The organism is Streptosporangium heterodermiicola (assembly GCF_051390675.1).
GTDB lineage: Bacteria > Actinomycetota > Actinomycetes > Streptosporangiales > Streptosporangiaceae > Streptosporangium.
On the sequence record NZ_JBPJSR010000009.1, the window covers coordinates 57,304 to 172,646 of the forward strand.

The 115,343-nt window shown below is 71.9% G+C and carries 93 protein-coding genes (2 of these 93 only partly in view); 56 read left to right on the forward strand and 37 right to left on the reverse strand.

Annotated elements, in window-relative coordinates; all coding sequences use genetic code 11:
• From ACSC1Q_RS20550 to ACSC1Q_RS20560, 3 genes are all read right to left on the reverse strand, one after another.
• Nucleotides 1-144, reverse strand: partial view of an STAS domain-containing protein gene (locus ACSC1Q_RS20550; protein WP_436760317.1) — the 5' portion only. Its footprint begins 252 nt before the window's first position; only the first 144 of its 396 coding nucleotides appear in the window; its start codon is at nucleotides 142-144; its stop codon lies off the left edge, out of view.
• Nucleotides 145-486: 342 nt separating this feature from the next.
• Nucleotides 487-855 carry an STAS domain-containing protein gene (locus ACSC1Q_RS20555; RefSeq protein ID WP_436760318.1) on the reverse strand — a complete coding sequence of 123 codons (369 nt, stop codon included), beginning with the start codon at nucleotides 853-855 and terminating at the stop codon, nucleotides 487-489.
• 57 nt (nucleotides 856-912) lie between these two features.
• A complete protein-coding gene (locus ACSC1Q_RS20560; protein ID WP_436760319.1) occupies nucleotides 913-2,391 on the reverse strand; it encodes an LCP family protein in 1,479 nt (492 codons plus the stop codon).
• 93 nt (nucleotides 2,392-2,484) lie between these two features.
• On the opposite strand from ACSC1Q_RS20560, the gene ACSC1Q_RS20565 reads away from it, so the two are divergent.
• Nucleotides 2,485-3,516 (forward strand): glycosyltransferase family 2 protein, encoded by a 1,032-nt coding sequence (locus tag ACSC1Q_RS20565; protein ID WP_436760556.1) that lies wholly within the window; start codon nucleotides 2,485-2,487, stop codon nucleotides 3,514-3,516.
• A gap of 23 nt (nucleotides 3,517-3,539) precedes the next feature.
• Here the strand turns inward: ACSC1Q_RS20565 and ACSC1Q_RS20570 are convergent, their stop codons facing one another.
• Nucleotides 3,540-4,892: an SDR family oxidoreductase gene (locus tag ACSC1Q_RS20570; protein WP_436760320.1), complete on the reverse strand. Its 1,353-nt coding sequence runs from the start codon at nucleotides 4,890-4,892 to the stop codon at nucleotides 3,540-3,542.
• 155 nt (nucleotides 4,893-5,047) lie between these two features.
• Here ACSC1Q_RS20570 and ACSC1Q_RS20575 point away from each other — a divergent pair, with 155 nt between their 5' ends.
• The 7 genes from ACSC1Q_RS20575 to ACSC1Q_RS20605 all read left to right on the forward strand — a co-directional run bounded on the left by ACSC1Q_RS20575 (nucleotide 5,048) and on the right by ACSC1Q_RS20605 (nucleotide 12,424).
• A complete protein-coding gene (locus ACSC1Q_RS20575; protein WP_436760321.1) occupies nucleotides 5,048-6,943 on the forward strand; it encodes a CDP-alcohol phosphatidyltransferase family protein in 1,896 nt (631 codons plus the stop codon).
• Nucleotides 6,944-7,202: 259 nt separating this feature from the next.
• Nucleotides 7,203-7,826, forward strand: coding sequence for a DUF5941 domain-containing protein (locus ACSC1Q_RS20580; protein WP_436760322.1), 624 nt, complete (start codon nucleotides 7,203-7,205; stop codon nucleotides 7,824-7,826).
• 106 nt (nucleotides 7,827-7,932) lie between these two features.
• Nucleotides 7,933-8,667, forward strand: coding sequence for a phosphocholine cytidylyltransferase family protein (locus ACSC1Q_RS20585; RefSeq protein ID WP_436760323.1), 735 nt, complete (start codon nucleotides 7,933-7,935; stop codon nucleotides 8,665-8,667).
• A 5-nt stretch (nucleotides 8,668-8,672) separates the two neighbouring features.
• On the forward strand, nucleotides 8,673-9,713 hold the full coding sequence (locus ACSC1Q_RS20590; protein ID WP_344743295.1) for an iron-containing alcohol dehydrogenase family protein: 1,041 nt from the start codon (nucleotides 8,673-8,675) through the stop codon (nucleotides 9,711-9,713).
• Complete coding sequence (locus ACSC1Q_RS20595) at nucleotides 9,691-10,458, forward strand: CDP-alcohol phosphatidyltransferase family protein (RefSeq protein ID WP_436760324.1); 768 nt, start codon at nucleotides 9,691-9,693, stop codon at nucleotides 10,456-10,458. Before ACSC1Q_RS20590 ends, ACSC1Q_RS20595 begins: the two co-directional genes overlap by 23 nt.
• 195 nt (nucleotides 10,459-10,653) lie before the next feature.
• Nucleotides 10,654-11,535: a glycosyltransferase family 2 protein gene (locus ACSC1Q_RS20600; RefSeq protein ID WP_436760557.1), complete on the forward strand. Its 882-nt coding sequence runs from the start codon at nucleotides 10,654-10,656 to the stop codon at nucleotides 11,533-11,535.
• Nucleotides 11,536-11,548: 13 nt separating this feature from the next.
• Nucleotides 11,549-12,424, forward strand: coding sequence for a sugar kinase (locus tag ACSC1Q_RS20605; protein ID WP_436760325.1), 876 nt, complete (start codon nucleotides 11,549-11,551; stop codon nucleotides 12,422-12,424).
• 204 nt (nucleotides 12,425-12,628) lie between these two features.
• Here the strand turns inward: ACSC1Q_RS20605 and ACSC1Q_RS20610 are convergent, their stop codons facing one another.
• From ACSC1Q_RS20610 to ACSC1Q_RS20620, 3 genes are read right to left on the reverse strand one after another with little or no spacing between them, the layout of a single operon-like run.
• The gene (locus tag ACSC1Q_RS20610; RefSeq protein WP_436760326.1) at nucleotides 12,629-13,153 is read right to left on the reverse strand and encodes a hypothetical protein; all 525 of its coding nucleotides are present in this window, start codon (nucleotides 13,151-13,153) and stop codon (nucleotides 12,629-12,631) included.
• Nucleotides 13,150-13,467 (reverse strand): hypothetical protein, encoded by a 318-nt coding sequence (locus tag ACSC1Q_RS20615; protein ID WP_436760327.1) that lies wholly within the window; start codon nucleotides 13,465-13,467, stop codon nucleotides 13,150-13,152. Before ACSC1Q_RS20615 ends, ACSC1Q_RS20610 begins: the two co-directional genes overlap by 4 nt.
• An 11-nt stretch (nucleotides 13,468-13,478) precedes the next feature.
• Nucleotides 13,479-13,940 carry a hypothetical protein gene (locus tag ACSC1Q_RS20620; RefSeq protein WP_436760328.1) on the reverse strand — a complete coding sequence of 154 codons (462 nt, stop codon included), beginning with the start codon at nucleotides 13,938-13,940 and terminating at the stop codon, nucleotides 13,479-13,481.
• A 365-nt stretch (nucleotides 13,941-14,305) separates the two neighbouring features.
• Between ACSC1Q_RS20620 and ACSC1Q_RS43360 the strand changes: the two genes are divergently transcribed.
• Both ACSC1Q_RS43360 and ACSC1Q_RS20630 read left to right on the forward strand, forming a co-directional pair.
• The gene (locus ACSC1Q_RS43360; protein WP_495573946.1) at nucleotides 14,306-15,541 is read left to right on the forward strand and encodes an NsdA family TPR-like regulatory protein; all 1,236 of its coding nucleotides are present in this window, start codon (nucleotides 14,306-14,308) and stop codon (nucleotides 15,539-15,541) included.
• Complete coding sequence (locus ACSC1Q_RS20630; protein ID WP_436760330.1) at nucleotides 15,538-16,074, forward strand: NUDIX domain-containing protein; 537 nt, start codon at nucleotides 15,538-15,540, stop codon at nucleotides 16,072-16,074. Before ACSC1Q_RS43360 ends, ACSC1Q_RS20630 begins: the two co-directional genes overlap by 4 nt.
• Nucleotides 16,075-16,539: 465 nt before the next feature.
• On the opposite strand, the gene ACSC1Q_RS20635 is transcribed toward ACSC1Q_RS20630, so the two are convergent.
• From ACSC1Q_RS20635 to ACSC1Q_RS20655, 5 genes are all read right to left on the reverse strand, one after another.
• Nucleotides 16,540-17,277, reverse strand: a complete 738-nt coding sequence (locus ACSC1Q_RS20635; RefSeq protein WP_436760331.1) for an acetoacetate decarboxylase family protein — start codon at nucleotides 17,275-17,277, stop codon at nucleotides 16,540-16,542.
• Nucleotides 17,262-18,347, reverse strand: coding sequence for a glycosyltransferase (locus ACSC1Q_RS20640; RefSeq protein WP_436760332.1), 1,086 nt, complete (start codon nucleotides 18,345-18,347; stop codon nucleotides 17,262-17,264). The genes ACSC1Q_RS20635 and ACSC1Q_RS20640 overlap by 16 nt, the downstream gene beginning before the upstream one ends.
• 100 nt (nucleotides 18,348-18,447) lie before the next feature.
• On the reverse strand, nucleotides 18,448-20,502 hold the full coding sequence (locus tag ACSC1Q_RS20645; protein WP_436760333.1) for an acyltransferase family protein: 2,055 nt from the start codon (nucleotides 20,500-20,502) through the stop codon (nucleotides 18,448-18,450).
• 474 nt (nucleotides 20,503-20,976) lie between these two features.
• Nucleotides 20,977-22,596: an LCP family protein gene (locus tag ACSC1Q_RS20650; RefSeq protein ID WP_436760334.1), complete on the reverse strand. Its 1,620-nt coding sequence runs from the start codon at nucleotides 22,594-22,596 to the stop codon at nucleotides 20,977-20,979.
• A gap of 154 nt (nucleotides 22,597-22,750) precedes the next feature.
• Nucleotides 22,751-24,277 (reverse strand): glycosyltransferase family protein, encoded by a 1,527-nt coding sequence (locus ACSC1Q_RS20655; RefSeq protein WP_436760335.1) that lies wholly within the window; start codon nucleotides 24,275-24,277, stop codon nucleotides 22,751-22,753.
• 186 nt (nucleotides 24,278-24,463) lie between these two features.
• Here ACSC1Q_RS20655 and ACSC1Q_RS20660 point away from each other — a divergent pair, with 186 nt between their 5' ends.
• The 3 genes from ACSC1Q_RS20660 (at nucleotide 24,464) to ACSC1Q_RS20670 (ending at nucleotide 28,690) form a co-directional block, all read left to right on the forward strand.
• Nucleotides 24,464-26,578 carry a hypothetical protein gene (locus tag ACSC1Q_RS20660; protein WP_436760336.1) on the forward strand — a complete coding sequence of 705 codons (2,115 nt, stop codon included), beginning with the start codon at nucleotides 24,464-24,466 and terminating at the stop codon, nucleotides 26,576-26,578.
• 127 nt (nucleotides 26,579-26,705) lie between these two features.
• Nucleotides 26,706-27,599 carry a glycosyltransferase family 2 protein gene (locus tag ACSC1Q_RS20665; RefSeq protein ID WP_350973122.1) on the forward strand — a complete coding sequence of 298 codons (894 nt, stop codon included), beginning with the start codon at nucleotides 26,706-26,708 and terminating at the stop codon, nucleotides 27,597-27,599.
• Nucleotides 27,599-28,690: a glycosyltransferase family 4 protein gene (locus ACSC1Q_RS20670; RefSeq protein ID WP_436760337.1), complete on the forward strand. Its 1,092-nt coding sequence runs from the start codon at nucleotides 27,599-27,601 to the stop codon at nucleotides 28,688-28,690. Before ACSC1Q_RS20665 ends, ACSC1Q_RS20670 begins: the two co-directional genes overlap by 1 nt.
• On the opposite strand, the gene ACSC1Q_RS20675 is transcribed toward ACSC1Q_RS20670, so the two are convergent.
• The gene (locus tag ACSC1Q_RS20675) at nucleotides 28,642-29,601 is read right to left on the reverse strand and encodes a lysylphosphatidylglycerol synthase domain-containing protein (RefSeq protein ID WP_436760338.1); all 960 of its coding nucleotides are present in this window, start codon (nucleotides 29,599-29,601) and stop codon (nucleotides 28,642-28,644) included. The genes ACSC1Q_RS20670 and ACSC1Q_RS20675 overlap by 49 nt on opposite strands.
• A 127-nt stretch (nucleotides 29,602-29,728) precedes the next feature.
• Here ACSC1Q_RS20675 and ACSC1Q_RS20680 point away from each other — a divergent pair, with 127 nt between their 5' ends.
• The 8 genes from ACSC1Q_RS20680 to ACSC1Q_RS20715 all read left to right on the forward strand — a co-directional run bounded on the left by ACSC1Q_RS20680 (nucleotide 29,729) and on the right by ACSC1Q_RS20715 (nucleotide 40,778).
• Nucleotides 29,729-30,568: a class I SAM-dependent methyltransferase gene (locus tag ACSC1Q_RS20680; protein ID WP_436760339.1), complete on the forward strand. Its 840-nt coding sequence runs from the start codon at nucleotides 29,729-29,731 to the stop codon at nucleotides 30,566-30,568.
• A 217-nt stretch (nucleotides 30,569-30,785) separates the two neighbouring features.
• Nucleotides 30,786-31,703, forward strand: coding sequence for a lysylphosphatidylglycerol synthase domain-containing protein (locus ACSC1Q_RS20685; RefSeq protein WP_436760340.1), 918 nt, complete (start codon nucleotides 30,786-30,788; stop codon nucleotides 31,701-31,703).
• Nucleotides 31,704-31,794: 91 nt separating this feature from the next.
• On the forward strand, nucleotides 31,795-32,916 hold the full coding sequence (locus ACSC1Q_RS20690; protein WP_436760341.1) for a glycosyltransferase family 4 protein: 1,122 nt from the start codon (nucleotides 31,795-31,797) through the stop codon (nucleotides 32,914-32,916).
• A gap of 32 nt (nucleotides 32,917-32,948) precedes the next feature.
• Complete coding sequence (gene manB, locus ACSC1Q_RS20695; protein WP_436760342.1) at nucleotides 32,949-34,028, forward strand: mannose-1-phosphate guanylyltransferase; 1,080 nt, start codon at nucleotides 32,949-32,951, stop codon at nucleotides 34,026-34,028.
• A 23-nt stretch (nucleotides 34,029-34,051) separates the two neighbouring features.
• Nucleotides 34,052-34,948, forward strand: coding sequence for a DNA-3-methyladenine glycosylase family protein (locus tag ACSC1Q_RS20700; RefSeq protein ID WP_436760343.1), 897 nt, complete (start codon nucleotides 34,052-34,054; stop codon nucleotides 34,946-34,948).
• A 388-nt stretch (nucleotides 34,949-35,336) separates the two neighbouring features.
• Nucleotides 35,337-37,958, forward strand: a complete 2,622-nt coding sequence (locus ACSC1Q_RS20705; RefSeq protein WP_436760344.1) for a bifunctional FO biosynthesis protein CofGH — start codon at nucleotides 35,337-35,339, stop codon at nucleotides 37,956-37,958.
• Nucleotides 37,959-38,069: 111 nt separating this feature from the next.
• Nucleotides 38,070-39,800, forward strand: coding sequence for a substrate-binding and VWA domain-containing protein (locus tag ACSC1Q_RS20710; protein ID WP_436760345.1), 1,731 nt, complete (start codon nucleotides 38,070-38,072; stop codon nucleotides 39,798-39,800).
• Nucleotides 39,801-39,905: 105 nt separating this feature from the next.
• Nucleotides 39,906-40,778: a tetratricopeptide repeat protein gene (locus ACSC1Q_RS20715; RefSeq protein ID WP_436760346.1), complete on the forward strand. Its 873-nt coding sequence runs from the start codon at nucleotides 39,906-39,908 to the stop codon at nucleotides 40,776-40,778.
• A 177-nt stretch (nucleotides 40,779-40,955) separates the two neighbouring features.
• On the opposite strand, the gene ACSC1Q_RS20720 is transcribed toward ACSC1Q_RS20715, so the two are convergent.
• On the reverse strand, nucleotides 40,956-42,275 hold the full coding sequence (locus ACSC1Q_RS20720; RefSeq protein WP_436760347.1) for a coenzyme F420-0:L-glutamate ligase: 1,320 nt from the start codon (nucleotides 42,273-42,275) through the stop codon (nucleotides 40,956-40,958).
• Nucleotides 42,272-43,273, reverse strand: a complete 1,002-nt coding sequence (gene cofD / locus ACSC1Q_RS20725; RefSeq protein ID WP_436760348.1) for a 2-phospho-L-lactate transferase — start codon at nucleotides 43,271-43,273, stop codon at nucleotides 42,272-42,274. Before cofD ends, ACSC1Q_RS20720 begins: the two co-directional genes overlap by 4 nt.
• Before the next feature lie 251 nt (nucleotides 43,274-43,524).
• Between cofD and ACSC1Q_RS20730 the strand changes: the two genes are divergently transcribed.
• From ACSC1Q_RS20730 to ACSC1Q_RS20745, 4 genes are all read left to right on the forward strand, one after another.
• Nucleotides 43,525-46,110: a hypothetical protein gene (locus ACSC1Q_RS20730; protein ID WP_436760349.1), complete on the forward strand. Its 2,586-nt coding sequence runs from the start codon at nucleotides 43,525-43,527 to the stop codon at nucleotides 46,108-46,110.
• A 228-nt stretch (nucleotides 46,111-46,338) separates the two neighbouring features.
• The gene (locus tag ACSC1Q_RS20735; RefSeq protein WP_037969494.1) at nucleotides 46,339-46,599 is read left to right on the forward strand and encodes a WhiB family transcriptional regulator; all 261 of its coding nucleotides are present in this window, start codon (nucleotides 46,339-46,341) and stop codon (nucleotides 46,597-46,599) included.
• Between the two features lie 364 nt (nucleotides 46,600-46,963).
• A complete protein-coding gene (locus ACSC1Q_RS20740) occupies nucleotides 46,964-49,846 on the forward strand; it encodes a glycosyltransferase family 2 protein (protein ID WP_436760350.1) in 2,883 nt (960 codons plus the stop codon).
• Entirely contained in the window at nucleotides 49,843-51,258 is a 1,416-nt protein-coding gene (locus ACSC1Q_RS20745; RefSeq protein ID WP_436760351.1) for a DUF5719 family protein, read from the forward strand. Before ACSC1Q_RS20740 ends, ACSC1Q_RS20745 begins: the two co-directional genes overlap by 4 nt.
• A 38-nt stretch (nucleotides 51,259-51,296) precedes the next feature.
• Here ACSC1Q_RS20745 and ACSC1Q_RS20750 read toward each other — a convergent pair whose 3' ends face one another.
• Nucleotides 51,297-51,752, reverse strand: coding sequence for a metallopeptidase family protein (locus ACSC1Q_RS20750; protein WP_350973096.1), 456 nt, complete (start codon nucleotides 51,750-51,752; stop codon nucleotides 51,297-51,299).
• Between the two features lie 356 nt (nucleotides 51,753-52,108).
• On the opposite strand from ACSC1Q_RS20750, the gene ACSC1Q_RS20755 reads away from it, so the two are divergent.
• The 5 genes from ACSC1Q_RS20755 (at nucleotide 52,109) to ACSC1Q_RS20775 (ending at nucleotide 56,157) form a co-directional block, all read left to right on the forward strand.
• Entirely contained in the window at nucleotides 52,109-52,477 is a 369-nt protein-coding gene (locus tag ACSC1Q_RS20755; protein ID WP_329090499.1) for a DUF3499 domain-containing protein, read from the forward strand.
• A 48-nt stretch (nucleotides 52,478-52,525) separates the two neighbouring features.
• Nucleotides 52,526-53,881 carry a phosphomannomutase/phosphoglucomutase gene (locus ACSC1Q_RS20760; protein WP_436760352.1) on the forward strand — a complete coding sequence of 452 codons (1,356 nt, stop codon included), beginning with the start codon at nucleotides 52,526-52,528 and terminating at the stop codon, nucleotides 53,879-53,881.
• Nucleotides 53,882-53,885: 4 nt separating this feature from the next.
• Nucleotides 53,886-54,059, forward strand: a complete 174-nt coding sequence (locus tag ACSC1Q_RS20765) for a Trm112 family protein (protein WP_012888128.1) — start codon at nucleotides 53,886-53,888, stop codon at nucleotides 54,057-54,059.
• On the forward strand, nucleotides 54,056-55,162 hold the full coding sequence (locus ACSC1Q_RS20770) for an SIS domain-containing protein (RefSeq protein WP_436760353.1): 1,107 nt from the start codon (nucleotides 54,056-54,058) through the stop codon (nucleotides 55,160-55,162). Before ACSC1Q_RS20765 ends, ACSC1Q_RS20770 begins: the two co-directional genes overlap by 4 nt.
• 65 nt (nucleotides 55,163-55,227) lie before the next feature.
• The gene (locus ACSC1Q_RS20775) at nucleotides 55,228-56,157 is read left to right on the forward strand and encodes a cation diffusion facilitator family transporter (protein ID WP_436760354.1); all 930 of its coding nucleotides are present in this window, start codon (nucleotides 55,228-55,230) and stop codon (nucleotides 56,155-56,157) included.
• Between the two features lie 177 nt (nucleotides 56,158-56,334).
• On the opposite strand, the gene ACSC1Q_RS20780 is transcribed toward ACSC1Q_RS20775, so the two are convergent.
• Nucleotides 56,335-57,318, reverse strand: a complete 984-nt coding sequence (locus tag ACSC1Q_RS20780) for a sensor histidine kinase (protein WP_436760355.1) — start codon at nucleotides 57,316-57,318, stop codon at nucleotides 56,335-56,337.
• A gap of 35 nt (nucleotides 57,319-57,353) precedes the next feature.
• Nucleotides 57,354-57,695: a MerR family transcriptional regulator gene (locus ACSC1Q_RS20785; protein WP_436760356.1), complete on the reverse strand. Its 342-nt coding sequence runs from the start codon at nucleotides 57,693-57,695 to the stop codon at nucleotides 57,354-57,356.
• A gap of 221 nt (nucleotides 57,696-57,916) precedes the next feature.
• Between ACSC1Q_RS20785 and ahcY the strand changes: the two genes are divergently transcribed.
• A complete protein-coding gene (gene ahcY / locus ACSC1Q_RS20790) occupies nucleotides 57,917-59,344 on the forward strand; it encodes an adenosylhomocysteinase (protein WP_436760357.1) in 1,428 nt (475 codons plus the stop codon).
• 242 nt (nucleotides 59,345-59,586) lie between these two features.
• Entirely contained in the window at nucleotides 59,587-60,855 is a 1,269-nt protein-coding gene (locus ACSC1Q_RS20795) for an adenosylhomocysteinase (protein ID WP_436760358.1), read from the forward strand.
• Between the two features lie 74 nt (nucleotides 60,856-60,929).
• On the opposite strand, the gene ACSC1Q_RS20800 is transcribed toward ACSC1Q_RS20795, so the two are convergent.
• Nucleotides 60,930-61,562, reverse strand: a complete 633-nt coding sequence (locus ACSC1Q_RS20800) for a DUF305 domain-containing protein (RefSeq protein ID WP_436760359.1) — start codon at nucleotides 61,560-61,562, stop codon at nucleotides 60,930-60,932.
• Between the two features lie 181 nt (nucleotides 61,563-61,743).
• On the opposite strand from ACSC1Q_RS20800, the gene ACSC1Q_RS20805 reads away from it, so the two are divergent.
• A complete protein-coding gene (locus ACSC1Q_RS20805; RefSeq protein ID WP_436760360.1) occupies nucleotides 61,744-63,162 on the forward strand; it encodes an LVIVD repeat-containing protein in 1,419 nt (472 codons plus the stop codon).
• Nucleotides 63,163-63,456: 294 nt separating this feature from the next.
• Entirely contained in the window at nucleotides 63,457-64,839 is a 1,383-nt protein-coding gene (locus ACSC1Q_RS20810) for an LVIVD repeat-containing protein (protein WP_436760361.1), read from the forward strand.
• 186 nt (nucleotides 64,840-65,025) lie between these two features.
• On the opposite strand, the gene ACSC1Q_RS20815 is transcribed toward ACSC1Q_RS20810, so the two are convergent.
• Nucleotides 65,026-66,417 carry an RDD family protein gene (locus tag ACSC1Q_RS20815; protein WP_436760362.1) on the reverse strand — a complete coding sequence of 464 codons (1,392 nt, stop codon included), beginning with the start codon at nucleotides 66,415-66,417 and terminating at the stop codon, nucleotides 65,026-65,028.
• Nucleotides 66,418-66,454: 37 nt separating this feature from the next.
• Between ACSC1Q_RS20815 and ACSC1Q_RS20820 the strand changes: the two genes are divergently transcribed.
• Nucleotides 66,455-67,450, forward strand: coding sequence for a stage II sporulation protein M (locus ACSC1Q_RS20820; RefSeq protein WP_436760363.1), 996 nt, complete (start codon nucleotides 66,455-66,457; stop codon nucleotides 67,448-67,450).
• Nucleotides 67,451-67,550: 100 nt separating this feature from the next.
• Here ACSC1Q_RS20820 and ACSC1Q_RS20825 read toward each other — a convergent pair whose 3' ends face one another.
• From ACSC1Q_RS20825 to ACSC1Q_RS20845, 5 genes are all read right to left on the reverse strand, one after another.
• Entirely contained in the window at nucleotides 67,551-68,915 is a 1,365-nt protein-coding gene (locus tag ACSC1Q_RS20825) for a DUF58 domain-containing protein (RefSeq protein WP_436760364.1), read from the reverse strand.
• 2 nt (nucleotides 68,916-68,917) lie between these two features.
• Nucleotides 68,918-69,841 carry an AAA family ATPase gene (locus ACSC1Q_RS20830; RefSeq protein ID WP_436760558.1) on the reverse strand — a complete coding sequence of 308 codons (924 nt, stop codon included), beginning with the start codon at nucleotides 69,839-69,841 and terminating at the stop codon, nucleotides 68,918-68,920.
• A gap of 119 nt (nucleotides 69,842-69,960) precedes the next feature.
• Nucleotides 69,961-71,190: a DUF4350 domain-containing protein gene (locus ACSC1Q_RS20835; protein ID WP_436760365.1), complete on the reverse strand. Its 1,230-nt coding sequence runs from the start codon at nucleotides 71,188-71,190 to the stop codon at nucleotides 69,961-69,963.
• A complete protein-coding gene (locus ACSC1Q_RS20840) occupies nucleotides 71,187-71,828 on the reverse strand; it encodes a DUF4129 domain-containing protein (RefSeq protein ID WP_436760366.1) in 642 nt (213 codons plus the stop codon). Before ACSC1Q_RS20840 ends, ACSC1Q_RS20835 begins: the two co-directional genes overlap by 4 nt.
• Nucleotides 71,813-73,114 carry a DUF7847 domain-containing protein gene (locus ACSC1Q_RS20845; RefSeq protein WP_436760367.1) on the reverse strand — a complete coding sequence of 434 codons (1,302 nt, stop codon included), beginning with the start codon at nucleotides 73,112-73,114 and terminating at the stop codon, nucleotides 71,813-71,815. The genes ACSC1Q_RS20840 and ACSC1Q_RS20845 overlap by 16 nt, the downstream gene beginning before the upstream one ends.
• A 343-nt stretch (nucleotides 73,115-73,457) precedes the next feature.
• Here ACSC1Q_RS20845 and mtrA point away from each other — a divergent pair, with 343 nt between their 5' ends.
• From mtrA to ACSC1Q_RS20875, 6 genes are all read left to right on the forward strand, one after another.
• Entirely contained in the window at nucleotides 73,458-74,135 is a 678-nt protein-coding gene (gene mtrA / locus ACSC1Q_RS20850) for an MtrAB system response regulator MtrA (RefSeq protein ID WP_030907316.1), read from the forward strand.
• Nucleotides 74,136-74,160: 25 nt separating this feature from the next.
• Nucleotides 74,161-75,882 (forward strand): MtrAB system histidine kinase MtrB, encoded by a 1,722-nt coding sequence (gene mtrB, locus ACSC1Q_RS20855; RefSeq protein ID WP_436760368.1) that lies wholly within the window; start codon nucleotides 74,161-74,163, stop codon nucleotides 75,880-75,882.
• A 73-nt stretch (nucleotides 75,883-75,955) separates the two neighbouring features.
• Nucleotides 75,956-77,737 carry an LpqB family beta-propeller domain-containing protein gene (locus ACSC1Q_RS20860; RefSeq protein ID WP_436760369.1) on the forward strand — a complete coding sequence of 594 codons (1,782 nt, stop codon included), beginning with the start codon at nucleotides 75,956-75,958 and terminating at the stop codon, nucleotides 77,735-77,737.
• A gap of 447 nt (nucleotides 77,738-78,184) precedes the next feature.
• Nucleotides 78,185-78,889, forward strand: a complete 705-nt coding sequence (locus ACSC1Q_RS20865) for a ComF family protein (protein ID WP_436760370.1) — start codon at nucleotides 78,185-78,187, stop codon at nucleotides 78,887-78,889.
• A gap of 519 nt (nucleotides 78,890-79,408) precedes the next feature.
• The gene (hpf, locus tag ACSC1Q_RS20870) at nucleotides 79,409-80,074 is read left to right on the forward strand and encodes a ribosome hibernation-promoting factor, HPF/YfiA family (protein WP_436760371.1); all 666 of its coding nucleotides are present in this window, start codon (nucleotides 79,409-79,411) and stop codon (nucleotides 80,072-80,074) included.
• A 94-nt stretch (nucleotides 80,075-80,168) separates the two neighbouring features.
• A complete protein-coding gene (locus tag ACSC1Q_RS20875; protein WP_329090540.1) occupies nucleotides 80,169-80,873 on the forward strand; it encodes a response regulator transcription factor in 705 nt (234 codons plus the stop codon).
• Nucleotides 80,874-81,184: 311 nt separating this feature from the next.
• On the opposite strand, the gene ACSC1Q_RS20880 is transcribed toward ACSC1Q_RS20875, so the two are convergent.
• Both ACSC1Q_RS20880 and ACSC1Q_RS20885 read right to left on the reverse strand, forming a co-directional pair.
• Nucleotides 81,185-82,384 (reverse strand): winged helix-turn-helix domain-containing protein, encoded by a 1,200-nt coding sequence (locus ACSC1Q_RS20880; RefSeq protein WP_436760372.1) that lies wholly within the window; start codon nucleotides 82,382-82,384, stop codon nucleotides 81,185-81,187.
• 323 nt (nucleotides 82,385-82,707) lie between these two features.
• On the reverse strand, nucleotides 82,708-83,025 hold the full coding sequence (locus ACSC1Q_RS20885; RefSeq protein ID WP_436760373.1) for an HGxxPAAW family protein: 318 nt from the start codon (nucleotides 83,023-83,025) through the stop codon (nucleotides 82,708-82,710).
• Between the two features lie 255 nt (nucleotides 83,026-83,280).
• Between ACSC1Q_RS20885 and secA the strand changes: the two genes are divergently transcribed.
• A complete protein-coding gene (gene secA / locus ACSC1Q_RS20890) occupies nucleotides 83,281-86,094 on the forward strand; it encodes a preprotein translocase subunit SecA (protein WP_436760374.1) in 2,814 nt (937 codons plus the stop codon).
• Between the two features lie 107 nt (nucleotides 86,095-86,201).
• Here the strand turns inward: secA and ACSC1Q_RS20895 are convergent, their stop codons facing one another.
• From ACSC1Q_RS20895 to ACSC1Q_RS20905, 3 genes are all read right to left on the reverse strand, one after another.
• Nucleotides 86,202-86,801 carry an Rv3235 family protein gene (locus ACSC1Q_RS20895; RefSeq protein ID WP_436760375.1) on the reverse strand — a complete coding sequence of 200 codons (600 nt, stop codon included), beginning with the start codon at nucleotides 86,799-86,801 and terminating at the stop codon, nucleotides 86,202-86,204.
• A 350-nt stretch (nucleotides 86,802-87,151) separates the two neighbouring features.
• Nucleotides 87,152-88,606 (reverse strand): PTS transporter subunit EIIC, encoded by a 1,455-nt coding sequence (locus tag ACSC1Q_RS20900; protein WP_436760376.1) that lies wholly within the window; start codon nucleotides 88,604-88,606, stop codon nucleotides 87,152-87,154.
• Between the two features lie 253 nt (nucleotides 88,607-88,859).
• A complete protein-coding gene (locus ACSC1Q_RS20905) occupies nucleotides 88,860-89,600 on the reverse strand; it encodes a GntR family transcriptional regulator (protein ID WP_362837563.1) in 741 nt (246 codons plus the stop codon).
• Nucleotides 89,601-89,759: 159 nt separating this feature from the next.
• Here ACSC1Q_RS20905 and ACSC1Q_RS20910 point away from each other — a divergent pair, with 159 nt between their 5' ends.
• The 7 genes from ACSC1Q_RS20910 (at nucleotide 89,760) to ACSC1Q_RS20940 (ending at nucleotide 95,960) form a co-directional block, all read left to right on the forward strand.
• On the forward strand, nucleotides 89,760-90,794 hold the full coding sequence (locus ACSC1Q_RS20910) for an SIS domain-containing protein (RefSeq protein WP_436760377.1): 1,035 nt from the start codon (nucleotides 89,760-89,762) through the stop codon (nucleotides 90,792-90,794).
• A 64-nt stretch (nucleotides 90,795-90,858) separates the two neighbouring features.
• A complete protein-coding gene (locus tag ACSC1Q_RS20915) occupies nucleotides 90,859-91,095 on the forward strand; it encodes a PTS sugar transporter subunit IIB (RefSeq protein ID WP_350973052.1) in 237 nt (78 codons plus the stop codon).
• Nucleotides 91,096-91,249: 154 nt separating this feature from the next.
• Nucleotides 91,250-91,741 (forward strand): PTS sugar transporter subunit IIA, encoded by a 492-nt coding sequence (locus ACSC1Q_RS20920; RefSeq protein WP_436760378.1) that lies wholly within the window; start codon nucleotides 91,250-91,252, stop codon nucleotides 91,739-91,741.
• Between the two features lie 111 nt (nucleotides 91,742-91,852).
• Nucleotides 91,853-92,515 carry an HAD family hydrolase gene (locus ACSC1Q_RS20925; RefSeq protein WP_436760379.1) on the forward strand — a complete coding sequence of 221 codons (663 nt, stop codon included), beginning with the start codon at nucleotides 91,853-91,855 and terminating at the stop codon, nucleotides 92,513-92,515.
• A gap of 28 nt (nucleotides 92,516-92,543) precedes the next feature.
• Nucleotides 92,544-92,801, forward strand: a complete 258-nt coding sequence (locus ACSC1Q_RS20930) for an HPr family phosphocarrier protein (protein ID WP_436760380.1) — start codon at nucleotides 92,544-92,546, stop codon at nucleotides 92,799-92,801.
• Nucleotides 92,798-94,480, forward strand: coding sequence for a phosphoenolpyruvate--protein phosphotransferase (ptsP, locus tag ACSC1Q_RS20935; protein ID WP_436760381.1), 1,683 nt, complete (start codon nucleotides 92,798-92,800; stop codon nucleotides 94,478-94,480). The genes ACSC1Q_RS20930 and ptsP overlap by 4 nt, the downstream gene beginning before the upstream one ends.
• 133 nt (nucleotides 94,481-94,613) lie before the next feature.
• On the forward strand, nucleotides 94,614-95,960 hold the full coding sequence (locus ACSC1Q_RS20940) for a glycoside hydrolase family 3 protein (protein ID WP_436760382.1): 1,347 nt from the start codon (nucleotides 94,614-94,616) through the stop codon (nucleotides 95,958-95,960).
• A 134-nt stretch (nucleotides 95,961-96,094) separates the two neighbouring features.
• Here the strand turns inward: ACSC1Q_RS20940 and ACSC1Q_RS20945 are convergent, their stop codons facing one another.
• Nucleotides 96,095-96,220, reverse strand: a complete 126-nt coding sequence (locus ACSC1Q_RS20945; RefSeq protein WP_350973042.1) for a hypothetical protein — start codon at nucleotides 96,218-96,220, stop codon at nucleotides 96,095-96,097.
• A 211-nt stretch (nucleotides 96,221-96,431) separates the two neighbouring features.
• The gene (locus ACSC1Q_RS20950; RefSeq protein WP_436760383.1) at nucleotides 96,432-101,156 is read right to left on the reverse strand and encodes a cation-translocating P-type ATPase; all 4,725 of its coding nucleotides are present in this window, start codon (nucleotides 101,154-101,156) and stop codon (nucleotides 96,432-96,434) included.
• A 141-nt stretch (nucleotides 101,157-101,297) separates the two neighbouring features.
• On the opposite strand from ACSC1Q_RS20950, the gene ACSC1Q_RS20955 reads away from it, so the two are divergent.
• Nucleotides 101,298-102,818: a hypothetical protein gene (locus ACSC1Q_RS20955; protein ID WP_436760384.1), complete on the forward strand. Its 1,521-nt coding sequence runs from the start codon at nucleotides 101,298-101,300 to the stop codon at nucleotides 102,816-102,818.
• Nucleotides 102,819-103,271: 453 nt separating this feature from the next.
• Here ACSC1Q_RS20955 and ACSC1Q_RS20960 read toward each other — a convergent pair whose 3' ends face one another.
• Nucleotides 103,272-104,474 (reverse strand): acyl-CoA dehydrogenase family protein, encoded by a 1,203-nt coding sequence (locus ACSC1Q_RS20960; RefSeq protein WP_436760385.1) that lies wholly within the window; start codon nucleotides 104,472-104,474, stop codon nucleotides 103,272-103,274.
• Between the two features lie 82 nt (nucleotides 104,475-104,556).
• On the opposite strand from ACSC1Q_RS20960, the gene ACSC1Q_RS20965 reads away from it, so the two are divergent.
• The 4 genes from ACSC1Q_RS20965 to ACSC1Q_RS20980 all read left to right on the forward strand — a co-directional run bounded on the left by ACSC1Q_RS20965 (nucleotide 104,557) and on the right by ACSC1Q_RS20980 (nucleotide 107,980).
• Nucleotides 104,557-105,201, forward strand: a complete 645-nt coding sequence (locus tag ACSC1Q_RS20965) for an HAD family hydrolase (protein WP_436760386.1) — start codon at nucleotides 104,557-104,559, stop codon at nucleotides 105,199-105,201.
• Between the two features lie 281 nt (nucleotides 105,202-105,482).
• The gene (locus ACSC1Q_RS20970; protein WP_436760559.1) at nucleotides 105,483-105,989 is read left to right on the forward strand and encodes a DUF6912 family protein; all 507 of its coding nucleotides are present in this window, start codon (nucleotides 105,483-105,485) and stop codon (nucleotides 105,987-105,989) included.
• 319 nt (nucleotides 105,990-106,308) lie between these two features.
• Nucleotides 106,309-106,941, forward strand: a complete 633-nt coding sequence (locus ACSC1Q_RS20975) for an HAD family hydrolase (RefSeq protein ID WP_436760387.1) — start codon at nucleotides 106,309-106,311, stop codon at nucleotides 106,939-106,941.
• A 301-nt stretch (nucleotides 106,942-107,242) separates the two neighbouring features.
• Complete coding sequence (locus ACSC1Q_RS20980) at nucleotides 107,243-107,980, forward strand: HAD family hydrolase (RefSeq protein WP_436760560.1); 738 nt, start codon at nucleotides 107,243-107,245, stop codon at nucleotides 107,978-107,980.
• A gap of 157 nt (nucleotides 107,981-108,137) precedes the next feature.
• Here the strand turns inward: ACSC1Q_RS20980 and ACSC1Q_RS20985 are convergent, their stop codons facing one another.
• Entirely contained in the window at nucleotides 108,138-108,596 is a 459-nt protein-coding gene (locus ACSC1Q_RS20985; protein ID WP_436760388.1) for an ASCH domain-containing protein, read from the reverse strand.
• Nucleotides 108,597-108,877: 281 nt separating this feature from the next.
• On the opposite strand from ACSC1Q_RS20985, the gene ACSC1Q_RS20990 reads away from it, so the two are divergent.
• On the forward strand, nucleotides 108,878-109,081 hold the full coding sequence (locus ACSC1Q_RS20990; RefSeq protein WP_436760389.1) for a DUF397 domain-containing protein: 204 nt from the start codon (nucleotides 108,878-108,880) through the stop codon (nucleotides 109,079-109,081).
• Between the two features lie 328 nt (nucleotides 109,082-109,409).
• Nucleotides 109,410-111,404, forward strand: a complete 1,995-nt coding sequence (locus tag ACSC1Q_RS20995; protein WP_436760390.1) for an acetoacetate--CoA ligase — start codon at nucleotides 109,410-109,412, stop codon at nucleotides 111,402-111,404.
• Nucleotides 111,405-111,648: 244 nt separating this feature from the next.
• Here ACSC1Q_RS20995 and ACSC1Q_RS21000 read toward each other — a convergent pair whose 3' ends face one another.
• The 3 genes from ACSC1Q_RS21000 to ACSC1Q_RS21010 all read right to left on the reverse strand — a co-directional run.
• Complete coding sequence (locus tag ACSC1Q_RS21000) at nucleotides 111,649-113,190, reverse strand: FAD-binding oxidoreductase (RefSeq protein ID WP_436760391.1); 1,542 nt, start codon at nucleotides 113,188-113,190, stop codon at nucleotides 111,649-111,651.
• Nucleotides 113,191-113,305: 115 nt separating this feature from the next.
• Complete coding sequence (locus ACSC1Q_RS21005) at nucleotides 113,306-114,763, reverse strand: NADH-ubiquinone oxidoreductase-F iron-sulfur binding region domain-containing protein (RefSeq protein WP_436760392.1); 1,458 nt, start codon at nucleotides 114,761-114,763, stop codon at nucleotides 113,306-113,308.
• Nucleotides 114,760-115,343, reverse strand: partial view of a ferric reductase-like transmembrane domain-containing protein gene (locus ACSC1Q_RS21010; RefSeq protein ID WP_436760393.1) — the 3' portion only. It continues 256 nt past the right edge of the window; 584 of the gene's 840 nt are visible here — the last part of the coding sequence; the start codon falls outside the window, past its right edge — the gene reads right to left on this strand; the stop codon is at nucleotides 114,760-114,762. The genes ACSC1Q_RS21005 and ACSC1Q_RS21010 overlap by 4 nt, the downstream gene beginning before the upstream one ends.

Consider the following 115,343-nt stretch of genomic DNA (forward strand, 5'->3'; position numbering starts at 1 on the left):
GATGATGACCGTGCCGGGGCGGACGTCGACGACGTCCTGGGTGAAGGCCGACAGGTCCGGCCTGGTGGCGAGGTCGAGCTCGCCGGCCACCGTGATGACCACGAAGCCGTTCGCGTGCTCGCTCGTGAGTTGAAGTGCGTTCATCGCCCACTTCCCTGCAGGCTCACGTGAATGTACGTATCCGGCCAGGGGGTGTCGCTCGGACGCCTGGCCTCAGATCGTCGCCTCCCCGGTCGCGTCGTGCGGGCGCGGAGGGGGTGGACCATCTGAAGCCACGATACTCCCTAACGGTGCGAATCATCGCTTTCCGTGATCGTATAGCTTCGAAGCGAAGTGTAGATGCCAACCCGCATATGTTCCAGCTATTCGAGGAAACAGCTTTGTAGCCTCGTCCGCGCGGGGGTTTCGACGTGCGGGAAAGCCGGTTCCCGAGTGACGGGAGAGGGGCGTGAGCCGACCGGGAAAACCGGTTTGACCTGGGAGGGGTCAGCCCGGGGAGTGGCTCGGTGCCATGGCGTCGAGCGCCTCGCGCAGGTTGTCGCGTGTCTCGAAGTGCCGGTCGAGATTGGTGATCGTCAGCAGGTGGGTGATCATGCCGGGGCTCACCACCAGCATGAGGCGGCCGTGGGCCTCCTTGAGGCGGGTGAGCGTGCCCACGAGCACCCCCAGTCCCACCGAGTCGCAGAACGGCACCCCTGTCAGGTCCATCACCAGGTTCGGGTTTCCCGCGTCCTGCAGGGCGTGGTCGATCTCCGCGCGCAACCGGGGAGCCACCGCCATGTCGAGCTCGCCTGTCGCCTGCACGACCACACAGGTGCCGCTGCGCCATGTCTGAACATCGAATGTCGAGATCACGATCATCACCTCCGTGCCTTTTAGGCTGCCCTGACGGAAAGCTGTTATGCGCATAGCTCACTTTTTGCAGATATTGTCCGTTGCTGTCCTTGCTGTTGGAGTCGCGACAGGTGTGGCGCTCGGAGTGGGCGAGGCGGCCGCCTCCTTCACGGTGACCTTCTTCGCCGGGGCGTGCTTCAGGCCGACGACCACCTCGATCCTGTCGCCGAGGCTCTCCAGCGGGCGCAGCTCCGCCCCGGGCAGCGCGGCGGCCACGGTGCGCACCGAGTCCTCGCGGCCGGGGCCGTAGCGGATGACGGTCTTCTCGAAGTCCTTCCGCGGGGTGTTGCCCGGGGTCTCGGGCACCAGGAAGCCGACTCTCTGCAGGTCGGCCCTGGTCTGCGCGCCCAGGCCGGTGATCGTGGTGCCGTTGAGCACCCTGAGGGCGATCCGCGACGGCGCGACGGTGAGGGCGGGAGCCGAGGGGGAGGCCGCCGGGGTGGGCGTCGCCTTGCCGGGCTTGGCGGACTTGGCGGGCTTGACCAGCGTCTCGTCGGCGGCGATCCTGCGGAACAGCTCCTTGGCCGCCTCCTTGTCCCAGAGTACGGCCGACTCACCGGTCGGCGTCTTGTAGTCGACGTCCGCGAGCGGGACCGTGGCGAAGGCCACGTCGTCGGTGGAGACGTCCTTGAGCTGGTCGGCCAGGCCGAGCAGGTCCCCGCGGAGCGCGTCGTCCACCCGGATCGTGTCGAGTGTGGTGTCGACGAACGAGGCGAGCCGGATCGGGTTGGTCAGCGTCTCACCGCTGAGCGCCTGGTTCAGCAGCGCGGAGATCACCTGCTGCTGGCGGTCGATGCGGTCGAGGTCGGAACGGGCGGTGGCGCGGGTGCGGGCGTAGGCGAGGGCCTTGACGCCGTCGAAGGAGTAGGTGCCCGGCTGCAGGTCGAGCGCGGTCTTCGGGTCGTTGATCGGGACCGGGGTGCAGACCGAGATGCCGCCGAGGGCGTCGACCACCTCGATGAAGCCCAGCACGTTGACCTCGACGTAGTGGTGGAGGGTGAGCCCCGTGGCGGTTTGCACCGTGCGCGTCGCGAGCTTCGGGCCGCCGAGCTGGTAGGCGGCGTTGATCTTGTGCAGTCCCTTGCCGGGGACCGTCGTCCAGGTGTCGCGGGGGAGGCTGACCACGGTGACCTTGCTGTGGTCCTCCGACACGTGGATCACCATCATGGTGTCGGTGCGCTCGCCGGTCTCGCGGCCCAGCTTGAGCTGGTTCTGCTGCTTGCGGGTGAGGTTGTCGCGCTTGTCGACGCCGACCACCAGGATGTTCATGGCACCGGTGCTCGACCGCGACCCGGGGACGCCCGCGTCGACCGCCTCGATCTTCGTCGTGGCGTAGTTGGTCAGCGCCCACGTCACCCCGGAGCTGCCCAGGACCAGGCACGAGAGCGCGCCGGCGATCACGAGGCCGCGCCGCCTGGTGCGGGCACCCCTCGCCGACCTGCGGTCACGCCTCGGGTTCACCCGGACGCTTCCGTAGGCGTCGCCGCCTACGTGCACACCCGAATCCTCCTCCGGGTCGCGCATGCATGGCCCCCTAGGCTCCAGCTGGGTCGATGAGGTACCCGTTCGTACAGTAGCGTGAGCGACGCCATGAAGCAGTTCCCCGACTCGCCCGCGCCGGCGTCGTCTTCAGAGACACGTGTCTGGCCCCCCATCTCCATCGTCATCCCGGTGCTGAACGAGGAGCGCCATCTGCGGGAGGCGGTGCGTCAGGTGCTGTCGCAGCGGTACGCGGGACCGATCGAGGTCGTGCTCGCGATCGGCCCCTCCCGCGACCGTACGCAGGAGGTCGCCGACGAGATCGCCGCCGACGACCCCCGCGTGGTCGTCGTCCCCAACCCGACCGGCCGCACCCCCAACGCGCTCAACGCCGCCATCGCGGCGTCCGGCAACGCGATCATCGCCAGGGTGGACGGCCACGCGATGCTCCCCGACGACTACCTCCAGGTCGCGGTGGAGACCCTTGAGGAGACCGGCGCCGACAACGTGGGCGGCGTCATGGCGGCCGAGGGCGTCACGCCGTTCGAGCAGGCGGTGGCCCGCGCGATGACGTCCAAGATCGGCGTCGGCGGCGCCCGGTTCCACACCGGGGGCACCGCGGGCCCGGCCGACACGGTCTACCTCGGCGTGTTCCGCCGCGCCGCGCTGGAGCGGGTCGGCGGCTACGACGAGCACTTCCAGCGGGCCCAGGACTGGGAGATGAACCACCGCATCCGCGAGACGGGCGGCCTGGTCTGGTTCCAGCCCCGGATGCGCGTCTCCTACCGGCCGAGGCCCGACCTCAGGGCGCTCGCCAAGCAGTACTTCCACTACGGCCGCTGGCGCAGGGTGGTCGCCCGCACCCACGAGGGCACGATCAACCTGCGCTACCTGGCGCCGCCCCTGGCCTTGCTGGCCATCCTCGCGGGCCTGGCGGTCTCCCCGTTCCTCTGGCCGGGGCTGCTGATCCCCGGCGGCTACCTGGCGGCGATCCTGGCCGGTTCCGCGGTCACCGGCAGCGGCCTGCCCGCCCCGGCGCTCGTCCGGCTGCCGCTGGTCTACGTCACCATGCACATGTCGTGGGGCTGGGGCTTCCTGACGAGCCCGAGGAAGCTCGGCAGGCCCGACCGCGCGAGCGGCTGACCCGCCACGCCGGAGCGCGCCGGTCAGGTGCGGGCGTCGACCACCTGGCCGGTGACGCCGGAGACGAGCACGTCCAGCGAGGTACGGGCGACGGCGTACGGGGCGTGCGGGCCCGGCGTCGTGGCTCCCGCCCGTCCGGGATCCACGCAGTTGACGCGCACCCCGTACCCGGCCCACTCCTCCGCGAGCACGCGGGTCAGGCCGGTCACGGCGGCTCCCGCGTAGGAGCGCAGGCCGTCTCCCGTCCCGTCCTGGGCGCGGGAGGGGGCGAGGAACAGCAGCTGGCCCCGCGTCTCGCGGAGATGGGGGAGGGCCGCCCTGGCGACGGTGACGGGGCCCAGGTGGTTCGCGCTCACGGTCTCGGCGATCGTGGCGTCGTCCACCGCGTCGATCCTGCCCGGGGGCGCGCCCGCCGCGCTGACCACGTGGTCGATGCCGCCCGTCTCCTTGACGACCCGGGCGAGCGCGTCGGCCACCGCCCGGAGGTCGCCGACGGGGAAGCCGACGGGGAACACGCGGGCGCCGTGGTGCCCGGCCAGTTTCGCCACCTCGGCGCCGGCGGCGTCGTCCGCGCCGAGGACCACCACGGTCCTGCCCTCCAGCGCGTCGCGCAGGGCGGTGCCGGAGCGGGCGGGAACGTCGCTCGCGGCGAGCCGGAGGAGCTTGTCGGCGACGAAGAGGTCCACCGGATGGGTGACCTTCATGTTCCGCTCGCTGCCCGGCACCACGTGGATCGGCACGTCGGGCAGGTAGCGCAACACCACCCCGCAGTCGTCGGTGGGCGGCCGGTCGCCGAAGCCGGGGTCGGCGAAGGCGCGCTCGTACGCCTCGCGGATCACCGAGAGCCGGAAGCACTGCGGGGTCTGGACGCGGCGCAGGCGGGCCCGGTCGGGGACGTCGCTGACGACCTCCCCGTGCGGCCCTCGCGAGGTCACCACGATCGTGTCGGAACTCGGGATCGCCACCTCGACCGCCGAGAAGGTCCTCAGCGCCTCGACGCAGTCGGCGATGATCCGGGGTTCCGCCAGCGGGCGTACGGCGTCGTGCAGCAGCACGAGGCACTCACGCGTGCCCAGCGCCCGCAGTGCCCGCCAGGTGGTCTCCGGGCGGCTCGCGCCGCCCTCCAGGATCCTGCCGACCTTCGTGAAGCCGTTGCGCTCGACGATCCGCTCCACCTCGCCGGTGAAGCCGGGCGCCATCAGGACCATGATCTCGTCGATCTCCGGCGCCCCCTCGAACAGGGCGAGGGTGTGTTCGAGGATCGTCCTGCCCGCTATCTCCAGCAGCTGCTTGGGGGTGTCGTGGCCGACGCGCCGGCCGACACCGCCTGCCAGGACCACACCGACGGTTCGGGGACGCGGTTCACGTTCGGCCACGATCAGATTCCTTTGACAGTTCGGATATGGCGAGCGTAATGGGTGCGTACCCGATCGACCGGCGTGCTCCCGTGCTATCCCGTCAAGATCTAGCTACGCTGAGTGCGCACTCCCCGATTCGTACGGTGATCCCGTCGGATACGAAGGAGCCCGGATTGCCTGACTCTCACGCCATCGTCTCGTCCGACGCCTCACGGGCGGTCGCGGTCGTGCTCGCCACCACCGAGACGTCGGGCCTTCGATGTTCCGGCGGGACCCTCCTCGACAGGCTGACCGGCCAGCTCGCCACGCTTCCCGTACGGGACGTGCACGTGGTGGCCCGTTCCGGCGACATCATCCACGCGCCCGGCGGCACCCACATGATCGGGGTCGAGGGGTCGAGGGGGCTCGCCGACGACCTGCGCAGGATCGCGAAGGTGGCCCGCTCGTCCATCGGCCCGGTGCTGGTGGTCGCCGGTGACCTGGTGGCGCACACCGAGGCGCTGGCCACGCTCGTGGAGCACCCGGCCCGCGACACCGCCGCGCTGGTGGGCGACACGGGCGAGGTGGGCGGGGCCCCCGGGCCGGCGCGCCCGCCGGTCAGGACCGACGGCAGGTCCGTGGTGGCCGCGGGCACCTCCTTCCACGAGGCCGGCGAGACCAACGGCACCTTCAGGGGCGCGCTCCAGATCGGCGTGTCCGACCTCGCGGGCTTCGCCGAGACCACCGAGACGCTCGCCGAGCTCGCCGAGACGGGTGCCTTCGGCCCGATGGACGGCGGCGAGGTCCCCGGCCTGCTCCTGGTCGGCCTGGTCCGCTCCGGCGTCCAGGTGCGCGCGGCCAGGCTCGGCCGCCTGCACGCCGACCGGATGGCCGGTCAGGCGGACGCCGACGTGGCCGTACCCCGGCTGGCCGAGGTCGACGAGAACGAGGCCCGGCTGGACGCCGCGGTCAAGACCAACGACGGCTTCTTCGCCACGTACGGGGTGAGCTCCTGGTCCAGGTACGTCGTGAAGGCGGTCGCCGCGCTCGGCCTGACACCGAACGCGGTCACCGGCATCTCCGTCGGTTTCGCCATGCTCGCCGCGATCTGGTTCTCCGTGGGCACCCGGCCCGGCCTGATCGCGGGGGCGGTCCTGCTCTACCTGTCGTTCGTGCTCGACTGCGTCGACGGCCAGCTCGCCCGCTACACCCGGACCTTCTCACCGCTCGGGGCATGGCTGGACGCCACCTTCGACCGGGTCAAGGAGTACGCCGTCTACCTGGGCCTCGCCATCGGTTACGCGGCCGGGCTGGACGTCGCGGGCGGCGGCCCGGACGGCATCTGGGCGCTGGCGGTGTCCGCGATGATCCTGCAGATGCTCCGCCACATGATCGACTTCTCGTACGCGGGGGCGCGTGCCGACGCGAGCCGGGTGGGCGCGGCCTGGGCGAGGGGGGCGGGTTCGCTGGCCCACCCGGCCGGTGAGGCGAGGCGGTCGGTGTCGCCCCGGTGGCCGGAGCGGCGGGCCGCGTTCGCGGGTGCCGACGCGGGGTGGACACCGGGCGCGGGTGTGGGTGCGGGCGAGAGCGGGGGCAGCGAGGCCGTCGGGGCCGTCGGGACTGGCGGGGCCGGCGCATCGGCCGTCGGTGCCGGAGGCGACCGGGCGGGGCTCGCGGACGAGCGGACCACGGGCGCCGGAAGCGGGCAGGCAGGCTCCCCGGAGCGGACGGACTCCCCGGGCGGTGCCGACTTCCCAGGCGGTGCTGACTTCCCGGGCAGGGCGGACTCCTCGCGTGGTGCGGATTTCCCGGGCAGGGCGGGCTCCCTTGGCAGGGCGGCCGCCGGTGACGGTGCCGGGCCTGGGGCGGGCAACGCGGTCGTGCGGCTCTCGCGGGCGATGGAGAAGGCGTCGCTCACCCGCTGGTTCAAGAAGATCGTCGTGTTGCCCATCGGGGAGCGGATGGCCCTGATCGCGGTGACCGCCGCCCTCTTCAACGCCCGGGTGACCTTCGTCGCGCTGCTGCTCTGGGGCGGGATCGCCGCCCTGTACATCCTCTTCGGCCGGGCGGGCAGGTCGCTCAGCCGATGACCGGGGCGGCGGGGTCCGTGACGGGCGGGATGGACGACCTGAAGCGGGGGGCCGTGGCCGGCGAGACGAACGGCCTTGGAGTGGCAGGGGCCGTGACCGACGGGACGAACGGCCTTGGAGTGGTAGGGGCCGTGACTGTCGAGACGAACGACCCGGGGCGGCGGAGTTCGTGACCGGCGAGACGAAACACCCGGAGCGGCGGGGTCCGTGACCGGTGGGAGGGATCTCCCGCCGGGCGAGTGGGAAAACAGGTGCGATCATGATTTCTGTGCATATGGCGCCGGTGCCGCGGAGTGCCGTGGTCGCCTACCGGGACGACGGGGTGCTGTCGAGGGGGATGGGCGCCCTGGTGGCCGGGCAACTCCCGCCGCTGCCGCCCGCGATCGTCGGGATGTTCGTGACCGGGGTGCTGCTGCTGGTCGGCGTGGCCGGCACCGACGGGCCGGCGGTGTTCGCCCCCGCGGTCGCGCTGCTGCTGGCCGGTCTCGGAAGCTCCCACCCGCACGACGGGCGGCTCGACTGGCTGGTGCCGCCGGTCCTGCGCCTCACCGAGTACGGCTTCGTGGCCTCGGTGGGCTTCGCGCACGACGTGCCGCCGTGGCTGATCTTCATGCTGCTCGGCGCGATGGCCTTCCACCACTACGACGTCGTCTACCGGCTGAGGCAGCGGGTCTACCCGCCGTCCTGGCTGGCCACATCCGGCCTCGGCTGGGACGGCCGGATGCTGCTGATCGCGCTCGGCGGTCTCGCCGGGCAGGTCACGCTGGTGTTCGCCCTGCTCGCGCTCTACCTGTGGTGCCTTTTCTCCTGGGAAAGCGTCACCTGCTGGCTGGCCGCCCCGCGGGTCGGGGTGGACGCGGCCGACCTCGGAGCACACGATTGAGAACGTCCGGCGAACCCTCGATTACACGATCAGGGCCTGAAGGCAACTAATCTTTGGGGCCTAGGAGTGCCCGCCGGGAGGCTCTCACCCGAAAGAGGAGTGCACGTTGCTGGGAATGGTGCTGGCCGCCGGGGCCGGACGACGCCTGCGGCCGTACACGGACACGCTGCCCAAGGCGCTCGTGCCGGTCGACGGCGACACCACGATCATGGACATCTCGCTGCGCAACCTCGCGGCGGCCGATCTCCGTGACGTCGTGGTCATCGTCGGCTACCAGGCGCAGGCGGTACACGAGCGCAAGGCCGACCTGGAGCGGCGGCACGGCGTGAAGCTCACCCTCGTGCACAACGACAAGGCCGAGGAGTGGAACAACGCCTACTCCCTGTGGTGCGCGCGCGACTACTTCGACCAGGGCGTGCTCCTGGTCAACGGCGACACGGTGCACCCCGTCTCGGTCGAGGAGACGCTGCTCTCCGCGCCGGCGACCACCGACATCCTGCTCGCGGTCGACGACGTCAAGAAGCTCGCCGACGAGGAGATGAAGGTCACCCTCGACGGCGGCCGCCACCTGCGGCAGATCACCAAGCTGATGGACCCGGCCACCGCCGCCGGTGAGTACATCGGCGCCACGCTCATCCGTCCGGGCATCGGCGGCCGCCTCGCCGACGCCCTCCAGGCCACCTTCGAGCGCGACCCGCAGCTCTACTACGAGGACGGCTACCAGGAGCTCGTCGCCCGCGGCGAGAAGATCGCCGTCGCCCCGATCGGCGACGTCCCGTGGGTCGAGGTAGACAACCACGACGACCTCGCCAAGGCGCGGGAGATCGCGTGCCGATACTAGCCAGGATGCTCCCGGCCCCCCTGTCGATGGAGGTGCGCCGGGGCGCCGTCGCCCAGCTGGGCTCCCTGCTGGCCGACAGCAGGGTGGCGACCTCGGGGCGGGTGGCGGTGGCCGTGGGCGCGGGCCAGGGAGACAGGATCGCCTCGGTGATCACTCCCTCGCTCGGCGAGGCCCAGGTCTTCCGGGTGCCCGACGGCTCGGTCGACGCGGCGATCTCGCTCGGCGCCGACCTGCGCAAGGGCGCGTACGAGGCCGTCGTGGGCATCGGCGGCGGCAAGACCATCGACGTGACCAAGTACGCCGCGTCGCTGGCCGGGATCCCGATGGTGGCGGTGGCCACCAACCTGTCGCACGACGGGATCTGCTCGCCGGTGGCCTCGCTGACGCACGACGGCGGCAAGGGCTCCTTCGGCGTGCCCATGCCGCTGGCCATCATGGTGGATCTCGATTTCGTCCACGACGCGCCCGCCTCGCTGGTCCGGTCCGGGGTCGGCGACGTGGTCAGCAACCTCTCCGCGATCGAGGACTGGCAGCTCGGCGCGAGCGAGCGCGGGGAGCCGATCGACGGCCTGGCCTGCGCGATGTCCCGGACCTCGGCGGAGGCGGTGATCGGCAGATCCGACTCGATCGAGTCCGACGCGTTCCTCACCGTGCTGGCCGAGGCGCTCATCCTGTCGGGCATGTCGATGGTGGTCGCGGGCTCGTCCCGTCCCTCAAGTGGCGGAGACCATGAGATCCTGCATGCCGTGGATCAGCTCTTTCCCGGCACCTCCAATCACGGCGAGCTCGCCGGGATAGGTGCCGCATTCTGTTTCTTCCTCCGCGAGGACTCGCGGAGACTCAACCAGGTCGTCGACTGCCTGCGCGGGCACGAGCTGCCGGTCACCCCCGTCGACGTGGGGTTGTCCCCGGCCCAGTTCACCGAGGCGGTCATGCTGGCCCCGGCCACGCGCCCCGGCCGTTACACGATCCTTGAGCACCTGCGCCTGTCGGAGCCGGAGATTCACGATCGGGTGGAGGATTATGTCCGGGCCGTCGGTCGCTGAGCTCCGTGCGGTGGCCCAGCCGCACTCGACCATGGACCGCAACAGCGGCGAGCACTGGGCCGGCGCTCTCTACATGCGCAAGCTGTCGATCTACGTCACCTGGTTCCTCGCCAAGACGCCGATCACCCCCAACCAGACCACCTGGCTGATGATCCTCACCGGCCTGCTGGCCGGAGCCGTGCTCGCGCTGCCCGGACTCTGGGCGGCCGTCCTCGCGGCCCTGCTGGTCCAGCTCTACCTGCTGCTCGACTGCTCCGACGGCGAGCTGGCCCGCTGGACCGGCCGCACCTCCATCACCGGCGTCTACCTCGACCGGGTCGGCCACTACTTCGCCGAGGCGGCCATCCTCATCGGGCTGGGTTTCCGGGCGTCGGAGATCCTGCCCGACTGGTACACCGTGATCGGGTTCGCCGCCGCGCTCGGCGCCATCCTGATCAAGGCGGAGACCGACCTGGTCGACGTGGCCCGAGCCCGCTCCGGGCTGGTCGCGGCGACCGAGTCCTCGGCCGAGCACTTCCGGTCGCGAGGGCTGGGCATGGCGCGCAAGGCGGCCGCGGCGCTGAAGTTCCACCGGATCGTGCAGGCGGTCGAGCTGTCCCTCCTCATCGTGGTCGCCGCGATCTGGGACGCGATCAACGGCGGCCTGGCGGCGACGAGGATCCTCGTGGTGGCCTGCGTGGTCGTCGCCGTGCTGCAGATGATCCTGCATCTGATCAGCATTCTGGCGTCCAGGCGGCTCTCATGAGGAACCGGATGGCGTCCGGGCGCGTCGTAAGTGCGAACACCCCGCTGTTTGGCAGGTGTTCGCCAGCGGTTCCGATACGCTTGTCCCCCGGTATGTCGAGAAACTCCAGCCCCGCCAGAATTCCCGACCCAGCAGACTCGGTGATCATGAAAGTATGCTCCGTACGTGCTCCCGACGCGTCAGGACGATGACCCGTTGAAGATCTCGTGCGTCATCCTCACCATGGGCAACCGGGTCCCCGAGCTGGACCGGGCGGTCGAGTCCGCGCTGAACCAGGTCGACGGTGACGTCGAGGTCGTCATCGTCGGCAACGGCACGGACGTTCCCGAGCTGTCGGCCACCGTGCCCCCGGGGTCCTCGGCCTCGATCAGGAGCGTGCGGCTGAACCACAACGCGGGCATCCCCGCGGGCCGCAACCGCGGCGTCGAGGAGTGCTCGGGCGACGTCGTCCTCTTCCTCGACGACGACGGCTGGTACGCCGACACGGGGCTCGTCTCCCACCTGCGGGAGCGCTTCTCCACCGAGCACGACCTCGCGGTCGTCTCCTTCAGGGTGAAGGACCCCGAAGGCGGCATCGGCCAGCGCCGCCACGTCCCCCGCCTGCGCGCGGGCGACCCCGAGCGGTCCTCCCCGGTCACCACCTTCCTGGGCGGCGCGTGCGCCATCCGCCGTTCGGCCTTCCTCCAGGTCGGCGGTCTCCCCGAGCGTTTCTTCTACGCCCACGAGGAGACCGACCTGGCGTGGAGGCTCCTCGGCGAGGGCTACCGCATCGAGTACGACGCCCAGACGGTCATGTACCACCCGCAGGTCCCCCCGACCCGGCACACCGACTTCTACCGCCTCAACGCCCGCAACCGGGTCTGGCTGGCCCGCCGCAACCTTCCCTGGGTGCTGGCCGGGCTCTACCTCCTCAACTGGATCGTGCTGACCCTGCTCCGCGAGCGCTCCAGGCCGGCCCTGCGCGCCTGGTTCAAGGGTTTCACCGAGGGGCTCCGCGAGCCCGCGGGCGAGCGTCGTCCCATGGGCTGGAACACCGCCTGGCGGATGCTCCGCCTCGGCCGCCCGCCGATCGTCTGACCCCCGATCCGCAGTGGACGTCTACACACTCGGCGAGGCATTCGGCGTCGTCACCAGCGGCCGGATCCGCCACGAGCACGAGGCCAGGCTGGATGTCGCCGGGGCCGAGTTCACCGTCGCGGTCGGGCTGTCCAGGCTCGGCCACCGGGTGGGCTGGCTGGGCAAGGTCGGCGGCGACGAGCTTGGGGCCAGGATCCTCACCGCGCTGCGCGGCGAGGGCGTGGACGTCTCCGACGCCCGGGTGGACGAGGGGTCCCCGACCGGGATCCTCCTGAAGGAGTCGAGGCTCGGCCAGGCCTCCAGGGTCACGTACTACCGCACCGGCGTCAGGCTCGCCCAGGGGAACGTCCCGGTGGACCGGATCGCGGCCTCCCGCGTCCTGCACGTCAGCGGGATCACCGCCGCGCTGAGCGCGCGCGACGCCATGCACGCCGCCGTACGCGCCGCGCGGACCGCCGGGGTCGCGGTCTCGGTGGCGATCGACTACCACGACCAGCTCTGGCCCGACCTGCGCGAGGCCGAGGAGATCCTCAGCGTGCTCGCCTGCTCGGCCGACGTGCTGTTCGTCCGGCAGACCGAGCTCGACCTGGTCAAGCCCGCGCTCACCGGGGACCGCGAGGTCATCGTGACGCGCGGCGCCCGGGGGGCGAGCGTGCGGGTCGACGGTGTCCGTCACGACGCCGCCAGCCTCTCCGCGCCGGTGGTCGACCCCGGCGGTTCCGGGGACGCCTTCGTCGCGGGCTATCTCAGCGCGCTGCTGGAGGGTCTCCACCCGGCCGACCGGCTGCGCCGGGGCGGCCTGCTCGCGGCCTTCGCCTCGTCGGGGCCCAGCGACTGGCAGGGCCTGCCGACGAGGGCCGAGCTGCCCCTCCTGGAACTCGACAGCTGACCTCGGCCACCCGGCCGGTACGCCGCGCCTGAGGTCCACCCGCGTGCCCGGTACGGTCCGCGGGTGCCGCTAGTAGTACTTCATTGGGTTGATTTGGTCTTGGGCGTTGAGTTCGGCCTGCTGTTCTCGTGCACGAAACCGTGTTCGGCGGCGCGCAGGATGTCGTCAAGGCCGCTCATGGTCGCCCTTTTCCAGGGGGTGGGGTTATGCGGCGGGGCAGGGGCACGCGTCGGCTTTGGGCTCGGCGTGGTCGGTGGCGTCGGGCTGTGCCAGCATGGCGGGTGCGTGATCGTCTGCGCCCATCTCGGCCCACACGACCTTGCCACCGCGTGGGGCGGGGTAGGTGCCCCAGCGGCGCGCGAGGGCGTCCACGGCACTCATGTGGGGGTCAGATGGCGTGGTGTCGGGCGGGGTGGGGTCGGTGTCCCACACATCGATGATCAGGGCATCGGCACGGCGGTGGACCCGGATGGTCACGGCGGCGAGGGTGGCGGGGTCGATGTCGGAATATCGGGGGTTGGGGTCGGGGTGGCCTGTGATCTCGACCGCGCGGGCGATCAGGTGTTCGGCGGTCTGTTCGGCGACGGGTTCGAGGTGGGGCAGGCCCCACACCCGGGCGGCGATCCGCGCGACCTGCGCGCCGATGGTGATCGCGGTGTGCAGCGCCAACAGCGTGACCTCGGAGGCGCGCACAGTGGGCGGCACGGGCGCGAACCGGTCGTTGCTCATGACTGCCCTCGATCCTCGGGAAACAGGAACGGCTCCGCGTCGCGGAGGTAGTGCGCGAGCGTGGGTTGGACGGTGCGGGCCGAGCGTGCCCACCAGGGCCACCACCACCGCGCACGCAGGCGCGCGGGGCGGCATGGTCGGCACCGGCCGCGCGCGTCGACGCGGTGGCGTTGGTTGACTCTCAGCAGCGCACCGGCCAGGCGTGGTAGCCACTTTTCGACGGTGGCCTGGTCAACGATCATCGCGGGAACCTCCGCCGCGATCACCTGACCAAGTAGTTCTTTCAGGCGTCGGTCGTGGACCTCATGCAACATAGGCGACGTGGTCATGGTGTGGCCTCGGTGGTCTGGGACATCACGAGGACATCGGCGCCGGTCTCCATCGCGATCAGGGCGCGCATGGCTTGATAGATGCCGTCGAACTCCGACAGGGCCTCAGGCGTGGGGATCACCACGGCGGTGATGCCGGGATCGCAAAGGGCTTGAAGGAGTTCACCGAACGCCGACCGGCGGTAGGCGTGGTGGTCGGTGTAGATGTTGACCAGTTCCAGCCCGGACCGCGCCGCGAACGCGCGTAAGCGCGCTGTGACCTGGTCACGGTCGGCGGTGTCGGTGGCGGGGAGTAGCCGCACGTACCCCACCGCCTGGCGTCGCGCCGTGGGTGGGAGGGCCGATCCGGGCAGCGGTCCCGGATGCGTGACCGGACCGGCCCCGACAATGGGGCGGCTTGGGGCCGCCAGGTAGCCCCCGCCGATCACCGGCTCCGGTGCTGCGTGTTGCGTGGTCACTGTGTGCCTCCGTGCGCTGTTCGGCGGGGGTGCTTCCACAGTGACCAGCGGCCCGCATGTGCGACCATGACCAGTGGCGCATATGGATATGCGCCCCGGCGAATACCTGGATTCGCAGCGTGGTTGCGTGGTTACATTTGTCCCTCGGGGATTCAGCGGTCTACCGGCGGTGAACCCACATGACCGACACACAGGCGCGGCGCTGCCGCTGCGGGGCATGGCTTGCGCGGGACAACAGCAGCGGTAGGTGTGCGTCATGCACCACCAGCGCCCGCGCCGCCACCGGCGCGCCCGCTGGGCCGCCGCGTGTTCCGGCGGAGTTCTGGAAACATCCCGGCATGCGGGCCGCGCTCGATGCGTGGCACATGGGGCGCGTGATCGCGGCCTACCGCACCCACCCCCACCACGGCCGCCCCCTCCGGCAGGAGACCGTGGCCGCGTGGGTGGGCATAACTCAACCCCAGCTCAGCAGGATTGAGAACGGCCCGCCGATAACCGATTTGGGCAGGCTCACGCAGTGGGCGCGGTTGCTGTGCATCCCACCGGAGCGGCTGTGGTTTCAGGTGCAGCGGCAACGCGCGGCGCCCCCACCAGCGCATGCCCCGCTCCCCGCTCCGGTTCCGGTGGCTGCGCGGGCTGCCCCGGCTGTACCGGGTGGCGGTGGCGACGCGGGGGCGGTGGCGGCGTGGCGCACGGTGGACGCACAGATAGGCGGCGCGCACTTGTACGCGACCGTCACCGCCTATCTACGCGACCAGGTGGCTCCGCGGCTGTTCGGCGGTAAGGGGGATGAGGGGGCGGGGGTGTTCACCGCAGCCGCGGCACTCACCGAAATGGCTGGGTGGATGGCCCACGACGCCGGACACGACAACCGAGCGGAGCGGCATTTCACACGGGCGCGAGATCTGTCCGGTGTTGGCGACGATTCCCATTTGAGGGTTCACGTGCTCGCGAGCCTGGCGCACCTGGCCCACCACCGCGCCCGCCCTGATGACGCCATCGACTACGCCGCCCAAGGACAGCAAGAGCTCACGGCGGGGCCGTCACACCCTGAGCTGGCGGCGCGGCTGTGGGCGTTGCAGGCGCGCGGGCACGCCGCCGCAGGGCGATCACGGGAAACCCGCGCGCTGCCGGGCCGCGCCGAGACAGCCCTACAGGGCGGCAACGGCGCGGCGCCGTCGCCGTGGGTGTCGCCGTTCGACGCCGGCTCCCTCGCGGGAGAGGCGGCCCGGTGCATGCGGCAGCTCGGAGATCTTCCCGCCGCCCAACACCACGCCCAACGGGTCTTGGAGCTGTGGCCGGCCGGCCGCACCCGCTCCCGCGCGTTCGGGCATCTCACCCTGGCGGGTGTGCTCATCGAACGCGGCGAGCTGGAGCAGGCGTGTACGGTCGCGACCGATGTTCTCCGCACCACCGGGTCGCTAGGCTCGTACCTGGTGATTCGGCAACTGCGCGACCTCCGCGACCAGCTCCACCCGCACCGCGCCACCACCTGTGCGCGGGACTTCCTCGACCACCTGGCCGAGGCGCTGCGGCAACGGGAATGGCTCTACCGGCTCACCACCGACATAACCCAACCCAGGACCAGCCCAACCCCATGAACAACCCCGACCCCCGGCCGCTCTACGAGCGCGACCCCGCCGCCTACCGTGCGCGACTGGCCGAAGGTAACGCCCGCCAGGCCCGCAAGCGCGTCGCCGCCGATGCGTTGATCCGCGACGAACACGGCCGCGTTCTGCTCGTCGACCCCACCTACAAACCGGCCTGGGACTTGCCCGGCGGCATGGCCGAGGCCAACGAACCACCGCTCGACGCCCTACGCCGGGAACTCGTCGAAGAACTCGGCCTCGACCTCCCCGCCGCCCGTATGGCGTTGGTGTGTGTGGACTGGGTCGCCCCACACGGACCCTGGGACGACTCGCTCATGATGATCTTCAACGGCGGAACCCTCACCACCGACCAGACCGCCGCGCTACAACTCGCCGACAGTGAGCTCGCGGCATTCGAGTTCTGCACCCACGACCAGGTGAAGGCCCGGTTGCGGCCGTACGTGTGGGCGCGCCTGTCCGCCGCCGTCACCGCCGCCGACATCGGCACCGTCGCGTACCTGCACAACGGCCACCCCGCGACCTGATCAACCCGCACAGCATGAGGACTGTACGGTTTTCGGGGTAACTCCTGATCAAGGAGATACGCCTGATGAGTACTGTGATTCAGGCATCCGCAGGCACGGACCTGGAAGAAGCCGCGGTGACGCGGAAAGACAAGGCGTCGGGTCGAGAGCTGGTCGGCAGGCTGGTCGACCAGGCCCGTGCCGAGGGCTTGGAGCTGGTGGGCGAGGCGTCGCGTTCCTGCAATCTTGTCGTCGATCTTCACGTGGAGTGCGATCACGAGGGTGTCCAGGTCGGTCGTCACAAACTGATCTTCGACACCCTCGTCTTGTCAGGTGGCCGGTTTTGCGATGTCCGGGGGACGTGGCCGGTCGGGCCGGGGTGGGCTTCAGGCGCACCGGCGAAGCATCCGCTCCACGGGCGGGCCGCAAGCGGCCAACCCGGCGCAGCGGACCATCAGCCACGCCGGCTACTTCGGAACTTCTCGTCTAGGGTTCCTTGGCCTCGCCGAGGGTCATGGACAGGTGGGAGATCGTGCTCGTCACCAGGGCGCGCTTGGGCAGGCCGAGCTCGCTCAGCTCCTTGGCGATCGGGTGGTTGCCCAGGCGGATGAGGGCTCCGCCGGGACGCGTGCGGATCCCCCGGGGGGACAGCGACCACGGGATGCGGCGGGTGACGCCGTCCAGGTGGCTGTAGGCGTCGAGGGCGGTCATCATGCCGGTGCCCGGCACCGGGACACCGGGTTTGATCAGCAGGTCCAGCACCAGGCGGCCGTCCTTGCGGACGATGCACCGCTTGTAGGGGGAGGACATGCGCAGGTCGATCTCGGCGAGCTCCTTGGGGAAGCCCCAGATGGCGCGCCCCGCCTCCAGGGTGAAGCCCCGGTCGACCGGGAGCCAGTGGACGAACGCCCCGGCGCCGGTGCGGCGCAGCTCGGACAGGTTCGCGCGCAGCCCCCCGCCGGGAACGTGGCCCGAGCCAGGAGGTCTGGCCAGGAAGGCGACGCCGAACTCGTGGTAGCGGTCGAGGTCGCTGTCGAGATAGTCGGCGAACACCAGCGTGCACAGGGCCTTGCGGGGCAGCACCTCGGCGACGTCCAGGTGCGAGTAGGCGATCACCGCCCGCGCGGCGTCCGCCCGGACCAGGTAGGACGCGCTGCAGACCATGACGTCGCGGACGCGGACCGGCATGGTGACCTCGCGCCCCTGGATCAGATGGCGTGCCATGCCTCCAGTACACCAATCTCCAGGCCCGACGTCACTGGTTTGCCCGCCCATTCCTCCAGCCGCCCGACGAACGCGCCCGCGTGGTCCGGCCAGTTGTGGTGGGCCAGGGCCTCGGCGTGGCCGCGCGCGCCCATCGCGGCGGCCCCTTCCGGATCGTCACGCAACGCCAGCACCGCGCGTACCGTCGCCCCCGCGTCCCCGAAGGGGACGACGACGCCGCACCCGATCCCCTCGACCAGGGACGCCGCGGCGGGCAGGGGGGTGGTGACCACCGGGACGCCCCGGGACATGTAGTCGATGATCTTGGCAGGTACGGGCCGGGGGCCGGGCGCCTCGTGCGGGAGCGACAGGCCGGTGATCGCCCCCTCGGCCATCCGCAGCGCGTGCCGGTTGGGCACGTAGCCGTACCAGTCGAGCAGGCCCTCCCGCTGCGCGTCCCGCAGCAGCGGCCTGATCCCGACGTCGGCGGAGCCGATCAGGTCGAGCCTGATCCCGTACGGGAGCAGCAGCCGGGCCGTCTCCACCAGCTCGGCCACGCCACCGGCCTCGGAGAGGTGGCCGACGTGGACCACCCGGTTCCGGCCGGGCCGCGCGGGCGGCACCGAGGGCACGTAGGCGGCGTCGGGCACCACCGGGTGGGGGCCGGAGAACCGCTCCCGGTAGGAGTCCCCGGCCAGGATCAGGTGCAGGCGGTGCTCCGCGCGGGCCTCGACCCGGCGTACCAGCGCGGGCAGGGCCCGGCGCAGGTGGCCGGGGAGCCCGGGGAGGCCGGTGGCCGCGCCCCAGGCGGCCCCGACGTCCCCGCGCACGTCCCAGACGGTGACGGGGCGGCGCCTGGGCAGGCGGAACAGCAGCTCCATGTCGTGTACGACGAGCAGGTCGGCGCCCTCCACCCCGCGCTTGAGCGCCCCCCGGGCGGCCTTCAGCGCCCGCCTGCGCCGCCCGGCCGTGGCCCGGGGCGCGTCGACCGCCCGGATCCCGGGATCCGGGGTGACGTTGCAGTCGGTGAAAGGGGCGACATAGGTGATCTCATGCCCGGCGTCGAGGAGCGCCCGGATCTGCCGATGCATGATCCGGGCGTCCTCTGGGTGATGAGCGATCGTCGCGACGCATACCCGCATATCCCGATGCTGAGCGTTCGTTCCGTCATCACCGGATGTGTGGGGTTAATTACCGGGTAACTGACGCTGAACTCTCCCTGGCGGCGGGCGTGGCGCCGGCCGGTGCGGTGGTAGCGGTGTTGTCGGCGGGAGGGGGGGACGGGCGGCGGTAGAGCCATACCAGACGGGGTTCGAGCATCCACTTGAAGAGTTTGCGGGTCTCCGGCAGGCACAGCACGATGGCGAGGGCGAGCGAGCTGCACGCGATCGCCGCGACGCCCAGCGGGCCGTACAGCCAGGGGAAGCTCAGCCAGCCCTGGTCCTTGGCGATGACCACCACGACGCCGTGGAGCAGGTAGGCGTACAGGGTGCGGGTGCCGAGGTCGGAGAACCAGGTCTCGCCCCGGGGCACCAGCGCGAGCACCGCGACCGTCATGACCAGCGCCGCGACCAGCACGGCGCCGCGCACGCCGAAGCCCAGCCACCAGGACATGTCCATGGCCTTGAAGCTGTAGCGGAAGTAGATCGGGTCGAGCGGGACGCGGGGCGCGATGACGACCGCCACCCCGGCGGCGCCGACGAGGACGACCGCTGAGGTGATCTTGACCCAGAGGGGCTTGAGCAGGTCGAAGTGCTCCGGCTTGAGCAGCAGGCCGAGCACGTAGAACGGCAGCAGGCCGAAGAAGCGGTCGATGCTGAAGTCGCCGGAGATCTCCGAGAAGCCCGCGGCCATGTAGATGACCACCGCGACCAGCAACGGCTGCCGCATCCGCGTCCAGATGGGCGTGGAGATCCGCCAGAGGACCAGGGCCAGCAAATACCAGTTCAGCCAGGCCGGATCAATTATCGTCAGCGTCCACTTCTGGCCAAGCCCGTAGCGGAGCAGCGCGTAGCCGATCTCCACGACCACGTACGGGATCAGCAGGGTGTCGACCAGCTTGTTGATCTTCGCGTTGGAGTTCCAGAAGTTGCGGCCCAGGTAGCCGCTGATCAGCACGAACGCCGGCATGTGGAACATGTAGATGAACAGGTACGCGGACTCCGCCGAGTGCGCCTTCAGGGTGGGGACCAGCGAGTGGCCCGTCACCACCAGGGCGATCAGGACGAACTTCACGTTGTCGAGGTAGGGTTCGCGCTTCTTCCTGGCGGGAGGGGCCGGGGTCTCCTCCTCGGCGACCGGCTCGCGCTCGCGCTCCGCCCGCAGCTCCTGCTCGGCCCGCGGGCCCTGGCTCCAGAACGAGGGCTCGCTCTCCCGGTTGGTGTTCTCCCAGTAGGAGAAGGGACGCTCACCGGCCGGCCGAGGCTCCTGCCGGGGCCGCGGGGCGGACGGCGGTCGTGCCGGGTCGGGGAACCGTACGGGGGCCTGGGGCTCGCCGGGCAGCCGTGGCCGTCCGGGAAGCTGGGAGTCTCCGGGGACGCCGGGCTGTGCCGGGGCGGGGACCCGGCCGGGTGCGTGACCGGGTGCCTGAGGGTGTGCGGCTCCTCCCGGCGGGGGGACGCGCGGCGGCGTGGGCGGCGGAGCCCAGTCGGGCCGGGGGATCGGCACCTGGGGGGCGCCCTGCGGGGGAGTGGGGCCGTCCTGCGCCCACGAGGGCGGCGGCGAGGGGGAGTCCTCCCGCGCGCGCGGCGACGTCGAAGGGGAGGAGCCCTCCCGTGCGCGCGGCGGCACCGGGGGGTCGTCCTGGGCCCACGACGCCTGCGCCCACGACGACTCCTGCGCCCACGCCGGCCCGTCCTGGGACCACGTGGGCTCCTCGCGGATCCACGAGGGCTCCTGGGGGACCGGCTCGGCCGCCAGGGGCTTGGACAGGTCGAGCGGGTCGTGGGAGCCGTGCGGGCCACCGGTGTGGGGCTCGCGGTACGCCGGGTAGCCTCCCCATTCTGTGACCTCGCCGGGGCTCTCCTCCCAGCCGTTCCCGGCGTCGCGCCGGGACGTCCCGCCGGAGGTGGCCGGACCCGGAGGCTCGGGCCACGAGGGCTGGGACCCGCCTGGCGCCTGCGCGTGACCGGGCGCGGGCCACGGGGCGGATCTCCGGCCCTGCCCGCCGGTGGACCCACCGGAGCCGGGGTCGGAGCCGCCGTCGTCCTGGGGGGCCGGCACCTGGAAGGATCGGATGTCGCTCACGAGGGGAAGGCTCAGCTATCTGTCGGAGACCGGGGAGTAGTCGGGCAGACCGGCGGGGCGCCCGGGAAACGGGCCGGGAGTGCGGGCAGGCGTTCGCCTCGCCGCCTTGAACAACCCTAAACCGACTGTGCGCCCTCTGTCGCACACGCGCACTCTGATTCCGGCGGTTCTCGGGTAATCGTGACTGTCCACATCCCCGCAAACGGCCGGTTCCCGTCACCTCCCCGGGCGGGATGTCCGGCTCGCCGGGTTCCGCCGTCGTCGCCGTCACCTCCGCCGCCTCTTCGGGACGTGGAACCGGGCTCGGACCGGTCACACAGCCGTATCCGGCCGTAGCGGCGGGTCGCACGGAGGCCCGGTGGTCGGGCTTCATCCGGCCGTGCGGAGGCCTGGTGGTCCGGCTTCATCCGGTCACACGGCCACGGCGACCGGTCCGGTGGCCGGGCCGGCCGGGCCGTCGTACGGAAGGGGGCGTCAGGTGCAGGGGTCGGTCTTGCTGTCGACGACCTTGTCCGTGAGGGCGTCGGGGATCTTCGGGAGGGCGCGGACGCCCGGCCAGTCGGCGCCGATGATCAGCTGGATGACCGGACCGGTCGGGGCCTTGCCGCTCGGGATGGGCGGGGGCGCCACGGACGGGACGTACTTCTCGGTGGTGACCGGCTTCACCTTGCCCGCGACCGGGGCGCGCTTGTCGCTGGAGAGCCTGGCGGCCAGCGCGTCGCCGTACGAGGCGCCGTCGGCGGCGTCCTTCTTGGCGTAGCGGATCGTGGTGGTGGGCACGTTGCCGGTCGCCGGGCGGGCGTTGCCGACATGGGTGACCACGAAGCCCTGGTCGGCCAGCTCGGCGGCGACCTCCCTGGCCCTGTTCGGGGTGTCGGTGCCGTTGAACACCTGGACCCTGACCTGCTCGCGCTTGACGGTGGGCTTCGCCTTGGGGTCCGGGGGCGGGGTGACCTCGGTGTCGCTCTTGATCGCGGCGAACAGCTGGTTCGCGTACGGCTGCACCCAGGCGACCCGGTTGGGGTCGTCGGGGTGGGGCCCCCACGGGACGGTGATCAGCTTGACGCCGCCCGCGGTCAGCTTCTGGGCGCTCTGCCCGATCTGCAGCAAGGTGCCGGTGTCCTTGGCGAGTTCCTCGTCCATCCGGACGGACTTGGCGGCGGTGTTGATGAAGTTCAGCATCTTGCCGGGATCGGTGAGCAGCTCGCTGCTGGTGGCCTTCTTCACCACCTGGCTGAGGAAGACCTGCTGGCGCTTGATGCGGCCGATGTCGCTGCCGTCGCCGTAGCCGCGCAGCCGGACGTAGCCCAGGGCCTTCTCGCCCGCCAGGAGGTGCCAGCCCGCCGAGAGGGTGAGTTTGGCCTTCTTGTCGTCGACCGGCTTGGTCAGGCAGACCCTGACGCCGCCGAGGGCGTCCACGATGTTCTTGAAGCCGGTGAAGTCGACCTCGACGAAGTGGTCGATACGGATGTCGGTGAGCGCCTCGATCGTGGTGATCGTGCAGGTGATGCCGCCCTCGTTGTAGGCGGCGTTGATCATCTCGGTGCGGGCCGCCACCGGCGCGCCCGTCTCGGACTTGCAGGCGGGCATGTCGACCATCGAGTCGCGGGGGAAGCTGACGAACGTCGCCTTGTCGCGGTCGGGGGCGATGTGCATGAGGATGATCGTGTCGGTGCGCTTGCCCGCGTCGGCCATCTTCTGGCCGTACTTGAGGTTGTCGCCCTCGCGGGTGTCGGAGCCCACGATCAGCACGTTGAGGGCGCCCTTGACGGCCGCGGGCCGGTCGTTGCCGAGCTTGTCGTCGATCTTGAGGCCGCTGATGTTGCTGAACGTGTTGCGGTAGACCCCGTAGCCGCCCAGGGTGCCGAGCACCAGCAGGCCGGTCGCCGCGATGCCGGCCCAGGCGCCGGCGGTGAGCCGCCCCTGCTTGCGGCCCTTGCCTCTCGGCACCGCGTCCTTCGGCTGCGTCGGGAGGTCTCTCGGTGAGCTCTCCGGGGGAGGGCCGTCCCCTCCGGCGCGCCGCGCGCCCCGGCGGCCGTGGGAGGCGGGTTCGCCCCGGCGGTCTCTGACGGCCGCCTGCCGGTGGTCGCTCATGCGATCCTCCCGCTAGGCGGCGTCGTCCGGTGCCCGTGCTCGGTCATCGAGCCCAAAGGGTAGATCACGAGGTGTGCGCCAGGAGTCGTGATGATGCGAACTTGGCCAAGACCGCCCCCTGACACCGCCATGATGGATCCGGCGGCCAGCATACTCAAATACGGACATTAGTAGGAATGTTACTGAAATTAGGTTTACGTACAGCAAGTGCCGCCGCGAGGCAGGCGGCGGGCACGGCCGGCAGAACGTACCGGTAGTCGAACTCCGCCACCGCCGCCGGCATCACCAGCAGCACCACCGCCACCGACCAGGGCAGCGCCCACGCCGTGGAGTCCGGGCGAAAGCGCCGGACGCACGCCGCCGCGGGCGGTAGCAGCAGGATCACCAGGACCGCCGCGCCAGGCAGGCCGGCGATTCCCTGATAGGTACGGATCCAGCCCGCGTACGGTTCGACGATCCGGGTGGAGATCGGGCCCCGCTCGTAGCGCTTCGCGGCCTCGGCGCCCACGGTCGCCGGATAGCGCCCCGGTGGCGCGGGCGGTGTCGCGGGGAACTGGTAGTAGTCGTAGATCTCCTGGTCCGGATAGACCGGGCGGCCCACGGTGAACGAGCGGGCCAGCTCCGAGGCGACCGAGCCGAGATAGTCCAGCGGCTGGCTCAGGATCGCCAGCGACGCGAACCGGCCGGCCAGCGTGTCGTTCGTCCTGGTGAAGGTGATGCCGGGCAGTTCGACCAGCGGCGAGTCCTGCGCCCAGACGTACTCCTGCGCGGGAGGCCGTTGTGCCGCGGGGCGGGGGTCGCAGAGCACGGCCAGGTCGGGCGGCGGGCGCATCACGCCGCAGTCGGCGAAGGTCATCGTCTTGCCGTACAGGAAGACGCCGTTCGCGCCCACGATGCCGATCCGGTGGTACGTCGCGTAGAACCAGGCCCCGTACCCCAGGACGGGCACCGTCGCGGCGGCGAGCATCACCCCCGCCGCGAGCACCCGGCCCCGCTCCCTGAAAATGAGCCAGGCCGCGAAGAGGGCCACCAGCGGCAGCCCGACGGTCCTGGTCAGCGTCGCCGCCGCGAGCAGCAGCCCGATCCCGCACGCCGTACGCCATCCGACGGACCCGCGCACGGCCAGGCAGGCCGCCGACATGATCAGGACCGCGAACAGGGTGTCGGAGACCAGCAGGTGCTCCAGCTGGATCTGGTAGGCGTCCAGGAGGGAGGGGGCGGACGCGAGCGTGGCGGCCCAGCCGGGCGCCCGCAGCCGCCGCGCGGTGAGATAGACCAGCACGCCGACCAGCAGCCCGAGCAGGTGCTGGGCCAGCGCGACGACGGCGAACTCGTGGAACGGTTCGAGCAGCCGCATGAACATCGGGTATCCGGCCGGACGGACCAGGTCGGGCCGTGGTTTCAGGGCGGTGACGACGTACGTGTAGGAGTCGGGGAACCAGAGCGCGGGCCGGTAGCCCAGCATGGTGATCACCCGCAGCGCGATCCCCGCGGCCAGCACGGCCAGGAACCAGCGGTGCTCCAGGAGCCGGTGACGACCCGGGAACCGGCGCTCCGGGAGCCCGTGATCGCCCCCGGGCCCGCGGTGGTCGGGAAGCCCGTGGCCGCCCTCGGGCCCGCGGTGGTCGGGAAATTCGCGGTCACCCCGAAACCCGCGATACCGCCGCACCCACCCGATCACTCGTCCCCCTCCTCGCACGCTGCGCGTACGCTACCGGCTTCCACCCGCCCCCGTGCCCGCGCCGGCCTCGTGCCGGCCCCGTGTCGGCCTCCCCGCCACGCCTTCGGTCCCGTCCCAGGGCCCGGGCCCGCCCAGGCACGGCGTGCCGGGTCCGGGCCGGAAGTGGCACTACGCTCGGTTCGCATCATGACCACCGGCTGGCTGGACCGTACGCGCAGGCCCTCGGCGGGCCGGGTGCTCGCCGTGGTCTCCGTCGTGCCCGCGCTCGTCCTGGCGGGCTGGCTGCTGGCCGGGCTGCCGCTGCTGCTGCTCGGCTGGTTCCGGCCGCTCGCCGCGGTCCCGCTGGGGCTGGCGGCCGTCGCGCTGCTGTGCCGGTACGGCCTGCGCCGCCTGCCGGAGACCGTCGAGGCGACCGCCTGGCAGGTCGCCGGGGTGGTCGCCGCCGCCCTGGGCTCCGGGATCTTCAACGGCCTGCTCCACGGCGAGCAGCTGATCGTCCGCCGCGACCCCGCCACCTACGCCCAGTACGGCGTCTGGCTGGCCAGGCACGGCTCGCTGCCGATCCCCTTCCAGGAACAGGCGTTCGGCGGCGCCGACCCGGCGCTCCACTTCGACAGCGTGGGCTTCTACGCCTCCGGCGGCGCGGTCGTGCCGCAGTTCATGCCGGGGGCGCCGATGCTCCACGCGGTGGGCGCCTGGCTGGGCGACGTCGCGGGACTGCTGCTGGTGCCGCCGGTGCTGGGGATGGCGGCCGTGCTGGTCCTCGCCGGGGTCGTCGCCCGGCTCGCCGGGGCTCGCTGGGCGCCTCTCGCCGCGCTGGCCTTCGCCGTCTGCCTCCCGATCCTCTACACCTCGCGGACGACCTTCAGCGAGATCCCGTCCCTGGTCCTGCTCTTCGGCGGTCTCGCCCTGCTGCACGACGCCGAGGCCAGGCTCCGTTCCGGCCCCGGTGAGGGTTCTGACGGGGGCTTCGGCGCGGGGACGGCGCGGGCGGGAGCGGCCCTGGCGGGGCTGGTGCTCGGGCTCGCCGTCCTGGTCAGGATCGACGGGCTGCGCGACGTGCTCCCCGTGCTCGTCTACGCCGGGCTGCTCATCGCCCTGAGCCGGGTGGGGAATCGCGACGGGGGGCGGCTGGGCGTGCCGCTGCTCGGCGGGCTGGTGGCGGGAGCCGGGCTGGGGCTGGCCGCCGCCTACCTGCTGTCCAGGCCGTACCTGGACTACCTGTCGGACTCGGTCGTCCCGCTGCTGGCCATCTGCGGCGCGGTCGTGGTCCTCACCGTGGTGGCGACGGCGCTCGCCCCGCGGCTCGCGGGCCCGCTGCGGCGGGTGGCCGGTGTCCCGAGGCTGCCCGAGATCGCCGCCGGCCTGGTCGCGCTGGTCGCGGCGGCCTTCGCCGCCCGCCCGTGGCTGGAGACCGTGACCCGGCGGCCCGTCACGCCGGACGACCGGGTGACCGCGCAGTTCATCGAGGGCGTCCAGCGGATCAACCGCCTGCCGCTCGACGGCTCCCGGCTCTACTACGAGAACTCGGCGCACTGGGTGGTCTGGTACGTCGGGCCGCCCGTGGCGCTCCTGGCCGTCCTCGCCGCGGCCCTGCTCGTGCGCGGACTGGTCAGGGGGACGGCCCCCGGCTGGCTGCTGCCGCTCGCCGTCATCGGCTGGACCACGGTCACCACGCTCTACCGGCCCGGCATCACCCCCGACCACCCGTGGGCCGCCCGGCGGCTGGTCCCCGTCGTCATCCCCGGCCTGATCCTGCTCGCCGCCTGGGGCCTGCGCTGGGCGCGCGGCAGGGCGCGGAGGTCGGGGTACGGCCAGGGCGCGCGCAGGGGCCTCGTCGCGGCCGGCGCGATCCTCTTCCTCGTCCCCCCGGTGATCACCTCGGGGGGGACGGCGTTCAGCCCGGTCGACCGGGGCGAGCTGGCGGCGGTCGAGAACATGTGCGCGGCCCTCCCGCCGCGCGCCTCGGTGCTCGTCGTCGAACGCGTCACCGCCGCCCGCTTCACCCAGGTCGTCCGGGGCGTCTGCGGCCTCCCGGCCGCCCGCCTCACGATCTATCGCTCCGACGTCCCCAGGGCCGCCGACGTCGCCCGGCTGGCCGCCCGCGTCCGCGCCGCCGGACGCACCCCGGTCCTGCTCGCCGCCGAGTCCCGGCAGCTCTCCGGGTACGGCACCCCCGTCCACATCATGAACCTCCGCACCCGCCAGGACGACCGCTCCCTCGTCGACGCCCCCAACGGCACCTGGTCCCTGGCCGCCGACGTCTGGATGACGGTCCCGCGCGCCAACACGGACACGTGAGGGATATCGCGACGACCAGGCCGACCCCCGGGCCGTGCCCGAAGAGGTGATGTGCGCTCGGGGGCCTGCCGGGCAGAGTATCCTCGCCCGTCGAGAGCATGCCCGAGAGCCCGAGAGTGGATCAGCCGTGGACGCAACGCCGTACGTGACCATCGTCCTGCCGTGTTACAACGAGCAGGACCACGTCATCGCCGAGGTCGAGCGCATCTGCGAGGCAATGGACCACAGCGGATACACCTACGAGCTCGTGGCGGTCGACGACTTCTCCACCGACGAGACCCTGGCCAGGCTGCAGGAGGCCGCGCCCAGGTTCCCGAACATGCGGATCAGGGCCTTCCACCGCAACGGCGGCTCCGGCACGGTGCGCAGGATCGGCACCCAGGAGGCGAACGGCGAGATCGTCGTGTGGACCGACGCCGACATGACGTACCCGAACGAGCGCATCCCCGAGCTCATCCAGATCCTGGAGAAGGACCCGGCGATCGACCAGGTCGTGGGCGCGCGGACCAGCGAGGAGGGCTCGCACAAGTTCCTGCGGGTCCCGGCCAAGTGGTTCATCCGCAAGGTGGCCGAGCGGCTCGCCGGGCAGAAGATCCCCGACCTCAACAGCGGGCTGCGGGCGTTCCGCAAGTCGGTCGCCAAGCCCTATCTGAGGCTGCTGCCACCCGGGTTCTCCTGCGTCACGACGATCACGCTCTCGTTCCTGTCGAACCAGCACGACGTCTACTACCTGCCGATCGGCTACAGCAAGCGGGCGGGCAAGTCCAAGTTCAGCTTCGTCTCCGACGCCTACCGCTACATCCTGCAGGTGCTGCGGATGGTCATGTACTTCAACCCGCTCAAGGTCCTCATGCCGCCCGCGCTCTGGCTGGTCGGCATCGGCCTGGTCAAGGGCGTCGTCGACATCGTCCGCTACGGGTTCTACCTGACCAGCAACACCATCGTGATCTTCCTGTCCGGCCTGCTCATCGGCTCGCTGGCGCTGCTGGCCGACCTCATCGTGCGCTCCAGGAGCGAGTAGTGCGGATCGCCGTCGTCGGGCCGACGTACCCCTACAAGGGCGGCGGGGCCGCGCACACCACCGAGCTCGCCCACCGGCTGCGGGCCGCCGGGCACGACGTGGTGATCGAGTCGTGGCGGGCGCAGTACCCCTCCTTCCTGTATCCGGGCAAGCAGACCGCCGACACGCCCGACGGCGAGCCGTTCCCGCACGTCCTGCGCGACCTCGACTGGCGCCGCCCGGACGGCTGGGTCCGCGCCGGGAGGCGGCTCAGGAGCGCCGACCTGGTCATCCTCGCCGTTCTCAGCCCGGTGCAGGTCCCCCCCTACCTGGGCATCCTGTACGGCCTGCGCCGCAGGACCCGGGTCGTGGCGCTCTGCCACAACGTCCTGCCGCACGAGCGCAAGCCGTACGACACGCCGCTGATGAAGGCGCTGCTGCGCCGGGTCGACGCGGTGCTCGTCCACTCCGAGGGGCAGGCGGAGAAGGCCCGCGACCTGGCGGCCACGCCGGTGCGGGTGGCCGAGATGGCGCCGCACCTTCCGTCGGGGACCGAGCGCCGCGGCCCGGAGGAGGGCGTGCACGACAGGCTGCTGTTCTTCGGCCTCGTCCGGCCGTACAAGGGGCTGGACCTGCTGCTCCGCGCGCTGCCCGAGGGGGTGTCGCTGCGGGTCGCCGGTGAGTTCTGGGGCGGCCTGGAGGAGACGACCAGGGCGCTGGTCACCGAGCTGGGGCTGGACGGGCGGGTGGAGCTGCGGCCGGGGTACGTGGCCTCGGCCGACGTGCCGGGGCTGTTCGCGGACGTGGACGCGCTGGTCCTGCCCTACCGGAGCGGGACGGCGAGCCAGCAGGTGTGGCTCGGCCACGAGCACGGGGTGCCGGTCGTCGCCAGCCGGGCGGGCACGCTCGGCGACCACGTCACCGACGGGGTGGACGGGCTGCTGGTCGAGCCGGGCTCGGTGGAGGGGCTGCGCGCCGCGCTGGCCGCGTTCTACCGGCCGGGCGAGCCCGAGCGGCTGCGCGCCGGGGTCAAGGCCGTCGACCCCGAGCCCTACTGGACCTCCTACGTCGAGACACTGGTCTCCGGCTCGGGCTCGGGCTCCTCGCGCTGACGGTCCGCGGGGGCGGAGAGGCGTCCCCACAGGAAGCCGATCCCGGCCCAGCTCAGGTCGGCGAGGGTGAACATCACCCTCGACACCACCGCGGCCACCAGCGCCCTGGGGGAGTCGAGCACCGGCGCCAGGGCGAGCACCAGCGCCCCCTCACGGACGCCGATCCCGGCGGGGACGATCACCGTGACGATGCCCGTCGCCCAGGCCAGCGCGTAGGCGCCGACCGCCACCGGATAGAGGGAGGCGCCCGAGGCGCCCAGGTCGGCCATCGGGAGCAGCAGATGGGGGCCGTACACCAGCCAGCCGGTGACCGTGAGGGCGACCGCGACGAGCACGGCCCTGCCGCTGAGCAGCCGGCCCTGGCCGAGGGGCTCCTGGCGGGCGATCCGCAGGGCCAGGTTGAGCCCGAAGGTGAGCACCGCGGGGTGCAGGCAGACGGCGATGACGGGGATCAGCGCCAGCAGGTACCACGCCTGGGTCATGATCTCGCGCAGGGTCACCGCCGCGACGAGCAGGGCGCAGCCCAGGGAGATCAGCAGGGCGAGGGAGACGGAGCCGAACATGCGCCGGGGCGGCACGTCGTGGTCGCGGCCGAGCTCCATCATCGCGGCGTACGCCCAGACGCTGCCCGGCACGTACTTGCCGAGCTGGCCGACGAAGAACACCCTCGCGCTGCTCCCGAGGGGGAGCGGAGAGCCCATCCCGGCCAGCACCGTCCGCCAGGCCAGCACCATGACGCCGATCCCGGCCATCACCGAGAGGTAGGACCCGGCGAGCGACCACCACGACAGCTGCGAGATCGCGGCCGCCGTCTCGTCACGGTTCCCGGCCAGGCCGTAGCCGAGGAAACCCACCGCGACCAGCGCGAGCAGCACCCGGAGGAGGCGGCTTGACCGCAGTCGGCTGAGCATCCGCCCAGGGTACGACGCTCTCCTTACCCGGCGGTAGGGTCGCGGCTCACCGGTACTCTTGGGCGGCGTGGCGGAGTGGTGGCGGGCCGCGTCACGCGAAGGGAAGAAGAGGAACGGTGAGCGAGTGATGAGCGCCGAGCGGGTCGCGCAGCTTGAGTACTCCGAGTTCCAGGCGGCGATGCTGGACGAGGAGAAGCGCCGCAGGAAGGCCGCGAAGATCGTCGCGGTGCTCGGGCACTTCCTCGGCAGGGACAGGGACGTCCTCGCCGGTCTGACGGTCGCCGACATCGGCTGCTCGGCGGGCTTCATCGCCGACGAGCTCGCCGCGGCGGGCGCGCGCCACACGTTCGGCGTCGACATCGACGTGCCGGGCCTGCGCAAGGCGTCCCGGAGGTTCGGCGAGCGGGTCGAGTTCGTGTGCGCCGACGGCACCGCGCTGCCCTTCCCCGACGGCTCGATCGACGTGCTGGTCTTCAACCACATCTACGAGCACGTGGTCGACCCGGACGCGATCATGGCCGAGATGCGCCGGGTGCTCTCCGAGGACGGCGTCCTCTACCTGGGGCTGGGCAACCGGCTCGGGGTGATGGAGCCGCACTACAAGCTGCCGTTCCTGTCCTACCTGCCGCCCGCGCTGGCCGACCGCTACGTGCGGCTCTCCGGCCGGGCCGACAGCTACTACGAGCGCTACCGGACCCGCCGGGGCCTGCGGAGGATGGCTCGCGGCCTGCGGGTGTGGGACTACACCTTCCCCGTGCTCGCCACCCCCGCCGCGTTCGCCGGGAACGAGCTCTTCCACGGCCTGGTGGGACGGGTGGCGGGCGGGGCGCTGTCGAGGCTGCCCCGCCCGGTGCTGCGGGCCCTGCTGCCGGTGGTGCCCACCTACCTTTGGGTCGCGACCAAGGGCGACCGCCGCCCGGCCGGACCCTCCCTGCCCCGCCCGCCAGAGCCGGTACGCCCCCTGTGAGCAGCTCTCGACGGGTCTCCCACGAGCCCTCTCCCGGCCACGCCGTGATCGCCGTGACCTCTGCGGGTTCCGTGAGTTCCCCACGGGTCTCCCGCGAGCCCTCCCCCGGTCGCGCCGTGACCGCCGACGCCGCGGCTCCGGACGCGACTCCGGGCGCGACCCCTGCGGGTCTCCGGTGAGCGCGGGCGCCGGATCCGGTACGTCCGTCCTGAAGCGCGTGGTCCGGATCGCCTTCCTGCTCGTCGCGCTCGGGTTCGGCGCGTGGGTGGTGGTGGGCCAGTGGGACGAGATCCGCGCGGGGTTCGCCCGGCTGTCGTGGACGTCGCTCGCGCTGTCGCTCGTCGCGGTGCTCGCCGCGCTGTGCGGCGGGATGATGACGTGGCGGGCGCTGCTGGCCGACCTGGGCTCGCCGCTGCCCCTGCGCGAGGGGGCGAAGGTCTTCTTCGTGGGCCAGCTGGGCAAGTACATCCCGGGCTCGCTGTGGCCGGTGATCGCCCAGATGGAGATGGGCCGGGAGCTGGGCGTGCCCAGGTCGCGGAGCGCGGCGGCGTTCTTCCTCACGCTGCCCGTGCAGCTCGGCAGCGGGCTGGTGGTCTCGGGGGTGACCCTGCTGGCGGCGCTGCCGGGGTCGGTGGCGCCGTACGCGTGGGTGTTCCTGCTGATCCCGGTGCTCGCGGTGGCCTTCGAGCCGAGGGTGGTCAACGCGGTCCTCGGGTTCGGGCTGCGCAAGCTCGGACGCGAGCCGCTGGAGCGCCCGCTCACCCGCGGGGGCATGCTCACCGCGCTGGGCTGGGCGCTGCTCGGCTGGATCGCGTACGGGCTGCACCTGGCGGCGATCGTCCACGACCTCGGATCCTCCGGGTTCCCCGCGATCCTGTTCTCGATCGGCGCGTTCGCGCTGTCGTGGTGCCTGGGGATCATGACGTTCGTCGTCCCGGCGGGGGCGGGAGTGCGCGAGGTGGCGATGGTGGCCGTCCTGGCGCCGGTCCTGGACCAGGGAACGGCCATCGCGGCGGCGCTCTGCTCCCGGATCGTGATCGTTCTCGGCGATCTCCTCTGCGCGGGTCTCGCGGGTCTGGTGGCGCGCCGCGCCGAGGGGTCCCGGAACGACCACGCTTCGGGAAAAGCAGTGTGATTTCCCCCACGGTTTCCGAGACTCTGGCAATAGAGTAAACAGAGGAAGGGGACGGTCGTCCCGCTGTGGATCTTGAGGGGAGCGATCCTTCTTGCCGCCGAGAGTGCTCGTCGACGCGGCCGCGGTTCCGGCCGATCGCGGTGCGCTGATCAGGTACGTCGATGGACTCGTCGCCGCACTCGACAGGGCGGGCGCCGACCTCGCGGTCGTCTGCCAGCGCGCCGACGCCGCCAGATACGCCGGCCTGGCGCCTTCCGCACGAATCGTGCCGGGGCCTCACGGGATCACCAACCGGGCCGCCCGCCTGACGTGGGAGCAGACGGGCCTGCCGTTCCTCGCCCGGCAGGTCGGCGCCGAGGTCATCCACGCCCCCTACTACTCGATACCGCTGAGCTCGGGCCTGCCGACCGTGGCGACCGTCCACGATCTCACCTGCTTCACCGAGCCGCTGCAGCACGACGCGGTCAAGGCGGCGTTCTTCCGCGCCGCGACCCGCACCGCGGTCCGGCACGCCACCCGGGTGATCGTGCCCTCCAAGGCGACCAGGGACGAGCTGATCAGGATCCTCTCGGCCGACCCGACCCGCATCGACGTCGCCTACCACGGGGTCGACCCGGCGCTGTTCCACCCGCCGTCCGAGCGCGAGATCACGCACGCCTCCGACCGGCTCGGCCTGCACGGCACCCCGTACGTCGCCTTCCTCGGCCCCCTGGAGCCGCGTAAGAACGTGCCAAACCTGATCCGCGGCTTCGTCCGCGCCGTGGGGGACATCCTGGATCCGCCCGCCCTGGTGCTCGCCGGGGGCATCCGCGACGTCGAGGTGGACGCCGCGGTGGAGGAGGTCCCCTCGACCGTGCGGGTGCTCCGGCCGGGTTTCCTGTCGTTCGCCGACCTGTGCGGCTTCCTCGGCGGGGCGGTGGTCGCGGCGTTCCCGTCGCGGGGCGAGGGTTTCGGGCTGCCGGTGCTGGAGGCCATGGCCTGCGGCGCGCCGGTGCTCACCACCCACCGCACCTCGCTGCCCGAGGTGGGCGGCGACGCGGTCGCCTACACCGAGCCCGACGCCGAGAGCATCGCCGAGGCGCTGCGCACGCTGCTCTCGTCACCCGAGCGCAGGGAGGCGCTGTCCGTGGCCGGGATCGCCCGCTCCAAGGAGTTCACCTGGGACGCCTCGGCCGAGGCGCACCTGCTCTCCTACCAGCGCGCGGCCGAGTAGTGAGCTAACCTCGCGGAATGATGGAGACCCCCTTGCCCGATCTAGAGGCGATCCTCCTTGTCGGTGGACGAGGGACGCGCCTGCGTCCGATGACGCTCGGCACCCCGAAACCCCTGCTGCCCACGGCCGGGGTTCCCTTCCTCGCCCACCAGCTCGCCAGGGCGCGGGCCTTCGGCGTGCGCCGCATCGTGTTCGCCACCTCCTACCGGGCGGAGATGTTCTCCGAGGCCTTCGGGGACGGCGAGGCGTTCGGCCTCTCGCTCGAATACATGACGGAGGAGGTCCCGCTCGGCACCGGCGGGGCCATCCGCAACGCGGCCGAGGCGCTGACCTGCGGCCCCGACGCCCCGGTGCTGGTCCTCAACGGTGACATCCTGTCCGGTCACGACATCGGCGAGCAGATCGCGACGCACGTCGCGAGAAAGGCCGCCGTCACCCTGCACCTGACCGAGGTGGAGGATCCCTCGCGTTTCGGCTGCGTGCCGACCGACGAGGACGGGCGGGTGACCGCCTTCCTGGAGAAGACCCCCAACCCGGTCACCAACCGGATCAACGCCGGGTGTTACGTCTTCACCCGCTCGGTGATCGACACGATCCCGGCGGGCGAGGTCGTCTCGGTCGAGCGCGAGACCTTCCCCGGCCTGATCGAGGCCGGTGCCCTGGTGCTCGGCTTCGCCGACGCCTCCTACTGGCTCGACGTGGGCACGCCCGCCGCCTTCGTGAAGGGCTCCCGCGACCTGGTCCTCGGACGTCTCGCCTCGCCCGCCCTGCCGGGGCCCACCGGCGACTTCCTCGCCCTGCCCGGCGCCATGATCTCGCCCGAGGCCAAGGTCTCCGGCGGTTCCGTGATCGGCGCCCGCGCGATCGTGGAGTCGGGGGCGCAGATCAGCGGCAGCGTGCTCGGCGACGACTGCGTCGTGCACTCGGGGGCGGTCGTGGTCGACTCGGTGGTCGGCATCGGGGCGAGGGTCAACTCCGGAGCGGTCCTGCGGGACGTGGTCCTCGGCGACGGCGCCGTGGTCGGCTCGGGGAACGAGCTGATCGCGGGCAGCCGGGTCTGGCCGGGCGTCGTGCTCCCCGAGTTCGCGATCCGCTTCTCCAGCGACATCTGACCGTTCGCGGCGCGGGCACCTTCGTGAGGGAACGCGAGTGGTGCCCGCCGTGGCCGGTCGACCTGGCGCTCGCGCTCGACCCGCACCGGCGCGGGACCGGCGACCCCGCCCTGAGGCCGGCGCCCGGCGGGGCCTTCTGGCGGACCTCGCGTACGCCGGACGGGCCGGGGACGCTGCGGGTGTCCCCGCTGAACGGCGGGGTGGCCGCCACGGCGTGGGGGCCGGGGGCGGAGTGGATGCTGGAGACGCTTCCGGCGCTGCTCGGAGCCGGTGACGACGTGTCGGGGTTCGTTCCCGGGCACGAGGTTCTGAGGAACGCGGCGAGGCGCTATCCGGGGCTCAGGATCGGCAGGACCTCACGGGTGTTCGAGGCGCTGGTCCCGGCCGTACTGGAGCAGAAGGTGGTCTCCACCGAGGCGTGGCGGGCGTGGCGGTGGCTGCTGGGCCGCTACGGCGAGCCCGCGCCGGGGCCCGCGCCCGAGGGGATGAGGGTCTTTCCCGAGCCCGAGGTGTGGCGGTCGATCCCTTCGTGGGACTGGCACCGCGCGGGGGCGGAGGCGGTGCGGGCCCGGACGATCGCGAACGCCGCCCGGCACGCGGGGAAGCTGGAGGCGATCGAGGGCAGCGCCGACGCGGATCGGCTGCTGAGGGCGCTGCCCGGGATCGGGGTGTGGACGTCCGCCGAGGTGCGCCAGCGCTCGCACGGCGACGCGGACGCCGTCTCGGTGGGCGACTTCCACCTGCCGTCGCTGGTCGGCTGGTCGCTCGGCGGCGAGCGGGTGGACGACGCGCGGATGATGCTGCTGCTCGCTCCCTACCGGGGGCACCGGCACCGGGTCAGCCGGCTGCTGGGGTTGGGCGGTGTGCGGCCACCCGCTCGCGGGCCGCGAATGCCCGTTCGCGACTACCGGTCGTTCTGAGCGCTCCCTCGTCGGGGGAGGGTTCGTCGCTGTGCCAGTCGAGGCTGTCGCGCGTGTCGGCGCCGATCAGCGGGGCGAGGAGGGCGACGGCGACGACGGCGACGAGGACGATGAGAAACGCGATCATTTTCGGCTCCTGGAGGGTGGGGTCCGAGGGGATCTCCTCGGGGGATCCGGATGGGTCTCCCGCTGAGTGCGGAGGCTTCCGGTTGACGTCTCTAATTTATGCACCTGCAAGTATTTACGTCTATCGAGACTTACTTGACCGCATGCTTTAGGAGATCTGAAGTGTCGGGCTCTCTGCCCGGCACGTGCCGTCTGTGGGGGGCCGGGTCCGCGAGGGGTACCCGCCGCCCCGCATGTTCGTGTCGCGCCGTACTGTGCCGTCATGAGCGCTAACCCCACCGACAACGCGATGCGCCGGGCTCTGGCCAGGGCCCGCGACGGCAAAGCTCTCGATACCGCCGAAGCCACCGTCCTGCTGCACGCGCGGGACGAACATCTGGAAACCCTCCTCGACCACGCGGGGAGGGTGAGGGACGCGGGCCTGGAGGCGGTCGGACGACAAGGGATCATCACCTACAGCCGCAAGGTCTTCATCCCCCTGACGCGGCTCTGCCGCGACCGCTGCGGATACTGCACGTTCGCCACCGCCCCGCACAAGCTGGAAAGCCTGTTCCTGAGCCCCGACGAGGTGCTGGAGATCGCCAGGCAGGGGGCGGCGCTGGGGTGCAAGGAGGCGCTGTTCACCCTGGGCGACCGGCCGGAGGACCGCTGGCACCAGGCCCGCGAGTGGCTGGACGCGCACGGCTACGACGACACGCTGTCCTACGTCCGCGCGATGGCCGTGCGGGTGCTGGAGGAGACCGGGCTGCTGCCGCACCTGAACCCGGGCGTGATGACCTGGCAGGACCTGCAGCGGCTCAAGCCGGTCGCGCCCTCCATGGGCATGATGCTGGAGACGACCTCGCGGCGGCTCTTCGAGGAGAAGGGGCAGGCGCACCACGGCTCGCCCGACAAGGACCCCGCCGTGCGGCTGCGGGTGCTGGAGGACGCCGGGCGGACGAACGTGCCGTTCACCAGCGGCATCCTCATCGGCATCGGCGAGACGGTCGAGGACCGCGCCGAGTCGCTGTTCGCGCTGCGCAGGGTGGCGCGCGAGTACGGCGGCATCCAGGAGATCATCGTCCAGAACTTCCGCGCCAAGCCCGACACCGCGATGCGCGGCATGCCGGACGCCGACCTGCAGGAGCTGGCCGCCGCCATCGCGGTGACCCGGCTGGTGCTGGGGCCGAGGATGCGGGTGCAGGCCCCGCCGAACCTGGTCGACTCCGAGTACGAGCTGATGATCAGGGCGGGCATCGACGACTGGGGAGGCGTCTCGCCGCTCACGCCCGACCACGTCAACCCCGAGCGTCCCTGGCCGCAGATCGACGACCTCGCCGCCCGCACGGCCGCCGCCGGGTTCGCGCTGCGCGAGCGGCTCACCATCTACCCCGAGTTCGTGCTGGCCGGGGAGCCCTGGCTCGACCCGAGGCTCAACGCGCACGTGGCCGCCCTGGCGGACCCGGAGACCGGGCTCGCCCGCGAGGACGCGGTCCTGACCGGCCGTCCCTGGCAGGAGCCTGACGGCGGTTTCGTCTCCGTGGGCCGCGTCGACCTGCACACGGCCGTCGACACCGAGGGCCGCAGCGCCGACCGCCGCGACGACTTCGACGACGTGTACGGCGACTGGGAGGCGCTCAGGGAGCGTCTGCCCGCCGCCTCCTCGATCGTGCGGGGCGACGTCAGGGAGGCGTTGCGGCAGGCCGAGAGCGATCCGGCGGGGCTGAGCGACGCCCAGGCGCTCGTCCTGCTGGACCTCGCCGGGGACCAGGACGGCGCGGGCGCCGACGACGCCGCGCTGGACGAGCTCTGCCGGATCGCCGACGGCCTGCGCCGGGAGGCGGCCGGGGACGACGTCACCTACGTGGTGAACCGGAACATCAACTTCACCAACGTCTGCTACACGGGCTGCCGCTTCTGTGCCTTCGCGCAGCGCCGTACCGACGCCGACGCCTACACCCTCTCGCTGGAGCAGGTCGCCGACCGCGCCTGGGAGGGGTGGCAGGCCGGGGCGACCGAGGTGTGCATGCAGGGCGGCATCCACCCCGACATGCCGGGCACCGCGTACTTCGACATCGCCAGGGCCGTCAAGGCGAGGGTGCCGGAGATGCACGTCCACGCGTTCTCGCCGATGGAGGTCATCAACGGCGCCAGCCGTACCAACCTGTCCATCGAGGACTGGCTGGTCGCCGCGCGGGAGGCGGGCGTCGACTCGCTGCCGGGCACCGCGGCCGAGATCCTCGACGACGACGTCCGCTGGGTGCTGACCAAGGGCAAGCTCCCGACCAGGGAGTGGGTCGAGGTCATCTCCACCGCGCACCGGGTCGGCATCCCGACGACCTCCACGATGATGTACGGCCACGTCGACAACCACGCGCACTGGGTGCAGCACATCCGGCTGATCCGCCGCATCCAGGAGGAGACCGGCGGGTTCTCCGAGTTCGTGCTGCTGCCGTTCGTGCACCACAGCGCGCCCATCTACCTGGCGGGGATCGCCCGCCCCGGGCCGACGGCGCGGGAGAACCGGGCCGTGCACGCGCTGGCCCGCGTACTGCTGCACGGCGCGATCTCCAACATCCAGTGCTCGTGGGTGAAGCTCCAGGACGGGCTCTGCCGCGAGGTGCTGCTGGGCGGGGTGAACGACCTCGGCGGCACGCTCATGGAGGAGACGATCAGCAGGATGGCCGGGTCGGAGAACGGCTCGTTCAAGACGATCAGTGAGATCGAGGCCATGGTCGCCCCGACCGGGAGGCCGGTCCGGCAGCGGACCACCTCCTACGGCGTGCCGGACGCCGAACGGGTGGCCGCGGCCAGGGCGAGCGACGGCGTCTGCCGCAGCGTCCGCCCCGATGCCCGCCCCAACGCGCTCCCGCTGCTCTCCCTGGAGCCGTCGGCAAAATTATAACGAGTTCTACATCTGACCGCCTTTCGTGAGAGGTTCGTGGGCACAATCATCATTCTCTTGTAGCCGTATGTAGGGAGAGGTACGGGTTTGTCCTCCTCCGGTCGACACCGTGTGGCCGCCGGCATCGCGCGGCGCCGGCGGCAGGCCCGCCTGCGCCTGTCGCTGGCGGCGGTCGCGATCGCGGTGGCGCTGGCGGGCGGTGCCGTCCTGGTGTCCGGCCGGGTGGGGAACTCGTGCTCGGCCCGCGACCCGGTGCTGGTCGGCGTCGCCGCCGCCGTCGACATCGCCCCGGCCGTGATGGAGGCGGCGGGGCGGTTCAACCGGAGCCGGACGGGCGTCGACGGCCGGTGCGTGCTGGTGCAGGTGACCGAGCAGCCGCCCGCCACCGTGCTGCGGACCCTGCTCGGCGGCACCGCGGGGGTGCTCAGCAGCCGCCCGGACGGCTGGATCTCCGACTCCTCGGCCTGGATCCGCCTCGCCCGCAAGCAGGGGGCCGCGGACCTGGCCGGGACCGAGACCGTCGTGGCGACCTCGCCCCTGGTCTTCGCCACCCGCAAGTCCCTCGCCCGGCGCTTCGCCCTGGGCAGGACCGACATGAACTGGCGGATGGTCTTCCCCTCGACCACCCGGGGCCGGATCCGGCCGAACGAGAACGAGCCCGACGTGGTCCGCGTCCCCGACCCGTCGCTCGCGGGGGCCGGGATCGCCACCGTGGCCGCGGCCAGGGACGTGGTCGGCAGCGGCCCCGAGGCCGACCGGGCGCTCACCGCGTTCGTCCGCTGGGCGCAGGCGGGGTCGGCGCCCGACTACCGGAGCATGCTCGCCACCGTCGACGACCGCTCCTTCTGGAAACGGCCGGTGGTGATCGTGCCGGAGTCGGCGGTGTGGGCGCACAACCGGCTGCCGTCCGACGACCCGGTGGTCGCCCTGCACCCCCGCGAGGGGACGATCAACCTCGACTACCCGTACGTGGTCACCTCCTCCGACGAGGCGAGGGCGGGCGGGTCGCGGGCCTTCGCCGCCTGGCTACACTCCCCGGAGACCCAGGAGGGGGCCCGCAGGGCGGGGTTCCGCTCGGCGGACGGCTCCCTGGGCCCGTACTCACCCGGACCCGAGATCCCCACCGAGGCGCCCCGCACCCGCCCGACCATCCTGCCCGCCATGATCGACGAGGCGCTGGAGGCGTGGAGCAGGCTCGCCCCGCCGACCAACATCCTGGTCATGGCCGACACCGGCAGGCACATGGCGGAGCCGATCAGGGGCCGGAAGGGGAAGACCAGGCTCACCGTCGCCCTGGAGGCCGCCAGGCTCGGCCTGCAGCTCTTCCCCGACTCCACCCACATGGGCCTGTGGGACTTCTCCTCGGCCAAGGGCCCCGACCAGCGCGAACGGGTGCGCGTCGGCCCGGTCGTCGAGCCCGACGGCGGCCAGGTCGTCCGGCGCGGCCGCCTGGAGGAGCTGACCCGCACCCTGCGCGCCTCCGCCAAGGAGCCCAGCGCCCTGTACGACTCGATCCTCGCCGGGTTCCGGGAGATGACCAAGGTCTACGACGAGGAGATGAACAACACCCTGGTCGTCATCACGGCCGGGAAGGACGACGGCAAGGGCGTCTCGGGCGCCGATCTGGTGCGGGCGCTGCGCGAGGAGTGGGATCCGGAGGCGCCGGTCCAGGTCGTAGTCCTCGCCTTCGGCACCGACCTCGACCGTGCCACGCTCACGCAGGTCACCTCGGTCACCAACGGCTCTCTGCACGTCGCCCAGGGCCCGGAGGAGATCATCGACGTCTTCCTGTCCGCCCTCGCCAGGCGGCTGTGCCACCCCACCTGCCGTACCCCCGCCTGAGCGTCGCTCTCCTCGCCCGCGACCAGGTACACATGATGAAATGTGCTGTCTTGTCGGGGCGTACTGCCTACGACCGCTGGGTGATCTAGAGAGAGGGCTGGGCGTGTGAGCGAGGCGAGTTCAGGGGGCGGCGGGCAGCGGCGGAGGCTGCTCATCGAGCGTGCCAAGACCTACACGGAGATGGAGCGCTTCGAGGAGGCGGCCGCCGACCTGACCGAGGTGCTCGGGCTCAACCCCGGCGACGACGTCGCGTGGGCCAACCGGGGCGAGCTGTACCGGAGGATGGAGCGGTTCGAGGAGGCGGTCGCCGACTTCGACCGCGCGATCGGGATCGACCCCGGGTACGCGTTCGCGATCGGCAGCCGGGGCCAGGCGTACGCGGCGCTCGGCCGGTCCGCCGAGGCCCTGGCCGACTTCGACCGCGCGATCGAGCTGACCCCGGACCAGGTCTGGCTCCTCGGCGACAGGGCGAGGCTGCTGCGCGGGCTCGAACGGTACGACGACGCGGAGACCGACCTGATGCGGGCGATAATGATCGCCCCCGAGGACGCCGACCTGTACAACGCCCGCGGCGACCTGTACTACCAGATGGACCGCTACGCGGACGCGCTCGTCGACTTCTCCCACGCCCTGAGCCTGGAGCCGAACAGCGTCTGGGCGCTCGTCTCGCGCGGGGAGACGCACCGCATGATGGACGCGTTCGACGAGGCGCTCGGGGACCTGAACCACGCCCTCCAGCTTGAGCCCGGCAACGACCGCGCCCTCGCGAGCCGCGGGGCGGTCATGCACGAGCTCGGGCGGTACGAGGAGTCGGTGGCCGATCTCAGCAGGGCGATCGAGATCGACCCCGAGTACACCTGGGCCTACATCCGCAGGGGCGAGGTCCTGCGTGCCCTCGGCCGCTACGAGGACTCGCTCGTCGACATCAACCGGGCGATGGAACTCGACGGGAACCTCGACGGGAACGAGGAGAACTGACCCGGCCGGAACCGGGCCCCGAACAGGTCCGCGCAGTCCCGAACGGGCAGACCTGGTCCGGACAGGGGCGACTCCGAACGGGAGGACCCGACCCCGTCAGGACCCGGCCCCGGACCGGTCCGGCGGACGACGGGGAAGGCGAGGAAGTCGGGGAAGGCGAGGAAATCGGGGAGAGTCCTAGCGGACGACGATGAAGTCCGCCGCCCGCCTGGGGGCGCGGTCCCTGGGCGGGGCGGCGGGGTGGCCGATGGCGACGGCGCCCATCGGGTCCCAGCCCGCCGGCAGGTCGAGGACCTCGCGGACCACGTCGCGGCAGAACATCGTGGACGACACCCACGCCGAGCCCAGCCCCTCCACCGCGAGCTGGACCAGGAAGTTCTGGACCCCCGCACCGGTCGCGACCACGAACATCTCCCGCTCGGCCGCGTCGCGCCGGTCGTCGCCGTAGGTGTGCGAGCCGTCCATCACCAGGCAGGGCACCGCCAGGTACGGGGCCGCGCGCAGCACGTCGCCCCGCCTGACCCGCTTGACGATCGACTCCTCGGAGAAGCCGTCCCCGCGCAGGTCGGCGATCCAGGCCTCCCGCATGGCGTCGAGCAGCTTCTCGCGGGTCGCGGCCGACTCCAGCAGGACGAACCGCCACGGGGTGGTGTGGTGCGGCGCGGGCGCGGCGATCGCGGCGTCGACCGCCCTGCGGACCAGGGCGCCGTCCACGGGCTCCGCGGAGAACTCGCGGACGGTCCTGCGGGCGAAGACCACGTCGCGCGAGCCGTACCGGAACATGTCGTCGGCGGACGGGCGGAGCAGCTCGCCGACCCCCGGCCCGTCGTCCTCGGTGGTGTACTCCGCCAGACCTCTGATCACCGCCACCGGGGTCTGCGCGACCTTCCCCTTGACCAGGTCGGCGGCGGCCGCGAACTCGTCGGCGACCGCGGTCAGGGTGACCTCCAGCGCGTTGCCGTGGTCGTCGGACATGCCCCGGTAGTCGAGCGCGGGGGTCACCCCGGCGAGGCCGACGGCCAGGTCGGTCTGGCCGTTGCGCCACGGGCGGCCGAAGGTGTCGGAGACGACCACGCCGACCGACACGCCGAGCAGCTCCCTGACGCGCGCCCGCACGGCCGAGGCGGAGGCGTCCGGGTCGGCGGGAAGCAGGACGACCGTGCCGGGACGGGTGTTGGAGGCGTCGACCCCGGCGGCGGCCATCACGAACCCGTGCGCCGTCTCGGCGATCACGGTCTCACCCCTGCGGGCGACCACCCGCCTCGTCTCCGCGCCGACCGCCTCGGCGCGGCTCACGCCGCGCAGCACCCGGCCCTCGGCCTTGCTGGAGATCTTCGAGGTGACCACGAGGATGTCGCCGTCGCGCAGGTCCGGCATGGCCGTGGCGATCAGCTCCCCGACGTCGTCGCCCTCGCGCACCTCGGGGATGCCGGGTACGGGGAAGATCTCCAGCCTCACGTCGGCGGACTCCTCCCGCCCGCGCCTGAGCCGGCTCATCGCGCGCCCTCCTCACGGACCGAGGGGGCCTTCTCGTACGGCGCCGGAGGGGAGGCGTCCCGGCCCGCGAGCCGTACGGCCATGTCCAGGGCGGCGCGGGCGATGGCGGCGGCGGCCTCGACGTCGTGCATGATCAGCGGGCGGGCCTCGACCTCGACGCCGTCGAGGGCCACCCCGGCGTCCTCCTCCGCGACCAGCCAGCCGTCCACCAGCGGCGATCCGTACAGTTCGAGGACCGCCTGCGCGGTGGTCTCCACGCCGATCGCGGTCAGGCAGGCGTCGGCCATGCCCCGGACGGGGGCGCCGCCGACGATGGGCGAGACGCCGACGACGGTCTTGCCCTCCAGGGCCTCGCGGATGCCCTTGATCTGCAGGATCGTGCCGATGCTGACGACCGGGTTGGACGGCGGGAGGATCACCGCGTCGGCGGCGGCGACGGCCTCCAGCACGCCGGGTGCGGGGGAGGCCTCGTCCGCGCCGACCAGGATGATCTGCTCGGCCGGGACCGAGGCGCGCAGCCGCACCCACCACTCCTGGAAGTGGACGGCGCGACGGCCCCGCTCGTCGGAGATGACCACGTGGGTCTCGGTCCTGTCGTCGCTCATCGGGATCAGGCGTACGCCCGGCCGCCAGCGGGCGCACAGCGCCTCGGTGACCGCGGACAGGGGATATCCGGCGTCGAGCATCTGGGTGCGGACGATGTGGGTGGCGAAGTCGCGGTCGCCGAGGCCGAACCACTGCGGTTCGACGCCGTAGGCGGCCAGCTCCTCCTTGACGACGTGCGACTCCTGCCGCCGTCCCCAGCCCTGCTCCTCGTCGATGCCGCCGCCCAGCGTGTACATCACGGTGTCGAGGTCGGGGCAGACCCGCAGGCCGTAGAGGCTGATGTCGTCACCGGTGTTGCCGATGACGGTGATCTCGGAATCGGGGGCCGTGGTGAGGAGGCCCCGCAGGAAACGGGCGCCGCCGATGCCGCCGGCGAGGGACACGATGCGCATGCCGTCCAGTGTTCCACTAGGTCACCGAGCCTGTTGGCGGGGTGTCCGCGGGCGGTTCACAGTAGGCTTTTCATGATCGTTATGGGAGGTGTCCACCCTGGCCGGATCGCCTGATTGGCCGCCCGAAATGTGGGCTTATAGGGTGTAATGGAGTACTTATGGGACTGGTGGGCTTCCTGGGACCACCGGCAGCAAAGTCAGCCATGTGCAAAACTGACCCGGGTTTACCTAAAGACCCTATGGGGGTAGTTGTGATCAATGTCGAGGCAGTCCGGCTCCGAGAACCGGCGGCGTGGCTCATGGTCGCCGTCGCGTCCGCGAGCGTTCTCGTCGGCATCGAGCGCCTGCTGGTCGGGGGCGGATCGTCGTCCTTCGCCGAGCGCGCGGCTGACTCCCTGGGGCGGCTCACCTCGCCGGTCGTCCCCGCGCTGCTCGTCGGCGGCGTGCTGCTGGCGACCAACCTCGGCCCGGTGATCCAGCGGCTGAAGGCGATGGCCCTCGTGGTGGCCGGCACGCTCGGGCTCTCCGTGCTGTTCGGCCTGATCGGCCTGGTCAGTGGGTTGTTCGGCGGGGTCGAGGGTTTCCTGAGGAAGGTCGAGTTCCTCCTCGTCAACCTGCCCGCCCTCGCGCTGGCCGCGGTCGCGCTGCTGTACGTGCTGCCGAAGGCGGTCCCCGCGGGCTCGCGCGCCGGCGCCCTCCGCGAGGACGGCGGCTTCGGCCGCTCCCCGGAGCACCGGCAGGACCAGCGGTACGACGCCTACGGCCGGCCGCCCGTTCCCCAGCAGGGACAGGCCCCCTTCCAGGAGCACCCCCAGGGCCCGCAGGGTCCTCAGGGCGCGTACCCCCAGGGTCCTCAAGGTCCTCAAGGTCCTCAAGGTCCTCAGGTTCCCGGCCCGCAGAGCCCCCAGCAGATGCCCCAGCGGGGCGTTCACCACCCGCAGGACCAGGGTCCGCAGGGCGGTCACGGCTACCCGCAGGACCAGGGCTCGCAGGGTGGCCACGGCTACCCGCAGGAGGCTCCGCCCGTTCCGGCCCCGCAGCCCCCGTACGACCGCCCCGCGCTCCCGCCCGCGCCCGCGCACGGTTCCGCCGGAGCGCCGGAGGGGTACGGCCGGCAGGCGCCCTCCCAGGCGCCGCCCGTGCCGCAGGCGTCTCCCGCGCCGCAGACCGGTGACGGATACGCCCAGACCGGTGACGGATACGCCCAGGCCCCCTACGCGCCGCCCGCCGAGAACCAGCCGTACGCCCCGCGGGCCGACCCCTACCAGCAGCCGGAGCCGCAGGGACAGGGGCAGGGTTACCCGCAGTCCGTTCCGCAGCCGTCACAGCCCGCCGCCCCGGCCGCGAGCTACACCCCGAGCCCGTACGTCGCGGCGGACGTGCAGCCCCCGGCCCCGGCGAAGCCGTACGACCCGCCGGCCGCGGCCTACGACCCGCCGATCTACGCCGCCCCGGTGGAGCCGCAGGCCCAGACGGAACCCCGGCTGCCGAGCTACCCCCAGTTCCCCGACTCCTCGTCCTACGGGCAGCCCGAGTCGTCGTACGGGCAGCCGGAGTCGCAGGGCTTCGGCCAGCAGGCCGAGCCCCCTGTCTCCTCGGCCCCTGTCTCCTCAGCCCCTCCGGCCTCCCAGGCTCCCCCGGGTTCCCCGTCCTCCCCGGCGTACGGGCAGGAGCCGCAGCCGTCGGGCTCCGGGCGGCACTCCAGCCCCCAGCTGCCCAGCTACTCCCAGTACTCGGAGTCGTCGTACGGGCAGTCCGACTCGCAGGGCTTCGGCCAGCAGCCCGACTCCTCGTACGGCCAGCGCTCGGACCGGTCGCAGTCCGACTACGGGCAGAGCGCCTCCTCCGGGCAGTTCGACCCGCTCTTCGGCCAGCAGGCCGAGCCGCCGACCTCCCCGGTTGCCCCGGTCTCCCAGGTCTCTCCGGTCTCTCCGGCGTACGGGCAGGAGCCGCAGCCTTCGGGTTCCCGGCGGCAGCCCGAGCAGCAGGGGTACCCGCAGGGCGACCCCCAGGCCGACCCGCTGGGCTACCAGCGGTCCGAGGCCCAGGGCTTCGGCAGGCAGCAGGAGCAGCAGGGCTTTGGCCAGCAGGAGCAGCAGTCGTCCGGGTACGGTCACCAGCCCGAGCAGCAGGCCCCCGCGTCCTACCCGCCGGCCGACGGGCGCCAGGGCCGGCCGCTCGACGACCGGTCGCGCCCGCCGTTCGACGGCCAGCCGCCGCAGTCCTTCCCGCAGCCCCCGGAGAACTACGGCCAGCCGTTCAGCGGTTACTCCGGCGCGGAGTTCGCCCGCCAGGCCGAGCAGAACCCGTCCTACTCCGCGCCCGACCCGGTGGACCTGAGGTCCCAGCAGATGGCCCAGGCCTACCAGCAGGCGGAGAGCTACCAGCAGCAGGCCCAGCAGGGCGGCGCCGAGTCCCAGCCGCGCGTCCCCGAGTACGGCTCCCCGGGCTACGAGGGCCCGTTCGGGCACCCGCAGCAGACCCCTCAGGCGCCCCAGGCCCCGCAGAATCCCCAGCCCGCGCAGGCTCCGCAGTCCTCCCAGTCCTCCCAGTCCTCCCCGGCTCCGCAGACGCCGCCGTACCAGTCCCACCAGTGGGACCCCCAGTCGGAGGCGACGCTCCGCTTCGACCCGAACGCCTACCAGGGGGACCCGCTGAGCGGTCCCGCGCCCGCCGCCAGGACCTGGGACTCGCAGCCGATAGACCCCACGGCGATCTACAAGCCCGAACAACGCCCTGGTCAGGTCACGGATGAGGAAACCCCGGATAGAGAGAGGGTGGGCCCCGGTCAGGATCAGAACATGTCCTGGTACGGTTCCGACCGCCGAGAGCACTGAGCCCCTGGCGGTCGAAGCGATCACCTGGTGCAATTGCCGTCGTGGCAGGCACACGACCCACAACCGGGGAGAGCAGGTCTTTCCCCGGATACCAGCATGCCGCTTGACGCCACACCGGGCACGCGCGTGTAATTACACACGTGTTGTTACGCCTTCCTCTGGGTGGGTAAGGGGGAGGCGTTCATAGGGGGGCTCCAATTTTGCGGGCGTGCGGCAGGGAGGTGTGCAGTGGCCGACCTGGTCATCGCACAGGAGAGCATCGCTGAAGAGCAGCTTGGCTGGCAGGAGCGCGCCTTGTGCGCGCAGACCGACCCGGAGGCGTTCTTCCCGGAGAAGGGAGGGTCCACCCGCGAGGCCAAGAAGGTTTGCCGCTCCTGCGAGGTGCGTGCCGAATGTCTTGAGTACGCACTTGAGCATGACGAGCGGTTCGGAATCTGGGGTGGGTTGTCGGAGCGTGAACGCCGCCGGATCAAGCGCGAGGCGGTCTGAGCCGTCCGCGACCGGATGGCGAGAAGGCCTGAGCGCTTCAGGATCCGGACAGTCCGGACGTCCGAGTGCCGACGAACACTATGAACACTGATCAAACTGACCAAACAGATCAAACTGATCGACACGAACACCATGAACACCGGTCGACGCCGACGGACACCGAAGACGTGCCGAAGACGGTCGAGCGGTCTGGCAGAAGCATGTGACGCCTCTCCGAGGCGCTTGACGAATATGTCCACGGGGTCACGCGACCGTCGGTCGCGTGACCCTTTTTTCGTGCGCGCGACCAGGTGTAAGACATAGTCAGACAGAGGGTGCCGTATCGTTGTCGCGCCGATCACCACCACTCCTGAACACGGGACATATGTCCATCACCGACCCCCCGCACCCCCAGCGCCCCCAGCACACCGTCACCGCGATCGTCGTCTCCCACGACGGATCCCGCTGGCTGGGGGAGACCCTGGAAGCCCTGCTCAGGCAGACCCGCCCGGTGGACCGGGTCGTCGGGGTCGACAACGGCAGCAGGGACGGCAGCGCCGCGTTGCTGACCGGCGCCCTCGGCGCCAGGGCGGTGCTCACCCTGCCGCGCTCGACCGGCTTCGGCGAGGCCGTCGCCGAGGTCCTCGACCGGCTAGGCCCCGGCGGCGGCCGGGAGTGGATCTGGCTGCTGCACGACGACTGCGCCCCGGACGTCCACGCCCTGCGGCTCCTGCTGGAGGCCGCCGACGAGGATCCCAAGGCGGCGGTGCTCGGCCCCAAGCTCCGCGACTGGCTCGACCGGCGGCTCCTGCTTGAGGTCGGCGTCACCGTCGACCGCACCGGCCGCAGGGACACCGGGCTGGAGCCCCGCGAGTTCGACCAGGGGCAGTACGACGGGACCAGGGACGTGCTCTCGGTCTCCACCGCGGGCATGCTGATCCGCAGGGACGTCTGGGAGGAGGTCGGCGGGCTCGACCCCGCGCTGCCGCTGTTCCGCGACGACCTCGACCTGTGCTGGCGCGTCAGGACCGCCGGGTACCGCGTGCAGAACGTCACCCGGGCCGTCGCCTGGCACGCAGAGGCCGCCACCCGGCGGCGGCGCCGCATCACCGCCAGCGGCGACCACCCCCGCCGCCTGGACCGCCGCAACGCCCTCTTCGTCGTGATGGCGAACCTGCCCGCCCGCCCGCTGCTGTGGGCGCTGGTGCGCAACGCCTTCGGGTCGCTCTTCCGCACGGTGCTGTTCCTGGTGGCCAAGCAGCCCGCCAACGCGCTGGACGAGTTCCTCGCGTTCGGCTCGGTCTTCGGCCACCCCGTCCGGATGATCAAAGCCAGGCGGGCGCGGGCCAAGGGCAGGAGGCAGGCGTACGCGGCGGTCGGCAAGCTGCTCACCCCGTCCGGCGCCGGTTACCGGCGGCTCGTCGAGCGGGTGCAGAGCTACCTGGCCGGGGGCGGGTTCGTGGCGTCCGAGGGACGCCACCACGCCGTGGCCGCCTCGCCGCACGCGCAGGAGGACGGCGAGGAGCTGCTCACCGACGCCGGGGTGACGCAGCGCGTCTTCGGCAACCCCGGAGTCCTGCTCCTCATCGCGCTCACCGTGGTCACGCTGGTCGCCGAGCGCGCGGTGACGGGCGGCGCCAGGCTGGGCGGCGGAGCGCTCGTCCCGGTGATCGGCGGGGCCTCCGACCTGTGGGACCTCTACCGCGAGAGCCACCACCAGGTGGGCCTGGGCACCGACGCGTGGACCCCGCCCTACGTGGCGGTGCTGGCCGTGCTCTCCACGCTGCTGTTCGGCAAGACGTGGCTCGCGGTGTCGCTGCTGCTGCTCGGCTGCGTGCCGCTGGCGGGAATCTCCGCGTACGCGGCCACCCGGTCGATGATCCCCGGCCGCTGGACCAGGGTCTGGCTGGCCTCCTCGTACGCCCTGCTGCCGGTCGCCACCGGCGCGGTCGCCGCGGGGCGGCTCGGTACCGCGGTGGTCTTCGTGCTGCTGCCCGTCTACGCCGCGCTCGCCACCAGGGTGCTCACCGGGGAGCGCCGCCGCGCCCGCCGGGCCGCCTGGGGGCTGGGACTCCTGCTGGCCGTCGGCACGGCCTTCGCCCCGCTGGTCTACCCGCTGACCGCGATCCTCGGCGCGCTGGCGGCGCTGGCCTTCCCGCGCAGGGGCGTCGCGGTCTCGATGCTCGTGGCGTTCGCCGTCCCGGTGGTCCTGCTGTTCCCCTGGATGGCCCAGGTGGCCGCCGACCCGGGGCAGCTCCTGCTGGAGGCGGGGCTGCACCAGCCCGCGCTGGTCGACCCAGGGCTGTCCGCCGGGTCGCTGCTGCTGCTCAGCCCCGGCGGTCCCGGCCTGCCGCCGCTCTGGGTGACCGGCGGCCTCCTCGCCGCCTGCCTGCTCGCGTTGCTGATGCGCCGCAACCGGATGGTCATCGCGGTCGGCTGGGGCGTCGCGCTCTTCGGCGTGCTGGTGGCGATCCTGGTGAGCAGGACCACCGTCACCTCGATCAACGGCGACGTCGAGGCCCCCGCCTGGCCGGGCGTGCCGCTCGCCTTCGCCGCCACCGGCATGCTCGTGGTGGCGGCCCTCACCGCCGACAGGGTCGTGGAGTTCCGGAAGGCAGGGGGCCTGCGCAGGGTCGCCGCGTTCGGCGTCGTGCTGGTCGCGTTCTCCACGCCGCTGCTCGCGGCGGGCATGTGGATGACCAAGGGCGTGGACGGACCGCTCCGCGGGACCGTGCGCGACGTCGTGCCCGCCCTCGCCGCGCAGAACTCCGCGAGCGGCGAGCGGACCCTGCTGCTGCGCGCGTCGCCGGGCGGCCTGCTCTTCACCGTGCTGCGCGGGCGCACCCCGGTGATCGGCGAGGCCGACATCCCCGTCCCCGACGGTCCCAGGGAGCTGGTCAGGGTCGCCGCGGCCGGGCTGGTGTCCGGCAGGGGCGGTGACGACGCCCGGGTCCTCGCCGCCCACGGCGTGCGGTTCGTCGTGGTGACCGCGCCCGTCGACCCGGAGATCAGCGGCGCGCTCGACTCGCAGCCCTCGCTCGCGAGGATGAGCCTGTCCCGTGCGGTCGGCGTGTGGCGGCTCACCCAGCCGGTCGCCCTTCCCGCCACCCCGCCGGGCGACCCCTGGCACGGCCGCTGGCTCTGGGCCCAGGCCGTGCTGCTGCTGATCGTCTCGGTCCTGGCCGCGCCGGGGTCGCGCACCGAGCCCGACGAACCCGCCGTCGCCCAGGACCTGTCCGAGCCTCGCAGAGAGCTGGCCGCCCGGTGAAATCCCTGATCGAGAACCGGTTCGGCCTGCTGGTGCTGGTCCTGGTGGCCCTGCTCGCCCTGTACGGGGTCGCCTACGCCACCCAGCCTCCGGCCGTCACCGCCCCCGCGCCGGGGTTCGAGAGGGTGCCCGTCGCCTCGGTGACGGCCGTCTGCCCGGCGCCCGGCGACACCTCCGTCGGGGTGGTCGCCCCGCCCGGCAGCCGGGAGCCGGGCTCCGCGACGCTCGTCACCGGGGACAAGACCCTGGCCACCGTCGACGCCCCCGGCCGTCTCTGGCACGACGAGGTGCCGGCCTCGTCGCCGCCCCTCGTCGTCGCGGCCGACGGGAGCATGGCCGCGGGATTGGAGGTGGCGCAGACCCGCAGGGAGAAGTCGGGGAAGCAGCGGGGACTGGCCGGGACGCGCTGTGCCGAGCCGGTGGCGAGCACCTGGCTGATCGGGCCGGGACCGGCCGCGGCGGACGTCACGCTGTACCTGACCAACGCCGACCTCGCCCCGGCCATCGCGGAGATCCTGGTCTACACGGGTGAGGGCCCGGTGTTCGACGACACCGGAGGCGTGTTCACCCTCAAACCGGGGCAGAGCCGCACGATCAAGGTCCTGGATCTCGCGCCCTCGGCGCTCGTCCTGGCGATACAGGTCCGTACCAGCTCGGGGCGGGTCACCGCCGCGGCGCGGGCGATGATGAACGACGGGCGCGGCGTGGACTGGCTGCCGGTCTCCGCAGCCCCGGCCACCCGCGTCGTCGTGCCGGGCATCCCCGGCGGCGGCGGGAAGCGCGAGCTGCTCGTCGCCTCCGCCGAGGAGATCGACACGCTGGTGGAGGTCAAGGCCCTCACCCCCGAGGGGACGTACGCGCTGGAGGGCCGCGAGCTCGTCGAGGTGCCCGCGGGTTCCGTCGCCTCCGTCGACCTGTCCAGCGGGATCGGCGGCCAGCCGTCCGCGCTGGTGCTCACCTCGGAGAGCCCGATCGTCGCAGGGCTCGTCGCCACGGGCACCGGTTCGAGGACCGACGTGGCCTTCACCGCCGGAGCGGTCCCCATCGACCTGGGCAGCGTCGTCGCGGACAACCGCGCGGGCGGCAAGATGGGTTCCTGGCTGCTGCTGACCGCGCCGGACGCGGCGGGCGCGGTGAGCGTGCAGGTGGTTCCGAGCGAGGGCGAGGCGCGCGAGCCGTTCGAGGTGGAGGTCCCCGCCTCGCGGACCAAGCAGGTCGCGCTCAAGAAGGTGGACGGGCCCTTCGCGGTGGTCGTGCAGCCGCTGCCCGGCTCGGGGCCGGTCTACGGCGGGCGGGTCATGGAGGAGCGGCTCAAGGACGGGCGGGCGCTGACCGTGCAGCCGCTCGCCCCCGCCCGCATGTGGGCCCTGGTCCCGCCGATCGCCGAGTCCGCCGCGACCGTCCTGCCCTGACGCCCTGTCCTGGTCCTGAGGGCCTGAGATGCGGCGGGTCAGTCGTGGTCGTCGAAGCCGGGGTCGACCGACTCGGGGGAGAGGCCGAACAGGCCCGCGACCTGCTCCACCACCGCCTCGTGGACCATCGCGCCCAGGTGGTCGCGGTCGCGTGCCCTGCTCTCCAGGGGGCGGCGGTAGATGATCACGACGGCCGGGCGGGTCCCCGCCGCGGGCTCGGCCCGCCCGAACGGGATGGGCTCGCCGGTCAGCAGCCCTGGGCCGTCGCCCAGCTCGCTGATCGGCGGGACCTCCTCGACCGCGAACTCCACGGCCGACAGCTGCTTGGCCCATCGGGGCTTGAGGCGATCGACGGCGTCGAGGACGAGATCGTCGAACCGCTCGCTGCGGGCCTTGGCGATCGGCACGTGCGAGGGCGCCAGCGGGCCGCGCAGGCCGCGACCGTGCCTGTCGCGCCTGCGGGGAGAACGGGGTCTGCCGGGTGCCGGGCTCACGGCCCCAGCTTAGACGTGACCCGTACGGGGGCGGGAGGTGCCGTTGGCCGGAGCGTGGGCGGGGCCGGGGCGCGAGACGGCGGGTGCCCGGACGGGAGGAGGTGCCGTGACCGGAGCGCGGACGGGCGGCGGCCGTGGCGGCGCGTGCGCGGGTGGGAGGAGGGCGGATAGGCGGTGGGCGCGCGGGCGAGGGGAGATGCCACCGGGAGGCGTGTGGACAGCGGGAGGCGTGTGGACAGTGGGTGTAAGCCGTACAGGCGGGTGGAAGCCGGGACACGTGTCCGAATTGTGGCGACACGCTCGTTAAGAGCGCTCAGATAGTGGCGCCCCGGACGCTTACCGGATACGGTCCCACCGTGAGCCCCGTCCGCCGCTGTTCCCGCACCGCGTGCAGTCAGCCTGCCGTTTTCACGCTCACGTACGTCTACGCCGATTCGACCGCTGTTCTCGGGCCCTTGGCGACGTACGCCGAGCCGCACTGCTACGACCTGTGTGCCGAGCACGCCGAGCGGCTCACCGCCCCCAGAGGCTGGGAGGTGGTGCGCCTGCCGACCGACGGCGCCCCGCCGAGCACCGACGACCTGGAGGCCCTCGCCAACGCGGTCCGCGAGGCGGCCAGACCCGCGCCGAGCGGTGGCACCGAGCCGGTCGGCCAGGGGGTCGAGGTCGGCCGCCGAGGTCATCTGCGAGTGCTGCGCTCCGCTCAGCCCCAGCGCGACCGCTGACCCTACTAGGCTGGGGGTCACGGACACGACGCAAAGGGTGGAGCTGGAGTGGGCGACCTCGCCAAGATCTTCAAGGCGTACGACGTCCGCGGCGTCGTGCCTGACGAGTTCGACGAGGAGACCGCCGAGGCGGTCGGCGCGGCCTTCGTCGAGGTGACCGGTGCCGAGACCGCCGTCGTGGCGTACGACATGCGCGAGTCGTCGGTGCCGCTGGCCGCGGCCTTCACCCGGGGGGCGACCTCGCGGGGGGCCGACGTGATCAACGCGGGCCTGGGCTCCACCGACCTGCTCTACTACGCGAGCGGCAGCCTCGGCCTGCCCGGGGTGATGTTCACCGCCAGCCACAATCCGGCCCGCTACAACGGCATGAAGATGTGCAGGGCGGGCGCCGTGCCGATCGGCGGCGCCACCGGGCTCGTCGAGATCCGCGACCGGGCCGCCGCGATCCTGGCCTCCGGCACCCTCGGCGGCGAGGGCGGCGGGACGGTCTCCGGGCGCGACCTGCTGCGCGGCTACGCCGACCACCTGCGCACCCTGGTCGACCTGTCCGGCATCCGGCCGCTGCGGGTCGTGGTCGACGCGGGCAACGGGATGGGCGGGCACACGGTCCCGACGGTGTTCGAGGGGCTGCCGGTCGAGCTGACCGCCCTCTACTTCGAGCTCGACGGCACCTTCCCCAACCACGAGGCCAACCCCATCGAGCCCGACAACCTGCGCGACCTGCAGAAGGCCGTGCTCGACGTGGGCGCCGACATCGGGCTCGCCTTCGACGGCGACGCCGACCGCTGCTGGGTGGTCGACGAGCGCGGCGAGTCCGTCTCCCCGTCCACGATCACCGCGCTGGTCGCGGTCCGCGAGCTGGGCAGGCACCCCGGCGCCGCGATCATCCACAACCTGATCACCTCCAGGGGCGTCCCGGAGATCGTCGCCGAGCACGGCGGCCGCCCGGTCCGCACCCGCGTGGGCCACTCGTTCATCAAGGCCGAGATGGCCGCGACCGGCGCGGTCTTCGGCGGCGAGCACTCCGCCCATTACTACTTCAAGGACTTCTGGTTCGCCGACTCCGGCATGCTGGCCGCGCTGCACGTGCTGGCCGCGCTGGGGGAGCAGGAGAAGCCGCTTTCGGACATTCTTCTCGAATACACTCGTTACGCGGCCTCCGGGGAGATCAACAGCACGGTCGCCGACCAGGACGCGGCGACGGAGCGGGTCAGGGAGGTCTTCGCGGCCCGCGACGGCGTCACCTTCGACGAACTGGACGGCCTGACCGTCTCCGGTCCCGGATGGTGGTTCAACCTTCGTCCGTCCAACACAGAGCCGCTGCTCAGGCTGAACGCCGAGGCGGCCGACGAGATTCAAATGGCAGCGATCAGGGACGAGGTCCTTGCTGTCGTGAGGAGCTGAACGAGTGAAGATCGACGACTGGCTGCTGGAGATCCTGGCCTGTCCCAACTGCAAGTCCCCCCTGCGAGCCGAGCCCGAGGTGGACGAGCTGTCCTGCACCTCCGCCTCGTGCGGCCTGGTCTACCCGGTCCGGGACGACATCCCGGTCCTGCTTGTCGACGAGGCCCGGAAGTCGTGAACTGGGAGCCCGATCGGCTCGACGACCAGAAACGGCTGACCGAGGGCGACCCGGCGGGCACACTGCGGGCGGCGGCCGACTCGGCCGCGCAGGTCCGTACCTCCCGCAGGGCCGCCCTGGAGGCGGGCCTGTCCTCGCTCGCCGGGGACGGCCGGCCACGGGCGATCGTGGTGGCCGGCGTGGGCGGTTCGGGCATCGCCGGTGACATCCTCAACGTGGTGTGCGGCCACGGCGCCCCGCTGCCCATCGTGACCGTCAGGTCTCATCGGCTGCCCGGCTGGGTCGGCGCGACCGATCTGGTGATCGCGGTGTCGCGCTCCGGCGGGACCGAGGAGACGCTCGCGGTGGCGGCCGAGGCCGTTCGCCGGGGCTGCCGCCTGCTCGCCGTCGGCGGGCCCGACTCGCCGCTCCACGCGATCGCCAGGCAGGCGGGAGCGCCGTTCGTGCCGGTCGGAGGTGGCGGGCGGGCGCGCGCCGCGGTGTGGGCGCTGTCGGTCCCGCTGGTCGTCGCCGCCGCCGAGCTCGGGCTGGTCGAGGCCGGCGAGGCGGTGTTCGAGGAGGTGGCCAAGCGCCTTGAGGACCTCGCCCACCGCTGCCGCCCGGCGAGCGAGTCGTTCATCAATCCCGGCAAGTCGCTCGCCATGGAGCTCGCCGAGACCGTGCCGATGATCTGGGGGTCCTCCCCGCTTGCGGCCGTCGCGGCCCGCCGGTGGGCCGGACAGCTCAACACGAACGGCAAGTATCCGGCGATGTGGGGTGAGCTCCCCGAGGCGGGTCACGACCAGGTGGCCGCCCTCGACGGCCCGCTCGCCCAGCGCGACATCTTCGCCGACGAGAGCGGCAGGTCCCTCCGGCTCTTCGTGCTGCGCGACGTGGACGAGCACCCCCGGGTCGTACGGCAGCGTGAGGTGTCGGTGCGGATCGCGGAGGATCGCGGCGTCCCGGTCACGCAGATCGCCGCGGAGGGGGCGCACCCGCTGGAGCGGCTCGCCACGCTGATCGCGCTCGGGGATTTCGCGAGTACGTACCTCGCTCTCGGGTACGGGGTCGACCCGGCCACTGTGTCGGCCATCACAGAACTCAAGGCAAGGGTTTCGCAATAGGATCCTTGTCTCGTCCTTCCTGATTGAACAAGCTTTTTTGACCAACGAGCTGAGCGGAGGCTGCCGTGAGCGCGGGCGGCGGTACTAAGGCAATCATCGCGGCGTTGGCGGCCAACCTGGCGATCGCCGTGGCCAAATTCGTGGCGTTTCTCTTCACGGGCTCGTCATCGATGATCGCCGAGTCGGTCCACTCGGTGGCCGACTCGGGCAACCAGGCGCTGCTGCTCCTGGGCGGCAAGCGCGCGCAGCGGGCACGCACGCCCCAGCACCCCTTCGGGTACGGCCGGGAGCGCTACTTCTACGCGTTCGTGGTGGCGGTGGTGCTGTTCACCATCGGCGCGGTGTTCTCGCTCTACGAGGGCTGGCACAAGATCCACGCTCCCGAGGATCTCACGTCCCCCCAGTGGGCCTTCGGCGTGCTGATCTTCGCGATCGTCGCCGAGTCGTTCTCGTTCAGGACGGCGATCATCGAGTCCAACCACGTCCGGGGCAACCAGTCGTGGGTGCAGTTCATCCGCCGCTCCAAGTCGCCCGAGCTGCCGGTCATCGTCCTTGAGGACCTGGGCGCGCTGCTCGGCCTGATCTTCGCGCTCTTCGGCGTGACCATGGCCGTGGTGACCGGCAACCCCGTCTGGGACGGCATCGGCACCATCATGATCGGCGTCCTGCTCGCGGTGATCGCGATCATCCTGGCGATCGAGACCAAGTCGCTGCTGCTCGGCGAGGGCGCGGGCCCCGAGGTCGAGACCCGCATCGCGGACGCCCTGGAGAGCGCGCCCGAGGTGACCCGGATCATCCACATGCGCACGCTCCACCTGGGCCCCGAGGAGATCCTGGTCGCCGCCAAGATCGCGGTGGACCACGACGACACGGCCGCCGACGTGGCCCGCGGCATCGACGAGGCCGAGCAGCGCATCCGCGCGGCCGTCCCCGAGGCCCGCGTCATCTACCTGGAGCCCGACCTCGACAGGAGCAGCGTCAACGGCGCCGTCTGATCCCGGGGCCGCCGGTCCGGAGAGACGGGGACCCCGGGATCGGACGGCGCACACGCCGCCGCGGTCCCCGTGCCTCTCGGTCGCGTGGGACGACCAGGCCGTGCCCGTTCTCCGTGTCTCCCGAGGGGCCGGGGCCGTTGTCGGTGATCCGCAGGACCAGCGGGGCCGGGCGGTAGGTCAGCTCGATCGCACCCGGGCGCCGGGCGCGTGGATCCTGGCGTTGGTCAGCGCCTCCTGGACGATCCGGTAGGCCGAGACGTCCACGGCGTGGGGCACCGCCACCTCCTCGCCGACCACGTCGAGGTCCACCTCGCCGTCGTGCTGCCCGACCGGTTCCGGGAGCAGCGCCAGCCCCGGTTGCGGCGCGGTCTCCGGGGCGGACGTGACGTCGGCGCGCAGCACGCCGAGCAGGCGGCGCATCTCGGTGAGCGTGTTGCGCGCCGAGGCGGCGATGTCGGCGAACTCCTGCCTGCTCCGGTCGCCCAGGTCCTTGAGGGCGTAGGGCGCGGTCTCCGCCTGAACGGCGATCATCGAGACCGAGTGGGCCACGATGTCGTGCATCTCCCGCGCGATCCTGGCCCGCTCGGCCATCGCCGCCTGTTTCCTGAGCGTCTCCAGGTTGTCGGCCCGCACCTCCTTGACCTCGGTGCGGCTTCGCCGCGTGTCGGCGACGAGTGCCGTCGTCACGGCCACACCCACGATGACCATGAGCAGTACCAGGCCGCTCCTGGACCCGTCGCGGAAGAGGAGGACGGAGGCGCCGGAGACGCAGGCCGTCACCAGCCACGCGCTCCACCGGCCGAGCCGGCGGAGAACCGTGTAGAGGGAGAGGAGGACGGAGACGCCGATCGTCAGGACGAGGACGGGGCTGTGGGACGCGCCGCACACGGCCGCTCCGGCGGTGCCGAACAGGACGAGGGCCGCGGAAGCCCAGGGCCTGCCGCGGCGGACGGCCTGCGGGGCGGTGGCCAGCAGCGCGGTGACCAGCAGGGGCACCCCTCTCGCGATGTAGCCGAAGTCCACGGACGCGGCCGCCACGAACGCGGTTCCCGAGAGTACGACGGCGGCGGCGATGTCGGTGAGCGGAGACTCGACGACCCTCCGGCTGTCGAAGGAGCTGACCCGCTGCTCCGCGCGGGCCAGCCCGGTGATGAAATCCATGCCGGGAATACTCCCAATCGCGGGGTGTGGCATCGTCACCCCTGGGAGCGACGTTGGAGCAGGCGCAGCGCCTTCTCCTTCTCGAAGTCCAGTGCCCTGCGGGGGGCCTGCAGGCGGCCGATCCGCAGCCCCAGGTCCCGTACGGCCTGCGCGACCGCGGGTTCGCTCAGGGTCCGCAGCGCGAAGGCGAGCTCGGCGGGGGAGATGTCGAACCGTTTCTCCAGCTCGACGCTCTGGGCGACGGCCGAGAGCTCGTCGGGGCCGAACCGCCGGTGCGCGCCCTGGTTCCTGACCGGGGGGAGCAGCCCGAGCGCCTCGCGGTAGCGAAGCATCCGGGGAGACATGCCCAGTTTTCCGGCGGCCTCGGTGATCCGCATCGGTGACCTCTTTCCAGCGGTTTTGCGAGAAACCTTACATTCTTGTGTCAGGTTACCCGTTCAAAAGGTGCGCGGAGGCGTTCCGGCCGCCTAAACTCGCATGCGTCGACTGTTCCGATGGAACGGCGAGCCCGGCCTTGGAGCGAAGCACGATCGCGAGACGAGCGCGACGGGCGAGGGTGTGAGGCGAACGCCACCATCAACCAGAGGGGTAACCACACATGGACTTCAAGGTCGCCGACCTTTCTCTTGCGGCCTTCGGGCGCAGGGAGATCCAGCTCGCCGAGCACGAGATGCCGGGCCTGATGGCCGTCCGCAAGGAGTACGCCGCGGCCCAGCCGCTGGCCGGGGCGAAGATCATGGGCTCGCTGCACATGACCATCCAGACCGCCGTGCTCATCGAGACCCTCGTCGCGCTCGGCGCGGAGGTCCGCTGGGTGAGCTGCAACATCTTCTCCACCCAGGACCACGCCGCCGCCGCCGTGGTCGTCGGCCCCGAGGGCACCCCGGAGAACCCGCAGGGCGTCCCGGTCTTCGCCTGGAAGGGCGAGACCCTGGAGGAGTACTGGTGGTGCACCGAGCAGGCCCTGACGTGGCCCGGTGACGACGGTCCCAACATGATCCTCGACGACGGCGGCGACGCCACCATGCTCGTCCACAAGGGCAGCGAGTACGAGAAGGCCGGCGCCGTGCCCAGCACCGGTGAGAACGACCCCGAGGAGTGGGGCGTCGTCCTCGACCTGCTCCGCCGCACGGTCACCGACGAGGGCCGCTGGACCCGGGTCGCCTCGCAGATCAAGGGCGTCACCGAGGAGACCACCACCGGCGTGCACCGCCTGTACGAGATGTTCAAGACCGGCACCCTGCTCTTCCCGGCGATCAACGTCAACGACTCGGTGACCAAGTCCAAGTTCGACAACAAGTACGGCTGCCGCCACTCGGTGATCGACGGCCTCAACCGCGCCACCGACGTGCTGATCGGCGGCAAGGTGGCGCTCGTCGCCGGGTACGGCGACGTCGGCAAGGGCTGCGCCGAGGCCCTCAAGGGCCAGGGCGCCCGCGTCATCGTCACCGAGATCGACCCGATCTGCGCGCTCCAGGCCGCCATGGACGGCTTCCAGGTCACCACCCTGGACGAGGTCGTCGGCCTCGTCGACATCTTCGTCACGACGACCGGCAACTTCGACATCATCACGGCCGACCACATGGCCCGGATGAAGCACAACGCGATCGTGTCCAACATCGGTCACTTCGACAACGAGATCGACATGACCGGCCTGGCGCGGATCCCGGGCATCGAGAAGACCGAGGTCAAGCCGCAGGTCCACACCTGGCGTTTCCCCGACGGCAAGCAGATCATCGTGCTCGCCGAGGGCCGCCTGATGAACCTGGGCTGCGCCACCGGCCACCCCTCGTTCGTCATGTCCAACTCGTTCACCAACCAGGTGATCGCGCAGATCGAGCTGTTCACCAAGACCGACGACTACCCGATCGGCGTCTACGTGCTGCCCAAGCACCTGGACGAGAAGGTCGCCCGTCTCCACCTCGACGCCCTGGGCGTGAGGCTCACCACGCTCACCAAGGCCCAGGCCGAGTACATCGGCGTGGACGTCGAGGGCCCCTACAAGTCCGACCACTACCGTTACTGACGTCCGCGGTCGAGTTCCAACGGCCCCCGCGGCTTCGCGGGGGCCTTCGGGCGATCCGGGGCTCGGACGGGTCCGGGGTTCGGGGTCCGGACGGGTCCGGGGCTCGGGCGGTTCCGGGGTCCAGGATCTGGGATTCGGGTGATCCGGGGTCCGGGTGATCCGGGGTTCCGGCGGGCCGAAATTCCGGTCATCCGGGGCCTGGGCGGATCCGGGGTCCCGGCGATCCGGGGTTCGGGCAATCTATGGGTTCCGGCAATCTGGGGAGAGACGTGGACAGCGCTCTGGTGGCCGCGGGGGAGCTAAGGATCGGGTGGGCGGCGCGGGCGATGCCGGTGCTCACCGCCCTCGGCGAGCGGTTCGCCGTCGAGCGGCCCTTCGAAGGGCTGCGGATCGCCGCGTGCCTGCACGTCACCGCCGAGACCGCCGTGCTCATGGGCACCCTCAAGGCGGGCGGGGCCGAGATCGCCCTGGCCGCGTCGAACCCCCTGTCGACCCAGGACGACGTCGCCGAGGCGCTCCGTGACTACGGCGTCGTCGTGCACGCGCAGGCCGGGGTGACCATGGACGCCTACTACCACCACATCCACCAGGCACTCGACATCGTCCCGGACATCGTCCTGGACGACGGCTGCGACCTCGTCAACATCCTGCACACGGAGCGGACCGAGTTGCTGGAGACGGTCTCCGGCGGGTGCGAGGAGACCACCACCGGGATCATCAGGCTCCGCCAGATGGCCACGGAGAAGGCCCTCAGGTTCCCCGTGGTGGCGGTCAACGACACGCGGACCAAGCGGATGTTCGACAACCGCTACGGCACCGGCCAGTCGACCATGGACGGGATCATGCGCGCCACGAACACCCTGCTCGCGGGCAAGACCGTGGTGGTCGCCGGATTCGGCTACTGCGGCCGGGGCGTCGCCGAGCGGGCGAGGGGCCTGGGGGCGCGGGTCGTGGTGACCGAGATCGACCCCGTCAAGGCGCTCGACGCCTCGCTGCAGGGCTATGACGTACGGTCGATGGCGGCGGCCGCCCGCGCCGGGGACGTGTTCGTCACGGTCACCGGCAACCGCGACGTGATCAGGGGCGAGCACCTGGCGGAGATGAAGGACGGCGCGATCCTGGCCAACGCCGGGCACTTCGACGTCGAGATCGACGTCCGCGCCCTGGACGACCTGGCGCACGCCGTCCATCGGGGGGTGCGCCCCAACACCGACGAGTACGTCCTCGCCGACGGCCGCAGGCTCCTGCTGCTCGCCGAGGGCCGCCTGGTGAACCTGACCGCCGCCGAGGGGCATCCGGCCGCCGTCATGGACATGTCCTTCTCCGCGCAGGTGCTCTCGGTGGCGTGGCTGGTCCGCGAGCGGGCCCGGCTGGAGCCGGGGGTCTACGACGTGCCGGGGGAGGTCGACGTAGAGGTGGCGCGGCTCAAGCTGGCCGCGGCCGGGATCGAGATGGACGAGCTCACCTCCGAGCAGGAGGAGTATCTCCACTCGTGGCGGCTCGGCTCGTAGCCGTGCCATCCAGGCGCGGCTCGTAGTCACGCCATCCACCGGCGTCCCGGATCTCGCCGCCGTGCCCGCCGCCGTCAGAGCTCGGGCAGCATCTCCTGCATCCTGCGGATCTCGGCGCTCTGGCCCGCCGAGACGTCGTTGGCCAGCTCCTCGATCCGTATGTGTGAGCCGGAGGTCAGGACCTGCTCGGACATCTTGAGCGCGCCCTGGTGGTGCGCGGTCATGAGCTGGACGAAGAGCCGGTCGAACTCCCTGCCCGAGGCGGCCTTGAGCGCCTCCATCTGCTCGGGCGAGGCCATGCCGGGCATGGCGTCGTGCTCGGCGTGGTGCTCGGGGGCCTTCAGGCCCTGCTGCTGGAGCCAGGAGATCATGAACTGGATCTCCGGCCCCTGCGAGTCCTTGATGCGCGAGGCGAGGCTCTTCAGCCTGACGTGCGCGCCCCTGGTCGGGGCGAGGGCGGCCATGTCGAGGGCCTGGCGGTGGTGGACGACCATTTTCTGGACGTACGTCACGTCGGCCGCGTTGGGGGAGGGCGTGGGCACGAGCGTGGCGGCCTCGCTCGGGCCGACGGTCCTGGCGACCTCACCCGGCCTGCCGGGGACGATGATCGGCGCCGAGGCCTGGGGGGACGGGGCCGGTTCGGGCTCCGAGCTGCACGCGCTGAGGGACAACAGGGCGGCGAGCACGACGATGAGCGCGACGCGCACCCGGCCTCCTTCGTGAATGTCCAGTGACGAAAGACCGTAACCCCTGCCGGGCCTGCCCGTAAAGACCACACACCGGCAACAGTTGCTGACACTGTGACGGCTTGCCGGATGACCGTACAGCGTGAACCATTTAAGCATTTATGCACCTTTTATTGGGTGTATGTGTCAAGGAGGTTCACGAGTGTCCACCCCCCTCGGGAAGGGCCTGACCGGCCGCTTCCTGTTCGTGGCCGGGGTTGCCGTCGCGACGGCGCTGGCCGCGTTCCCCGCGCAGGCCGCCGATATCCCGGCTCCCGGTGAGATCGCCAAGAGCGCGAACATCGAGCACGTCCTGAACGTGCCCAAGCCCGCCGCGCTGACGGACATCAACACCGACATGGCGTTCCAGGACGACTACGCCTACGTCGGCAACTACACCGGCTTCTCGATCTACGACATCCGGAAGCCGAGCAGGACTTCGCTGGTCAGCTCGGTGGTCTGCCCCGGCGGTCAGATGGACGTGTCGGTCTACGGCAACCTTCTCTTCGGCGCGGTCGACTCCTCGCGCAACAACGACTCCTGCAGCAGCGTCGGCCAGCCCGCCAGCGTCAAGGAGTCGTGGGAGGGCGTCCGGATCTTCGACATCAAGGACAAGAAGAACCCCAAGTACATCAAGGCCGTCGAGACCAACTGCGGCTCGCACACGCTGACGGTCGTCCCGGGCAAGGGGAGGGACCGCAAGAGCGTCTTCCTGTACGTCTCCTCCTACAGCCCGAACGCGTCGTTCCCCGACTGCCAGCCGCCGCACGACAAGATCTCGATCATCAAGGTGCCGCTGAGCGACCCGGCGTCCGCCTCGGTCGTCGCCACGCCGGTCCTGTTCCCCGACGGCGGCAACCCGGGTGAGACCCTGCCCTACCCCGAGCGCACCTCGGCCACGAGCGGCTGCCACGACATCACCGCCTACCCGGAGAAGAACATCGCCGCCGGAGCCTGCATGGGCGAGGGCGTCCTGTTCGACATCTCCAACCCGGTCGAGCCGAAGGTCACCGCCACCGTCCGCGACGACCAGAACTTCGCGTTCTGGCACTCGGCGACGTTCAGCAACAACGGCAACAAGGTGATCTTCACCGACGAGCTCGGCGGCGGCACCCAGGCCACCTGCAACGAGGCGATCGGCCCGAACCGCGGCGCCAACGCCTACTACGACATCGAGGACGGCCAGCTCACCTTCAAGAGCTACTTCAAGATCGCCCGCCACCAGGCCGACACCGAGAACTGCGTCGCGCACAACGGCTCGCTCATCCCGGTCAAGAACAAGGACATCATGGTCCAGGCCTGGTACCAGGGCGGCATCTCGGTCGTCGACTTCACCGACTCCAGCAACCCGCAGGAGATCGCGTTCTTCGAGCGCGGCCCCGACAGCACCGCCCCCGCGCTCAGCGGCGGCTTCTGGTCCGCCTACTACTACAACGGCCACATCTACGGCAGCGACTTCAACCTCGGCCTCGACGTCCTGAAGATTAACGACAGTCGTATGGGCAGGGCCGAGAGGGTCAAGTTCGACATCCTGAACGCGCAGACCCAGGAGTACTACCGTGGTCGCGGTCACGACAACTGATCTCTGAGGGCGGTCATGGCCATCGACCTCTGACGACGGCCACGACCACCACCCGACGACGGCCACCGGGCGCCCGACAGGCGCCCGGTGGCCGTCGCGCGTATGGGACGTGCGGGGGTCGGCGGGCCCGAAATGATCATGAAGGGAACGTAGATCATAAGCTTTTCCCGGGCTCCAGTAAAGAGTTCGCCACATATTTTATTGTGACAAAGTCATGCTCCGTCGATCCGGCTGTCAGGAGGGGCGATTTGCTAATTTATGCATGCCTTATGTCCGCTCCAAGGAGGCACCCGAGTGTTCGCTCCCCGAAGGACCGTTCGGGCGTTGGTAGTGGCGGCCACGGCCGCCGCGATGCTGATGTCCACGGTTTCGGCCCAGGCCGCCGACATTCCTCCGCCCGGTGAGATCGTCACCAGCCCCAACGTGACGCACGTGGGCACCCTGCCCAAGCTCCCCGGCCTTGAGGCCACCACCAACAGCGACATCGCCTTCCAGGGTGACTACGCCTACGTTGGCAACTACGGCGGTTTCTCGATCTACGACATCAGGAACCCGAGGCGTGCCAAGCTCGTCAGCGGCGTACTGTGCCCCGGCTCGCAGATGGACGTGTCGGTCTACGGAGACCTGCTGTTCGCCGCGGTCGACAACTCCCGCAACGACGACTCCTGCAGCAGCGTCGCCCAGCCCGCCAGCGTGAAGGAATCGTGGGAAGGGGTTCGAATCTTCGACATCAGCGACAAGAAGAACCCCAAGTACATCAAGTCGGTCGAGACCAACTGCGGCTCCCACACGCTGACACTCGTCCCCGGCAAGTCCAGGGACCGGCGCAACGTCTACCTCTACGCCTCCTCCTACAACCCGAACGCCACGTTCCCCGACTGCCTGCCGCCGCACGACAAGATCTCGGTCATCAAGGTGCCGCTGCGCAACCCGACCGCCGCGGCCGTGGTCAAGACGCCGGTCGTCTTCCCCGACGGCGGCAACGAGACCCAGCCGGGCCTGCTGCTGCCGACCAGCGGCTGCCACGACATCACCGTCTACGCGGAGAAGAACATCGCGGCCGGGGCCTGCATGGGTGACGGCGTCCTGTTCGACATCTCCGACCGGGAGAACCCGGTCATCACCGCGCGGACCACCGACCCGAACTTCGCGTTCTGGCACTCGGCGACGTTCAGCAACAACGGTGACAAGGTCATCTTCACCGACGAGCTCGGCGGCGGCGGCCAGGCCACCTGCAACGAGGCCACCGGCCCGAACCGCGGTGCCAACGCCTACTACGACATCAAGCGCGGCAAGCTGGTCTTCAAGGGCTACTTCAAGATCACTCGCTACCAGGCCGACACCGAGAACTGCGTCGCGCACAACGGCTCGCTGATCCCGGTCAAGGGCAAGGACATCATGGTCCAGGCCTGGTACCAGGGCGGCGTCTCCTTCGTGGACTTCACCGACTCGTCCAAGCCGAAGGAGATCGGCTTCTTCGAGCGCGGTCCCGAGCCCGACGGTGGCGGCGGCGGCATCTGGTCCGCGTACTACTACAACGGCTACGTCTACGCCAGCGACTTCCGCAGGGGCCTGGACGTTCTCAAGATCGACGACCGTCGCACCGACCCGGCCAAGGGCGTCCGCCTGGACCGGCTGAACGTGCAGACCCAGGCCTCCTACGGTCACGGTCACTGACGTACGGTCACCGGCGCGCGGTCCCCGCGAGGGCGAGCGGCACCGAATGAGAGACCCGTAGCGGTTTCACGGATCTCGTGAGGAGAGGGACGGCGGACTCCCGCCGTCCCTCTTCGCGTTCCCGCCGCATCTCCATCGCCGTGCCCGTACGGCACCGCGCTGGAGAGAGGTCGGTTAGGTCATAGGTCAGGCGGGAGGGACGAATCCGCCGGGTGTGGGACCGGGCTCCCGCGTGACGGGCCCGGCCGCGGGCGGCGGGGGCGGCGGGGGCGGCGGGGGCGACGGTAGCGACGGGAGCACTGAGTGCGCCGAGGGCGCGGGCTCCGCCGGGGGAGGGAGCGGGATCCGCGGCTGCGGCGCCGGGTAGGCGGGCCGGGCGTGGGGCCGGGGCTCCGGCTCGCGAGGCGCGTACGGCCCCTCTCCGGCCCCTGGAGGCACGTATGACGGAGACGAGGGCGCGTACGGCCCCTCACCGGCCGGTGGGTGCGCGTACGACGGGGGCTGGGGTGCGTGCGGCTCTCCGGCCCCGTGGGGCGCGTACGACGGGGGCTGGGGGTGCGGTGCGTACGGCCCGGTCCCCGGGGGCGCGTACGACGGGGGCGGCGCGGCCGGGTAGGGCTGGGACGGCGGGTGAGCCTGATGGGGTGGGGTCGCGACGTGGCCGGGCCACCCCTGGCCGGCCCGCTGCCCACCGGCCAACTGCTCACCGGGCCGCGCTTGGCCGCCCCGCTGCCCACCGGGCCACCCCTGGCCGGTCTGCTGTCCGCTGGACCACCCCTGGCCCGCCTGCCGCTCACCGGGTCGCTGCCCACCAGCCTGCTGCCGGTCGTGCCACTGCCGGGCCAGGCGCGCCTGCTCGCGGCGGCGGCGTTCGGCCAGCACGGCGGTCAAGTAGGCGAACGGCGGCACGCCGGGCGGGGCGGGCGGGGACACGAAGGCGGACATCTCGGTGGCGATGCGCACGCCCATCTCGTGCTGGACGGCGGGGGCCAGGTCGTGCCAGCGCGTGAGGTACTGCCTCGCGGTGGCCGCGACCTGCTCGGGCAGCCGCGACAGCTCCAGCGTCGCCGCCCACGGCGCGAGCGTCGGCGGCATGTCCAGCGGCGGCCCGTACTGGCGCGGGACGCGTTCGGAGATCACGATGGTGCCGGAGAAGAGGTCGCCGAGCCGCTTGCCCTTCTCCGAGATCAGCGAGCTGATCAGCGCGGGGGCGCCGCTGAGCATCCAGAACTCCAGGACCCCCGCCAGCCCGCGGAACAGGGCCTGCCGGAACCGCTCGGGGCCGCCGTCGTCGCTCACGACCCGGAGCCCCAGCGCGAGCTTGCCCAGGCTGCGCCCGCGCGTGAGCGTCTCGAAGATCACCGGGTAGCCGACGACCACGAGCACGGTGAGCACGATGTAGACCATCGCGGTCAGCGCCGGGTCGTTCAGGAGTCCCAGGCTGCCGACCAGCAGGGAGGCGCCGAGCAGCGTCACGACCTGGACCGTCATGTCGATCAGCAGCGCCGCGGCCCTGCTCGGGAGCTGGGCGACACGGACCTCGACGACGACGGCCTCGCCGGTTACGACATCGGACACAATCAGCACCCTACCTTCGACTGGATAGGCTGCCCGCGTGGACATCGACGCCTTCGTCACCGCGCACCGGCCCGCCTGGGACCGCCTTGAGGACCTGGTCCGGCGGCGCGGCTCGCTGGACGGCGCCGAGGTCGACGAGCTGGTCGACCTCTACCAGCGGGTCGCCACGCACCTGTCCCTCGTCCGCTCCGCCTCCGCCGACCCGATCCTGGTGGGCCGCCTGTCGGCGCTCGTCGCCCGCGCCCGCTCCGCCGTGACCGGGGCGCACACCCCGGCCTGGCGGGAGTTCGTCCGCTTCTTCACGGTCTCCTTCCCGGTGGTCGCCTACCGGGCCCGCTGGTGGTGGCTGGCCACGAGCGTCGCGTTCCTGCTGGTCTCCACGGTCGTCGCCGTCTGGGTGGGACAGAACCCCGGTGTCCAGGCGGCGATCGCCACCCCCGAGGAGATCACCCAGCTCGTCGAGCACGACTTCGCCGACTACTACTCGGAGAACCCGGCGACCTCCTTCGCCGGACAGGTCTGGGTCAACAACGCCTGGGTCTCGATGCAGGTCATCATCATGTCGATCCTGCTCGGCCTGCCGATCCCGTACGTCCTGTGGGAGAACGCGCTCAACGTGGCCGTCTCCGCCGGGCTGATGGCCTCGCGCGGCAAGCTCGACATCTTCTTCGGGCTGATCACCCCGCACGGCCTGCTGGAACTGACCGCGGTGTTCCTCGCCGCGGCCGTCGGCATGCGCCTCGGCTGGACGGTCGTCGACCCAGGCCCGCGCAGGCGTGCCGAGGCCCTGGCCGAGCAGGGCAGGGCCGTGATGAGCGTGGCCCTCGGCCTGGTCGTGGTGCTGCTCGTCTCGGGGCTCATCGAGGGCCTGGTCACCCCCTCGGGGCTGCCCACCTGGGCGCGGATCGGCATCGGGGTGGTCGCGGAGGCCGCCTTCCTCGCCTACGTGATCTACTTCGGCCGCCGGGCCGTGGCCGCGGGCGAGAGCGGCGACGTGGAGCGCGCCCCCGACCTCGCCCCCAGCGCGGGCTGAAGAACGAGTCCCCGACCCGGCCCTCCAGGGCGGGCTGAAACCCGGCCCGGCTCCGGTCCGGGCGGTCCCCTCCATGGGAAGAGAACCCGGGGAGACGGTGTCAGAGCCGGCCGGCAGCCTTCAGCGCCAGGTAGGCGTCGGCCAGGGCCGGGGCGATCTGCTCGGGGGCGGTGTCCACGACCTCCACGCCCTGGCGGCGCAGCAGGGCGGTGATCCTGCGTCGTCCCGCGCTCAGGTGCTCGGCCGCGGCCGCGCCGTAGACCAGCTCGGAGGTGCCGCGCCCGGCGGCCATCTCGGCCACCTGCGGATCGGAGACGGCGGCCAGGAGCACCAGGTGCCGCGAGGAGAGGCGGGGCAGGACCGGCAGCAGGCCCTCCTCCAGCGCCGCCGGGTTGAGGTCGGTCAGCACGACGACCAGGCAGCGCCGCCTGGCCCGCGACATGACGGCCGCGACCATCCCCGCGGAGTCGGCCTCGACCAGCTCGGCCTCGATCGGGGCCATCGTGTTGACCAGCGACGACAGCAGCTCCGTACGGCCGGTGCCCGACACCCAGGCGCGCACCCCGCGGTCGTGGGCCATGAAGTCGACCCGGTCGCCCGCGCGGGAGGCCAGGGCGGCCAGCAGCAGCGCCGCGTCCATCGACCAGTCGAGGCGGGGCCAGCCGGGCACGACCCGCGACCTCCCGCCCCCGGCGGCCCTCGGCACCTCTCCCGCCAGCGGGATCGGCGCGGTCCCCACCCGTCCGGCCGAGGTGCGCCCGGTGTCGAGCACGATCAGCACCCGGCGGTCGCGCTCGGGCCGCCAGGTGCGGACCACGACGTCGTTGCGTCGCGCGGTGGCCCGCCAGTCGATCGAACGGACGTCGTCGCCGACCACGTACTCCCGCAGCGAGTCGAACTCGGTGCCCTGCCCCCGGATCATCGACGGGTGCCTGCCTTCCAGCTCCCTGAGCCTGGACAGTTTGGCGGGCAGGTGCTTGCGGCTGAGGAAGGGCGGCAGCACCCGGACCGACCAGGGCACCCGGTGCGAGCCCTGGCGGGCCGCCACGCCCAGCGGGCCCAGCGACCGCACGGTCACGGTGACCGCCTCGCGGTCGCCCCTGCGAGTGGGGGTGAGTGTCGTGACCAGCCGCCGGCGCTCGCCCGGTGGCACGTCCAGCGGCAGGTGCCGGGGCGTGGCCCCGGCGGACGGCGGCCAGGCGTCCCTGAGCACGCCGCGCGCCCGGCGGGTGCCGGGGTTCTCCACGATCAGCGCGACCGCGACCGACTCGCCGAGCCGTACCAGCCGCTCGCCCGAGCGGGTGAAGCGCAGCGGGCGCACGCTCCCGGCGAGCAGCAGGTCGACCACGACCAGCGCCACGATCAGCAGCGCCACCCCGGCCACGGCGAGCCCCGGCCGGGGGGCGAACAGCACGGCCAGGGTGCCCAGCAGTGCCAGCAGCGCGGCCCGTCCCGTCAGCGCCATGGTCAGCGGGGGACGGGGACGGAGGCGAGGATGGCGTCGATGAGGCCGTCGGCGGTCGCGCCCTCCAGCTCGGCCTCGGGACGTATCTGGATCCGGTGCCGCATCGCGGGCCTGGCCAGCGCCTTGACGTCGTCGGGCGTCACGTAGCCGCGGCCGGACAGCCACGCCCAGGCCCGAGCCCCGGCCAGCAGCGCGGTGGCGCCGCGCGGGGAGACGCCGAGCTGGAGCGAGGGCGACTGGCGGGTGGCCCTGGCGATGTCCACGATGTAGCCGAGCACCTCGGGGCCCACGTGCACCTGGCCGACGGCCGCGCGTCCCGCGGCGAGGTCGGCGGCGGTGGCCACGGCCTTGACGTACGACAGGTCGCGCGGGTCGAAGCCGAGCGCGTGCCGCTCCAGCACCGCGATCTCCTGGTCGCGGGGCGGCAGCGGGACGGTCAGCTTGAGCAGGAACCGGTCGAGCTGCGCCTCGGGCAGCTGGTAGGTGCCCTCGTACTCGACGGGGTTCTGGGTGGCGGCCACGATGAACGGGTCGGGCAGCCCGCGCGCCGACCCCTCCACGCTGACCTGGCGCTCCTCCATCGCCTCCAGCAGCGCGGCCTGCGTCTTCGGCGGCGTGCGGTTGATCTCGTCGGCGAGCAGGAGGTTGGTGAAGACCGGCCCCTCGCGGAACTCGAACTCCGACGTCTTCGCGTCGTAGACCAGCGAGCCGGTGATGTCGCCCGGCATGAGGTCGGGGGTGAACTGCACCCGCTTGAAATCGAGCGAGAGCGCCGCCGCCAGTGTCCTGACGAGCAGGGTCTTGGCGACGCCCGGCACGCCTTCGAGCAGCACGTGGCCCCGGCAGAGCAGCGCGATCACCAGCCCGGTGACCACGGCGTCCTGGCCGACGACCGCCTTGGAGACCTCGGCGCGCAGGGCTCCCAGCGCCTCCCTGGCGCGGTCCGCGCCCTGCGCGGCGGGTACGGCGGGTGCGCCGGGTGCGCCGGGCGCGGTCCTGACGGCGGAGGCCGCCTCGGTGGGACCGCCGTTCCCCGGTGGTGTGGTCACGACTTTCCGACCTGCCTTTCCACGATGTCCATGTATTCGGCCAGGGCTGTCAGCCCGGCCTCGTCGACCGGCGGCGGTCCGTACAGGGCGGCGCCGACGTGCGACGCCGCCTGGCCGGTCCGCTCGGCGATCGCGTTCACCAGCGCGTCGGGACCCGTCCCCGAGGGCAGCCCGAGGCGGGGGGTGACCCGGTCGGTGAAGCCCGCCCGCAGGGCCGCGGCGGCCCGGTCGCGGGCCCGTCGCGCCCGGTAGAGCCTGGCACGTCCCTCGACGGTCTCCGCCGCCCGCACGACGACGGGCAGCCGCTCGGCCACCACGGGGCCGAGCCTGCGGCTCCGCCAGAGTGCCAGCAGCAGCACCGCGAGGATCACCTGTATTAGGGCCCACCTGATCCCCTCGGGGACCAGGTCGTAGAGGCTCGCCTTGCCGCCGCCCGCCTGGGCCGCTGCCTCGGGGGGCGTCAGCCAGATCAGGGTGGGCCTCCCGCCGGCGAGGTTCTCCGCCAGCGCGGCGTTGCCGTCCTCGGCGAGCCGCAGATTGGTCATGAACTGCCCGTCGCCCGCTACCGTGACCGTCCGGCCCGCGCCGCTGTGGGAGACCAGGGTGGGCACCCCGTCGGCGGGGTAGCAGCCGATCGACCCCGGGGGGGCGGTGAGGGCCACGCCGCCGGTGTAGGCGCTGCCCGCCCTCTCCGCCGCGGGCAGCCCGCACCGGGGCTCGCGGGAACGCGCCCGCGCCTCGCGCCTCGGGGCGATCCCCGGCGCGAGCAGGCCCAGATGGTCCCGTACGCCCACCACCAGCAGGTCCGAGGGGAGGGCGGCGAGCCGCTTCGCCTCGTCCTCGTCGAGCGGGAAGGTCTCGCTCAGCAGCAGGGTGCTGCCCTCGGGACCCGCCTGCCCGGCCAGCGTCCCGGCCTCGGCGACCGAGGTGACCCGCTCGACCCGTACGCCGCGCGCCTGCAGCAGCCTGGCCAGGCCCTTGCCTCCCGACAGCGAGGCGTCGGCGGGGTCGAGGGGCCTTCCCGGCCCGCCGGAGCCGCCGAGCAGCACGCCCGCGACGGCGACGCCGACCACGAGGAGCGCCACCAGCAGGAAGCCCCTGCCGCCGCGCCAGAGGCCGCCGGCGGTCGGAGAGGTGGAGGTCGGTGGGGTGGAGGTCGTCGCCGGGTCCTGCGCGGCGGTCTCGGGGGTCGCCGGTCCCAGCCGCCCCGGCGCGGCCGGGGTCATGGCGCGTCCGCCCGTACGACGGGCGCCGGGCGGGCCGCGCGCAGGTGGTCGTCGAGATCGCGCATGATCCCGTACGCCTCGGGCGTGCCGGGCACCTCGCCGTAGGTCACGTCGTCGAACACCCGGGCCGCCGAGGTCAGCTCGCCGGCGAGCGCGGGCAGCGCGCGGCCGGCCTCGGCCGCGAGCTCACCGGCGGTACGGCCGGGCGTGTAGTCGATGATCACGCGATCCTCCAGGTCGCGGGCGACGGCCCGGAGCCGCTCGCGGACCGCCTCGGCCCACCGGCTCTCCGCCGCGAGCCGTTCGGCGGCCTCGCGGTGCTCGGCGGCGGTGAGGCGACGGTCCCCGAAGATCCCCCCCGCGCGGGAGGCGCCGCCCCTGGCGGTCCTGCGCGCGATCAGGAGCAGCGAGACGACGATCGCGATCACGATCACGAGGAGGACGGCCCGCGCGGCCACGCTGCCGACGGCGCCCAGGGACTCCTGGTCGAGCAGGTCGCCGACGAACTGGTTGACGTTCCGCCAGAGGCGGTCGACCAGGGACTCCTTGGCGTACTCGGATCTGAGCAGCTCCCGGATCGCCTGGCCCCGCGCCTCCTCGCGCTCGACGTCGATCGGGGACGTCAGGAGTGGGACCACGGGGCTCCCTGGCCGGGGGACCCGTGGCGCGCGGGGCCCGAGGGGGTGACGGCGGGGTCCCACAGGTCGTCGGCGGACGCGTGGACCCATCCCTGCCGCTGCTGCTCGATCGCCGCGGTCTGGAGCACCAGGTCGAACGCCTCGGAGCGCATCCGCCGGTCGGCGTAGAGCAGGCCGTTGACCGCCGCCCGGAGGGGGTAGGCGATCATCGAGCCGAGGGTGACGCCCACGGCGATGAGGATCGCGGAGAGGATCTGCGCGCCGGTGGACCCGCCGCCGAGGAGGGCGAGGAAGCTCGCGCCCAGGACGAAGGGGAAGGCGAGCACCTGGCCGATCAGGAACGCGATGAACTGGGTGAGGACCAGGATGCCGAGCGTCCGCCAGAAGCCGCCCGAGACCAGCCGCCAGGACCTGCGCAGGGAGTCGGCGACACCGCGCCGCTCCAGCACCGCGGCCGCCGGGGCGAGCGCCAGCCGGGTGGAGACGAAGAAGACGTAGACCACGAAGGCCGGCACCGCCACCACTCCCGCGACCGCCACCACGGCGGTCCCGGCCCCCGCCGCGCCGAGCGCGAGGAACAGGCCGACGACCAGGGCGAGCGGGACGAGGAGAGCCACGAGGGTGACGACGACCACCCCGAACAGCGTGGGCACCCGGCTCCGGGTGAGCGTCCAGGCCTCGCCGGCCGTCATCTTCCCGCCGAAGATCGCGCGGCCCAGGATGCGGGTCAGCACGCCGGTCAGCAGCGTCACCGCGATGATCTCGACCGCGTAGGAGAGCAGGGTGCCGCTCTGCTCGACGAGGATGTTCTGCTGCGAGGGGACCGCGTCCGGGTTGTCCATGATCGAGGAGAGGGAGGAGTCGAGCATGCTCGCCTGCCCGATCGCGAGGGGGACCGCGGCCAGCGCGGCGACGATCGCGGACAGGCCCAGCACGCTCTTGGGGTTGGAGCGCATCAGCTTGATCGCGCCGTCGAGGATGTCGCCCAGGCCGAGCGGGCGCAGCGGGATGACGCCGGGGCGCATCGCGGGGGGTGGCCCGCCCGCGCCGTAGGGGCCCTGCGGGTATGGGTACGGCTGCTGGTGCGGCGCCTGGCCGTGGGGCTGCCCCGGACCGGGCGGAGGGCTCTGCGGGAACCCCTGGGGCGGCCCCTCGGGAGCGCCGGGCGCCGGGCCGGGCGCGGTCCACGGCGATCCCGGGGTGTTCCCGTACGGCGGGGGTTGGTTGGACGCCCAGCCCGGGGGCGTACCGGGAGCACCGGGAGTGGAGCCGTGACCGTCTGACATATCCCAATCCTGACATGTGGACCCGCTCTCCGTGGTGATCGGGCGATCACACGGACGTTTCATCCTCCCCGAGGGGGGCGGAGATGCCGGAGGGATGGCCGAGACGCCGTGGTTTACCGCAGACTGTGACCGTGGTCATCACCGCCCGGCGTCCGCAGTCGCCGGGGCCGGCGGCGGCCGTAGGGGGGCACCACTGCGCGTTTCACGTTGCGTGCGCCTAAAATTCGTCATTTGGACGCCCGGTCGTCGACCGGTGTCATCCAGTAGGCGGACAAGGGTAATCTTCGACGATCGAGCGGTTTATCCCAATAACTCCCAAACTGCGTAAACCGAATGAGGGGCCATGAAAGGACGCGTGCTGGTCGTCGACGACGACGCCGCTCTCGCCGAGATGCTCGGTATCGTGCTGCGCGGGGAGGGTTTCGAACCCTCCTTCGTCTCCGACGGTGACAAGGCGCTGGACGCGTTCCGCGACACCCGTCCGGACCTGGTGCTGCTCGACCTGATGCTGCCCGGCGCCGACGGGATCGACGTCTGCCGCCGCATCCGGGCCGAGTCCGGGGTGCCGATCGTCATGCTGACGGCCAAGAGCGACACCATCGACGTGGTGCTCGGGCTGGAGTCGGGGGCGGACGACTACATCGTCAAGCCCTTCAAGCCCAAGGAGCTCGTCGCCAGGGTCCGCGCCCGGCTGCGCCGCACCGACGAGCCGACGCCGGAGATCCTGCAGATCGGCGACATCACGATCGACGTCGCCGGGCACTCGGTCAAGCGGGAGGAGGAGACCATCAACCTCACCCCGCTGGAGTTCGACCTGCTGGTCGCCCTCGCGAGGAAGCCGCGCCAGGTCTTCACCCGCGAGGTCCTGCTCGAACAGGTCTGGGGCTACCGCCACGCGGCCGACACCCGCCTGGTCAACGTGCACGTCCAGCGGCTCCGGGCGAAGATCGAGAAGGACCCCGAGCACCCCGAGATCGTCGTGACGGTCCGCGGGGTCGGCTACAAGGCCGGGCCGGCCTAGCCGCCGACCTCCCCCGGACCCCGAGATGCCTCCCGCACCGAAGAAACGCCGTCGCACCCCGCGCCAGCTGCTGCGGGGTGTGCGGCGCCGTACCCGGCGCGTGGCCGGCCGGGCGCGCCGCGTCTTCTGGCGCTCGCTCCAGCTGCGCGTGGTCACCAGCACGATGGTCATCTCCATCGTGGTCGTCGCCGTGCTCGGCGTCTTCCTCATGCAGCAGATCATCAGGACCACCCTGGAGACCAGGGAGAGCGCGGCCAAGAGCGAGGCGCAGGCCGACAGGAACGCGGTGCTCGGCTATCTCAGCCAGCCGACGGCCGAGGCCGCCAAGCAGCCCGTCGAGCCGGGCCAGGCGCCGCAGGCCGCGGGGGGCAGCCCGCTCGGCCAGGCCACGGAGGCGCTCGCGCGGCGGGCCGGCTCGGCCAGCCGCTACTCGGTGATCATCCGCAACGAGGAGCTGCCCGGGGCGTTCTACGGGACCACGGACATCGACCCCCGCAGCATCCCGGCCAGGCAGCGCGACGAGCTGTTCAAGAAGGCGGCGGGCGAGGACAGCACCTGGTACACCCCGCTGTACTACAAGGGCGAGCCCGAGCAGGCGGTGCCCGGCATGATCATCGGCACCCGCCTCGACTCGTCGTACGAGATCTACCACCTGGTCCCGCTGGACAAGGAGGAGCGGACCCTCGCCTCGGTGCAGCAGATGATCATCCTCGTCGGCGCCGGGCTCGTGCTGCTGCTGGCCGCGATCTCCTCCCTCGTCACCCGCCAGGTCGTCACGCCGGTGCGGCTGGCCAGGCAGGCCGCCGAGCGGCTGGCCGCCGGGCGCCTGGACGAGCGGCTGAAGGTGCGGGGAGAGGACGACCTGGCCCGCCTGGCCACCTCCTTCAACGAGATGGCCGCCAACCTGGCACTGAAGATCCACCAATTGGAGGAGCTCTCCCAGGTGCAGCGCCAGTTCGTCTCGGACGTCTCGCACGAGCTGCGCACCCCGCTGACCACCGTGCGGATGGCCGCCGACCTGCTCTTCGACGCCCGCGAGGACTTCGACCCGATGGCCGCCAGGTCGGCCGAGCTGATGCAGAACCAGCTCAACCGGTTCGAGGCGATGCTCGCCGACCTCCTGGAGATCAGCCGCTACGACGCGGGCGCGGCCGACCTCGACGTCGACCCGGTGGACGTCAGGGACGTGGTGCTGCGCGCCGTCGCCGACTCCGAGGCGCTGGCCGAGCGCCACTCCACCCGCTTCGACCTGCGCCTTCCCGGCGAGCCCTGCATGGCGGAGATGGACAGCCGCCGGGTCGAGCGCATCCTGCGCAACCTGCTGTTCAACGCGATCGAGCACGGCGAGGGCCGTGACATCGTCGTCTCGGTCGCCGCCGACAGGGACGCGGTGGCGGTGGCCGTACGGGACCACGGGGTGGGGCTGAAACCCGGCGAGGAGAACCTGGTCTTCGACCGGTTCTGGCGGGCCGACCCGTCCAGGGCGCGCACGATCGGCGGTACGGGCCTGGGGCTGGCCATCTCCCGAGAGGACGCCATCCTGCACGGCGGCTGGCTGCAGGCGTGGGGCTCGCACGGCGAGGGGTCGCAGTTCCGGCTCTCGCTGCCCAGGGTGGCCGGGGCGGTGCTCAGGGGATCGCCCCTGCCGCTCGTACCCCCGGAGGTGGAGATGCGACGCACGTGGCGGGGGCACGTGACGCCGGTGCTGTCGCCGGCGGTGGCCGACGGGGGACGCGATGCGGACTAGAGGCGAGCGAACCGGAACCGGGCGGAGCGGAACAGAGCGGGCCGGGACCGTCGGACGGACCGGAAGCGGGCGGGTGCCGTGGGGAGGCGCGCGGAACGCGGGGACGGTGCTCCTGGCGATCGTCCTGGTCTGCGGGATGACCGCCTGCTCGGTCATCCCCACCGGCGGCAAGTCCGTCGTCGCCGTGGACAACGAGGGCAAGGGCAGCCCGCTGGGCGACCCGTACGCGCGCGTCATCGCGATGGCGCCGAAGGCCGACTGGTCGCCCGAGGAGGTCGTCACCGGCTTCCGCGCGGCGATGGCGAGCCTCGACGACTCCGGGTTCCAGGTCGCCCGCAAATACCTCACCGGCGACTTCGCCGCCAAGTGGAACCCGAACAGCGGCGTCACGGTCTACCGGCAGGGCGACTACGAGAAGTTCGCGCCCCCCAGGGAAGAGGACAAGCAAGCTCAGGTCACCCTTAAGGGCACCAAAACCGCCATCATTGACGAAGATGGTCGATACCGTCCGAGTGGCGGCCCGCTGAACCAGCCCTTCACCCTCGCCAAGGGGCCGAACGGCGAATGGCGCATCAGCGCGGCCCCCGACGGCCTCCTGCTGTCCGAGGCCGACGTCGCCCGCGGCTATCTGCCCGTGGACCTGTACTTCCTCGACTCCCAGTGGAAGGGACTCGTGGTCGACCAGGTGAGAGTGCCGATCGACCCGGGCGCCAACTTCGCCAAGACGACGGTCGAGCGGCTGCTGCGCGGGCCGAGCAGCTCCCTCAAGGACGCGGTGCGCACCGCCTTCACCGACACCGAGCTCATCGACGTCACCATCCAGAACAACAGGGTCGTCGTCGACCTCACCAGGCGGGTGGACCCCGACCTGATCGACCCGATGTCGGCCCAGCTCGCCGCGACCCTCGCCGCGCTCACCAAGGGCGGCTGGGGCTTCGAGGTCACGGTGAACGGCGAGCCGTACTATCCCGACGCGCCTCTGCAGATCGACGCCCAGGAGCAGTCGAACTTCGACCCCTGGACGACCCCAGACGCCGTCTACCCGTTCTATTTCGCCGACGGCGCGCTGCGGCTGCTGGACAAGGAGAACGTCGGGCGGCCCGTGCCGGGCAGGGCGGGTCAGAAGGGGGTGGGGCTCACCCGCCCCGCGATCAGCGGCCAGCCCGTGCAGCAGGTGGCGGCGCTCTCCGGGGGCGGCAGGACCATCTCCGTCGCGCCGCTCGGCGCGGGCGGCGAGTGGCGGGTGTGGGCCACCGGGGTCTCCCTCGCCCCGCCGGCCTGGGACCGCTACCACACGCTGTGGACGGTCGACCGGCCCAACGACCACACCTCGGTCATCACCCGGCACGACGGCGACAACAAGCACCGGTACCGGGTGTCCGCCCCCGACCTGGAGACGTTCCACATCGAGTCGCTCAAGGTCGCGCGCGACGGCGTGCACGTCGCGGTGGTCGTCAGGGACGGGCTGGGCGAGCAGGTCCAGGTCGGCACCGTCATCGGGGAGCGGGAGGGCACCCGCATCGCCAACCTCCAGACCGTGGTCGACACCGACGGCAACCGGACGATCAAGGACATCGCCTGGAAGGACGGCAAGACCCTGTACGCGCTCACCGGCAAGTCGGAGCTGCTCGAAGCCTCGGTCACCGCCGCGACCAAGTCCCTGCCCTTCGACTCGCGCATCGAGAGCATCACCGCACTGGACGGAACCCTGCTCGCCGGGGCCAGGGACGAGCAGGGCCACCGGCAGGTCCTGTTCTGGAACTCCACCAAGTGGGAGCCGCTGGTCAAGCACGAGACCGGGACCACGGACTTCACCGAGAACGGCCCCTCGTCCCCGGCCTTCCCCCTGGGCTGAACCGTCCTGGACCGTCCTTAACTGTCCTGGATCGTCCTGCATCGTCCTGGAGCTTTCGGCTGAGCTGACATGTCCGGCCGAACCGCCGTGTCAAGGCCGAGGTGCCTTTCCTGGGATGGACCGCCTTCACGGGGGAGCCGCCTCTCCGGGACCCGGCACGTGGTGTGCGGCTCGGGACACGTCGTCCTCGTTCTGGGACGACGTCCCGGCGCGGGTCGTTTCCCGGGGCGCGTCGTGCCGGGAGAGCGGTTCGCGTCCCGGCGCCGTGCGGCCTTCGCCTTGGGTCGAGGCCCTGGGTCGAGGCTTTTTCCCGGGACGACCCGCCCGGCCTCGCCCGGCCCCGCCCGGCTCCGGGCGGGGCCGGGCTACGGCTCCCGGCGGGCACCGAACCCCCCTCCGGTACTCTGGGCTGGGCTTTTTGTCGGTGCCATCTGAAACCTTGGATCCGTGACGACCGCCATGCTCGACCTGATCCTGCCGCCCCGCTGCGCCGGATGCGACGCGCCGGGCGCCCTCGTCTGTCCCCGATGCGCGGCCGAGCTTCACGGAGCGCCCGCCCTCCGGATGCCCGACCCCGTCCCGCCCGGCCTGCCAGAGTGCTGGTCGGCGGCCGAATACACCCCCGCCGTGCGGCGGGCGATCATCGCCTACAAGGAGCGTGGCCGCACGGCCCTCGCCCCTCCCCTGGCAGGGGCGCTGGCCCTGGCGGTCGCCACGGCGGCCGGCGAGCGGCCGGTGCTGCTGGTGCCGGTGCCCAGTGCCCGCCCGGCCCTGAGGCGGCGCGGCCACGATCCGGTGACCCGGCTCGCAGGGCTGGCGGCCGGTTATCTCCGCGAGGCCGGCTGGCCCGCGAGCGTGGCGAGGGTTCTCGCCCAGCGCCGCCGCGTCGCCGACCAGGCGGGGCTGAGCTCCCTCCAGCGGGCCGCGAATCTGTCCACCGCCTTCACGGTCACGGTCGGTCGCAACGCGCCTGTGCCGCGCTCCTGGGGCGGTACGGAGGCGATCGTGCTGGTCGACGACATCGTCACCACCGGTGCGACGCTCGCGGAGGCCGCGAGGGCGCTGCGCGAGGCGGGGGTGACGCCGTCCCTCGCCGCCACGGTCGCCGCGACACGCCGAAGATCCAAAACCGGTGACCGTGACGGAGGGTGAGACGGCGCCCCGGCCCTCGCCTCACCCAGGAGCCACACCTCACTGTCCTGACGGTGCCTTCTCGCTGTTCAACGAACGCGAGAAGGCTTCGCCTGTGACGCCGCCCACCCGCGAGTGCAGGGAGCCAGGGGTTGCCCGCCCGGCTGTGAATTACGCAAAGTGATCCTTTGGGTCGATCGTCAGGCTGACATTCGGCCGGGATGCGGATAGCGTCTGAGCCATGGCACCCGCTCGGGTCCGTGGTTGCACCGGACCGACCTCCGCGAGGAGGCCGGCCCGGCTAGCCGATGCCAGCCGCAGGCCAAACGGTCCACGTAAGACGACTTTTCGTCGATCGATCACGGTGCGGCTTAGAGGTAAGTCCTGCCTTCCCAGGGAGCCAGATGTTCCTTGCCAGAAGAGAAGGGCATGTAGTGGCAAAGAGCTGCGAAACCCTCAGCAGGCGGATGTGGGGACGAAGACCAGGTCGGCCGAGCGGGTGTCGCAATACCACCGTCGAGATTCGAAGGGGGGCTGTGCATGGAGATCATCGTCAAGGGTCGGCACACCGGAGTGAGTGACCGATTCCGTGACCACGTGAACACCAAGCTGGCCAGGATCGAGCGTTTGGACCACAAGCTCATTCGCGTTGACGTGGAGGTGTCCAAGGAAAGTAATCCCCGTATCGTCGACCAGCGAGAGCGAGTCGAGCTCACCATCCACTCACGTGGTCCCGCGGTCCGGGCGGAGGCCTCGGCCGACGACCGTTTCGCCGCCCTTGACATCGCACTCGGCAAACTCGAGGGACGACTGCGGCGGCTCGCCGACCGCAGGAAGATCCATCACGGAAACCACTGCCCTCCGTCGGTCGCGGAGCTGACGGCCACCGCGCTCGCCGAGTCGTTCGAGAGCGCCCCGGCCCACCTGCTCACCGAGCAGTCGCTGGTCGAACCCCCTGCCGAGGCCGAGGCCGACCTCGTGGAGGACAAGAGCATCATCCCGATCCAGATGGACGGTGATGGGCCGCTGATGGTCAGGGAGAAGTTCCACGAGGCCGATCCGATCACCATCGATCAGGCACTTCTCGAGATGGAACTGGTGGGACACGATTTCTATCTCTTCCGTGACAAGGAGAGCGGGCAGCCGAGCGTCGTATACCTCCGACAGGGGTACAACTACGGCGTGCTGCGGCTTGTTGAGCCCTGACGAACGCGTTCGAAGATCCTCTCCGACCAACCGAGGACCATGAAACCCGTGTAATCATGGCGGTCCACCGGCTCTGGCCCCCCGAGGAGGAGGCGTGACGGAACCCGACGACGCAACCGGCCCGACCGGACGCGGCGAACCGATCCGCGTGCTGATCGTTGACGATCACGCGCTGATCCGCCGCAGTCTGGAGATGGCGCTGGCCGCGGAGACGGACATCGAGGTTGTCGGCGAGGCGAGCGACGGACAGGAAGCGGTCGAACTCGCCGACCGCCTCACTCCGGATGTCATGCTCATGGACGTCCGGATGCCACGGAGGAGCGGTATCGAGGCCACACGTGAGATCAAGGCCTCGGTGCCGAGCACGCGGATCATCATGTTGACGGTGAGTGACGAGGAGGAGGATCTCTTCGAGGCGATCAAGGCGGGTGCCACCGGCTACCTGCTGAAGAACGTCCAGCTCGACGAGGTCCCGGAGGCCGTCCGCGGCGTCCACGAAGGACAGTCGCTGATCAACCCGGCGATGGCCGCCAAGCTGATCAGCGAATTCGCCAACATGAGCCGCAAGGAGGCCGAACGGCCCCCGCAGCTCCCCGTTCCACGCCTGACCGAACGGGAGATGGAGGTGCTCCGCCTCGTCGCGAAGGGAATGAACAACCGCGAGATCGCCAAGCAGCTGTTCATCTCCGAGAACACCGTGAAGAACCACGTCAGAAACATCCTGGACAAGCTTCAGCTGCACTCCAGGATGGAGGCGGTGGTCTACGCGGTCCGCGAGCGGATGCTCGAGATCACCTGACACGCGCCGGTGCGGTGACCGTCCGACGGTCACCGCACTCCGGCCGTGACGGTCTTTCACCGACGGTCTTTCCCCACGGCCTCCCGACGCCGCTTCCGACGCGGGTTCTGGAACGCGCCGTTCGTCACCCCTGGCATGTCCGCCCGATCCGGTGTCCTGCGCGGTGTCCCGATCCGGGGGACGGCTCGGCCGGTCGGGGCGTACCGGTCCGGCGTCCGGCGGGATCCTCCCTCACCCGGAGAGGTTCGGGGAGCGGCCCGGTTCGGGGAGCGCCCTGGTTCAGGAGCGTCCCGGTTCGGGGAGCGCCTGGTTCAGGAGCGGCCCGGTTCAGGGGTGCCCTGGCTCAGGGCGTCCTGGAGAGGGCCGGCCAGCAGGGGATCGACGCGCTCGACCCGGACGGCCTCGCAGCCGACCCAGCTCGCGGCCTCCCAGAGGGCTCCGGCCAGCGAGGCGGCCCCCCTGCCCGGAGTGACGCCCGGTTCGAGGCTCACCTGGCGGGCCACCAGCGTCGCCCCCTCGCGGGCCGGGTCGATCCGCCCGATCAGCCTGCCCCCGGCCAGCACCGGCATCGTGAAGTAACCGTGGACGCGCTTCTCCTTGGGCACGTACGCCTCAAGGCGGTGGTTGAAGCCGAACACGCGGGCGGTGCGGGCGCGGTCCCAGACGAGGGAGTCGAACGGGGAGAGCGCGGTCGTGCGGTGACGGCCCCTGGGCTCGGTCTCCAGCGCGGCCGGGTCGGCCCAGGCGTCGGCGGCCCGCTCGGGCCACCCGGCGACGCGGACGGGCACCAGCCCGGTGGAACCGTCGAGCAGGCACGCGTCGAGCAGCCGTGCCTCGGGCGCCTTCAGGCGCAGGAAGTCGACGAGGTCGGCGCGGGTGGCCACGCCGAGCGCGACCCCGGCGATCCCGGCGAGGCGGGTGACGCACTCGGCGTCGGACAGGTCCTCGGCCAGCAGGTCGGCGGGGACCGCGCGCTCGGCCAGGTCGTAGACGCGCCGCCAGCCCACCCTGCGCGTGCAGACGACCTCGCCGGTGTCGAGCAGCCACTCAATGGCGATCTTGGAGTCGGACCAGTCCCACCACGGGCCGCCCTTCTTGGCGCCGCCGATGTCGGCGGTGGTGACCGGGCCGCTCTCGCGGACCAGGTTCAGCACCTTGCCGACGCTGTCGGGCACCTCGTGCCAGCGGAACTTCCTGGCCCGGAAGTATCTCCGCCTGAAGGCGTACAGCGCCCAGTCGCCGATCGGGAGGACGCAGGCGGCGTGACACCAGTATTCGAAGGCCCGCGCGGGCTCGTCCCAGTAGGCCCGCTCGACCTCCTGCCTGCCGACGGCGCCGAGCCGGGCGTACGCGACCAGCTCGTGGGAACGGGCCAGCACGGAGATCGTGTCCAGCTGCACGGCCCCGAGGCGGCGCAGGGTCGCGGGGGCGCCGCCTCGCCGGGCCTCCGCGCCCAGGAAGCCCTGGGCGCGGAGGATGACACGGCGGGCCTCGTCGGAGGAAATTTGCATGACCGCCCCAGGGGGAGACAACACGTCGTGGGCCGAGGCTAGCGCCTGACACCGACGAAAAGGCTACGCCGGTGTCAGAGTGCCCGCGGCCGGAATGAATCAGGGCAATTCATCTCCCGCTCCCGTGAGGTGCCCCTGGAGCCACCGGGTGCTCCCGGATGCTCCCGGGCCGGGTGGGCGGTGGCGAATCTCGCGGGCCCGACCTGCCCGACCGGCTTGACCGGCACGACGGGCTCGATCGGCTCGACGGGCCAGGCAGGCGCAGCGGGGACAACGGAGACAGCGGGGACAGTGGGCGCTGGGCGTCCCGCAGAGCCGGGCGGTCAGCCCAGGATGCCCCGGCCGCCTCCGTCGCCCATCGCGCGGGGGGCCTCGACGACGATGTCCTGGAAGACGCGGAAGACCAGCGTGAGGATGCCGCCCATGACGCAGACCGCCGTACCCATCCACAGAAGGGGCCAGTTCGGGCCCAGGCAAAGGGCGACTCCCGCGATGGTGAAACCCAGCAGGATCACGGTCACCGCGAGCCAGGACGACGCCCTGCCTCCGTGGCCGCCGGAGCCCCGGTGGACCGCGGGGCCACCGTCGCCCCCCTGGCCCTCGTGGGTACCGCCATCCGCCTGACGAGCGTCCTCCGCCATCACGGCTTCTCCTCCCAGACACGGCGACGCGCCCGCGCGGGGGATCCATCGCGGGCGTGCCAAAGGGCGACATACCCTCTGAAGCTGGTCGTACTCTCTCAAAGAAGCGGGCAAGGAACTCCATGGGCCACAAGAGCGTCTTTCAGGGTGGCTGTGTCTGGTGGCGGAACCGCCTACGATGGCAGCGGAGAACCATGTCTCGTCCTCAGCCGGGCCGGTCCGGCCGCGGAAGACCTGCGAGGAGCTTTACCTAAAGTGCCAGCCTTTCTCGATAGAATTCTTCGCGCCGGCGAAGGCAAGCTTCTGCGCAAGCTCAAGCGGATCGCCGACCAGGTCAACTCCATTGAAGACGACTTCACGAGCCTGACCGACGCCGAGCTTCGCGCGCTCACCGACGACTACAAGCAGCGCTACGCCGAGGGCGAGTCCCTCGACGACCTGCTTCCCGAGGCCTTCGCCACCGTCCGTGAGGCGTCCCGGCGGGTGCTGGGCAAGCGCCACTTCGACGTGCAGATCATGGGCGGGGCCAACCTGCACATGGGCAACATCTCGGAGATGCGCACCGGTGAGGGCAAGACCCTCACCTGCACGCTGCCCACCTACCTCAACGCCATCTCCGGCAAGGGCGTCCACGTCATCACGGTCAACGACTACCTGGCCAAGCGTGACGGCGACGAGATGGGCCGGATCCACCGCTTCCTCGGTCTTGAGGTCGGCGTGATCCTGGCCAACATGCCGTCCGACGAGCGCCGCAAGCAGTACAACGCCGACATCACGTACGGCACGAACAACGAGTTCGGCTTCGACTACCTGCGCGACAACATGGCGTGGTCGCTGGAGGAGTGCGTCCAGCGCGGCCATCACTTCGCCGTCGTCGACGAGGTCGACTCGATCCTCATCGACGAGGCCAGGACGCCGCTGATCATCTCCGGCCCCGGCGAGCAGTCCGGCAAGTGGTACGCCGAGTTCGCCAAGATCGTCCCCCGGCTCCGCAGGGGCACCGAGGGCAAGGACGGCGAGGAGAACACCGGAGACTACGCCGTCGACGAGAAGAAGCGCACGGTCGGCATCTTCGAGTCCGGCGTGGAGAAGGTCGAGGACTGGCTCGGGATCGAGAACCTCTACAAGCCCGAGCACACCCACCTGGTCGGCTTCCTCAACAACGCGCTGAAGGCCAAGGAGCTCTACAAGAAGGACAAGGACTACATCGTCGTCGAGGGCGAGGTCCTGATCGTCGACGAGTTCACCGGCCGAGTCCTGCACGGCCGCCGCTACAACGAGGGCATGCACCAGGCCATCGAGGCGAAGGAGACCGTCAAGATCAAGGACGAGAACCAGACCCTCGCCACGATCACGCTCCAGAACTACTTCCGCCTCTACGAGACGCTCTCCGGCATGACCGGCACCGCGGCGACCGAGGCCAACGAGTTCCACCAGACCTACAAGCTCGGCGTCGTCCCGATCCCGACGAACCGGCCGATGGTCCGCAAGGACCAGGCCGACGTGGTCTACAAGACCGAGGACGCCAAGTTCATGGCGAGCGTCGAGGACATCAAGGAGCGCTACGAGCGGGGGCAGCCGGTCCTGGTCGGCACCACGAGCGTCGCCAAGTCCGAGCGCCTCGCCAAGGAGCTCAAGCGCAAGGGCGTCAAGCACGAGGTCCTCAACGCCAAGAACCACGCCCGTGAGGCGGCGATCATCGCCGAGGCGGGCCGCAAGCACGCCGTCACCGTGGCCACCAACATGGCCGGTCGAGGCACCGACATCATGCTCGGCGGCAACCCCGACTTCCGCGCCGACCTGGAGCTGCGCAGCCGCGGCCTCGACCCGGTCGAGACCCCGGAGGAGTACGACAAGGCCTGGGGCGAGGCGCTGGAGAAGGCCAGGGCGGCCGTGCAGGCCGAGCACGACGAGGTCACCGAGCTCGGTGGCCTCTACGTGCTGGGCACCGAGCGGCACGAGTCGCGGCGCATCGACAACCAGCTCCGCGGCCGTTCCGGCCGTCAGGGCGACCCGGGCGAGTCGCGCTTCTACCTCTCGCTGGAAGACGACCTCATGCGCCTGTTCAACTCGGCCAGGGTCGAGATGATCATGACGCGCCTCAACATCCCCGACGACGTCCCGATCGAGTCGGGCATCGTCTCCAAGGCGATCGCCTCCGCCCAGCACCAGGTCGAGCAGCAGAACTTCGAGATCCGCAAGAACGTTCTGAAGTACGACGAGGTCATGAACCGGCAGCGCAAGGTGATCTACGCCGAGCGTCACCGGGTGCTGGAGGGCGCGGACCTGCACGAGCAGATCCGCGGCTTCGTCAACGACGTGATCGACGAGTACATCGCGGGCGCCACCGCCGAGGGCTTCGCCGAGGAGTGGGACCTCGACAAGCTGTGGAAGGCCCTCGGCCAGCTGTACCCCATCAGCATCACCGCCGAGCAGCTCATCGAGGAGGCCGGGGGTCGCGAGGAGCTGACCGCCCAGATCCTCGACGAGAAGATCAAGGCCGACGCGATGGCCGCCTACGACCGTCGCGAAGAGGAGATCAACGCCCAGGCCATGGACCCGGAGGGCATGCGGGTCCTGGAGCGCCGCGTCATCCTGTCGGTCCTCGACCGCAAGTGGCGCGAGCACCTCTACGAGATGGACTATCTCCAGGAGGGCATCGGCCTGCGGGCGATGGCCCAGCGCGACCCGCTGATCGAGTACCAGCGCGAGGGCTTCGAGATGTTCTCCCAGATGCTGGAGGGCATCAAGGAGGAGTCGGTCGGCTACCTGTTCAACCTTGAGGTCGAGGTACAGAGCAACCCGATCGTCGAGGAGCACGACCACTCCGAGGACGCCGCGATCGCGGAGACCCGCTCGATCATCGCTCGCGGCCTGCGCGGCCCGCAGCGTCCCACCGAGCTGGAGTACACGGCTCCGGGCGAGAGCGGCGAGGTGGAGCACACCCGGATCAGCACCAAGGCCGAGCGTGACGCGTACGGCAACGTCGAGCGCAACGCCCCGTGCCCCTGCGGCTCCGGCAAGAAGTACAAGCGCTGCCACGGCGACCCCAAGCACGTCGAGGTCTGACCGCCACCAGGAGGGCCCGCACCACACGTGGTGCGGGCCCTCCGGCATGTCCGCCCCGCGGCCCTTCCTGGCGTGGGCGCGGCCCGGTGACCGGTGGCCGGTGCGCGTCAGGGCGCCGGGGGGCTCGCCGCCTCTCGGGGGAGCGCGGCCCGGCGGCCGGGCGGCGTGGCACGAGCTCCTCCCCGTACGGGACGCGGGTCAGGGGTCGTCTCGAACTCGGTGCACAGCCATCGCACGCCCCTGCGTTCCAGCCTCAGGGCCAGGACGCGTGAGCGGTCGCCGCAGTCGACCACCACGCACATCTCCACCACCCCGTCCCCCGGCTGGGAGACGTGGGCCCGGCCCACCCGGGGCGGGCGCGCGCTGGTGATGACCTTCCCGCTCCGCACCAGCTCGGCCTGGGCCCTGCCGGACATGTGGCAGGAGACGCTCGCCGGAGGGCGCCTGCCGGACAGGATCTCGGCGACGGCCTGCGCGAGGGCCCGCAGCCGCCGCTCGTCGGGAACCGCGCCGGGCGAGCCCCAGACCAGCGGTTTCCCGGCCGGGGGGCCTGACGCCCCGGGATCGAGGGCGAGGGCGAGGGTGCCCTGCACGTACGGCGGCACGGCCGGGGCGTCACCGGCGGGGCGGTCGTCGTCGTAGGGCGGTTCGGCGGTGGGGGAGGGCGCGATCCTGGGGAGCGATGCCGGACGTCGTGGGGGCGACATGGGGACTCCGATGTGCTCGGCTGGGGTGGAGGAACTGACACATCAGGGAGTTTCCGGCCCACCGTCCAGATACGTCGCCCGCCAACTTCCGGTGGATCCCGGTCGTTTCGCCCTGTTAGGCGGAGAAGGTGACCTCGGGTTGGAGCGGTCGGTCCCCGCGAGGGGGCGGGTTGTGGCCAGAACGGTGATCTCCGGCGGACGGCCGAAACCGCCCGGCGCACCCTCTCGGGCGCGCGCCACCCGGGCGGAGGGGGCTCGGGTGAGGGGCTAGGCAGGGGATTGCCGCTCAGGTGGAGGACGGCTCGGTGCGCGCCTCTCTGGCCGGGGCGGCTCAGGGGGAGGCGCGCCGCTCAGGCGGTGGGAGGGGCGGTGTCCGCCCTGCCCCGCGCCGGGGCCGCCGGGGCCGCCGGGGTCGAGGGCTCGCCGGGGGCGACGTCCCCGCCCTGTGCCGAGGAGGGCTCGCCGGGGTCGACCCCTCTGTCCTGTGCCGTAGGTGAGGGCTCGCCGGAGTCGACGTCGGGTTCGGGTTCGCGGCCGGGGGTCATGATGTTCAGTCTCCTGATCAGGAAGCTGAACACGGTGTAGTAGATCACCGCGTAGACCAGCCCCATCACGATGATGATCGGCACTCCCCGGGCGTTGGGCGCGGTCCCGTACAGGCCGAGGTCGATCAGACCGGAGGAGAAGCTGAAGGCGAGTTTGACGTCCAGCGCGGAGGCGAGGGCCATGGAGACGCCGGTCAGCACGATGTGGATGACGAACAGGACCGGAGCCACGAAGATGAAGGCGAACTCGATCGGTTCGGTGATCCCGGTGAGGAACGCGGTGAGCGCCGCGGAGATCATGATCGAGCCGACCGCGGTACGGCGGTGCGGTGGCGCGGCCCGCCAGATGGCGATCGCGGCGGCGGGCAGGCCGAACATGAGGACCGGGTAGAAGCCCGCCTCGAAGCCGCCGTAGCCGACCGCGCCGTTGTTGAAGCAGATCAGGTCCCCGGCGAGCTTCTTGCCGTCGACCACGCACTCGGGGACCTGGGTCCAGATCACGTTGTTGACGATGTGGTGCATGCCGAGCGGGAGGAGGGCGCGGTTGATCATGCCGTAGATCCCGGCGCCGAGCTCGCTGTTGGAGGCGAGCCAGGTCCCCGAGGCGCGGACCCAGCCGCCCAGCACCGGCCAGACGAAGCCGAGGAGCACGCCGATCACCAGCCCGGCGAAGGCGGTGAGGATCGGCACGAGGCGGCGCCCGCCGAAGAAGGCGAGCCAGGTCGGCAGCTTGGTGCGGTGGTAGCGCTGCCAGAGCAGCGCGGAGACCAGGCCCATGACGATGCCGCCGAGCACCCGGGTCGGGTTCTGCGCGCCGAGGTTCAGGACCGCGTCGGGGACGCCGGGGTCGGCCCTGTCGAACACCTCCGTGGTGATGGACTCCCTCAGGTCGGCGTCGAAGAGGATGAAGAACATGTTCATGCTGACGGCGTGGAAGACCAGGTAGCCGACGAGCGCGGCCAGCGCGGTGGAGCCGTCGGCCTTGCGGGCGAACCCGATGGCGACGCCGATCGCGAACAGGATGGGCAGGTTGTCGAACAGGGCGCCGCCCGCGGTGCCGACGACGCGGGCCACGTCGTCGAGCAGGGCGCTGTCGGTCCGGCCGAGGAGGTCGTCCTGCCCGAGCCTGAGCAGCAGGCCCGCGGCCGGCAGGACCGCGATCGGCAGCATCAGGGAACGTCCCAGGCGCTGGAGCACGCTCATCACGGCGGACCCGGGGCGGGTGGCGGGCGGGCCCGCGTCCGCCGGGAGAGGGCTCATCGGGCTTTCCTCCAAGGGCTGGAAGGGAGGAGGGCGGCGAAGGGGGCGGTCGCGCGGGACGGGACGGGGTGTGACGGTGGCGGTGCGGGGCCGGAAGGCGGCCGGAACGGGCGGGTCGGGAGCGTGGCCGGAGCGGGCGGGGTGTCGACGTGATCGAAAGGCGACCGGAACGGGTGTGGCGGGTGGGCGTGGTCCGAGGGTGATCGGAGCGGACGCGGCGGATGGGGCGTGGTCGGTCGGGCGGGCATCGGGATCAGGCGCGGCGGGCCGGTATCTCCAGGATCGTACGGAGCTGGTAGCGGTCGGCGCGATAGGTGGACACCCCGAGTTCGGCGCAGACGCCTCCCGCGAAGGAGCGCCGCTGGAGCAGCAGCACGGCCCCGCCGCGCGGTAACTTCAGCAGGTCGGCGTCCCCGGGGTCGGCGATGCCGCCGTCGATGGTGAGCTCACCGGCGTCGAGCACCAGGCCGTAGCGGGTCTCCAGGAGGGCGTAGAGGGAGCGGCCCGTCAGGTCGTGGGTGTCGAGGTCGGGCGCGAGGGAGACGGGGATGTGGGCCCGCTCGATGCACATGGGCTCGTCGGCCGCGGTCCGCAGCCGCTCGATGAAGTGAACCTCGTCACCCGGCTGGATGCCGAGCTCCCTGGCCAGGTGCGCGCTCGCCCTGACCACCCGCCGGTCCAGGTCGCGGGAGCCGGGCTCCATGCCCCTGGCGCGCATCTCGTCGCTGAAGGAGGTGAGCCGCAGGGACATCTCGATCTTGGGGCGGGCCACGAAGGTGCCCTTGCCCGCCACCCGCTGGAGCCTGCCCTCGGAGACCAGGTGGTCCACGGCCTGCCGTACGGTCATGCGGGACAGCCCGAAGCGCTGGCAGAGCTCGCGTTCGGACGGGATCGCCGTGCCGATCGCGAGCTCGTTGTTCTCGATGAGATCGAGCAGGATCTCCCGGAGCTGGAAGTACTTGGGCACCGGGCTGTCCGGATCGATCTGGGCCACAGGATCCTCCCCCCTCGATCTGAGATGTCGCATGAGTTATGGTTCGTACTGGTCTAGTCCGGACTAGACCACAGGCCGGAAAAGGGTGTCAACGTACGGACCGGAGACGGATCGATAACGGCCCGGTCTCGTCCGTCCGAACCGAAGGATGAGCGCGAGATGACGACCAAGATGCGCAGCGAGATCGCCGAGCAGCCCGCCGCGCTGCGAGCCACGCTCGACGCCCTCCTCCCCAGGGTCGGGGAGGTGGAGCGGCTCGCGGGGGAGACCCGCCAGCTGCTGTTCATCGCCCGTGGCACCTCCGACAACGCCGCAGTCTACGGTCGCTACCTGGCCGAGGCCCACACGGGCAGGCTCTCCACCCTCGCCGCCCCCTCGATCGCCACGACCTACCGGCGCAGGCTGGACCTCGACGGCGTGCTGGCCGTCGCCCTCTCCCAGTCGGGCAGGACCGAGGAGATCGTCGAGACCCTCGCCTGGGCGAAGGAGTGCGGGGCCAGGACCGTGGCCATCACCAACGGCGGCGAGCAGAGCCCGCTGGCCCAGGCCGCCGACCTCGCCCTGTGCACGGTCGCGGGCGAGGAGAAGGCCGTACCGGCCACCAAGACCTACACCACCCAGCTCGCCGCGCTCGCGGTGCTCGCCCTCGGCCTCGGCGCGGACGTCGACGCGGCCGACCTGCAGCGGGTGCCGGACGCGGTCGAGAAGCTGGTCGGCGACCCGGGTGACCTGGAGGCGATCGTCGAGGGCCTGGCCGACAAGCCGGGCGTCGTGGTCTCCGGCCGGGGGCTCGCCTTCTCCACCGCGCTGGAGCTGGCGCTCAAGCTCAAGGAGGCGTGCTACCTGCACGCCATGGGCCTGTCGTACGCCGACCTGCTGCACGGCCCGATCGCCGTGGTCGACGAGGACACCCCGGCCATCCTGGTCGCGGCGGGCGAGGGGCCGACCCTGGCCGGCACCGTGGCGCTCGCCGAGCGGGTGACCGGCGCGGGCGCCTCCGCCTACACGGTCGGCGGCGGCACCGCGCTCTCCTCGGTCTCCACCGCCGCGCTGAACGGCCCGGACCTTCCCGAGTGGGTCGCCCCGCTGGGCCTCATCGTCCCCGGTCAGCTGCTCACCGAGGCGCTCGCGCGCAGGCTGGGGATCGACCCCGACGCCCCCCGCGGTCTCAACAAGGTGACGCAGACCGACTGATCGCGGCCTGTCCTTTAGCCTGGTCATAGCCTTGGGGACAGGGTGATCACATCTGGAGGGCGACATGGCGGCCGACGCCGACGCGATCATCGCTGGACTCGGTGGTGCGGACAACATCATCGAGATCGAACCGTGCATCACCCGGCTCCGCACCGAGGTGCGCGACGCCTCCAAGGTCGACCAGGTGGCCCTGCGGGCGGCCGGCGCGCACGGTGTGATGGCGGCGGGCAACGTCGTCCAGGTGGTGGTGGGTCCCGAGGCCGACACGATCGCCAGCGACATCGAGGACATCATCGGCTGAGGCAGAAGCAGAGGCTGAGCGGATCAGGCCTGACAGGAACCGGCAGGGGCCGACGAGGACGTTCTCGCGGGCGGGGCGCGCCCGGACGGCACGCGTGTGCGGCCGGGGCGCGGACGGGCCGTCCTCGCGGGCGGCGGCATGCCGAGGGGGTGCGGTGACCACAGTTCTGGCACCGGTCGCGGGGGTGGCCGTGAGGCTCGGCTCGGTGCCCGACCCTGTCTTCTCCGAGGGGCTGGTCGGGCCCGGCATGGCGATCGAGCCGGACAGGACGCCCGGACGGGTGCTCTCTCCCATCGCGGGCACCATCGTCAAGCTGCACCCGCACGCGTTCGTGGTCGTCGGGGACGACGGCCGGGGGGTCCTCGTCCATCTGGGCATCGACACGGTCGAGCTCAGGGGGGAGGGCTTCGAGCCGCTCGCCGCCGAGGGCGACCGGGTGAGCGCCGGGCAGCCGGTGGTGGCGTGGGACCCGGCCGGGATCGAGGCGGGCGGACGTTACCCGATCTGCCCGGTCGTGGCGCTGGACGCCGCCGCGAACTCCGTCACCGGCCTCGCCACGGGAACCGTCGGCGCCGGTGACGAGCTCTTCGAGTGGAGCGATCCGAGCGATCCGCCCGAGGCCTCGCGAGAACCGAGGTACGGGTGATGAGCTCTCCGAGTAGAGCGATCCGCTCAAATCCTCGCGAGAACCGAGGCACCGACCATGAGGCACCGACCATGAGGTACCGGCCGCGCGGCCGGAAGTGAGGACGCGGGAGTGGGAAAGACGGTGAAGGCGGCGCTCTTCGATCTCGACGGGACGCTGATCAACAGCGAGCGGCGGAGCATGGCCGTGTGGGCGATGCTGCTCGACAGCCACGGAGTGGTCCACGACGAGGTCGTGCTGCGCGGGTTCATGGGGCGGCGCGGGCGCGACGTCCTGACGGAGCGCGCCCATCTCTTCCCCGGCAGGCGGATCGACGACCTGATCGAGGAGGCCTTCTCCTTCCACGACCATCCCGACCTGCCCGGCATCGTGCCGGTGCCCGGCGCGGCCGAGCTGGTCCGCAGGGTCGCGGCGTACGGCTCGCCGATCGCGGTCGTCACCTCCGCGGGCCGCGACTGGGCGGAGGAGCGGCTGGCGCAGGTCGGTGTCCGCGACCTGCTGGAGACGGTCGTGTCCGCCCACGACGTGGTCAGGGGCAAGCCCGACCCCGAGGGGTTCCTCCTCGCCGCCGCGCGCCTGTCGGTCGATCCGGCACACTGTGTGGCGTTCGAGGACTCGATCGCCGGGATCGCGGCGGCCAAGGCGGCGGGCATGGCGTGCGTGGGTGTGGCGACCACGCACCCGGGCACTGAGCTGACCGCGGCCGACCTCGTGGTCGCGGACCTGACGGGGGTCGACTGGCCCCTGTCGAGCATCAATGATCCCGCGGTCTAGACCGCGGGCGAACCTCCGGGAGGAACACGTGGCCGAGCGCCAAGTCACCGTCAAGTCAGAGGTCGGCCTGCACGCCAGGCCCGCCGCGACGTTCGTCCAGACGGCGGTCAAGGCGTCCCTGGACGTCACCGTCGCCAAGATCGGCGGCGAGCCGGTGAACGCCAAGAGCATCCTGGCGGTCCTCTCGCTCGACGTCAGGGAGGGCGACACGGTGGTGATCCGGGCGGAGGGCGAGGGAGCCGACGAGCTTCTCGACCAGCTGGCCGGCATCGCGTCGGCGCCGTGAGCGCCCTCACCGGGGTGGGGGTGAGCCCCGGGATCGGCGTCGGCCCCGCCTACGTGCTCGCGTACGAGGCGACCGTCCCGGCCCCGGGCTCCCGGCACGGCGGGGACGCGCCCGCGGAGCTCGCCCTGGCCGGGCGGGCGCTGGAGCGGGTCGCCGCCGACCTGGAGGAGCGCGGGGCCCGCGCCGGTGGTGAGGCCAGGGAGATCCTGGAGGCGCAGGCCATGATGGCCCGCGACCCCGGCCTGGCGGACGGGGTGGCCACGCTGGTCGGGGCGGGCGCCGCCGCGGCCCGCGCGGTCTACGAGGCGTTCGGCCACTACCGCGACCTGCTCGCCGCCGCCGGGGGATACCTCGGTGAGCGCGTCGCCGACCTGGACGACGTCAGGGACCGTGCCATCGCGGTGATCGAGGGCCGCCCGGCGCCCGGGGTGCCCGAGGACACCGGGCGGCCGTACGTCCTCGTCGCCCGCGACCTGGCGCCCGCCGACACGGCGCTGCTGTCCCCCGACGTGGTGGCGGCCTTCGTCACCGAGCAGGGCGGCCCGACCAGCCACACCGCGATCCTCGCCCGCGCCATGGGGGTACCGGCCGTGGTGGCCTGCCCGGGGGCGACCTCGATCGCGCCGGGTACGCCGGTGCTGGTCGACGGGGCCTCAGGTCTCGTACGGCCCGAGCCCTCCGACGACGAGGTCCTCGGGGCGCGCGACGCCGCCGCCGCGCGGGAGGCCGTGCTGGCCTCCGCCACCGGGCCGGGGACGACCGCCGACGGGCACGCCGTGCCGCTGCTCGCCAACATCGGCGGGCCCCGCGACGTGGCCGCCGCGCTGGAGCACGGGGCCGAGGGGATCGGTCTCTACCGGACCGAGTTCCTCTTCCTCGACCGGGCGGAGGCGCCCTCCGAGGCGGAGCAGGAGGCCGCCTACCTGGAGGTGCTGGACGCCTTCCCCGGTGGCAGGGTGATCGTGCGGACCCTCGACGCGGGGGCCGACAAGCCGCTCGCCTTCCTGCTGCCGGGGGCGCACGAGCCCAATCCCGCGCTGGGGGAGCGGGGGGTGCGGCTGTTCAGGACGCATCCGGAGATCATGGGTACCCAGCTCGCCGCCCTGGCCTCGGCGGCCGCGCGCTCGAAGGGGAGACTCCAGGTGATGGCGCCGATGGTGGCCACCGCCGAGGAGGCCGCCTGGTTCGCCGACGCCTGCGAAGCGGCGGGGCTGCCGTCGGCGGGAGTGATGATCGAGATACCGTCGGCGGCCCTGCGCGCCTCCGACCTGGCCGTCCGGGCGGGCTTCCTCTCCGTCGGCACCAACGACCTGGCCCAGTACGCCCTCGCCGCCGACCGGCAGCTGGGCGCGCTGACCGGGCTCCAGGACGCCTGGCAGCCCGCCCTGCTCGACCTCGTCGCCCTGGCCGCGGCGGGCGCCGCCGAGCGCGGGAGGCCGTGCGGGGCCTGCGGTGAGGCCGCGGCCGACCCGGCCCTCGCCTGCGTGCTCGTCGGGCTCGGGGTCACCTCGCTGTCGATGTCCGCCCCGGCGCTGCCCGCCGTACGGGCCGCGCTGTCGCGCCACACGCGGCGGCAGTGCCGTCTCGCCGCCGCGGCGGCGCGGGCCGCGGCCTCCCCGGCGGACGCGCGCGCCGAGGCGCGCTCGCACCTGCCCGGACTGGCCGGACTGGCCCTGTGACGTGGGCGGACCTCCCGTACGGGCCGGCGTACGCCGGTCGGTGAAAGGCGTGGGGCCGATGATGACCGGGTGGATGGGCGGGCACCGGGGCGCGGGCCCGGATAGCGTAAGCGGCATGCTTCGGTGGAGACGTGTGACGGGTATCGCGATGATCGCGACGATGGTGGCCGGATGCGCGGAGGCGGGCAGTACGGTTCCGCCCGCGTCCGGTGCGACGCGGGCGGGCGAGAGCTCCGCGAGCGCCGACGCGGCGGCATCCACCGGGACCGAGGCCGCGACCCCCGCCCCCGAGACGTCCGTTCCCGTCGCGGCCTCGGAGACGGTGGAGGCCGCGGGGGTGGAGGGCATGCTCGCCTCGATGAGCGTGGAGGAGAAGGTCGGCCAGCTGTTCATGCCCGTGCTGTACGGCCCGTCGGCCGATACGGCGTCGGGGGAGAACCGGGCGCGGTTCGGGGTGGACAGCCCGGCGAAGATGATCGCCCGCTACCGCCCCGGCGGGGTGATCCTCTTTCCCTGGGCGGGCAACATCAAGAGCGTCAGGCAGGTCGTGGCGCTGACCAACGGGCTGCAGGAGGCGTCCCCCGAGATCCCGCTGCTGATCGGCACCGACCAGGAGAACGGGAAGGTCTCCCGCCTCGCCCCGCTGGTCACGCCCCTGCCCGGGGCGTCGGTCATCGGCGCGACCGGTGATCTCTCGCTGGCCCGCCGGGCCGCCAAGGTGACGGGCACCGAGCTGCGCGCCCTGGGCGTCAACCTCGACTTCGCGCCCGTCGCCGACGTCAACGTCAACCCGCGCAACCCGGTGATCGGCCCGCGCGCGTACGGCTCGGACCCGAAGAAGGTCGCGCCGATGGTCGCCGCCGCCGTCCAGGGCTTCCACGACGCGGGGATCGGGGCCACGGCCAAGCACTTCCCCGGCCACGGCGACACCGGCGTCGACAGCCACACCGGCCTGCCGGTGATCACGCACTCCCGGTCCCAGTGGGACAGGCTGGACGCCCCGCCGTTCGCCGCCGCCATCGGCAAGGACGTCGACGCGATCATGAGCGCGCACGTCGTGATGCCGAAGCTCGACCCCTCGGGTGACCCCGCCACCCTCTCCAAGCCGATCCTGACCGGTCTGCTCCGCGAGAAGCTCGGCTTCGACGGGGTCGTCTCGACGGACGCGCTGGACATGGCGGGGGTGCGCAAGAAGTACAGGGACGGGGAGGTCGCGGTGCGGGCGATCCAGGCCGGGGTGGACCTGCTGCTCATGCCGCCGGACTACCGCGAGGCCCACCGGGCGCTGCTGGCGGCCGTGGCGTCAGGGAAGATCTCCAGGACGCGGCTCGACCAGTCCGTCCGGCGGCTGCTGAAGCTGAAGGCCGACCGCGGTCTGCTGGACAGCGCGCCGGTCGCCGACCCGGCCGAGGCCGAGCGGGTGCTGCGCTCGGCCGAGCACCTCAAGGTCGCCCGGCTGATCACCTCGAAGGCTCGCTGAGAACCGGGTCCGTCGCCTCGAAGGTCTGCCGAAAAGGGGGCCCGGGGGCGTGACGGCCGATGATGATCGGCTTGGTCCGGCCCCTTCGAAGGCCCACCGGGAAAGGGCCCGGGGGCTCCTGCCGTGCGGCGGGGTCAGGCGAGCTGGAGGTTGCCGGTCCTGGCCAGCGAGACGACGAGCGACTGGATGACACGGGTGAGCAGGGCCTCGATCAGCATGACTACCGCCTTGGCAAGGACGGTGGAGATGAATCCGGACATATCAACCTCACAGGGAGAAGGAGTGCTTAAGGTGATAATTCACATCAAGAGAGTGTAAGTCACCATTCATGAGGTTGCTGTTCGGTGAACGTTCGGTGACATCCCCAGCGTGTCCCCTGTGCCGCCCCCGCGTCGCGTCTCACGTCTCCCCGGGTTCCACCCCTCACGCCGGGCCTCCCGTCCGCCTCTCACACCGCCCCCATGTCGTCCCCTACGCCTCCTCCCGCGGCTCTTCCCCCGTCTCCTCCCGCGTTTCCCGCTGTGCCTCTCCCCACGTCGCCGCCTGGAAGGCCACCCCGGCGGCCGTCGTGGTCGCGGCGCTCCCCAGGGCGACGGTCCATCCCACGGGCCCCAGGAAGTGGCAGCCGAAGAACCGGCAGACCCCCGGTACCGAGACCGCCATGCCCAGGACGGCGAGGGACAGGAGCGAGGCCAGGACGACCAGGCGGTCCCGGCTGCCCAGGGCCAGGGTCTGCAGCAGCTGCGAGGCCACGAGCGCGACCAGCCCCATCGTGTCCGCCCGCCCGCGCGTACCGGTCCCCCGGCCGATCGCCCAGGCCAGGCCCGCCGCGCTCGCCGTGGTGGCGGCGCGCAGGTAGATGTCGCGGGTCAGGGACGCGCCCAGCGAGGCCTCGGGGCCCTCGTCCAGCAGCTTCTCCGGGCTGGTGGCCGTCGGCGGCCGGGAGGCCACCGCCATCGCGGGCAGCATGTCGGTGAGGAGGTTGACCAGCAGCAGTTGCCGGGCGTTCAGCACGTTCCCGCCGCTGATCAGGCTGGATCCGACGGCGAAGACGATCTCCCCGATGTTGCCGCCGAGCAGGATGCTGAGGGCGTCGCGGACCGAGCCCCACATCGCCCTGCCCTCGATGATCGCGTCGACGATCGTCTCGATGCGGTCGTCGGTCACGACGATGTCGGCCGCCGCCCGCGCCGCCGGGGTGGCGCGGGACCCCAGGGCGATCCCCACGTCCGCGACCCGGATCGCGGGGGCGTCGTTGGCGCCGTCGCCGGTGACCGCGACGACCTTGCCGGTCCGGCGCAGGCAGCTCACGATCCGCGCCTTGTGCGCCGGGGTGGTCCTGGCGAAGACCGTCACGTCCGGCAGCGCCTCCACCAGGGCGTCGTCGTCCATCTCGTCCAGCTCGGGCCCGGTCATGATCCGCCCGCCGTTGAGCACGTTCAGCTCGGCGCCGATCGCCTCCGCCGTGCTCGGGTGGTCGCCGGTGATCATGACGATGCGCACGCCCGCCCGCGTGAGGCGGCCGACACTCTCCGCGGCCGTGGGCCGCACGGGGTCGGCCAGGCCGAGGAAGCCGAGGAAGCACAGGTCCTGGATGCGGGACTCGTCGAGATCGCGGCGGTCGGAGGCGGAGCGCTCCGCGACCGCGAGCACCCGGTAGCCCTGCCGGGCGAGCTGGTCGAGCTCCTTCTCGACCTCCGCCACGAGGTGGTCCACGAGGGGGACCACCTTGCCGTCGCGGAGGATGGACGTGCAGCGGGTGACCACGATCTCCGGGGCGCCCTTGACGCTCAGCAGCGGGCCCGAGTCGCCCTTGCCGAGTACGGCGTGGTAGCCGCGTCCCGGCTCGAAGGGCAGCTCGTCGACCCGCTCCCAGCTTCCGGTCCCCTTCTCGGTCACGCCCAGCCGCTCGGCCCCCTTCAGCACGGCGCGGTCGGTGGGATGCGGGACGGGGCGCCCCTCGTCGTGCCGGGGGCACGCGCGCATTCCCGCGGTCACGATGTGCCGCAGTTCGGGCGTCAGGTCCTCCAGGGTGCGCTCGTCCTGCACGTCGGAGACGCACCGCAGGCTGATGCGCCCCTCGGTGAGGGTTCCCGTCTTGTCGAAGCACAGGACGTTGACCCGGCCGAGGGCCTCGATCGTGGAGGGGTTGGGCACCAGGGTGTTACGGGTCGACAGCCTCCGCGCGGAGGCGAGCTCCGCGACCGAGGCGACGAACGGCAGCCCCTCGGGCACGGCGGCGACGGCGAGGCTCACCGCCGGCGCGAGCGCCTGCGGCGCCGAGCTGCCGCGCAACAGGTCGGCGGCGAGCAGGACGACGCCGGAGCCGACCGCGACCGGGAGCACCCGCCGGCTCAGCTCCCGCAGCCGTAGCCGCACGCCCGTCACCGGGGGCTGCTCCGCGGCGGCCCTGGCGGTCCTGGCCGTCTCGGTCGCCTCGCCCGCCGCGACCACCACCGCCAGCCCGCTGCCGGCCGCCACCGTCGTCCCCTCGTAGACCATCGAGGTCCGGTCGGCGATGGCGGGCGCGTTGACGGGCTCCGGCGACTTGGTGACGAGCTGTGACTCGCCGGTCAGGGTCGCCTCGTCGATCTCCAGGCCCACGGCCTTGAGCACGCGGCAGTCGGCGGGCACGGTGTCGCCCGCGCGCAGCTCGATCACATCGCCGGGTACGAGGTCCTCGACGGTCGCGTTCGCCTGCTCGTGAGGGTGGGCGGCGCCCGCCTTCCGCTGGTGAGGCCCGGTGCTCGCCTTCTCATCGACGGTCGCGTTCGCCCGCTCACCGGGGTGGGCCCCGCTCGCCTTCTCCGCGTGGGGTCCGGCGCCGTTCGCCCGCTCGTCGGGGTGGGTCTCGCTCGCCTTCTGGTGCGGGCGGCGCAGCCGTACGGGAACCGCGACCGCCTCGGTGAGGCGGTGCAGCGCCCGGTCGGCGCTGTAGCGCTGGCCCCCTCCGATGAGCGCGTTGGCGAGCACGACCGTGCCTATCATCACCGAGTCGGAGACCGAGCCGACCAGGGCCGACAGGCCCGCCCCGGCCGCCAGGACGGGGGTGAGCGGGTTGGCCAGTTCCTCGGCGGACACGCGGAGCAGCGAAGCGGGTCCCTCCGGCGCCCCCTGTCCCGTCGAGGCCCTGCGCCGCGCGGCCTCGGCCTCGCTGATCCCGCCGGTCGAAGAACCGAGCAGGGCCAGGACCTCCTTGGTCGGCATCGCGTGCCAGGGAGTCCGGTCGACCCGGATCGGCGGGGTCTCCCGCCCGGCGTGCCAGCCCGCCCACCCGCCCGCGACGAGGGTCGCCATCGACGTGCAGCTGCTCGCGAGCTGAGCCTTGTGCTCCGACGTCCCCGGCGGCCCGAGGACCGTCAGCACGCCTCCGGCGGCGGTTCCCGCGGTGGTGAGCCACACGCACCGCTCGCTCGTCCTCCTCGCCGGCCCCAGGCAGCTCAGGAGCAGGTGGACCTCCTCCAGCTCGGCGATCACGTCCGCGTCCCAGGGCACCCGGCCCGAGTCGCGCAGCACGCCGATGCCCAGGTCGGCCTGGGCCAGCGCGGCCATGCGGCGCGCCGACACCACGGCGACCCCGTGGCCGTCCGCCTGGAGCGCGCGGACCGACCGGGCCAGCCGGGAACCGCCCGGCACGATCTCGTCGACGCCGAGCCGCAGGGCGAGTTCCGCGCCGCCCCCCGCGAGCGCCACGGCGCACGCGCTTCTGGCCGCGGCGACGATCGCGTCGGCCAGCGGGTCGACCCGCGGCGCCATGCCGACCAGGGCGGCCGGAACGCCCCTCCTCGTCACGCGGACGGCCCGGATCCCCCGGGCCTCCCAGTCCTCGGCGTCCTCCGTGACGAGCCCGGCCGGGCCCGCGAGGGGCTCCGCCTTCCACTCGTCGTCCTCCCGCCGCGCGCCGGGGTCGTCGACGTCGATCAGGGTGAGGAGCCGCGCGCGCAGCCCGTCGAGGCCCTCGCCGTTCGCGGAGTCCGGTTCGCCGAGGGGAACAATGCGGTCGATCTCCCACGAACCCGTGCCGAGCGTGTCGGAGTCGAGGATGACGGTGTCGATCCCGTCCATGTGGCGCAGGGAGCGGTTGTTGAGGACGACCGCCCCGCGCCTCGCCATGGCGCGCCCGATCGCGGAGGCGAAGGATTCGCGGCCCAGCTTCGCGGCCTTGGGGGTCGTCGCGGTGAGCATGGAGACGGTGCGCTCCCGGTTGCCGCTGAGAAGGTACGTCAGCCCGGCGGCGCCCATCGCCGCGGGGACCCCGACGCGCTCGAACCGCTCCACGGGGCTGTGGGCCATGGGCGCGGGGCGCGGTTTCCTGGCCGCGCGGGTGTGGCGGTAGGAGCCCTTTCGCGACGCCAGGTCGTGCTGGTGCGCCTCCCAGGCCCGCCGCGTCTCGCGCGCCTCCAGGTAGCGGTCGGTGGCGGTGACCGACTGGACGAGCGTCTCCAACCGGCGCAGCGCCAGGGTCTGGGTGACGATGTTCGCCGTCGCGAACAGGGCGACGGTGGCCGGGCCGCCGATGCGGCGTTCCAGCTCGTGGCGGACCCTCGGGGTGGACTCCGCCACTCCCAGCAGGGCGGGAACGACCGGGGAGATCGGCGGCGCGTGCACCGCTCGCCCGGCGAACGCCATGCCCGCCCCGATCAGGCTCGCGCCGAGCCGGATGCCGGCACGGGTGTGCCGTTCCACCACCTTGGCGGTGTAGTGCTCCGCCAGCTTGGCGGCGAGGAGCCCCGGCTCCGGAGATGAGGCCTTGTCGTCTTCGGTGTCCCCGTCTTCGGTGTCCTCTGTGTCCTCTGTGTCCTCGTCCAGGTCGTCGTCGCTGTCGTAGCCGTCGGTCAGGTCGTCGTCATCGTCGTCGCCGCCCTCGCCGTCGAGCGCCTCGACGACCTCCAGGAGTCTCTCCAGGTCGATCGAGGCCGGGTCGCACCCCACGAAGACGGAGCCGAGGATCCCGTTGACCTCCGCCCGCCCGACCCCCTCCAGCCTCAGCAGCGCGTTCTCCAGCCGCCGGGCCCTCGGCTCGCTGCCCGGTGAGCCGATCACGTGCAGATCGACATGGAGCCCTCCGGGGCAGGCCCGTTTCCCGCGCGAACGCGGCAGGGCGTTCATGACCGCGGCGGGCACGACCTTGATCGCACCGGGTACGGCGTTCCAGAGGGTTTCCGCGGGCACGGACAGCAGACGGGGCACGAACATTCAGATCTCCGGCGGGCAAAATGACGGGACCGATCAGGCCGTGGTTACGCGCGGCCTGATCGGCCCCATCGCTGCGGTTACTTGGACGATCTCCCGCGGGCCGAACTCCTCGCCCGGGAGGCGGATCCCGCGGTGCGGGACGTGGACGTCGAAGCTCGTGACGTGGACGCCGTTGCCCGTCGCGACGCGGGCTTCGTGGCCCGGGACGCCGGTTTCGTGGTCCGCGAAGCGGGCTTGGCCGCCCGTGCCGCGGGCCTCGCGGTCCGGGACGCGGGTTTCGTGGCCCGCGAACGCGAGGTGGCCGTACGGGAGCCGGTGCTCGCGGCCCGTGAGGTGGGCGTGGTGGCCCGGGAGCCGGTGCCCGCGGTTCGCGAGGTGGCCGCCGATGTGCGCGACGCGGGCCTCGTGGTGCGTGAGGTGGAGCCTCCCGCACGGGATGTGGTGCTCCTGGTCCGCGAGGCGGGGCTCTTGGCCCGGGACGTCGTGCCGGTAGACCGGGAGGTCGTACCGGCCGCCCTGGACGTGGAGCTCCTGGTGCGTGACGCGGCACCGGTCGCCCGAGAGGCGGCGGTACCCGTCGCGCGGGTCGCGGTGCTCCCGGCGCGCGACGCGGGCCTCGTGGTGCGTGAGGTGGAGCTTCCCGTGCGGGATGTGGTGCTCCGGGTGCGTGAGGTGGGGCTCTTGGCCCGGGACGTCGTGCCTGTTGCCCGGGTGGTGGAGCTCTTGGTGCGTGACGCGGCGCCGGTCGCCCGGGAGGCGGTGGTGCCCGTGGCGCGTGACGCGGTCCCGGCTGCCCGGGTCGCGGCACTCGCGGTGCGCGACGCGGGTTTCGTGGTGCGTGAGGTGGAGCTTCCCGTGCGGGATGTGGTGCTCCGGGTGCGTGAGGTGGGGCTCTTGGCCCGGGACGTCGTGCCGGTAGACCGGGAGGTCGTACCGGCTGCCCTGGACGTGGAGCTCCTGGTGCGTGACGCGGCACCGGTCGCCTTGGAGGCGGCGGTGCCCGCCGCGCGGGTGGCGGCGCTCGCGGTGCGTGACGCGGTCCCGGCTGCCCGGGTCGCGGCACTCGCGGTGCGCGACGCGGGTTTCGTGGTGCGTGAGGTGGAGCTTCCCGTGCGGGATGTGGTGCTCCGGGTGCGTGAGGTGGGGCTCTTGGCCCGGGACGTCGTGCCGGTAGACCGGGAGGTCGTACCGGCTGCCCTGGACGTGGAGCTCCTGGTGCGTGACGCGGCACCGGTCGCCTTGGAGGCGGCGGTACCGGCCGCGCGGGTGGCGGCGCTCGCGGTGCGTGACGCGGTCCCGGCCGCCCGGGTCGCGGCACTCGCGGTGCGTGACGCGGCGGTGCCCGCCGCCCGGGACACGGTGCTCGCGGCCCTGGAGGCGGTGCGTGACGCGGACGCCGCCGTACGGGACACGGGCGTGGTCCGGGATGCGGAGCTTCCCGTCCGGGACCTGGATGCCGAACCCGTCGTCCGGGACGCGGAGCCCCCGGACGCGGAGGTGGCCGTCGAAGGCCTGGACGCGGAGACCGCGGGCCTGGAGGCCGGACTCGATGACCGGCTCTTGCCGCGCGCACGCTGCGCGATCAACGTCCCGACCCCGATGGCCGCCGCTACCGGCCATTCGAGCAACCCCGCCACCGCGAGCGCGCCGAGTCCTCCGTAGTAGACGATGCGCTCGGCCGGAGGAAGGAACGACTTGGCCGTGTCGACGGCCTGTCCTGCCTCCTGCCTGCTGACGTGCGGCATGTGCATGTGCGGCGGTCGCAGCTGCACGGTCATCATCGGAAGTTTGAGCGTTAGCGAGTTGCCGTCCTGTTTCCTGCTTGCCTGGGCATGCGTGGTGGACGTTGCGGGTGTGGTCGGTCTCTGCGCCGTACGGGCGCGTGACCGGCTCGTCTGAGCTACTGCCATGATCCCTCCTCATGGGAACCGAGGGAAGGTGCAAATGGAGCCCGCAGGAGGTCGATCATGCCTTCTACGTGCGGTTATATGGCCCGAGTGCCATTCTCGTAATCTTCCTCGTATTGGGGCCGCGAAACGCGTAACGCTCGCTGAATCGGATGTTAGGGGATGAATCTCCGGGCAATCTGACCCATAGTGTCCGTTTCGGGATGGTTTACGAGAGGTACGGCTTGAGCTCGCGGCGGGCCACGGTGCGGATGTGAACCTCGTCCGGACCGTCGAAGATGCGCATCGCGCGAGCCTGCGCGTACATCGTCGCGAGCGGGACGTCGTCGGACAGTCCCATGCCGCCGTGGACCTGGATGGCGCGGTCGATGACGTCGCACGCCATCCGCGGCGCGACCACCTTGATGGCGGATATCTCCGAGGCGGCCGCCTTCACGCCGACCGTGTCGATCATCCAGGCGGCCTTCAGGGTGAGCAGCCTGGCCTGCTCGATGGCGAGCCGCGACTCGGCGATCTGCTGCTGCACCACACCCTGCTGCGCGAGCGTCTGGCCGAAGGCCACCCGGTTGGCCGCGCGGGCGCACATCAGTTCCAGGGCGCGCTCGGCCATCCCGACGGCGCGCATGCAGTGGTGGATGCGGCCGGGGCCGAGACGGGCCTGCGCGATGCGGAAGCCGTCGCCCTCCTCCGCGATGAGGTTCGCGGCGGGCACCCGGACGTCGGTGAAGACGATCTCCGAGTGGCCGTGCTGCTCCTGGTAGCCGAAGAGCGGCAGGTGGCGTACGACCTCGACGCCCGGTGTGTCCATCGGGACCAGGATCATCGACTGCTGGCGGTGCGGCGGCCCTTCGGGGTCGGTCTTGCCCATCACGATCAGGATCTCGCAGCGCGGGTCGGCCACCCCGGTGATGAACCACTTGCGGCCGTTGACGACGTACTCGGAGCCGTCGAGCGTGATGGAGGTGGCGATGTTGGCGGCGTCGCTGGAGGCCACCGCGGGCTCGGTCATCGCGAACGCCGAACGGATCTCCCCGGCGAGCAGGGGCCTGAGCCACCGGTCCCGCTGCTCGGGCGACCCGAACATGTGCAGGACCTCCATGTTCCCGGTGTCCGGGGCCGCGCAGTTGAGCGCCTCGGGGGCGAGGTCGATGGAGCGGCCGGTCACCTCGGCCAGTCCGGCGTAGTCGAGCACCGACAGCCCCGACTCCGCGGGCAGGAACAGGTTCCACAGGCCGCGCGAGCGCGCCTCGGACTTGAGCTCCTCCACCACCGGCGGCAGTTCGTGGCTGTCGTGCCCTCTGGTCCGGCGCCACGCGTGGTAGACCGGCTCCGCCGGGTAGACGTGGGTAGCCATGAAATCGGTCAGATTGGCGAGGTATTCCTGCGCCGTGTCGCTGAGCGCGAAGTCCATGGCGGCCAGTTTGGCACCACCCCTTCTTCGGCCGTCCAGCGGTCCACGCCTAACCTGGAACCCGTTTCATCGAGGAGGACAGATGCTCAAGGGCGTGCTGATCGACTGGGGTGGCGTGCTCACCGTCGGTCTCACCGAGGCGATCGCCGAGTGGATCGTCGCCGAGGGGCTCGACGAGGCCCACTACCGGAAGGTGATGCGCGAGCTCATCGTGCGCGCGTACGAGAACTCGGAGGGCGGTGAGAACACGATCCACGCCCTGGAGCGCGGGGAGATATCCGGCCTGGACTTCGAACGCGACCTGGCGGCCAGGCTGGTCACGACGAACGGCGTGCCGCCGGTCGCCGAGGGGCTGCTGACCAGGATGTTCTCCCGCTTCCACCGGGTCGAGCCGATGTACGAGATGCTCCGCGAGGCCCGTGCCGCGGGGCTGCGCACCTGCCTGCTCTCCAACTCCTGGGCGAACGAGTACCCCCGCGAGGGCTGGGAGGACTACTTCGACGAGGTCGTCATCTCGGGAGAGATCGGCATGCGCAAGCCCGAGCCGAGGATCTTCGAGCACGCGCTCGGCAGGATCGGCCTGGCCGGGGAGGAGTGCGTGTTCGTCGACGACATCGAGGCCAACATCGAGGCCGCCCGGCGGCTCGGCATCGTCGGCGTGCACCACCGCGACCCCGAGCTGACCATCACCGAACTGGAGACCCTGTTCCAGATCACCCTCCGCTGACCCCCTCGTCTTCCCCGCGCTGTGGCGTGAGCGGCCCCCGGCCGGGCCGTCCGGCCGTCTCCCCGTCTCCCCGCCTCCTCGCCTCCTCGCGCCTCCCCGTCTCTCCTTCTCCCCGCCCCGGCCACCGAGCGGCACCGGGGCCGCCCGGTGGGGGCGCGGCCCGCCACGGACCGTGTCGCTCCGCGCGGGCGGTATCACCGGGGGTCGCCGGTACTGGCACACTCGATGCGTGAATCGGCGCCGGAGCGGCGCCGATGTCGGAGAGACAGATCGAGGCATGGATGCGCGTCTACCTGCCGTGTACGCTCCCGGCGCTGGCCCGCGTGGCCACCGTGGGGGAGCTCGGCCCGGCCCCGCTGACCGGCTACGCGGTGACCCCCGCGTTGATCGAGTGGTACGTCTCGGGTGACACCGAGGAACTGGAGTACGTCGCCCTGACCGAGGCGGCCAGGGATTCCCTGCGGATGCTGGCCGCGGACCGCGCCGACGGGGTGGAGGTCGCCGCGCGGCGGGTGGTCGTCGCCGTCGACGTACCCGAGGGTGGCGTGAGCGCGAGCGCCGACCTGGAGGAGCGCGCCCGGGTGCGGCTCGCCTCGGCGGTCCCGCTGGCGCTGGTCGCCGCGGTCCACGTGGACGACCTGTCGGCGGTGAAGGACGTCGAGGCCGCTCTCGCCGCGCTGCCCGCGGCCGACCGCGGCGACGACGACGCCCGCTTCACCGTGGACGGCGCCGAGGCCAACGAGCTCCTGTGGTACGCCACCCAGGAGATCCCCGACCTGGTCGGCTGACCTCCGCGCCACGTCCGGAGCCCGCCGTCTCCGGGACCCCTGCCGCGTCCGGAGCCCGCCGTCTCCGGGACTTGGGAGGGATCCCCACACCGCGTCCGGAGTCCGGCGCCCGCGCCCTCCGGGCTCCGGGGCGGGACCTCGTACCGCGTCCGGAGTCCGGCGCACGCACCCCCGGCGGGACCCCGTACCGCGTAAGGAATCCCGCGCGCGCACCCCCGGAGGCCGGGGCGGGATCCCCGCGCCGCGAGCGTCCCGTGCCGGCCGGTTCCTCGGTCGCGGCGCCGCTCCGGCGGGGATTTTCGCTATTCTGGACGGCAATATGAGACACATTGTTTGGGATTGGAACGGCACGCTGTTTCACGACATCGACGCCGTCGTTGGTGCGACGAACGCGGTGTTCGAGCCGTACGGGCTGGGTTCCTATGACGCCGACCGCTTCCGTGCGGTCTACACGCGCCCGATCTGGGCCGCCTACGAGCGCATGCTCGGCCGTGCCCTTGAGGACGGCGAGTGGGAGAGGCTCGACCTCGGTTTCCACGAGAGCTACCACCAGCTGATGCTGGAGTGCGGGCTGGCCGCCGACGCCCTCTCCACCCTGCGGAGCTGGGAGCGAGCGGGCGGCAAGCAGTCGCTGCTGTCCATGTGGGCGCACGAACGGCTGGTTCCCAAGATCGCGGAATTCGGCATCGACCACCACTTCACCCGGATCGACGGCCTGCGCAGCGCCTCCGGCGGGCACAAGGCCGAGTCGATGGTGGCCCACCTCGCCGCGCTCGGTGTCGGCCCGGCCGACGTCCTGGTGATCGGCGACAGCCTGGACGACGCGCACGCGGCCCAGCACGTCGGGGCACGCGCGGTCCTCTACACCGGCGGCATGACCAGCCGGGCCGACCTGATGGCCTGCGGCGTCCCGGTCGTCGACACCCTGGAGAACGCGCTCGACCACGCCTGACGGCCGTCACGCGACCTCACGGAAACCGGCGGCCCGCGGCAACGGGGTCATCGGCCGGCGGGTCACCGACCCCGGCGTTCCCGCCGCGTCCGCCGGGAGGCGGCTCAGGCAGGTCACCGATGGACAGGCCGCAGAACCGGGGTTCCCGTCGCGCTCCCCGGGAGGCGACTCCGTTGGGTCGCCGGTGGACAGGCCGCCGATCCGGAAGTCATCTCAAACCGGATCCTTTCGGTATCAAAGGCGGTCGCCGTGCGCCCAGGGCCTTACCCTGGGCATCCGCACCCATTCCGGGAGGCCCCCGATCAACCGCCTCGTCCTCTGGAACATCGACCTCACGCTGGTCGACGTGTCGATCGTCACCCGGGAGGCATACGCGGAGGCCTTCCGTAGCGTCACCGGCAGGCCCCTGGTCAAGCTGACCCAGGCCAACGGGCGTCCCGACTCGGAGATCGTCTTCGAGATGCTCGCCATCAACGGGATCGTCGCCGGAGACGACCACCTTCCCCGGTTCCTCGACGCGCTGGCCGGGTCCTTCGGGGCGCGACGCAGGCGCCTGGCCAAGGACGGCCGGATGATGCCCGGCGCCCGCGACGCGCTGAAGGCCGTGGCGAGGCTCGACGGCGTGGTCCAGTCGGTGCTCACCGGCACGATCAAGAGCAACGCGGTGCACAAGCTGACCGCGTTCAGCCTCGAAAAGCACGTCGACTTCGAGATCGGCGGCTACGGCGAGGAGGTCTACCCCAAGGCCACCCTCCTGCAGGTCGCGCAGGGCCGCGCCAAGCGGAAGTACGGGGCGACCTTCGACGGGCACAACACCGTGCTGGTCGGCGACTCGGCCAGGGACGTCCAGGCCGCCAGGATCGCCGGGGCCGCGATCATCGGGGTCGCCTCGGGGCGCTCCCTCCCCGCCGAGCTGCACGAGGCGGGAGCCGACGTGGTCCTGCCCGACCTCTCCAACCCCTCCGAGGTCGTCGCCGCCGTCGCCGGCCTCACCTCCCCGGCCCGCCGCGCGGAGGCCGGGCCCGGTAGAAGTCGTTGATCGAGCTATCTGAATCGGAAATCCCGGCCCGTATGAGTGCACGAGCGGCATCACAGGCTCCGGACCCGGAAGCCTGAAGCCACACCGCCGGTGTCCCGTCCTGCGGGAAGAAGCTTCAGCCGGGCGGGGTGGGAAGGTTCGGCCATTCGAGGTCGTGTCAGTGGCCGGTCGGAGGGGCGAGGAGTTCGATTTTGATGGCCAGCACGCCGAGGGCCTCCTTCTCGGGCCCGTAGATGCGGCGGATATTGGCGAGTTGCTGCTCGCGGGGGCTGTCCGGATTGACGTTGGCGGGGCCCTCGACGTCGAGCATCCCCTCGAAGCTCCTGTACCGGGCTACGCGCTTGACCTTGGTGAGGGCGTCGTCGCGACCGCACACGAAGCGGATGTGGTCGCCTGCCTTCAAGGTACGGAGGTTGGGATACTGGACGCGGACCTCGATGGTCTTGCGCCCGGCGGCGACCAGGTCGAAGTATCGGCGGTAAAGGTTCATCTCACGGGCGCGCACACCCGCAGGTGCCACGGTCCTGCTGTTCATGACGCGGTCCAGTTCCTGGGTGGTGTGGCTGCGATAGAAGTGTTTGGGGGCGGAGAGCGTCCGGCCGACGAGCCAGACCATGGCATCGACGTAGGAATCGGTGTCGCCGACCCATCCGCTCCACCGGATCCGGTGCGTAGCGGCTTCGTCCGCTCGGAGCGTTTCTCGGCCCATCCGCACCGCGGACACGGCAGGCGCAGGTGAACCTCACCGTGTGAAGGCGCGAGCGGCCAGCGAATCTGGTCCAAGCGGCCGAGGGTGGCCAGGAACTCATGCCGGAAGGCGGGATCGGCCTGCTGGGCGGAGTAAGTCTCGATTTCATAGTCGACACCGGTACCCAGAAGCAAGGAACACCTGTTCCCATGACTGATCTATCGAACGCCATCTGGCGTAAGAGCAGCCTGAGCGGAAGTGGCAATGACTGTGTCGAGGTGGCCGACGACCTCCCTGACGCTGTGGCCGTCCGCGACAGCGAGGACATCCAAGGGCCCGCGTTGACCTTCGAGTCGCGTCAGTGGAGCGCCTTCGTCTCCGGCGTCAAGCGTGGCGAGTTCGACCTGGCCTGACTCGTCCAGCTTGGAGGCATCGCTGTCGAGTCATCTCGGATGAATCAGAAAGCGCCCGGCCGCTCTGGTGATCGGGCGCTTTCTGTTACTCGGACAGAGCTACGGCCGGTGAGATGACGATTCCCGGCCGACGCGTTTTCGGCTGGCGGGCCGGTACGACGTGACCGGTGCCACATCCTCTCGCCGGGGACCCGTGGCCGGACTCCATCTGTTTCGGCGGGATCCCGGGGAACGGGGTGTCTTGTGCGTGGTGGCCCCACATGGTGTGACCGGAGGTTGTATGGATCCCGGGGATGACATTCGGGTGGGGCGCCGAGAGGATGGGGCCATGGTTGAGGAAGGTGCGCCGCTCTGGGAACCGTCCCCGGAGATCGTGAGGAACGCCAAGGTCACCCGTTACGCGGAGTGGCTGGGCCGGGCCGGTGACTACGAGTCCCTGTGGCAGTGGTCGGTCGGCTCCCCCGAGGAGTTCTGGACGTCGATCTGGGACTACTTCGGGGTGGTGGGGGAGCGCGGTGACGGGCCCGTCATGTCGGGGGAGATGCCCGGCACCGAGTGGTTCGCCGGGTCGACGCTGAACTACGCGGCCAACGCGCTGCGCAGGGCCGCCTCCGACCCGGGGCGGCTCGCGGTGATCTCCCGCGACGAGGCGGGCGGGCGCCGGACGCTCACCCTGTGGGAGCTGGCCGAGGAGGTGGCGCGGGTCCGCACGGGGCTGGCCGCGCTGGGCGTCGGGCGCGGCGACCGGGTCGCGGCCTACGTTCCGAACGTGCCCGAGGCGCTGATCGCCTTCCTGGCGACCGCCTCCCTGGGTGCCGTCTGGTCCTCCTGCTCGCCCGACTTCGGGGCGCCCAGCGTGATCGACCGTTTCACCCAGATCGAGCCGAAGGTGCTCGTCGCGGTCGACGGCTACGACTACAACGGCAGGCACTTCGACCGGAGCGAGGTCGTCCGGGACATCGCGGCCAAGCTGCCGACCCTGGTGGCGCGGGTGCGCGTCCCCTCCCAGGAAACCTCCGGCGCGCCCGCCCAGGACACCTCCGGCGCGGCGGAGCCCCGGGACGCCGACGCGACCGGTGACGGGGTCCGCACGGTGAGCTGGGCGGAGGCGCGCGCCGTCGCGGGGCCGCTCGACTTCGAGCCGGTGCCGTTCGGGCACCCGCTCTGGATCGTCTACTCCTCGGGGACGACCGGGCTGCCCAAGCCGATCGTGCACGGCCACGGCGGCGTGGTGCTGGAGCACCTCAAGGCGCTCTCCTTCCACCAGGACCTGGGAGAGGACGACGTCTTCTTCTGGTACACCACCACCGGCTGGATGATGTGGAACTACCTCGTCGGCGGCCTGCTGGTCGGCTCGGCGGTGGTGCTCCACGACGGGGCGGCGACCTACCCGGAGACCGGCGCGCTCTGGCGGCTGGCCGCCGAGGAGGGGGTCACCTACTTCGGCACGGGGGCGCCGTACGTGATCGCGTCCATGAAGGCCGGTCTCGAACCGTCCGGCCTCGACCGGCTGCGGGGACTCGGGTCCACCGGCTCGCCGCTGCCGCCCGAGGGGTTCGCCTGGGTGCACGACGCGCTGCCGGAGGTCCAGCTCGGCTCGTTCTCCGGCGGCACCGACGTGTGCACCGGTTTCGTGGGCGCCGTACCGCTGCTCCCGGTCAGGGCGGGGGTGATCCCGTGCCGCTGCCTGGGGGCGCGGGTCGAGTCCTTCGACCCGTCGGGCACGCCGGTGATCGGCGAGGTGGGCGAGCTGGTGCTGACCCTGCCGATGCCGTCGATGCCGGTGATGTTCTGGAACGACCCCGACGGGTCCCGCTACCGCGACAGCTACTTCTCCGACTATCCCGGTGTCTGGCGGCACGGCGACTGGATCAAGATCCTCCCTGACGGCGGCTGCGTGATCTACGGCCGCTCCGACTCGACCCTGAACCGGGGCGGGGTCCGGATGGGCACCAGCGAGTTCTACCGCGTGGTGGAGCGCTTCGAGGAGATCACCGACAGCCTGGTGATCGACACCGGCCAGCTCGGGGAGGAGGGCCGCCTGCTGCTGTACGTCACCATGGCCGAGGGGGCGCCCCTGGACGACGACCTCGTCGCGCGCCTGCGCCGGGAGCTGCGGGAGGCCCTCTCCCCGCGCCACGTGCCGAACGAGATCATCGAGGTCCCCGGCATCCCCCGCACTCTCAGCGGCAAGAAGCTGGAGGTCCCCATCCGCAAGATCCTCCTCGGGATCGCCCCTGCGATGGCCGCCAACCTCGACGCCATGGCCAACCCCGAGGTCCTCTCCCACTTCGTCCCGGGAGCCGACGTCACCCGGCACTGACCTCCCGGGGACCGGCGTCACGCGGCGCCGCCCCCGGGGTGGCCGCCGCTTCAGGCCCACCGCCCCGGGCTCACCGCTCCGGGCTCGCCGCCCCGGGCTCACCGCTCCGGGCTCGCCGCCCCGGGGCCGACGTCACGCGGGCCCCGGCGGCGCGTGCCCGGTCCACCGGGACGATGTCCCAGGACGACACCGGGCACGCGGGGCATGCGGGGGTACGCCGGACACGCGGGCACACCGGGCAGGGTCAGATCCCCTGAGGGAGGCGGAACAGGCGGCCCGGGTCGCGGGTGGCCTTGATCTGGGCGAGCCTGGCGGCGTTGCCCCCGTAGTAGGCCGCGCGCCAGCCGCCGAGCTCCGGGTCGATGTAGTTGACGTACGCGTGGTCGCCGAAGTGGGGCCGCATCGCCGCGTGCGCGGTCCTGGCCCAGCCGGCCGCCCCGGAGCGGTGGGCGTAGTACTGCACGCTGTAGAGGGCGGCCCGGTGCGGGAAGGCCGTGGCGTCGGGGCGGACCCTGGCGACGGCGCCGCCGAGGGCGTCCAGCAGCACGGTGTGCTCGCCGGGCCTGGCGACCTGGGCGACCAGTGCCTTCGCCCCCGCCTCGGAGAGCGGGCGGTAGGCCATGTGCGACTTGGCCTTGAAGGTGTCCCTGGACAGCCGCCCGCCCCGGGTCTGCCCCGGCAGGGAGCCGCCCAGGTGGCACTGGGAGACCGAGAGCGAGGAGCAGCCCGCCATGGTCAGCATGGCCTGGCGGTAGGAGGTCTGCCGGACCCAGCTCGACGACGGGGACCCGGCCGCGTCGGCCAGCCTGTCGAGCAGCCGTTCGCAACCGGCCCTGCCGCCGAGGTAGAGGCCGACGACCTCCACGTCCGTCCCGCCGTTGCGGCTCAGGTGCATGCCCGACCACATGGCGTCGGGAGCCGAGGGGCCCCACGCCTGCCAGGCGCGCAGCGCCCTGACCGCCCTCGACCACGGCCAGTGCAGGAAGAACACCGTGACCTCGCGGGTGGGGTGGGTCCTGAACCCGAAGGAGACCGCCACGCCGAGGTTGCCCCCGCCGCCGCCCCGCGAGGCCCAGTACAGGTCGGCGTTGTGGTTCGCGTCGCAGGTCAGCAGCCGCCCGTCGGCCGTGACGATCTGGACCGACTCCATCACGTCGCAGGTCAGGCCGTACTTCCTGGAGACCACGCCGATCCCGCCGCCCAGCGCGAGCCCGCTCACCCCGACCGTGGCGCAGGTCCCCGCGGGGATGCTGACCCCGCTCGCGGCCAGTTTGTCGTAGACGTCGATGAGCTTGGCTCCCGCCCCGACGGTCGCCCGTCCCGAGGCGTGGCTCACCTTGCTCATCCGGGAGACGTCCAGGACGAGTCCGGTCCCGGTGGACCAGCCCGCGTAGGAGTGGCCGCCTGACCGTACGGCCAGCGGCAGGTTCAGCCGACGCGCGAAGCCGACGCACTCGGCGACGTCGGAGGGATTGGCGCAGTAGGCCACCCCCGACGGCCGGACCGCGTCGAAGGCGGGGTTGAACAGCTTCCTCGCGCCGTCGTACGTGGCGTCGCCCGGCCGGACGAGTTTTCCCTCCAGCCCGCCGGCCAGGGCCCGCCAGTCGACGGGCCGCGGCGCGCTCGCGGCACCCCGGCCGGTCACGCCGGTCGTGCCAATGACGCCGGTGGCGTCGCGGCCGGTCATGCCGGTGGCGCCCAGGGCGGGGGTGCCCTGGGCGCCCAGTGCGAGGGCGGCCAGGCCGCCGGTCCGAAGGAATGCCCGCCTGTCCGGAGGGATCCGCATGTCGTTACTCCCCGAGGTTCAGTGTCACGTGCCCGGTTGGACGACCGCACTGCCCTTCTGGTTGGTCACATTCACGTCACCTCTTGATCAGTCAGGAAACGGGAGGAAAAACGGCTCATGTTCCCTGGGCCACGCGCAGCGCGAGGGCCGGGCACATCTCGACGGCCCTGCGGGCCATCCGCCGGAACTGGGCGGGTACGGTGTCGCGGCCGAACACCGGGTAGCCGTGCTCGTCGAGGTGGACGAGGTCGGGAGCGAGCTGCGCGCACAGGCCGTGGCCCTGGCAGCGGGTCCAGTCCACGGTGAGTTTCACCTCGGGCTCGTTCTCCTGCGGGGGCAGGGGGAGCACGCCGAGCACCGGGCGCCCGCAGTTGCCGCGCAGCAGGTGTTCCTCGATGTCCTCGGGGAAGGCGTCCAGCGCCGACAGCACGAACCTGGACGTCCCGTCGGGGTGGAAGCACGCGCCCCTGCCCTTGACGCTCGCGGCCCTGCTCCGCAGCTCGTCCAGGGCGGAGGCCGACCCGTTCACCAGCTCGGCCATCGACTGCGCGACGTCCGGGAGGCCGAGGCGGCAGGGACCGCACTGCCCGGACGACTGGGCGGCCAGATACTTCGCGACCCTGACCGTCTCGCCCAGCGGGCAGGTCTCCCCGCCGAGCGGCACGATGATCCCGGCGCCGAGCTGGCCGCCCGCCTCCGCGATGCCCTGGCGGGAGACGGTCGCCACGGCCGCCGCGTCCGCGTGCAGCCACGCGCCGTGGTAGCCGCCGACCAGCACCCCGTCGCCGGTGGAGGCCTGGCAGGCGTCCAGGACGGCGTACAGCGGGGTGCCGGTCGCGACCTCGACCACGGCCGGCGCCTTGGCGGAGCCTCCCACGGTGAGCAGGACCGTCCCCGGCTCGCGCGCGGTGCCGACGTCGGCGTACCGCTCGGCGCCCAGGGTCGCGAGGACCGCGAGCTGGGCGTACGTCTCGGCGTTGGACAGCAGGGTGGGCAGCCCGTTCACGCCGCTCTCCACGGCCCTGACCTTGCGGCCCGGCGGCTCCCCGACCAGGCCGTTCACCGAACGGACCAGCGCGCCGCCCTCGCCGGAGATGAACCTCTCGACGATGCCGACCACCCGGACCTGGTTGCTGATGCCCCGCTCCTCGACCGCGGCGGCCACGGACGCCTGGCCCATGCCGCCCTCGACGGTCGCGATCACGACCTGCTTGGCGCCGATCGCGCCCGCCGCGAGCAGCGCGCCCTCGATGACGAGGTGGGGGGTCCTGGTGAGCAGCATGGTGTCCTTGCTGCTCGCGGGCTCGCCCTCGGCCGCGTTGACCAGGACGATCTTGTCCGCCTTCTTGTCCATCACCGCGCGGACCTTGCGGGCGAAGGGGAACGCGGCACCGCCCCGGCCGCGCATGTCCACCTCGTCGGCGAGCGCGGCCAGCTCCTCGCCGGACATGCCCGGCGCCGTGCCGTGCATGTCGCGGTGTTCCGCGAGGTCCATCCTGCGGCAGTCCTCCAGCCCGGCGGTCAGCCGGGCGGGTCCCAACTGGCGGACGGGGGGTACGCGGTAGGGAATCATCCGACATCTCCGATACGACGAAGCTCCGGCGGGTCCTCACGCACCAGGCGCGGGATGCGGCCGACGATGCTCGTGGGCGGTGTGATGCTCGTGGGCGCCGGCAGGTCCGCGGCGACGGGCACCGCCACCGGCGTCTCCTCGCGTACGACGATCGGCTTGGGCTGCAGCTCGGAGATCACCCTGATCAGCAGGGCGGCTCCCACCGCGACCAGGCAGACCACGTAGCTCCAGGTCACCCACTCGGCGGGCGCGCGGCCCGCGGTGAGCCCGTGCAGGACCGCCATCGGCCACGCCAGGTAGGCGGAGCCGTGCAGCATGCGCCAGAGCCACGGCCTGCGGTTCTCCGCGAACCTGGCCCTGGCGACCCCGGTGAGGAAGACGACGATCATCAGGTCGGAGGCGATGGCGCCGAATCCGACGTACAGGCTCTGGCCGCTCGCGCCCAGCGGGACGACGACGGACGCGAGAGACGTCCTGCTTTCGATGATCTTCATGATGACGTGGATGGCGAGGAAGCCCATGCCGAGCATGGCGGCGGCCCGGTGGACGAGCTGCGAGCGGATCCTGCCCAGGACCGGCA

Excerpts from the sequence above, each read along its gene's own strand:
- ACSC1Q_RS20910 (WP_436760377.1), top strand. The coding sequence starts at position 89,760 with ATGACGACCAAGATGCGCAGCGAGATCGCCGAGCAGCCCGCCGCGCTG.
- ACSC1Q_RS20630 (WP_436760330.1), top strand. The coding sequence starts at position 15,538 with ATGAACAACCCCGACCCCCGGCCGCTCTACGAGCGCGACCCCGCCGCC.
- ACSC1Q_RS20995 (WP_436760390.1), top strand. The coding sequence starts at position 109,410 with ATGGTTGAGGAAGGTGCGCCGCTCTGGGAACCGTCCCCGGAGATCGTG.
- ACSC1Q_RS20970 (WP_436760559.1), top strand. The coding sequence starts at position 105,483 with ATGCGCGTCTACCTGCCGTGTACGCTCCCGGCGCTGGCCCGCGTGGCC.
- mtrA (WP_030907316.1), top strand. The coding sequence starts at position 73,458 with ATGAAAGGACGCGTGCTGGTCGTCGACGACGACGCCGCTCTCGCCGAG.
- ACSC1Q_RS20635 (WP_436760331.1), bottom strand. The coding sequence starts at position 17,277 with ATGGCACGCCATCTGATCCAGGGGCGCGAGGTCACCATGCCGGTCCGC.
- ACSC1Q_RS20900 (WP_436760376.1), bottom strand. The coding sequence starts at position 88,606 with ATGAGCCCTCTCCCGGCGGACGCGGGCCCGCCCGCCACCCGCCCCGGG.
- ACSC1Q_RS20915 (WP_350973052.1), top strand. The coding sequence starts at position 90,859 with ATGGCGGCCGACGCCGACGCGATCATCGCTGGACTCGGTGGTGCGGAC.
- ACSC1Q_RS20705 (WP_436760344.1), top strand. The coding sequence starts at position 35,337 with ATGAGCGCTAACCCCACCGACAACGCGATGCGCCGGGCTCTGGCCAGG.
- ACSC1Q_RS20740 (WP_436760350.1), top strand. The coding sequence starts at position 46,964 with ATGTCCATCACCGACCCCCCGCACCCCCAGCGCCCCCAGCACACCGTC.
- ACSC1Q_RS20835 (WP_436760365.1), bottom strand. The coding sequence starts at position 71,190 with ATGACCCCGGCCGCGCCGGGGCGGCTGGGACCGGCGACCCCCGAGACC.
- ACSC1Q_RS20885 (WP_436760373.1), bottom strand. The coding sequence starts at position 83,025 with ATGGCGGAGGACGCTCGTCAGGCGGATGGCGGTACCCACGAGGGCCAG.
- ACSC1Q_RS20975 (WP_436760387.1), top strand. The coding sequence starts at position 106,309 with ATGAGACACATTGTTTGGGATTGGAACGGCACGCTGTTTCACGACATC.
- ACSC1Q_RS43360 (WP_495573946.1), top strand. The coding sequence starts at position 14,306 with ATGGGGCGCGTGATCGCGGCCTACCGCACCCACCCCCACCACGGCCGC.
- ACSC1Q_RS20650 (WP_436760334.1), bottom strand. The coding sequence starts at position 22,596 with ATGAGCGACCACCGGCAGGCGGCCGTCAGAGACCGCCGGGGCGAACCC.
- ACSC1Q_RS20960 (WP_436760385.1), bottom strand. The coding sequence starts at position 104,474 with ATGGACTTCGCGCTCAGCGACACGGCGCAGGAATACCTCGCCAATCTG.
- ACSC1Q_RS20985 (WP_436760388.1), bottom strand. The coding sequence starts at position 108,596 with ATGGTCTGGCTCGTCGGCCGGACGCTCTCCGCCCCCAAACACTTCTAT.
- ACSC1Q_RS20595 (WP_436760324.1), top strand. The coding sequence starts at position 9,691 with ATGTCCGGGCCGTCGGTCGCTGAGCTCCGTGCGGTGGCCCAGCCGCAC.
- ACSC1Q_RS20945 (WP_350973042.1), bottom strand. The coding sequence starts at position 96,220 with ATGTCCGGATTCATCTCCACCGTCCTTGCCAAGGCGGTAGTCATGCTG.
- ACSC1Q_RS21000 (WP_436760391.1), bottom strand. The coding sequence starts at position 113,190 with ATGCGGATCCCTCCGGACAGGCGGGCATTCCTTCGGACCGGCGGCCTG.
- cofD (WP_436760348.1), bottom strand. The coding sequence starts at position 43,273 with ATGCGCATCGTGTCCCTCGCCGGCGGCATCGGCGGCGCCCGTTTCCTG.
- ACSC1Q_RS21005 (WP_436760392.1), bottom strand. The coding sequence starts at position 114,763 with ATGATTCCCTACCGCGTACCCCCCGTCCGCCAGTTGGGACCCGCCCGG.
- ACSC1Q_RS20965 (WP_436760386.1), top strand. The coding sequence starts at position 104,557 with ATGCTCAAGGGCGTGCTGATCGACTGGGGTGGCGTGCTCACCGTCGGT.
- ACSC1Q_RS20615 (WP_436760327.1), bottom strand. The coding sequence starts at position 13,467 with ATGTTGCATGAGGTCCACGACCGACGCCTGAAAGAACTACTTGGTCAG.
- ACSC1Q_RS20825 (WP_436760364.1), bottom strand. The coding sequence starts at position 68,915 with ATGGCGCTGACGGGACGGGCCGCGCTGCTGGCACTGCTGGGCACCCTG.
- ACSC1Q_RS20565 (WP_436760556.1), top strand. The coding sequence starts at position 2,485 with ATGAAGCAGTTCCCCGACTCGCCCGCGCCGGCGTCGTCTTCAGAGACA.
- ACSC1Q_RS20660 (WP_436760336.1), top strand. The coding sequence starts at position 24,464 with ATGACCACCGGCTGGCTGGACCGTACGCGCAGGCCCTCGGCGGGCCGG.
- ACSC1Q_RS20590 (WP_344743295.1), top strand. The coding sequence starts at position 8,673 with ATGCTCCCGGCCCCCCTGTCGATGGAGGTGCGCCGGGGCGCCGTCGCC.
- ACSC1Q_RS20640 (WP_436760332.1), bottom strand. The coding sequence starts at position 18,347 with ATGCATCGGCAGATCCGGGCGCTCCTCGACGCCGGGCATGAGATCACC.
- ACSC1Q_RS20950 (WP_436760383.1), bottom strand. The coding sequence starts at position 101,156 with ATGTTCGTGCCCCGTCTGCTGTCCGTGCCCGCGGAAACCCTCTGGAAC.
- ACSC1Q_RS20780 (WP_436760355.1), bottom strand. The coding sequence starts at position 57,318 with ATGGATTTCATCACCGGGCTGGCCCGCGCGGAGCAGCGGGTCAGCTCC.
- hpf (WP_436760371.1), top strand. The coding sequence starts at position 79,409 with ATGGAGATCATCGTCAAGGGTCGGCACACCGGAGTGAGTGACCGATTC.
- ACSC1Q_RS20610 (WP_436760326.1), bottom strand. The coding sequence starts at position 13,153 with ATGAGCAACGACCGGTTCGCGCCCGTGCCGCCCACTGTGCGCGCCTCC.
- ACSC1Q_RS20720 (WP_436760347.1), bottom strand. The coding sequence starts at position 42,275 with ATGAGCCGGCTCAGGCGCGGGCGGGAGGAGTCCGCCGACGTGAGGCTG.
- ahcY (WP_436760357.1), top strand. The coding sequence starts at position 57,917 with ATGGACTTCAAGGTCGCCGACCTTTCTCTTGCGGCCTTCGGGCGCAGG.
- ACSC1Q_RS20785 (WP_436760356.1), bottom strand. The coding sequence starts at position 57,695 with ATGCGGATCACCGAGGCCGCCGGAAAACTGGGCATGTCTCCCCGGATG.
- ACSC1Q_RS20795 (WP_436760358.1), top strand. The coding sequence starts at position 59,587 with ATGGGTTCCGGCAATCTGGGGAGAGACGTGGACAGCGCTCTGGTGGCC.
- ACSC1Q_RS20880 (WP_436760372.1), bottom strand. The coding sequence starts at position 82,384 with ATGCAAATTTCCTCCGACGAGGCCCGCCGTGTCATCCTCCGCGCCCAG.
- ACSC1Q_RS20680 (WP_436760339.1), top strand. The coding sequence starts at position 29,729 with ATGAGCGCCGAGCGGGTCGCGCAGCTTGAGTACTCCGAGTTCCAGGCG.
- ACSC1Q_RS20990 (WP_436760389.1), top strand. The coding sequence starts at position 108,878 with ATGACTGATCTATCGAACGCCATCTGGCGTAAGAGCAGCCTGAGCGGA.
- ACSC1Q_RS20845 (WP_436760367.1), bottom strand. The coding sequence starts at position 73,114 with ATGTCAGACGGTCACGGCTCCACTCCCGGTGCTCCCGGTACGCCCCCG.
- mtrB (WP_436760368.1), top strand. The coding sequence starts at position 74,161 with ATGCCTCCCGCACCGAAGAAACGCCGTCGCACCCCGCGCCAGCTGCTG.
- ACSC1Q_RS20675 (WP_436760338.1), bottom strand. The coding sequence starts at position 29,601 with ATGCTCAGCCGACTGCGGTCAAGCCGCCTCCTCCGGGTGCTGCTCGCG.
- ACSC1Q_RS20895 (WP_436760375.1), bottom strand. The coding sequence starts at position 86,801 with ATGTCGCCCCCACGACGTCCGGCATCGCTCCCCAGGATCGCGCCCTCC.
- ACSC1Q_RS20580 (WP_436760322.1), top strand. The coding sequence starts at position 7,203 with ATGATTTCTGTGCATATGGCGCCGGTGCCGCGGAGTGCCGTGGTCGCC.